Raw genomic sequence first — 115,343 nt, 5'->3', positions numbered from 1 at the left:
AAGCCCCGCACCCGGCCGGAGACCAGGCTGTTGAGCAGGATGGCCAGCAGGATCGGCAGCGGGAAGAAGAAGACGAGCTGGAACGCGGTGATGGTGAGGGTGTTGCGCACCGCGTCCCAGAACAGCGGGTCGCCGAAGAGCGCCTCGAAGTTGCCGAAGCCGATCCACTCGCTGTAGAGGAACGCCTCGAGGGGGTCGTCGCCGACGAACGGGTTGTAGTCCTGGAAGGCGATGACGTTGCCCAGCGTCGGCACGTAGTGGAAGACCAGCAACAGGCACGCGGCCGGCGCCGTCATGGCCAGCAGCGGCCAGTCGCGGCGCAGCCGGTCCCGCAGGGTACGCCGGGGCCGGACGGGCGGCGTACGACCGGCGCCCCGGCCCCGCCGTCGGGGCCGGGGCGGGCGGGTGTCCGCCGGCGCGTCGACCGCGCCGGCGGTGCCCGGGCCGCTCATCGGCCGTTGTCGGCGAGCGCCTTCTCGTGGAACGCGCGCCCCTCCTCACCGCCGGAGGCGAGGAACTCCTTCGTCACCTGGTCGAGGTCGCTGATCGGGCGACGGCCGCGCAGGATGTCGCGGATCTTGTCCTCCGTCGGCTGGAGGATCTTCGACCAGTTGGCCGGCAGTTCCAGCTTGATCCCGGCGAACAGGTCCTTCTCCAGCAGGCCGATGTTCTTCTTGTAGTAGTCCAGGTACTGCTGGACGTAGTTCGGCGTGTCGCTGCTCTTCACCTTCACCGGGACCCGGCAGAAGTTGTACTGGCCGCCCAGCTCCTTGCGGCCGAGGTCGCTGGGAAGCGGACTGCCGTCGGAGCCCCGGGTGAAGTGCTTGCCCTCCACGCCGTACTCGCGCAGCTCGAACTCGCGGCTGCCGAACGGCGCGGCGCACCAGTTGAGCACCCGCAGCAGCTCGTCGACCCGCTCCGCGCCGGCGCCCTTCTTCACGAAGGTGAAGAAGATCGGCTTCTCGCTGCCCCAGATGACCGGCTGGGCGCCGGCCGCGCCGAACACCGGCAGCGGCTGCATGTCGAAGCTCGGCAGGACCTTGGACTGCTCGCCCTGCAGGCCCTGCCACGCGCCGAGCCCGTCCTGGAACATCACGATCTTGCCGGCCTTGAAGAGCTGCTTCTCGTCGGCGCCCTTGCTGGCCACCGTGTCGGGGTGCACCAGCCCTTCGGCGAAGAGCTTCGCGGTGAACTCCAGGGCCGCGCGGAAGGCCGGGTTCTCGAACTTGTGCTCCAGGCCGCCGTCGGCCTTCTTACGCCAGTACTGCTGGCAGCCGAAAAGCTGCTGCACCGAGTCGAAGATGCTGCCGAACGCCCACACCCCCTTGCCCGGGTCGGTGAGCTTCCTGCCCAGCTCGTGCAGCTCCTCCGGCGAGGTGGGCGCGGTCAGGCCGGCCTTGTCGAACAGGTCCTTGCGGTGGAACAGCGCCCACGCGAACACGCCGTCGGTGGGGTACGGCACGGCGTAGAGCCGGCCGGCCCAGACCGAGTACTCCCACGCGCCGGTGGGCAGCGCGGCGAGGTGCGGGTACTTCGCGGCGCTGTCGCCCTTGAGGTGGTCGGTGAGGTCCTCGAACAGCGCCTTGACGGCGTCGGAGAACCGGGCGACCTTGTCGACCTCCCAGTTGGGAACCATGAGCAGGTCGGGCACGTCCCGGGCGCCGAGCATCGCGTTGAGCTTGTCGGCGTAGGTCGTGCCGTCCTGCAGGCTCGGGTCCAGGTCCACGCCCAGCTTGGCGTTGATCGCCGCCAGGTAGGAGTTGCGGCCCAGGGTCGGCGGGGTGGGCCCCCACCACGGGCTCATGGTGCGGATCGCCGGGCCGCCCCGGCCGGGCTGCTCGGTGACGGCGTCGACCAGGCTGCGGGGGTAGCTGAGGTAGCCGTCGGGGATCGGCCCCTCCCCGACGATGTCGGGCTTGAGCAGCTCGGCCTGCTTGTGGGTGGGCAGCACCGACCGGATCGCGTCGGCCTGTGTGGCGCTGCCCTTGCTTCCGGCCTCCTTGCTGCAACCGGCCAGGGTGGCGCCGCCCATCGTCGTGGCGGCGCCGAGGCCGAGCAGGCGCAGCAGGGACCGTCGGTCGGTGGATACGCCCGGCAGGGACGGCTTCACGGCGCACTCCCTTCGTCATCGGGTAACGGTTTCGCGGACCGTTCGTGTCCGGCTAGAATTAGTTGGGGTCCTAGCCGAACAAACTAATCGACGGTGATCCGTCCCACAAGACAGTGGTCCCTCCCGCCGCGGCGGTACGCGATGATGGGTCGCGCGGCACCACCGGATCGCGCACCGTCGGCCCAGGAAACGGACAGATCGTGATCAGCATCCACAACGAACCGCAGCCGACGGACCTCGGCGACGTCCGGGTGGCCAACCGGGCCGTGGTGCTGCGGCACGTGCGCCGGCACGCGCCCTGCTCCCGGGCCGACATCGCGGCGCACACCGGCCTGAACAAGGCCACCGTGTCCAGCCTGGTCGGCGAGCTGATCGAACGGCGGCTGCTGCGCGAGACCGGCCTGACCGAGAACCGGGTCGGGCGCCCCGCGACCATGCTCGTCCTCGACGGCGCCCCGTACGCGGCACTGGGCATGCAGATCGCCGCCGACGAACTGGTGGTGGTCGCCGTCGACCTGGCCGGCGCCCGGCTGCTCACCTGGCGGCGTGCCTTCGCCGCGCCGACGTCCTCCCCCGCCGAGACGGTCCGCGCGCTGGCGGCCCTGGCCCGGCGGGCGATCACCCGGCTGGCCGGGCAGGGCCGCCGCGTGCTCGGCCTGACCGTGGGCGTGCCCGGCCTCGTCGACGCCGACGGCGCCGTTCCCCGGGCCACCGCGCTCGGCTGGCGGGAGGTGACCCTCGCCGCCGACCTGCGCGCCGCACTGCGCGAGCCCGGTCTCACCGTCGATGTCGACACCGACGCCAACCTCGCCGTCCTCGCCGAGCACCGCCACGGCGCGTACGCCGGGGCCGCCCACCTGGTCCACCTCACCGGCGGGGCCTCCGCCGGCGCGGGGATCGTCGCCGGCGGCCGGCTGCTGCGCGGCGGACGGGGATTCGCGGGCGAGATCGGGCACCTGACGCTCGACCCGGCCGGTCCCGCCTGCGGGTGCGGGCGGCGCGGCTGCCTGGCCGCGTACGCCGGACTGCCGGCGGTCGTCGGCCGCCTGCTCCCCGACACCCAGCAGGACGGGCCGGTCACCGACTACCTGCCGGAGATCGAACGGATCCAGGCGCTGGCCCGCCAGGGCGACCCCGGCGTCCTGGCCGGACTGGCCGACGTCGGCTGCCGGCTCGGGCACGCCGCCTCCGTCCTGGCCAACCTGCTCAACCCGCAGGCCGTGGTGGTCGGCGGGCACTTCGCGACCCTGGCGGAGTGGCTGCTGCCGGCGGCCCGCACGGAGTTCGCCGCGCGGACCCACGCCCCGAATTCCGGCGGCTGCCTGCTCGACGCCTCCACCCTGGACTCGGCGGCCACCGCGCTCGGTGGCGCCACCGCCTCGCTCGCCGCCGTCGAGTCGGGTCGGCTCCCTTCGGCGTGACCCCCGGGGCCGGCGGGCCTTGACCGGACCGGCGCGGGGTGCCAACCTCGAACCGCCGCCCTGTGGCTCGGGCACCCGGGGCGGCATGTCTCGCGCAGTCGTCGAAGCGCTTCAACGCTTCCGGGCCGACGGCCGCCACTCCCACCGCGACGCCGCTCGCGCCACCGTTCGTCGAAGCGCTTCGACACGGTCGTGACGCGGACCCACGGAAGGCGACCCGATCATGACCGACCACCCCGCCCCCTCCCCGCAGGCCATCGTCGACGACCTGCTGGACCGGCTCACCCTGCCGGAGAAGCTCGGCCTGCTGCACCAGTGGCAGGCGCCCGTGCCCCGGCTCGGCCTACCCCCCTTCCGCACCGGCACCGAGGCGCTGCACGGGGTGGCCTGGCTCGGCAGGGCCACCGTCTTCCCGCAGGCGGTCGGGCTCGCCAGCAGCTGGAACCCCGAACTGGTCCGGGCCGTCGGCGCCGCCGTCGGCGACGAGGTACGCGCCAAGCACCACGCCGATCCCGAGCGGGTCGGTCTCAACGTCTGGGCGCCGGTGGTCAACCCGCTGCGCGACCCCCGCTGGGGACGCAACGAGGAGGGCTGGTCCGAGGACCCGTGGCTGACCGGGCGGCTCGCCACCGCGTACGCCCAGGGACTGCGCGGCGACCACCCGCAGCGGCTGCGTACGGCGCCGACGGTCAAGCACTTCCTCGGCTACAACAACGAGACCGACCGGGCCACCACCTCCAGCGACATGCCACCCCGAGTGCTGCACGAGTACGAGCTGCCCGCCTTCCGCGCCCCCCTGGCCGCCGGCGCGGCCGTCGCCGTGATGGCCTCCTACAACCTGGTCAACGGGGTGCCCGCGCACCTGAGCCCGCTCATCGAGGACGAACTGCGCCGCTGGACGCCCGAGGAACTGCTGATCGTCGGGGACGCCGGCGCGGTGACCAACATCGCCGGGGTGCAGGGCCACCTGCCCGACCACGTCAGCGGTTTCGCCGCCGCCCTGCGCGCCGGGATCGACAGCTTCACCGAGGACGACGCCGACAGCGCCCCGACCGTCGCGCGACTGACCGAGGCGCTGGACCGGGGGCTGATCACCGGGTCCGACGTGGACCGCGCCGTCCGGCGGATCCTCACCGTCCGCGTCCGCCTCGGCGACCTGGACCCGCCGCGCGACGACCCCTTCGCCGGCGTCGCGCCGGACGCCGTCGACCGCCCCGCGCACCGGGACCTGGCCCGCGAGGCCGCCCGCCAGTCGATAGTCCTGCTGCGCAACGACGGGCTGCTCCCGCTGACCGACGCGGGCCTGCGGGTGGCCGTGCTCGGCCCGCTGGCCGACGCCGTCCACGAGGACTGGTACAGCGGCACCCTGCCGTACGCGGTGACCGCGTACCAGGGCCTGGCCGAGCGGCTGTCCACGGTCACCACCCACCCCGGCACCGACCGGATCGCGCTGCGCGTCGGCGGGCGCTACGTCGGCTGCCCCGACAGCCCCGACGGCGGCCCGCTCACCGTCGGCGCCGACGCCACCGGGTTCGACGTCTTCGACTGGGGACGCGACGTGGTGGCGCTGCGCGCCGCAGGCAACGGCCGGCACGTCGGAGCCGACGAGGCCGGCGCCCTCGCCAACGACCGCCCCGGACCGGGCGGCTGGGTCGTACGCGAGACCTTCCGCTTCCACGACGGCCCCGACGGCACGGTGCTGCTGCACCACCTCGCCACCGACCGGTACGTCGCCGTCGACGCGGACGGGCGGCTGCGCGCCGACGCCCCCACCCCGGGCGACGCGACCCGCTTCACCGTGGAGCTGCTGGCCGACGGGGCCGCCGAGGCCGCCGCCCTGGCCGCCGAAGCCGACGTGGCGGTAGTGGCGCTGGGCAACCACCCGATGGTCAACGGCCGGGAGACCGAGGACCGCGTCGACCTGGCCCTGCCCACCGGCCAGGAGACGCTGCTACGGGCGGTACACGCCGCCAACCCGCGCACCGTGCTGGTGGTGACCAGCAGCTACCCGTACGCCGTGGGCTGGGCCGGGACGCACCTGCCGGCGGTGCTCTGGTCGGCGCACGGCGGTCAGGAGCACGGCACCGCCCTGGGCGACGTGCTGCTGGGCGACGCCGAGCCCGGCGGCCGGCTCACCCAGACCTGGTACGCCGACGCCGCCGAACTGCCCGACCTGCTCGACTACGACGTGATCGGCTCCGACGCCACCTACCTGTACCACCGGGGCGACCCGCTGTACCCGTTCGGCCACGGCCTCAGCTACACCCGCTTCGAGTACGCCAACCTGCGGCTGAGCGTCGACGACGCCACCGCCGGCGAGGAGGTCGAGGTGAGCGTCGAGGTCACCAACGCCGGCGACCGCCCCGGCGAGGAGGTCGTGCAGCTCTACACGCGCCAGCGCCGCTCCCGCGTCAAGCAGCCGCTGCGCCAGCTTCGCGACTTCGCCCGGATCAGCCTCGCGCCCGGGCAGCGGCAGGTGGTCCGGCTGCGGCTGCGTACCGCCGAGCTGAGCTGGTGGGACGAGACCCGGGGCCGGCGGGTGGTGGAGGACGCGACCCACACGGTCATGGTCGGACGCTCCGCGCGCGACGTGCGGCTGGTCGGCACCCTCGCCGTACGCGGCGACGAGGCGGCCCCCGACGGCCGGGCGGCCGTGCCGGCGTCGGGGCGGGCGCGGTGAGCGGGGCGCGCAGGCGCCCGTCGCCCGGGCAGCCCACCATCGCCGACGTCGCCCGGCACGCCGGGGTCGCGGTGAGCACCGTGTCGTACGTGCTCAGCGGCAAGCGCGCCATCTCCGAGGTCACCCGCAACCGGGTGCTGGCCAGCATCCGGTCGCTCGGCTACCACCCGCACGCCGGCGCGCGGGCCCTGGCCAGCCGGCGGGCCAACGTGATCGCGCTGGTGCTGCCGCTGCGCGCGGGGATGCAGGTGCCCGTGGTGATGCAGTTCGCCATGGCCGTGGTCACCACCGCCCGCCGCTTCGACCACGACGTGCTGCTGGTCACCTCCGACGAGGGGCCCGCCGGCCTGCGGCGCGTCGCCGCCACCGCCCTGGTCGACGGCGTCCTGGTCATGGACGTGGAGCTGGACGACCCGCGGGTGCCGTTGCTGCGGGCGCTGGCCCGACCCAGCGTGCTCATCGGCCTGCCCGCCGACGCCACCGGCCTGACCTGCGTGGACCTGGACTTCCACCGGGCCGGGTGGGCCTGCGTCGCGCACCTGGCCGGGCTGGGGCACCGGCGCGTGGCGCTGCTCGGCGCGCCCGCCGCCGTCTACGACCGGGGCACGGGCTTCGCGCACCGCACCCGCGCCGGCGTGGTCGAGGCCGCCGCCGAACACGGCGTCGACGCGGTGGCGCTGCCCTGCGAGGAGGGGACGGCGGCCGTGCGCCGCACCCTCGCCGACCTGCTGGAACGCCACCCCGACGTGTCGGGGCTGATCGTGCAGAACGAGGCCGCCGTCGATCCGGTGCTGGCCACGTTGCCCGCGCTGGGCCGGCGGGTGCCGCAGGACGTGTCGGTGGTCGCCGTCTGCCCCGACCGCTTCGCCGAGCAGGCCAGCCCGATGCTCACCGCCGTGCCCGTCCCCGCCGAGGAGATCGGCACACAGGCCGTGTCGCTGCTGATGCGCAAGCTCGACGGCGAGGCGGTGCCGGAGGTCACCCTGCTGCCGCCCCGGCTGACGGTACGCGGCAGCACCGCCACCCCCGCCCCGGCGGCGAGGGCCGGCCGGTGACCGCCGGGCCGTCCCCCGCCGCGCACCGCATCGTCGACACCGCCCCCGCCGGGCGCTGGGAGGACGCGTTCCTCTCCGGCAACGGCGAGGCCGGGATCATGGTGTACGGCCGGCCGCACGCCGAGCGCATCATCATCAACCACCACCGCTTTGTCCTGCCCAACGGCACCCGCGACGCCCGGCCGCCCGAGCTGGCCGCCCTGCTGCCCCGCATCCGTGAGCTGATCCTCGCCGACCGGCGCGCCGAGGCCAGCCGGCTGCTCGCCGGCGACGGCGTGCTGCGCTGGACCCAGTCGTTCCATCCCGGCTTCGCCCTCACCGTCGACGCCGTGGCGCCCGGCCCCGTCAACGACTACCGGCGCCGCACCGAGTTCACCACCGGGGAGGTCGTCGTCGAGTGGGCGGGCGGGCGGCGGCGCTCGTTCGTCTCCCGGGCCGACGCGCTGGTGGTCACCCACGTCGACGCGGGCCCCTGCGAGGTGGGCGTCACCGGTGACCTGCCGGGCCGGCCGGACTCGGTGCGCTACACCGTCGCCGCGTACCGCCGGGGGGATCTGGTCTTCCTGCGGGTGCGGGGCCGCTACCCCGACGCGGGCGGCGCGTACGGCTTCGAGGGGCTCACCCTGCTGCGCGGCGACGTGGCGGTCCTCGGCGACGACCGGGTGGCGGTGCGCGGCCCGGCGCTGCTGACCACGGCGCTCGACCGCCCCGACACGCCGCCGTGGCGCACCGGCGAGCTGGAGGAGCGGCTGGCGGCCCACGCCGGCGACGACTACGAGAGCCTGCTGTCCCGGCACGTCGTGCCGCACGGCCGCGCCTACGGGCGGGTGAGCCTGGACCTGCGGGTGCCGGACGCGCAGCGGGAACTGCCCGTGGGCGAGTTGCTCGCGGCGCAGAACGCCGATGCGGGCACGCTGCGGCCGGCGCTGTTGGAGCGGCTGTTCCACGCCGGCCGGTACCTGCTGCTCAGCTCCAGCGGTGTGCTGCCGCCCCGGCTGACCGGGCTGTGGCTCGGCTCGTGGGACGCCGCCTGGGCGGGCGACTTCACCACCGACGCCAACCTGAACCTGCAACTGGCCGGCGCGAACGTCGGCGCCCTGCCGGAGGTGACCGCGGCCCACGCCAACCTTATACGCGGCCAGGTCGACGACTGGCGGCGCAACGCGCGGGCGATCTACGGGGCCCGGGGCCTGCTGGCGCCCAGCCGCACCGACGGCGAGCACGGCCACCTGTTCCACCTGCACGAGGACTGGCCCTTCGCCGCGTGGCTGCCCGGCGCGGACTGGCTGCTGCACCCGCTGCACGAGCAGCACCTGGTCACCGGCGCGCCGCTGGGGGAACTGGCCGGCTGGCTGGCGGAGGTGGCGGACTTCTTCGCCGACTTTCTCACCGTCACCGACGGGGCGGGCACGGTGGTCGTGGTGCCGTCGTACTCGGCGGAGACCGGCCCGCACGACGAGCGGGGGCGGGCGGTGCACGTGGCGGTGAACGCCACGATGGACGTCGCCGCCGCGCGGCACGCCCTGCGGACGGCCGCCGAGGTGACCGGATCGGAGCGGTGGGCGGGGCTGCTGGGGCGGCTGCCGGCGTACCGGGTGGACGGGCGCGGGGCGCTGGCCGAGTGGGCGTGGCCCGGCTACCACGGCGACGACGACCACCGCCACGTCAGCCACCTCTACCCGGTGTGGCCGCTCGACGAGATCAACCCCGACGACACCCCCGGGCTGGCCCGGGCCGCGCACCGGGCGCTGACGCTGCGCGGCGACGAGAACCTCTCCGCGCACGGCAGCCTGCACCGGGCGCTGGCCGCCGCCCGGCTGCACGACGGCGCGCTGACCGCCGCGAACCTGCTGAAGATCGTCGGCAACGACATGTTCTTCCGGTCCCTGATGAGCGCGCACAACCCGCACCTGGTGACGTACAACGCCGACGCCGCGCACACCCTGCCGGCGGTGCTGATCGAGTCGCTGGTGCAGTCCCGCCCGGGGCTGCTGCGGCTGCTGCCGGCCGCGCTGCCGGGCCTCGACGCGGGGGTGCTGCGCGGGGTGGCCTGCCGGGCCCGCGTCGGCGTGGAGGAGCTGTCCTGGTCGCCGGGGCGGGTGCGGGCCCGCCTGTTCTCCCCCGTCGCGCAGCGGATCAGCGTGCGCAGCCCGTACGGCGCACGGGACGTGGACCTGGCCGCGGCGACGCCGGTCGAGGTGGCCTTCGGCGCGCCGGACTGACAGCCGCGCCTGACTGCCGGGTCAGCCGGCGCGGTGCCGGCGCCGCATCCCGGCGGCCAGCGGCGCGGCGTCCAGGTCACCGGCGGCGAGCCGGGCTGAGACGGTACGGCGCACGAGCCGGTCGGCCAGCCTCGGCGCGTGCCGGGCGAGGGCCAGTTCGAGGCGTCCGCGCCCGGTGGTGGCCACGTCCCGGGGCGCCCGCCGGGCGGTGGCGGCGTGCAGGATCGCGGCGACGACCCCCGCCACCGGTTCCGGGCGGGACACCCCGTTCAGGGACAGGCCGGCGTCGGCGGTGCTGTCGTGGATCGGCGAGGCGACCATGCTCGGGTAGACGACGCTCACCCCGACGTGGGTGCCCACCTCGTGGCGCAGCGCGTCGGCGTAGGCGACCAGCGCCCGCTTGCTGACCCCGTACGCGGCGGCCAGCGGCAGCGGCAGCAGGGCCATCCGGCTGGCGACGAAGACCACCCGCCCCCGGGCGGCCTCCAGGGCGGGCAGCGCGGCGGCGGTGGTGCGCCAGGCGGCGAGCAGGTTCACCTCCAACTGCTGACGCACCACCTCGTCGGGCGGCAGCTCGGCCGGGGCGGGTCCGCCGACGCCGGCGTTGTTGACCAGCAGGTCCAGCCCGCCGAGGCGGTCCACGGCGGCGGCGACGGTGGGCGCCACGGCGGCCGGGTCGGTCAGGTCGCAGCCGAGCACCGGCACGCCCCCGCCGTCGGGTGGGTCGTGGTCGACGGCGACGGTGCCCGGTTGGCGGTCGATGCCGACGACCCGTGCCCCGGCGGCGGTGAACGCGGCGCACAGGTGCCGGCCGAAGGTGCCGCTGGCCCCGGTGACCAGCACCCGGCGACCCGCCAGCCCGCTCATGCCGTGGCTCCGCTGCCCCGGGCGCGGCGGGTGCCGGCGGCCAGTTCCCGCCGCAGCTCGGCCAGGTACGCGTCGAAGTCCACCCGCATGGCGGGTCGGCGCTTCCCCCACCGGGCGGTGGCGGCGCGCAGCTCGGCCCGGCAGGCGGCGCGCTGCCGGTGCGCCTCGGGCAGCGCGTAGCGGCCGGACAGCTGCGCCGCGACCAGCTTGGCCTGCGCCTCGACCAGCGGGAACGCCGCACCGGTGGACTGCATCAGCCCGACGAACGCCAGCCCGGGCGCGTCGAGGTGGAAGACGTGCCGGTACAGCGGCAGGGTGTCCGCCCCGGCGCCGAGCAACGCCGGGTCGAGGAACGGGATCTCGACCCGGTAGCCGGTGCACCAGATCACCAGGTCGACCTCGTCGACGCGGCCGTCGGTGAAGGTGACCCGGTCGCCGTCGAAGCCGGCGATGCCGGGGCGGGGCTCGATCTCGCCGTGGGCCAGCCGGGACAGCAGCCCGTCCGACAGCGTGGGGTGGTCCTGGAGGAAGCCGTGCGCGGGGTCGGGCAGGCCGTAGCGGGTGGGCGCGCCGACGGTAGCGGCGAGCAGCCGTTCGGTGATGCGCTGGCGCAGCCGCCACGGCAACCGGCGGGCCAGGGCCCCGTTGAGGGTGTCCGACGGGCGGCCGAGCAGGTGTTTCGGCACCACCCAGACGCCCCGGCGCAGCGACAGCAGGGTGCGCCGGGCCGCGTACGAGGCGTCCACGGCGATGTCCATCGCGGAGTTGCCGCCGCCGACGACCAGCACCCGCCGGCCGGCGAGCTGGTCGGGGCCCCGGTAGGCGTGGCTGTGCAACTGCTCGGCGGTGCAGGTGCCCGGGTGGTCGGGGCCGGGCGGTTTCGGCACCCGGTTGTGGCCGTTGGCGACGACGACGGCGTCGACGGTGACCTCGACACCGCCGTCGGGTCCGTCGGCGTGCACCGTCCACCGGCCGTCGCCGCCCCGCTCGACCCGGTCGACGGTGTGCCGCAGCCGCACCGCGTCGTGCAGCCCGAACCGGTCGGCGTAGTCGGTGAGCCAGCCGGCGACCCGGGCGTGGTCGGGGTAGTCCGGCCAGTGCGCCGGCATGGGGTGGTCGACGAACTCGGTGCGGGCCTTGCTGGTGTTCAGGTGCAGGGTCCGGTACGTGGGCGAGCCGGGCGCCCCGTACACCCAGAGGCCACCGACGCGGTCGGCCGACTCGAAGCAGACGGCGGGCACGCCGACGTCTGCGAGCGCCTTGAGGGTGGCCAGTCCGGCCGCGCCCGCGCCGATGACCGCCACGGACGGCTGCGCACCCATCGCCGGCTCCTCCCGGTTAATCCAACGTGCGTTGGATAATGGCCGGTACGGGCCGGCACGTCAAGGCGTGGCCGGCCCGTACAGTCCGTCGAGGAAGCGGTGCACGAAGGCGCGGAACTCCCGCCGCTCGCGCGCCTGCGACCCCCCGCCGGCGGCCAGGGCCACCACGTGCCCGTGCACCGCCCACACCAGGCTGCGCACCGTCACGTGCGGCGCCGGCTCGACCAGCGCCCCGGCCGCCGCGGCGGCGCTGAGCAGGTCGGCGACGAGCCGGTACAGCGGCGCCGCGTAGCGCTCGTCGAGCTCGGCGTGCCGCTGCGGCTCCAACCAGCGGCGCAGCCACAACGCGGTGGTCTCCGGCCGGTCCTCGAGGAAGTCCACGAACACGTCCACCAGGTCGTGCAGCGCCCGCCGGACCTCTCCCGGCCCGCTGTGCAGGGCCTGCCGGGCGCGCCCGGCCGCCGCTTCAAGGGCCTCCCGCTCGGCGGCGAAGACCCGCGCGAAGCAGGCGTCGTAGAGTTGCGCCTTCGTACCCGTGTGGTGCGAGACCGTGGCGACGTCGACGCCGGCGGCGGCCGCGACCTCCCGCAGCCCGACGGCGTCGAAGCCTCGCCGGGCGAACAGCGCGGTCGCGGCGGTGAGCACCACCTCCCTGGTCGGTCGGGTCTCCTCGCGGCGGGGCCGCCCGGGTCGACGGCGGGGCGTGGTCATGGCCGCCATTCTGCCCCTACAATCCAGCATCCGTTGGATTGCGGGCGGCGTGCCCGCCGAGGAGGCCGCCATGACCGGGCTCGACCAGCAGCCGGCCGGTACGGACACCACCACCGCCCTGCCCCGAGGGCCGTTGCTCGGCTTCGCCGCCGGCTCCCTCGGCATGGGCGTCTGGGTGACGGTGCCCGGCCTGCTGCTGCTCTACTTCCTCACCGACGTGCTGGCCGTCGCCCCCTGGCTGGCCGGCCTGGCGCTGCTGCTGCCGAAGATCGCCGACGTGCTGCTGCACCCCTGGATCGGGCACCGCTGCGACGTCGAACAGGCCCGTCGGGGCGACCGGCGCCGGCTGCTGCTGCTCGGCTGCGCCCTGCCGCTGGCCTTCGCCACGCTGTTCGCCGTGCCCGGCGGGCTCACCGGCGCGCCGGCCGCCGCCTGGGTGGCGCTCGCCTTCGTCGCCGGCAACCTGCTCTTCGCCGCCTACCAGGTCCCCTACCTGGCCACCCCCGCCGACCTGCGGATCGGCTACCACGAGCGCACCCGCCTGATGGCCTTCCGGATGGTGGTGCTGACCCTCGGCATCCTCGTCTCCGGGCTGCTGGCACCTCTGCTGGCCGGCGGCGAGGACGCCACCCGCGCCGGCTACCAGCGGATGGGCGTGCTGCTGGCCGTCGGGATGCTGGCCGCCATGCTTGTCGGCGTGGCGGGCATCGCCCGGCTGCGCCGGGCCGCCGCCGCGACGTCCGCACCGCACGGCGGCGGCTGGCGTGCGCTGGTCGTGGCGCTGCGCGACCGGCAGTTCCGTTGGCTGGTCGCCGCGTACCTGGCCATGTCCACCACCACCCACCTGGTCCTGGCCGCGGTGCCCTACTACGCCGAGTACGAGCTGGGCCGCCCCGCCCTGACCACCGTGCTGGTGGCCGCGTTCGTCGCCCCGGCGCTGCTGGTCACCCCGGCGTGGCTGACGCTGGCCCGCCGCGTCGGCAAGCAGCGGGCGCTGCTGGGCGCCCAGGGCGCCTTCGCGGCCAGCTCGCTGGTCCTCGCCGTCGGCCGTCCCGCCGGGCTGCCCGTGCTGGTGGCCGCCGTCGCGGTGCTCGGAGTCGCCTTCGCCGGCATGCAACTGCTGCCGTTCTCGATGGTGCCCGACGTCATCCGCGCGGGCGGCGGCGCCGCCGGCACCTACACCGGGGTCTGGACGGCCACCGAGGCCACCGGCGCGGCGCTGGGCCCGTGGGCGTACTCGCTGTGCCTGGCCGCAGGCGGGTTCGTCGCCTCCACCGCCGGCGAGGGCGTCACGCAGCCCGACGCCGCGCTCACCGCGATCCGCTGGGGCTTCGGGCTGCTGCCCGCGGCGGCGATGCTCGTCGCGCTGCTGCTGCAACGGCGCTACACCCTGGACCGCACGGCCCGCACGGCCGGCTGAGCAACCGAGCGCCGCACCGCCGGTGGCCACCGGGCCCGGCAGTCTGAGCAGCCCGGGCCACCGTCACCGGCACCGCTTCGGTGCGGCCGGGCCCGGCAGTAGACTGCGCCCTCGATGGACGCCGAGCCCACCCCCGCCGAGACCCGCCCCTGCGCCCACTGCGGACGCCAGGTGCCGCAGCGCGTCGGCGCCGGCCGGCCGTTCCGCTACTGCCGCGACAACGACGGCGCCTGCCAGCGGGCCTCGCGCAACAGCCGGATGCGGCACCGCAACGCCCCCGGCCTACCCGGTCAGGTGGCCCGCACCTGGGAGGCGGTCGACCGGCTGGAGCAGGTCGCGGAGACCCTCGCCGACGCCCTGCACGCCGAGTTGTCCCCGGTCGGGGTCGAACGCCAGCTCGCGCAGGCCCGCGCCGACGCGGCGACCCAGGTCGCGGCGGCCCAGACCGAACGCGACGAGGCCCGCCGCGACGCCGAGGACGCCGCCGCGGCCGCCGTCCGGGCCCGCGAGGAGGCCCGGTCCGCCGCCGCCGAACGCGACGCCGCCCACGACGAGGCCCGGCGCGCCGCCGAGCGGGCCACGGCCGCCGTCGAACGCGCCGACCGGGCAGAGGCCGCCCGCGACGACGCCCGCCAGCAGGCCAGCGCCGCGGAGGCCCTGCGCACCCAGGCCGAACGCGACCGCGACACGGCCCGCCACGAGCTGCGCGCGCTACGCGTCGAGATCGACGCCGAACGCCGCCGCGGCACCGAACTCACCGCCGAACGCGACGCGGCCCGCGCCGACGCCGACCGGGCGACCCGCGCCGCCACCGAGGCCCTCGACCGCGCGCAGCGCCTGCACGCCGAGGCCGAGCAGGCCCGCGAGCGCGCCGGGCGGGCCCGCGCCGAGGCCGACGCCGCCCGCACGGCCGCCGCCGAGGCCGACGCGGCCCGGCAACGCGCCGAAGTTGCGCACCGGGACGCCGAGACCGCCCGGCGGCGCGCCGAGGCCACCGCCGAGCAGGCCCGCACGGAACTGACGGCGCTCACCGGCCGGCACGACACGCTGCGCGCCGACCTGGCCGCCGCGCGCGAGGCCGCGAGCGCCGCCGAGGGCCGCGCCGCCGAGTTGACCGTACGGCTGCGCGCCGCCGAGACCGACCGCGACGAGGCGCAGCGGCGGGCGGCCCAGCTCGCCGAGCAGGTCAGCCACCTCGCCGCCGCCCTGGCCCACCTGGGCCCCCGCGCGGCCGGCTGAGCGGTCTGCGGTCACCCGCGGGCGGTGGCGGTGTAGCGGCGGGCCAGCCGCGCGAAGGCGTCCCTGAGCTCGGCCGGGCCGACGACCTCGATGTCGACGTCGAAGCGGCCGATGGAGGCGGCCAGACCCACCCACGACCACGAACCGAGGACGAGCCGGCAGCGGTGCGGGCCGAGTTCCTCGACGAGCGCGTCGTGCAGGTACCCGGACACCACGGCGGCCGGCAGGTCGAGGATCACCTCGCCGCGGCAGGGCCAGCCGCCGGCGCCCCCGGAGCCCTGGAACCGGCTGGTCACGAAGGTCGCCACGTCACCCCCGGGCAGCTCACGCGGGGTGAACCGGGGCCCGGTGGGGGTACGCGGGCTGATCCGGTCGGCGCGGAAGGTGCGCCAGTCCCCGCGCTCGAGGTCCCACGCCACCAGGTACCAGCGTCCGCCCCACGTGACGAGGTGGTGCGGCTGCACCCGGCGCGGCGCGGGCAGCCCGCCGTCGGCCTCCGGCAGGGTCACGGGGGTGTAGTCGAAGCGCAGCACCTCGCGGGCGTGCACGGCGGCGCCGAGCGCCATGAGCACGCCGCTGTCGACCTGCCGGCCCGGCCGCGTCGGGGACCGCTCGACGGCGGTGACCTGGAGGATGTCGATGCGGTGGCGCAGCCGGGCGGGCATGACCTGCCGGACCGTGTGCAGGGCGCGCGCCGCGGCCTCCTCGATGCCGGCGCCGGCGGTGGTGGCGCTCTGCAACGCGATGGCCAGGGCCACGGCCTGCTCGTCGTCGAACAGCAGCGGCGGCAGCTGCGCACCGGCGGCGAGGCGGTAGCCACCGTCGGGTCCCTTGACGGCCGCGATGGGATAGCCGAGCTCGCGCAGCCGCTCGACGTCGCGCCGTACGGTGCGCGCGCTCACGTCCAGCCGCGCGGCCAGCAGCCCTCCCGGCCAGTCCCGGCGGGCCTGCAGCAGCGACAGCAACGCCAGCAGGCGTGCGGAAGTTTTTGGCATTCCCCCATGGTGCCCGCAGAAGCGGACACATCCTGTCCGCTTCGGCTGCGAACGTAGTCACGTGCCCACCGACGACACGAAGGACCCGAACGCCGTGACCGACACCGCCACCGCCACGCCCCCGACGACCCTCGACCCCGAGCGGGCCGACCTGCTCGCCGCGCTCTCGACCGCCCGATCCGCCCTGACCGGCACCGTCCGCGGCCTCACCGACGAGCAGCTCGCCCAGCGCCCGACGGTCAGCGCGCTGTGCCTGGGCGGGCTGGTCAAGCACGTCGCGGCCATGGAGCGGTCGTGGCTGCGTTTCGTGGTCGAGGGCCCCTCGGCCATGTCCTTCGCCCTGCCCGAGGGGGTCACCTGGGCCGACATCACGGCCGGCACGGCCCGCGAGGTGCCGCAGTGGCTCGTCGAGCACGAGGCCGGCTTCCGGATGCTGCCCGGCGAGACCCTGGCCGGGATCCTCGACCACTACGCGCAGGTCGCCGCCCGCACCGAGGAGACCGTCGCCGCCGTCGCCGACCTGTCGGCGACGCACCCGCTGCCGCCGGCGCCGTGGCACGACGTGACGGCGGTGCTCAGCGTACGGGGGGTGCTGATGCACGTCATCGCCGAGACCGCCCAGCACGCCGGGCACGCCGACATCCTGCGCGAGAGCCTCGACGGGCAGCGGGCCACCTGAGCGCCCCGCGGGTCCCGGCCACCTGACCGGGACCCGCCCGCCCCCGCCCCGTACCGCGTGGATCCGCACGGAGGACGTGCCCCGATGACCGTTCTCGACACCCGGGCGCTCAACCGCGCCACGCTGGCCCGGCAGCTGCTGCTCGACCGCACCGACGTGCCGGTCCTCGACGCCGTCGCGCACCTGTGCGGCCTTCAGGCGCAGGAACCACAGGAGCCGTTCGTCGGGCTCTGGTCCCGGGTGCGCGGGTTCGACCCGGCGGCGCTGTCGGACCTGCTGACCGGCCGGCGCGTGGTGCGGATGCACCTCATGCGCCGCACCGTGCACCTCGTCACCGCCGACGACGCACTGGCGTGGCGGACCCGCCACGACGGCATGCTGCGCCAGCGGGTACTCGGGGTCTACCGTCGCGAACTCGCCGGCGTGGACCTCGACGAGCTCGCCACGGCGGGCCGGGAGGTGCTGGCCGACGGCGAGCCCCGCTCGATGACCGGGCTCGCGCGGGAGCTGGCCGACCGGTGGCCGGCACCGGGACCGAGGGCGCTGGGCGAGATGCTGCTCGCCGCCCTCGTCCCGGTGGTGCAGCTGCCGCCGCGCGGGCTGTGGCGCACGACGGCGGGCGTACGCAACGTGCCGCTCTCCTCCTGGCTGGGCCGCGAGGTCGACCCGCCGGCCCCGCCGGGCTGCGACCCGGTCGGCGAGGCGCTCGTGCGGCGCTACCTGGCCGCCTTCGGTCCGGCCTCGACGGCCGACCTGCGCGCCTGGTCCGGCCTCGCCGGCCTGCCCGCGGCGGTGACCGCGATCCGCGACGAGCTGGTCGGCCTGCGCGACGAGCGCGGGCGGCGGCTGTGGGACCTGCCCGACGCGCCGCGCCCCGACGCCGACACGCCCGCGCCGGTGCGGTTCCTGCCGGCGTTCGACAACGCGCTGCTCGGCTACGACGACCGCAGCCGCATCGTCGACGACGCCCACCGTGGCCTGTCCGTCGCCGGCGAGCGCGTCGTCCTGGTCGACGGCCGGGTCACCGCCACCTGGGGCGTCGCGGCCGACACCGTGACCGTCGCCCCGCTGCGCCGTCTCTCCCGGACCGAACGCGCCGCCGTGACCGAGGAGGGTGCGTCGTTGGCGTCGTTGCTCTGCGACAGCGACCGCGTACGCGTCGCCACGCACGCGCCCTGAGCACCCGCGAGCCGACCCCGGGGCAGCGCGGCGGCCCGCCGCCGGGCCATGATGCCGGGGTGGGAAAGACATACGAGCGCATCGAGGGCCGGCTGCGCAGCTTCATCGAGGACCAGCCGCTGTTCTTCACCGCCACGGCACCGCTGTCGGGTGACGGCACCATCAACCTGTCCCCGAAGGGGCTGCGCGGCTCGTGGGCGGTCGTCGACGCGCACACCGTGGCCTACCTGGACTTCGCCGGCAGCAACGCCGAGACGATCGCGCACCTGCGGGAGAACGGGCGGATCACGCTCATGTGGTGCGCGTTCGACGGGCCGCCGAACATCGTGCGGGTGCACGGGCGCGGCGAGCCGGTGTTTCGTGACGACCCCCGCTGGGCGCAGCTGAGAGGCCACTTCCCGGACATCGACACCAGTGTCCACGGCCTGCGGGCGATCATCGTCGTGCGCGCCGAACTGATCCGCGACACCTGCGGCTACGCGGTGCCGTTCATGTCCTACGACGCCGACCGCGACCTGCACGCCCGGCGGTTCGCCCGGGAGGACGACGCGTCGCTGAGCGACTACTTCGCCGGCAAGGACCACGTGGCCCGCAGCATCGACGGGCTGCCGGGCCTGCCGCTGCCGCTGCCGCCGACCCCGGCGACCTGAGCCGGCCGGCGCGTCACCGACCGTCGCGACCTGCGCGGCTTCGGGGCGGCTACCATCGCCGGTGGCACAGCGGAAATCCGCCACCCGCCCGACCCGGCCCGGGGCGACCCCGCCGGGCGGCTGGCGTGGCCGGCTACCCTTGTGCAGGCTCGCCCGGTGTCCGGGCGGGAATGGCCCGGCGGGAACGGACCGTTACACCGAGAAGACCAGCACCACGAACGAGGGGAAGTCGATCATGGGCGAGCGTATGCTGCGTGGCAGCCGTCTGGGCGCGGTCAGCTACGAATCCGACCGCAACACGGAGCTCGCGCCGCGTCAGACCCGCGAGTACCTCTGCGCCAAGGGCCACCAGTTCGAGGTTCCGTTCGCCGTCGACGCCGAGGTCCCCACGACCTGGGAATGCAAGTTCGACGGCAGCGTGGCCCGGCTGGTCGACGGCAACGAGCCGGAGCAGAAGAAGGCCAAGCCGCCGCGCACCCACTGGGACATGCTGCTGGAGCGGCGTTCCATCGCCGAGCTGGAGGACATCCTCGCCGAGCGGCTACAGGAGGTCCGCACCCGCCGCGGCCGCGCCTGAGCCGCACCGTCAACGCCACGGCGCCCCGGGAGCATCCGCTCCCGGGGCGCCGTCGTGTCCGCGTCAGCTCCGGCCGGGCTCGACGATCTCACCCTCGATGGCGCGGCCCCCGTCGACGACGGTGGGCTCGGCAACCGGCTGCGACTGCGGCTGCTGCGGCTGCTGCGGCGCGCCCCGGCGCACCCGCACCCGGCGCGGCCCGAACAGGTCACCGGCGACCATCGACGACACTCGCCGCTCCGCGGCCCGCTGCACCCCGTTGCGGGCCAGCCGACGCACCGGCGGCACCAGCAACGACACCCCCACCAGGCCACTGAGCAGGCCCGGCATCGCCAGCAGCAGCGCCCCGAGCAGCCCCACGAGACCGTCGGTGACCTGCCGGCCCGGCGGCTGACCGGCCTGCGCGGAGGCCTTGAAGCCACGCCAGGCGCGCATCCCCTCCCGACGCAGCAGCACCAGCCCCAGCAGCGACACCGCGAACACCACCAGCAGCGCCGAACCGAACCCGATCGCCCGCCCCACCACGACGAACACCACCAGCTCCAGCAGCGTCGCCGCCAACAGGGCCAACGGCACAAACCTCAATCCTCGGCGCATCTCACCCCATTCGCCATCAGCGGCGCCTGCGGCTGGGTCACCCCGCGCGGGCGCCGGCGCCCCATCCAGCATGACACGCCGCCGCTCAGGGCCAACGAACCTGACCGGTGCGGGTGCCGTGCAGGCCCCGCCGCACCGCCTGCCGCCGGTCCTGCACCCCCCACGTCGTGATCCGCCACAACGCCTCCGCCACGATGAGCGGGCTCATCTTGCTGCTGCCCCGCTCCCGCTCGGCGAACGTGATCGGCACCTCCACGATGCGCGCCCCGCAGCGGTGCGCCAGCCGGGACAACTCCACCTGGAACGAGTACCCCTGCGAACAGACCGACGCCAGGTCGAACTCGTCCAGGGCCGCCAGCCGGTACACCCGGTAGCCGCCGGTGGCGTCGGACAGCGGCATGCCCAGCACCAGCCGCGCGTACAGGTTGCCGCAGCGCGACAACAGCAGCCGCCGCAGCGGCCAGTTCACCACCCGCGCCCCGGCGGTCCACCGGGAACCGATCACCACGTCGGCGTCGCGGGCGGCGGACAGCAACGCGGGCAGGTCCTCCGGGGCGTGTGAGCCGTCGGCGTCCATCTCCACCACCGCGTCGAAGCCACGCTCGCGGGCCCACGCGAACCCCGCCAGGTACGCCGCACCGAGGCCCTGCTTGCCCTCGCGGTGCAGCACGTGCACCCGGCGGTCGGCGCCGGCCAGGGCGTCGGCGAGCGCACCGGTGCCGTCGGGGCTGTCGTCGTCGGCCACCAGGATGTCCACCGCCGGCGCGGCGCGACGCACCCGCGCCACGATCCGCGCCACGTTGTCGGCCTCGTTGTAGGTCGGGATCACCACGAGCACCCGACCCACCCCCGGATGACCGGGATCCGTCCGGGTGCCGGTCGTCTCGCCCACCGTCGCTCCCCCTTCGCCGGCGTACCGGCTGGTGTCACCCGGCGCGCGGCCGGCGGCGCAGCACGCCCGCGCCGACCAGGGCCGCCACGGCCAGGGTGGCCAGCGCCACCTCCGGCCACAACCCGACCCGGGTGGCCAGGGTGCGCCCGTCGTCCAGCCGCAGCTGCCGCACCACGACCGCTCGGGTGTTGAACCCGGTGGCGTCGCTTACCCGCCCGTCCGGGGCAACGAACCCGGACACCCCGACCGTCGAGGCCATCAACGCCGGCCGGCCGTGCTCGACCGCCCGCAACCGCACCATCGCCAACTGCTGACGCGCCTCGGCCACGTCGAACGTGGCGTTGTTGGTCTGCACCACCAGCAGCTGCGCGCCGCCGACGACGGTGTCACGCACCACCTCGTCGTAGGCGACCTCGAAGCAGATCACGTCGCCGAGCACCGCCGCCCCGGTGCGCAGCACCCCCGGCTCGCTGCCCGGCACGAAGTCGGCGCGGACCCGGTCGACCTGCTTGCTGACCATCCGGGCGACATCACGCATCGGCACGTACTCGGCGAACGGCACCGGGTGCCGCTTCGTGTACAGCTGCTCCAGGTCCGGGCCGCTGCCGGGCCGCCACAGGATCCCCGCGTTGCGCACCTCACCCTCACCCGGGCCGCGCAGCACCGCACCGACCAGGATCGGGGCGCCGACCGCGTCGGCGGCCTGCGAGATGCGCGCCCCGGCGGCGGTGTCGCGCAGCGGGTCGATGTCGCTGGAGTTCTCCGGCCACACCACCAGGTCGGGGCGGGGCCGCACGCCCGCGGACACCTGCCCGGCCAGCTCGATCGTGGCGTCGACGTGGTTGTTCAGCACCGCCTGCCGCTGGGCGTTGAAGTCCAGCCCGAGCCGCGGCACGTTGCCCTGCACGATCGCCACCGTGACCGCGGCGCCGCCCCCCACGCCCGACACCGGCACCAGCAGCCCCACCACCGGCACCGCGACCGACGCGGCGGCCAGTCCGGCCACCGGCACCCACCAGCGCCGCCGCCCGCCCCACGGCCGCCACAGCGCCGCGACCAGCAGCCCGCCCGTCAGCGCCACCGCGAACGTCACCAGCGGCGCGCCACCCCACGCGGCCAGCCGCAGCAGCGGCGAGCCGTCCTGGCTGAACGCCAGGCGCCCCCACGGGAACCCGCCGAACGGGGTGCGGTCGCGCAGGGCCTCCTGCCCCACCCACAACACGCCGGTCACCAGCGGCCAACTCCACCGCACCCGCTCGACCAGCGGCGACACGTACGCGCCTGCCGCGCCCAGCAGCGCCAGGTAGCCGGCCTGCAACAGCGACAGCAACACCCACGGCAGGTAGCCGGTGTGCAGGTTCGTCCAGCTCAGCAGCGGCGCGAACAACGCCACCCCGGTCAGGAAACCCAGCCCGGCGCCGGCGCGTACCCGACGCCCGTGCGTCGCCGCGGCCAGCAACGCCACGCCCAGCGGCGCGAGCGGCCACAGCCCGTACGGCGGGAACGCCGCCAGCAACGCCAACCCGGCGACCACCGCCATCGGCACGGCCACCCGCAGCGGCAACGGCGCCGGAGCCGACTGCGCAGCCCCCGCCTGCCCGGTAGGCGGCCCGCTGTCGTCCCCGCTCCGCGGCGGCTGCGTCCCCACGATCACGGGCCGAAGGCTACCCGGCCGCACCGCAGGCACCCCGCCCGGCGGTACGCCACGACCCGCCACGGCCCATCCGGGCGGTTTCCGCCCCCGGCGACCCGAACCAGTAGGGGCGCGGACACAAATCGGGGCGCGGCTCGCGCCGCGCCCCGATGCTCCCAGGCCCTTCCCGGCCGGTGGGGCGAGAATGAGCTGCGCCGACCTTCGGACCGACCCGACGCGGACTGGCTGCCCCCGCCTGGCCGTTGTCTACTGGCCGTGCACCTCACCCTGCCCGTACACCGGTAACCGCGGCCGGTTCGCGCCGCCCCGCCGACCCCCGCCCGCTGGACCTGGCCGCCGCGACGCACTGCTCACATGTCGCTCGGCCAGCGGACGAAGGGACGAAGCGAACAACAGCCGCTTCCCGTAGTAGGACTCAAAGACGGTACGGCGTGGACCCCCGCCGCTGTCAACCCACCCGGGCCTGTCGTGTGATGCACCACGGCGTGTCGCGTCGGCGAGTCTCAATCCGTCGCGAGGTGCCGGCGCAGCAACGCCCCCGCCGCCGCCGCATGCTCGGCGGCCAGCAACCCACCGGCGGCCAGCACGTAGTCGACGTCGACGACCGGCCGCGCCGCACGCGGCAACGGCCACCCACCGGCGTGATCGGCCAGCACCGCACCCAACACACCCGCCGCATCCGCCGGCACGGCATGCCGCAGCACACCACCGGAACCCACCAGCAGCCGCACGTCGCGCAGGTCCCGCCCGGCCCGCTCACCCGTGGCCGCCCCCCGGGCGTGCCGACGCAACGCCACCGTCGCCGCCAGGGCCGCGATCCGGGCGTCCACCGCACGCTCCGCGTCCCCCACCGGCAAAAACCCCGGATCACCCGCGCGCACCGCCGCCCCCGCCGCCAGGTCCTCGCCCTGCGCGCCGGTCAGCAGCCGCTCCTCGACGGCCGCCCGCACCACCCCCGGCGCGCTCCACCGCATGCCCAGGTCCCCCTCGACGGTACGGGCCCGCCACAGCGACCCCGCCACCTCCCGCCCCGGCCCGGTGGCCCGCTCGTCCGGCGTGAGCACCGAATACACGTCCGTGGTGGCGCCACCCACGTCCACCACCACCAGATCACCACCCAGGGTGTCGGCCAGCACCTCCACGCCCGTCAGCACCGCGTCGGGGGTGGCCGCCCGCACCAGCCGCGCGAACCGCGACCCCCGCGACAGCCGCTTGCCCCCGATCACGTGCCGCAGGAACACCTCCCGGATCGCCGAGCGCGCCGACGCCGGCGCCAGCACCCCGATACGCGGCAGCACGTTGTCGGCCACCGTCACCGGCACCCCCGCCGACGCCAGCACGGCATGCAGGTCGTCGCGGACGTCGACGTTGCCCGCCAACACCACCGGCACCCGCCAGCGGGCCCTCGCCAACCGCGTCGCGTTGTGCGTCAACGTCTCGGCGTCACCACCGTCGGTGCCACCCACCAGCAGCACCACGTCCGGGCGGGCCGCCCGCAGCCCCGCCAGGTCCGCCGCACCTAGCCGCCCCGCCGCCACGTGCACCACGTTCGCGCCCGCCGACAGACCCACCCGCCGGCCCGCCTGCGCGGTCACCAGCCGCTCGTAGCCGACGACCGCCAACCGCAACCCACCACCGGCCGACGAACACACGTACCACGGCACCTGACCCGTCGCCAGGCCGGCGGTGGCCGCCGCCACCGCCGCGTCCAGGCCGTGCAGCACGTCCGTGCCCACCGTCGTCGGCGCCGACGCCCCCGCCACCAACGCGCCCGCGTCCAGGTCCACCACCGCCACCTTCGTGTACGTGGACCCGACGTCGGCGCAGACCGCGTACCTCACGCCACCGGCGGCACGACCACCGTGCCGGTCGCGGTGACCGCCACGATCGGCTCGTCGAGCACCTCCGCCGGCGACTCACCCCGATCCGGACGCCCCCGGCACACCACCCGCGCCTCGAAGTCGATGGTGCGGCTACGCGTACCCACCCGGGTCACCGTCGCCGTCACCTCCAACACGTCACCCGCCCGCATCGCCGCCCGGAACTGCACGTCCGAGTACGACGCGAACAACCCCTCGTCACCGTCGGTGCGGATACACACCTCCGTGGCCACGTCCCCGAACAACCCCAGCGCGTACGCCCCGTCGACCAGGTTGCCGGCGTAGTGGGCGTGCGAATACGGCACGTACCGCCGATGCACGACCGTCAGACCCACCCGGGAATCACTCATGCCTTCGCCTTCTTCTCCGTCACCAACGCGTGCACCAGGAAACTCGCCACCTCACCCGGCGTGGTGCCCCGACCGAAGATCCGGTCCACGCCCAACTCGCCGGCCATCGACTCGTCGAAACGCGGCCCACCCACGATCAGCAACGGCCGACGCCCCGCCGGCATCGCCTCCCGGAACGCCGCCGACATCTCCCGCGTGTTGTGCAGATGCGCATCGCGCTGCGTCACCACCTGCGACACCAGCACCGCATCCGCGCGCTCCACCCGCGCCGCCTCCACCAACTCCGGCACGCTCACCTGCGCACCCAGGTTCGTGACCTTCAACTCCCGGTAGTACTCCAGGCCCTTCTCCCCCGCGATGCCCTTGACGTTGAGGATCGCGTCGATGCCGACCGTGTGCGCGTCCGTGCCGATGCACGCCCCCACCACCGACAACTTGCGCCGCAACCGCCGCTTCACCACCGCGTTGACCTCCTTGGCGCTCAGCAGCGGGAAGTCACGCTCCACCACCTGCACCGCCGACAGGTCCACCAGATGGTTCACCCGCCCGTACACCACGAAGAACGTGAACCCGTCACTCATCGGCTTGGCGTGCACCAGCATCGCCGGGTCGATGCCCATCTTGTTCGCCAACTGCACCGCCGCACCCTCGGCCCGCTTGTCGTGCGGCACCGGCAACGTGAACGACACCTGCACCATGCCGTCGCCAGTGGTGTCCCCGTACGGCCGGACGATCTTCTTCCCGGCGTCCCCGCCGGCCTCGACGGCGCTCACGCCCGTGCCACCTCTCCACCCGCCACCGGCGCCTCCAGGATCTCCGTCGCCGGATTGAAGTAGCCCGCCTCGTGCGCGGCCACCCCCGCCAGCCCCTTGCCCCGGTCCGCCGGCCGCTTCATGATCCCGAACGTGCCCTCGGCGATCGCCGTCAACAGCGACTGCTCACCGATGCGCTCCAGCAGGTCGACCGCCTCACCCAGCACCCGGTTCGCCCGCTGCTGGATGAACCCGCCCGCCGCCGGCACGAAGTCCTCGTGCAACCCACCGGCCGCACCCAGCACGTACCGCACGTTCTGCAAAGCGATGTCCCGATCCGACAACCACGGCGTCACCACCGCCTCGGTCATCATCCCCACCAGCAGGATCCCCTGACCGGTCATCGTGCCCACCAGGTTGAAGAACCCGTCCAGCAGATTGCCCCGGAACACGTCACCCGTCATGTGCTTCGTCGGCGGCATCCACTTCAACGGCGCGTCCGGGAACAACTCCCGCGCCAGCAACGCGTGCGCCAACTCCAGCCGCAACGACTCCGGCACGTCCGGGTTGATCTCGAACGCGTGCCCCAGCCCCAACTGCCAGTCCGCCAACCCCGCCTCGTGCGCGAAGAACTCGTTGAGCAGCTGCGACACCGTCACCGTGTGCGCCTCGTCCACCGCGTCCGCCGTGGTCAGGTAGTTGTCCTCACCGGTGTTGATGATGATCCCCGCCCGCGCGTGCACCTGACGCGAGAACCGCTGGTCCACGAACGTGCGGATCGGGTTGATGTCGCGGAACAGGATCCCGTACATCGAGTCGTTCAACATCATGTCGAGCCGTTCCAGGCCCGCGAGCGTCGCCATCTCCGGCATGCACAGACCCGACGCGTAGTTCGTCAACCGCACGTAGCGGCCCAACTCCCTCGACGAGGAGTCCAACGCCGCCCGCATCAACCGGAAGTTCTCCTGCGTCGCGTACGTGCCCGCGAAGCCCTCCCGCGTCGCCCCCTCCGGCACGTAGTCCAGCAGCGACTGCCCCGTCGAGCGGATCACCGCGATCACGTCCGCACCCGCCCGCGCCGCCGCCTGCGCCTGCGGAATGTCCTCGTAGATGTCGCCCGTCGCCACGATCAGATAGATCCACGGCCGCTGCGCCGGATCCCCGAACCGCTTCACCAGCCGGTCGCGCTCCGCGCGCCGCCGGTCGATCGACCGGATGCCCGCACCGACCGCCCTGCGGGCAGCCTTCCGCGCCGCCGTGGCCGCCTTCCCCGTCGGCACCTCGAACCGCACCGACCCCGCCGCCGCCTTCTGCGCCAGCAACGTCACGTCACCGAGCTGCTCCCGGGCGAGCGCGTCGAACACCGGCAGCGCCACCCCGTGCCCCAACCCCACGTCCGCGACCACCGCGTCCACGAGCCGGTTCACCCACGGAATACCGTCCGGATCCGCGCCGGCCACCCCGGCCAGCCGCAGCACCGCACGCTCCACCGACACCGTCGTGTGGCTGCGCGCCAGATCCACCACCGGCTGCCCGGCGCGACGCGCCAACTCCCGCGCCCGCGCCACCAGCCGCGGATCCAGGTCAAGCTTGCCCGTCACACCCTCACCCGACCCTGCCCCGCGACGGCGCCACACGCCGTACCGATGGTTCGCTCGCTCACAAAGACCCTTCCTCGTAGATCACGTCACCGCGCAACACCGTGCGCCGACACACCGGCAGCGGCGTCGGGTCCTGCGGACCACGCGCCTCCGGGTCCGCGGCCAACAACACCGGCAACCCCCGGTCCACCCCCGCCGGCGTCGACCACACCGCGAACGTCGCCGGTGCCCCCAACGCCAGCACACCCTCGTTGTCCAGCCGCACCGCACGCCACCCGCCCCGGGTGTGCGCCGCGAACGCCGACCGCACACTCATCCGCTGCGTCGGACTGTGATGCCACACCGCCGCCCGCACCGAACCCCACGGATCCAGCGGCGTCACCGGCGAATCCGACCCGAACGCCAACGCCACCCCGACACCATGCATCGCACCCATCGGATTCGACTCCAACGACCGCGCCAGGCCCAGCCGCGACTCGTACATCCGACCCGCGCCACCCCACAACCGGTCGAACGCCGGCTGCATGCTCGCCACGATCCCGTACTCCACGAACCCGGCGATCAACCGCTTGTTCATGATCTCCGCGTGCTCGATGCGGTGCCGACCCGCCCGCACCCGGTCCGTGCCCAACTTCTCCGCCGCCCCCGCGAAGCCCTCCAGCACCGTCGAGATCGCCGCGTCACCGATCGCGTGGAACCCACCCTGCACACCGTGCGCCGCACAGTCCAACAGATGCTCACGCACCTGCTCCGCACTCAGGTAACCGTGCCCGCAACCCCCCTCACCGTCCAGGTAGTCACGCGACACGTGCGCCGTACGCGACCCCAACGCCCCGTCGGCGAACAGATCACCCCCCGCCCCCACCGCACCCAACTCCCGGGCCCGCGCCGCACCCAACAGCTCACCCCAGTACCCGTACACCTCCGCCACACCGTCACCCGACAACGCCAACAGACCCGTGAAGTCCTCCTCGCCGGAGATCTCCGGGCCACCGCACTCGTGCACCGCCGCGATACCCAGCGACGCCGCGTGCGCCAACGCCGCCCGCTGCGCCGCCACCCGCTGCGCCCGCGTCACCGACGCGAACGCCGCCGCCCGCACCACGTGGTGCGCATCCCGCCGCAACCACCCCGACGCGTCGTACCCCGACGCCGACACCACCTGCGGACACGCCGCCAGCATCGCCGCCGACACCAACGCCGAATGGATCGACGCCTGCGACAGATACAGCCGCCGCCCCCCGGCCGCCCGGTCCAACATCGCCGCGTCCGGCAACCGCGGCACCGGCCAACCCGACTCGTCCCAGCCGTGCCCCAACACCACCGCGTCCGACGGCAACCCCGCCGCGAACCCCGCCACCGCGTCCAGCAACTCCCCCGCCGAACGCACCGCCGACAGGTCCAGCCCCGACAACGCCAACCCCGTGTCCGTGGCGTGCACGTGCGCGTCCACGAACGCCGGCGTCACCAACGCCCCGTCCAGATCCACCACCCGCTCGGCGACCGGCGCGTCCGCGTCCACCCCCAACCAGGAGATCCGGCCATCGGTGACCAGCAGAGCCGTCGCGCTCGGATCGGCCGGGCAGTGCAGCGTCCCGCCGCGGTACAGAGTCGAGGGGTTCGTCATGACCATCAGTCTGCCGCCAGACGCGCCTCGAACAACGCCCGCACCCCCGACTCCGCGCGCAACAGACCCAACGCGAAATCCGCGTGCCCCGGCACGTACCCGTTGCCGACCAGCATCGTCACGTCCGCCGCCAGGCCCTCCGCCCCCAACGCCGCCGCCGCGAAACTCGTCGCCATCGAGAAGAACACCACCGTGCCGCCGTCCTCCGTCGCCAGCACCGCACCGTGCTCACACCCCGGCACGTCCACGCAGACCACCGTCACGTCCGCCGGCGCCCCCAACGCCGTCGTCACCGCCGACGACAACGCCACCGGATCCCGGGCGTCGGCCAACGCCACCACGTCCGCCAGACCCACCGCCGCCAGCGCGTCACGCTCCGCCACGACCGGCACCACCCCGACCGTACGGGCGGCACCCGCCCGCCGCGCCGCGGCCAGAGACAGCGACCCGCTCTTGCCCGCGCCACCGATCACCGCCACCCGCACCGGCGTCGGATCCTGCGCCCGCTCCCGCTCCGCCACGTACCGCGACACCACCCGCGCCGTCAGCGCCGGCGCCCCGCACACGTCCAGCACCGCCAGGGACAGCTGCGGATCGAGATCCGCCGGCAGCACCGCCGCGATCGACCGGGCGAACAGGATCGCGTACCCGTCACACGGCACCTGCTCGCTGCGCCCGTCCCAGCGGGCCAGCCCGTCGAGGATCGTCAGCGGCGTCAGCGTCAGCGACACCAGGGTCGCCACCCGCTGCCCCGCCCGCAGCCCCAGCGGGGACCGCCGCCCCGCCTCCTCCACGGTGCCGATCAGCATCCCGCCCGACCCGGTCACCGGGTTCTGCATCTTGCCGCGCGTCGACACGATCTGAAGCACCTCGGCACGGACCGCGTCACCGTCCCCGCCGTGCTTCTCCCACAGCTGCCGGAAGCTCGCCGCGTCCAGGTTCAACCGCTCCACCCGGATCCGCACCTCGTTCAGCGCGATCTCCGGACTCGCGTCCAGCCGCCACGCGGCCTGCGGCAGCACCCCCGCCGGTTCGACAACGCGGTGCAGACCCACCGGTGACGTCACGCCGACCTCCCCTGTCACGCCGCTCGAAGCCCCGACCAGGGCTCGCGTAGCGGGAAAACTTACGGCAGACTAATTTCTTCACCGAATATTTTCCAGTAGCCTTCGGGGTCGCTGATCAACCGCACCACATCGAGGAGGGGCCGTGACCCAGACCCAACCGGTAGAGACCCCGCCCGCGCCCCACCCCGCGCCGGTCGCCGTCCCCACCGCCGGACAGCCCTACGAATACCGCCGCGCGCCCCTCGTCGAACCCGACTGGACCCGCTTCCCCGGCTGGCGCCACGTCACCCGCGACCAGTGGGAGAACGCCCAGTGGCAGCGCGTCAACTGCGTCAAGAACGTCAAGCAGCTGCGCACCGTCCTCGGCGACACCGTCGACGAGACCTTCTACGCCGACCTCGAGGCCGACCAGAAGGCCCTGGCCACCATGTCCATGCTGGTGCCGCCGCAGATGGTCAACACCATGGTCCCGTTCGCGCCGATGACCACCGAGGCCTTCCTCGCCGACCCCATCCGGCGCTACATGATCCCCGTCGCCTCCGACCGGCGCACCGACTGGCCCTCCCACCCGTACGCCAGCCGCGACTCCCTGCACGAACACGACATGTGGGTCGCCGAGGGCCTCACCCACCGCTACCCCACCAAGGTCCTCGCCGAGCTGCTCTCCACCTGCCCCCAGTACTGCGGGCACTGCACCCGCATGGACCTCGTCGGCAACTCCACCCCTGCCGTCGACAAGCTCAAGCTCACCCTCAAGCCCGTCGACCGCTACGACGCCCACATCGGCTACCTCAAGGCCCACCCCGGCGTCCGTGACGTCGTCGTCTCCGGCGGCGACGTGGCCAACGTCCCGTGGAAGAACCTCGAGTCCTACCTGATGCGGCTGCTGGAGATCGAGACCATCCGCGACATCCGGCTCGCCACCAAGGCCCTCATGGGCCTGCCCCAGCACTGGCTCCAGCCCGACGTCGTCGAGGGCCTCGAACGGGTCGCCCGCACCGCCGCCCGCCGCGGCGTCAACCTCGCCATCCACACCCACGTCAACCACGCCCAGTCGCTCACCCCGCTGGTCGCCAGGGCCGCCCAGACCGCCCTCGACGTCGGCGTACGCGACGTCCGCAACCAGGGCGTGCTCATGCGCGGCGTCAACGCCACCGCCCCCGACCTGCTCGACCTCTGCTTCGCCCTCCAGGGCGAGGCGGGCATCCTGCCGTACTACTTCTACATGTGCGACATGATCCCCAACGCCGAGCACTGGCGGGTCCCGGTGTGGCACGCCCAGCAGCTCCAGCACGACATCATGGGCTACCTGCCCGGCTACGCCACCCCGCGCATCGTCTGCGACGTCCCCTTCGTCGGCAAGCGCTGGGTGCACATGCTCACCGAGTACGACCGCGACCGCGGCATCTCGTACTGGACGAAGAACTACCGCACCTCCATCGAGTCCGCCGACGCCGAGGCGCTCAACAAGCGCCACGCCTACTACGACCCGATCGACACCCTGCCCGAGACCGGGCAGCAGTGGTGGGCCGAGCACCGCAACGACTGACCAGCTGCGACACCGTCACCCCCGGAGCCGACCACCGGCCCGGGGGTGACGCGTCTGCGGCCCACGACGGCGCCGCCGCTCCTCGGGCGAGCAACCCGCGAGGGCACAGCCCGCGCTTCACCATCGACACGAACGTCAGCCCGGGACCTGCTGCCCGGGTGAGGCCCAACTTGGTACATCGTCGGCTGTACTATCGCCGGCGTGGAGACGTTGACGCACGGGCAGGCGCTGGCCCGCTTCGGCCATGCCCTGTCCGACCCGACCCGGGCGCGGCTGCTGCTGGCCCTGCGCGACGGGCCGGGATACCCGGCGGAGCTGGCCGAACTACTGGGCACGACCCGGCAGAACCTGTCGAACCACCTGTCGTGTCTGCGCGGCTGCGGCCTGGTGGTCGCCGTGTCCCAGGGCCGCCGCACCCGATACGAGCTGGCCGACGCCCGGCTGGCACACGCCCTCGCGGACCTGCTCGGACTCGTGCTGACGGTCGACCCGGCCGCGTGCCCGGACTCCGGCGAAAAGGGCTGCTGCTGATGACCCTCCCCCTCATCAACCTGACACCGGCGGGACCCTCGCCGGCGCGCCGCGCGGTCCTCGCCCGCCGGGTACGGCTGCTGGTGGCCGCGACGATCACCTACAACGTCGTCGAGGCGGTCGTGGCGATCACCGCCGGCACGATCGCGTCGTCGACCGCCCTGATCGGCTTCGGCCTGGACTCGGTGATCGAGGTGTCGTCGGCAGCCGCGGTGGCGTGGCAGTTCGCCGGCCGCGATCCGCAAGCTCGGGAGAAGGCGGCGCTGCGGATCATCGCGGTCTCGTTCTTCGCTCTCGCCGCCTATGTGACGGTGGAGTCGGTACGGGCCCTGGTCGGCGGCGCCGACGCCGAGCACTCCGGTGTCGGTCTCGTGCTGGCGGCGCTGTCGTTGGCGATCATGCCGGGCCTGTCGTACGCGCAGCGCCGCGCCGGCCGGGAACTCGGTTCGCGGTCGGCGGTCGCGGACTCCAAGCAGACCCTGCTGTGCACCTACCTGTCCGCCGTCCTCCTCGTGGGCCTGGGCCTGAACAGCCTGCTCGGCTGGTCCTGGGCCGATCCGATCGCGGCGCTGGTCATCGCCGTGGTGGCGGCCAAGGAAGGTCGCGAAGCGTGGCGCGGTCACGCCTGCTGCCCGCCCGGGCTCACCCCGGCCGGGTCGGCGGCAGGCAGCAGGACGGAGGGTTGCGCGGACGGCTGCTGCGCCGACGAGCGGTAGGCCCTCCAGCCGAGCGGAGCAGCCGGCGGCCCCCGGCCGGTGTGCCGGAGGCCGCCGCACCCGGGTCACCTCGTGAAGGCGTCCTTCACGTCCCGGCCGGCGTCCGTGAGGTGCTCGCCGGCCTGTCGGGCACGCGCGTCGCTCTGCTGCGTGGCACCCTCGCCGCGCATCCGCTCGTTGTGGGTGGCGCCGCCGAGTCGTTTCCTGGCGGCCCCTGCCACCTGGTGGACCTTGTTCTTCGCCCTGCCGGTGAAGCCCATGTCGCCTCCTCCGCACGGGCCGGGCCTCCCCCGGCCCTTGTTTGCTCGGGTGCCCTCATCACGCGGTCGGAAACCCTGCTGTGCCGGCGTGGCAGGGGCTACACCCGCTTAGGCATCCTAGGACACTAGGTGAACGGTGGAAAGAGGTCGTCTGATTGACTGGAGGAATGGGAGAGCTTCTGCTGATCCGGCACGGCGAGACCACCTGGAGCGCGAGCCGCCGGCACACCTCGTACACCGACCTCCAGCTCACCCCCGATGGCGAGCGGCAGGCCCGCGCTCTCGGCCGCTTCCTCGCCGGCCGCCGTTGCGCCGCGGTCCTGACCAGCCCTCGCGCCCGGGCGCTGCACACCGCGCGCCTCGCCGGCCTCACGGTCACCGGCACGCTCGACGACCTGGCCGAGTGGAACTACGGGGAGTACGAGGGGCGCACCACCGCCGACATCCGCGACGACCACCCGAACTGGTCCATCTGGGCCGACGGCTGCCCCGGCGGGGAGTCCCCGAACCAGGTCGGCGAGCGCCTCGACCGGGTGCTCGCCCGGATCCACCCGCTGCTCGACCGGGGCACCGTCGCCCTCGTCGGGCACGCCCACAGCCTGCGCGTGCTCGGCGCCCGTTGGGTCGGCCTGCCTCCGTCGGCCGGCGGGCTGCTGCGCCTGGACACCGCCACGGTCAGCGTGCTCGGCCACGAGCACGGCCGGCGGGTCATCCTGCGCTGGAACCAGCCGGTTCCCCCGGCCCCCGCGAGCGCACCCGAAGCTGGGGCTCGGCACTGATCTTCGGCGACCGGTTCTCGTACGGCGTGGACAGCACCACCGTCGTACGGGTCGTCACGTTCGCCGCCGTCCGGATCTCCTGGAGCAGCCGCTCCAGGTCGGCCGGGCTCGCCACCCGCACCAGCAGGAGGTAGAAGTCCTCCCCCGCCACCGAGTAGCACGAGTCGATCTCCGGCAGGTGGGCCAGCCGCTCCGGCGCGTCGTCGGGCTGCGACGGGTCGAAGGGCCGGATCGCCACGAACGCGGTCAGCGGCAGGTCGAGGGCCTCGAAGGAGACCCGGGCGGCGTACCCCTTGATCACGCCGCGCTGCTCCAGGCGGCGCACCCGCTGGTGCACGGCGGAGACCGACAGGCCCACCCGCTCCGCCAGATCGGTGTACGACAGCCGACCGTCAGCGGTCAGCGCGGCGATGATGGCGCGGTCGATCTCCTCCACGGCGTGCAACCTACCGGGAAAACCGCTTCCCGGCGACGACGCGGCCCACCGGCGCGACGCGGCGCCGGTGGGAGGCGACGCCCGTCAGCCCTTCGCCAGCGCCCGGGAGATGACCAGCCGCTGGATCTGGTTGGTGCCCTCGACGATCTGGAGCACCTTGGCCTCGCGCATGTAGCGCTCCACCGGGTGGTCGGCCACGTAGCCGGCCCCGCCGAGCACCTGCACGGCGTCGGTGGTCACCCGCATCGCCACGTCGGTGGCGAAGAGCTTCGCCTTCGCCGCCTCGATCGAGTACGGCCGGCCAGCGTCGCGCAGCCGGGCCGCGGCCAGCGTCAACGCCCGGGCCGCGGAGATCTGGGTGGCCAGGTCGGCGAGCGTGAAGCCCAGGCCCTGGAAGTCGATGATCGCCCTGCCGAACTGCTGGCGCTCCCGGGCGTAGCCGACCGCGTAGTCCAGCGCCGCCTGGGCCAGCCCGACCGCGCAGGCGGCGATGCCGAGGCGCCCCGAGTCGAGGGCGGACATGGCGATGGTGAAGCCCGCCCCCTCCCCGCCGATCAGCCGCTCGGCCGGCACCCGGGCCGAGTCGAAGGCGATCTGCGCCACCGGGGAGGCGCGCAGCCCCATCGTGCGCTCGGCCGCCTGCGGCGCGATGCCCGGCGTGGCGCGGTCGGCCAGCAGGCAGGAGATGCCCTTCGGGCCGGGCCCGCCGGTGCGGCAGAAGATGTTGTAGAAGTCCGCCACCTGCGCGTGCGTGATCCACGCCTTGGTGCCGTCGACCACGTAGTCGTCGCCGTCGCGCACGGCCTTCGTGGTCAGCGCGGCGGCGTCCGACCCGCCCTGCGGCTCCGACAGGCAGTACGCCCCGAGCAGCTCCCCGCCGACCATGTCGGGCAGCAGCTTGCGCTGCTCGTTCGTCCCGAACTGCGCCAGGGGGTAGCAGGACAGGGTGTGCACGCTGACCGCCTCGGCGACCGCCAGCCACCGGCTGGCCAGGATCTCCAGCACCTGGAGGTAGACCTCGTAGGGCTGGGCGGCGCCGCCGTGCTCCTCGGCGTAGGGCAGGCCGAGCAGGCCGGCCCGCCCGAGGGTGCGCAGCACCTCGCGGGGGAACTCCGCGCGCTCCTCGAACCCGGCGGCCCGCGGCGCGAGCTCCCGGTCGGCGAGTTCGGTGGCGAGGTCGAGCAGGTCGTGGGCCTCGTCGGTGGGGAGGATCCGGTCGACAGTCATAGCGCGATGAGCTCCGTGGGGGTGGTGTTGAGCCGTTGCACGCCGTCCGTGGCGCAGACGACGATGTCCTCGATGCGGGCGCCGTGGCGGCCCGCCAGATAGATGCCCGGTTCGACGGAGAACGCCATCCCCGGCTCCAGGGGGCGGGCGTTGCCGGCCACCACGTAGGGCTCCTCGTGGCCGTCCAGGCCGATGCCGTGGCCGGTGCGGTGCAGGAACTCCGCGCCGAAGCCGGCGGCCGCGATCGGCTCCCGGGCCGCCGCGTCGACATCCTCGGCGGTGATGCCGGGGCGGACCGCGGCCACCGCGGCCCGCTGGGCGGCGTGCAGCACCGCGTAGTAGTCGACGAACTCGGCCGGCGCCGGGGCACCCGCGACGTAGGTGCGGGTGCAGTCGGAGCGGTAGCCCGACGGCATCGTCCCGCCGATGTCCACGACGACCGGCTCGCCGGCGCCGATCGGGCGGTCGGAGGTGCCGTGGTGCGGGCTGGCGGCGTTCGGGCCGGCGGCGACGATCACGAAGTCCACGCTCACGTGGCCGGTGGCCCGGATCGCCGCGGCGATGTCGGCGCCCACCTCCGCCTCGGTGCGCCCCGGCCGCAGCCACTCCCCCATCCTCTCGTGGACCGCGTCGATCGCCGCGCCCGCCTCGGCCAGCGCGGCGACCTCGGCCGGGGACTTGCGCAGGCGCATCTCGCGCAGCACCTCGGAGGCCAGCCGCTGGGTGGCGCCGGGCAGCGCCGCGCGCAGGGCCAGGACCTGCTCGGCCCACATCCGCTCGGCCAGGCCGACCGTCGCCACCGGTCCGCCGAGCGCGGCGACGAGCAGCGGGTACGGGTCGGTGCCGTCGGCGTGGTCGACGATGCGTACGCCGGTGGCCGGCGCGGGGGACGCCTCGGCGGCCGGCCGTTCCAGGGTGGGCACGATCAGCGTCGGCTCGCCCTGCGCGGGCAGCACCAGGCAGGTGAGCCGCTCCCCCTCGTGGGCGTCGTAGCCGGTCAGATAGCGCAGGTCGGAGCCGGGGGTCAGCAGTAGCGCGTCCAGGCCCGCGGCGGCGGTGGCGCGCCGGGCATCGGCCAGCCGCCGTGGCGGATACAGCTCGTCGGATCCCACGCGCTCAGCTTAACGGTCGTTCGGGGCCGGACCCCAGCCCACCCGAGGTCGGGTAGCGCCCGCATCCATCGAACATTGTCGTTGACGCGACAGTTAACAATCCTTAGGATTTGGCTGCCTCGAGGATGTCCACCCCGTCCCCCACCCGTACGCCCGCACCCGGCGCCCCGCCGCCGACGCGGGCGGCACGGCCGCCACGACCCGCCCACGGGAAGGCCCCCGATGCCCTCATCGCTCTCCCGCCTCAGGTCGGCCCTCGCCGCCGGCCTGCTCACCCTGGCCACCGCCGCCACCACCCTCACCCTGGCCCCCGCCCCCGCGCAGGCCGCCGTGCTGCCCAACGGCTTCCGCAGCGTCGGCTACCTGCCGTCCTGGACCGGCGACGTCAACGCGGTGCAGTACGCCAAGCTGACCCACGTCAACTACGCGTTCGTGCTGCCCAACGGCGACGGCAGCCTCCGCCCGGTGGAGAACCCCGCCAAGCTCTCCCAGTTGGTGTCGCGCGGCCACGCCAGCAACGTCAAGGTGTCGATCGCGATCGGCGGCTGGAACAACGGCGACGACTCCGCCTTCGAGGCGCTCGCCGCCAACGCCGGCACCCGCACGACGTTCGTCAACAACGTCGTCAACTTCGTCAACCAGTACAACCTCGACGGCGTCGACATGGACTGGGAGTACCCGGACCCGGGCGCCTCGGCCACCAACTACACGGCGCTGATGCAGCAGCTGGCCGGCGCCCTGCACAGCCGGGGCAAACTGCTCACCGCCGCCGTCGTCTCCGAGGGCTGGTACGCCGAGGGCGTGCAGCCGGCCGTGTTCGGCCACGTGGACTGGCTCAACATCATGGCGTACGACGGCGGCAGCCCGCACGCCAACTACGACTGGTCGATCAACGCCGTCAACTACTGGAAGTCCCGGGGCCTGCCCGCCCGCAAGGCGGTGCTCGGCGTGCCGTTCTACAGCCGACCCGGCTACCACACGTACGCCGCGCTGGTCGCCATGGACCCGGCCAACGCCAACCGCGACTGCACCACGGTCAACGGCACCCAGCAGTGCTACAACGGCATCCCGACGGTCAAGCGCAAGACCCAGTGGGCCATGGCCAACGCCGGCGGCATGATGAACTGGGAACTGAGCCAGGACACCACCGGAGCCACCTCCCTTGTCAGCGCCATCTACGACACCGCCACCGGCGGCACCACCCCGCCGCCCGTCGGGCGCACCGGCCCGATCACCGGCATCGGCGGCAAGTGCGTCGACGTGGCCGCCGCGAACACCGCCAACGGCACCGCCGTGCAGCTCTACGCGTGCAACGGCACCAACGCCCAGAGCTGGACGGTGGGCACCGACGGCACCCTGCGCGCCCTCGGCAAGTGCGCCGACGTGACCAGCGCCTCCACCGCCAACGGCGCCAAGGTGCAGCTGTGGGACTGCAACGGCACCGGCGCGCAGGTCTGGCAGGCCCAGTCCAACGGCACGCTGCGAAACCCGGCGTCCAACAGGTGCCTCGACGCCACCGGCAACAGCTCCGCCGACGGCACCCGGCTGCAGATCTGGGACTGCTTCGGCGGCGCCAACCAGGTCTGGCGGCTGCCCGCCTGAACCCCTCCGGGGCCCGCCGTCGGCGCGGGCCCCGACGGGGTGCGGCTTCCACCTGGTGGGCCGGCCGTCACCCGCACGACCAGAGCGCGACGATCTCAGTCCGGCCCGTCGGCCGTGACCGGCAGCGCGGCGGCGAGCCGGCGGACCCGGTGCGCGTGGGTCAGCACGTCAACGCTGTCGACGTACTGGTCGACCGCGCCGAGGGGCGCTCGCCCGCGCAGCACCGGATCGGTGATGGCGGCCCGCAGCGCGCCGGCGATCCGACCGGCGTCCAGGACCAGGAACGGCCGCCGGTGGAAGGGCCGGGACCGGGCGCGCACCGGGGCCGCCAGGCCGGTGTCGTCGGTCCGGGCGGCGAGGGCCTCCAGCGCCCGGACCAGCCCGGCCTCCCGCATGCGCCAGTCGCCCGGGCCGAGCGCGTCGGCCAGGGCCGCGACCAGGGGCGCCACGTCGGGCAGCCGGGCGAACAACGTGCCCAGCCACTTGTCGTACGGGGGCCAGCGGCGGTGCAGCAGCAGGCCGAGGCGCATCAGGTCCCGGGCCAGCCCGGCAGTGACCACCCGACTGCCGAGGTCGTCGCCGGTCTCGGCGCAGCGGCCGGGCAGGTGTTCGGCCTGGGCGACCCGGGTCCACGCAGCGGCGAGCACGTGCCGCCACACGTCCTCCGGGTACCACGCCAGCGCCGCCCGGGCCCCGGTCAGCGCTCCGTCGAGACCGTCGTGGAACACCTCGCCGCCGGTCACCTCGGCCAGCCGCTGCGTCGGCGTGGCCAGCCAGTCCGCCGTGGTGACGCCGGCAGCGGGGTCGAAGCCCAGCCGCTCGCGCCACCAGCCGCCCGGCTCGTCGATCGTGACGCCGTGGCGGCTGCCCGCCCGGTCGGCGACCCCCAGCCGGCCCTCCCCCGTGAAGCGGGTGGGCCAGCCGAGGAACTCCGCCGGCAGGTCGGCGTCCAGCGCCGCGCGCAGGTGCGGGATCCGCGCCGCGTCGGACGCGCCGACGAAAAGCTGCCCGCGCGGCCCCCAGTCGTGGTCGGTGGAGCGCGGGGTGTCCAGGCCGAGCAGCTCCGAGCCGCCGTCGAGCAGCCCGGCCGCGTACCGCAGGTCGGGGAAGCGTCGACGCAGGATCGGGGCGAGCACCTCGTCGTGGAACCGGCGGCCGAGCGTCAGGCCCGCAACGAACGTCACACCGGCAAGTCTGCGCGCGCAGCGGCGGGCCCGCAGCCCGGTTCCGCCGCCGGCGGCCGTACGCGCCGATAGGCTGGGCGCGGACGGGTCGCCGACGGAGAGGACCGACCGCCGTGGCAGCGACGGACCGGGAGCGCGCCGCGACCCGACGCCGCCGGCTGCTCTGGGCGGGCATCCTCGCCGTCGCGGGCCTGGTGCTGCTGGCCGTCGGGGTGACCGTCGCCGACGGCACGGCGGCCTGGCTCGAGGTGTCGGTCGCGATCGCGCTGCTGCTCGCCAGCTACGGCCTGCAGTACGTGGCCCGCCGCGAGACGCTGTACCGCGACCACGAACGTCCCTGACCCGCCGTGCCGCGCCCCCTGATCGTCGGTGGGGTGTGCCAGGCTGTCGGGCGTGGCACAGCGACCCCCGATCCTGCTCATCGACGCGCCCAGTCTCTACTTCCGGGCCTACTTCGGCATTCCCGAGTCGGCGGCCCGGGCCGCCGACGGCAGCCCCGTCAACGCGGTGCGCGGCTTCCTCGACATGCTGGCGAGCCTGATCCGCACCCGCCGGCCCGACCGGATGGTCTGCGCGATGGACCACGACTGGCGGCCCGACTGGCGGGTGGCGCTGCTGCCGTCCTACAAGGCGCACCGGGTGGCGCCCGAGGGCGGCGAGGTGGTGCCCGACACGCTCAGCCCGCAGGTTCCGCTGATCCTGGAGGTGCTCGACGCCGTCGGCATCGCCCATGTCGGCGCGACCGGCTACGAGGCAGACGACGTGCTCGGCACCCTCTCGGTGACCCAGCCGGCGCCGGTCGAGGTGGTCTCCGGCGACCGGGACCTGTTCCAACTCGTCGACGACGCACGCCCCGTGCGGCTGCTCTACGTCGGGCGGGGCGTGGCCAAGCTGGACGACTGCGACGACGCCGCGGTGCGCGCCCGCTACGGGGTGCCGGCCGACCGCTACGCCGACTTCGCCGCCCTGCGGGGCGACCCCAGCGACGGGCTGCCCGGGGTGGCCGGCGTGGGCGAGAAGACGGCCGCCCGGCTCATCGAGCGCTACGGCGACGTCGCGGGCATCCTGGCCGCCCTGGACGACCCGGGCTCCGGCTTCGCCCCCGGGCTGCGCACCAAGCTCGCCGCCGCGCGGGACTACCTGGCCGTCGCGCCGAAGGTGGTCCGCGTCGCCCTCGACGTGCCGCTGCCCGAGCTGGCCACCGAGCTACCGACCGCGCCGGCCGACCCCGACCGGCTGCTGGAGCTGGCCGACGAGTGGAACCTCGCGGGCTCGGCACGCCGTCTCGTCGACGCCCTCGCGCAGCGGTCCTGACCACCGCGCGCACGCGTCACCGCGTCGATCAGGCGGTGCCGTGCAGACCCGCTGAGCCGCTCGAAATCGTATAAGCGGGGGCACGACCTGATCCACTGCTTCCCGGCGGAGGGGAGGTCCGCTACCAGCGGCAGGGCAGGGTGACCCTCGATAGCCTGTTGGGAGCCCTGCGGCGGCTCGGGTGCGGGCCGTACGGCGGCGCAGACGACGGGCGGAGGAAGCATGACGGGAGGCGGGCCGGCTCCGGACGGCGTCGGCCCGGACGGCGAGCGGCGGAGCCGGCGCTACCTGGCGGCGGTGTTGCTGGGCGCGGCCGGGGGGATCGACTTCCTCACCGGGCTCGCCATCGTCCCGCTCGAGCCGTACGTCGACATCGCCAGCGCGGAGATGTTCCACCTCGATATCACCAGCTGGGGCTGGGTCCGGCTGGTCGTCGGGGCGGCGACCGTCCTGACCGGGCTGGGGGTGCTCGTCGACCGACGCGCCACCACCGTCGCGGCAATCGTCACCGCATCTGTGGGCATCGGGCTCGGCATCCTGCTTCTGCCGTACCACCCGATGGCGGTATGGATGGCGGCGATGCTTGCCGCCGTGGCCACCTGGTTGCTCGCCGGGCAGCTCCGCACAGCGAGCCGGACCCCCGCCTCGCGGGTCTGACCTGACCGTCAGCCTGGTTGCCGCAACGGACGGCAGTAGAGTTTCGTCGAGAAGGCCGGCGTGCCGGACGGCACGGTGGGTTCCCAGACCGGGTTGATGCGCAGTGCCAGGTTGGGTGCGTGCCAGGCCGAACCCAGCCGCTCCAGGAGGCCGTACTCCCGGCGCCGGACGTTGACATCCTCGCCTGCCAGAAAGTCGATCAACTGGTCTCCGATGACCGGGCGACCGATGAGCCCTCCGTGGAAGGACGGTGCCTCGACCGACGGGATGCGGATGTACGGATCCGGTGGCGCCTCGGACGCGGTGACCGTCGGCAGGAAGGCGATCGCCCGGACCCCCGGGACAGGACACAACATGTGCAGGCGATAAAAGGGCCCGTCTTCATCCATCAGTGAGCGGATGAACGGCTCGTCCGGCGTGGCGGCGGCTGTTCTGCCGACCTGCGTGACAGCGAACATCCCCCGCAGCAGCCAGCCGGCGACCAGACCCCAGCCGGTGCTGGCGTCCGGGGGTGGATAGTACGCGCGTCCGGCGCGGACCAGCGGGCTGAACATCGCCAGTGCCTGCACCCGCGGGTCCGGCCGATCGCCGAGGTAGCGCCGGGCCACCATCGCCCCCTCACTTCGGCCGACCAGGGCGATGGGCCTGCCGGTCCGCCGATGCAGCGCGTCCACCTGCGCGGCGAGCAGTTCCGCGCTGGAGTTCAGCGACCGGTGGGTGTCATACCGCCGGTACGGCAGCGGGCGGCCACTCGCATCCAGGCCGGCGTATGAGAACCACTCGACCGCCGGGTCCCCCAACGGGCGGCCGTCGTACGCGGATTCGTGCCCGGCCAGCAGGATCACCGCGTAGCGCACCCTCGCGGGCAGCGGCCGGTCGAAGACGGACGGGACGGCAGTGTTCCGTTCGTGGCGGGGCGAGGTGATCACCTGCGACACCAGCGGAGTGGCCAGCGCGAGCACCACAGCGATCGGCACCACCGGCACCCGCCGCCACCGTACCCGCGGCTGGAGCACGGCCGCCCGCACCGTCCGGTTCCACAGCAGGCCGTTAGCCGCGCCCGCGACCGCGGCGACGAGCGGCGTCACCAGCGCGGGAACCTGCCACACCAGGCCACCGGCCACCGAGATCAGCACGAAGTCGAGCAGGGACCAACCGACAAGCTCAGCCGAAGGCAGTCCCCGCCACAGGCCCCGGCCCACAGCCATCCGCTGCAGGAAGGGGGCGAGAAGGATCATGGGAGTCAGCGAGGCGAACAGGAACCAGGACAGCGACACCACCGACGCGGCGACCGCGTACGCGGCGAACGGTAGGACGAGGACCGCCGTGAACGCCGCGACTTCGAGGTTGCGCCGCGCCAACGCCCGGTACGGCGGCCGCCGTACGCCTGCCGGCCAGGCCAGGCCGACCAGGGCTGCGGAGTAGAGCCCTCGCAGCACGATCGCGCCCAGCAGAAGGAGCCCGAACATCAACCAGGAGTTGTGGTAAACCAGCAGCCAGCGCATGTCGTGGTACGAGTCGTACGGCCATACCGCAGAGCTCTGTGGTATCAGACCCTGCGCATTGCGGAACGGGATCCGGACAAGGATGACGGCCGCGACCAGGGGCATCGCCGCAGCGAGCCCGAGTAGCGCCAGTAGCCGGCGGGTGGGTCGCACGAGTCCTCCTTCGACACGCGGGCCTCTGCGCCGACTCTCCCTGGTACCGGCTGGCCGCTGAGCCGTATGCCCGAAAATCAACCGCTCCCACGACCTCGATCCGGCCGACATCACCTCGTGGTCGGCGGCGGCGGGCTCATCGTGGTGGCAGCACGCGCCATCGACCAGCAAGCGCCCCCCGGCGGGCGCGGACCACCTGTCCGCAGGGGGCGAGTTCGTCCCCCACGGACAGGTGGTCGGTCGAGGCCACCCCCCGGGGCCACGAACTCTGGCGGGGCGGCCGTGCCCTCAGCCGGTTGCCGGTGCGTAACCTCGCGCCGCGGCCAGGTCAGAGGCGCACTCACCGGCTCGGCACGCCGCCTCGTCGACGCCCTTGCCCAGCGCGCCTGACGCCGCCCGCCGTGCCGCGGCACGGCGGGCGGCGTCAGGCGCGCTGTACGGGTCAGCGCGGCGGGTCGTCCCGGCGGGACGGGAACGGGGTGCCCGGCCGGCCGAGCGTGGACCGGGCCCGCAGCCCCACCGGGTCGGGCGGCGGCGACGCCTCGGCTGCCGGCTCCGGGCCCCGCAGGGTGTCGAAGTACGCGGCGGCGGCCCGGTCCTCGGCGGTGGGGGCGGCGAGCAGCGCGTAGACCAGCCCGACCACGCCGAACACCACGGCGAGGATGATCGGCACGAGCAGGGTGCTGACGCCGGCGCCCACCACCTCGCCCTGCCCGGAGTGCGCATGCACCGACATGGCGCTCATCCCGGTGAAGTGCATGCCGTTGACGGCCACACCCATCAGCAGCGCCGAGCCGACGATCGCCAGCCCCCGGCGGACGGTCATCGCGAGCCAGAGCGCCACCGTGGCCGCGACCACCGCGATCACGACCGACAGCACGACCCGGGTGGTGTCGTAGTCGATCCGACCGTTGAGCCGCATGGCCGCCATGCCGGTGTAGTGCATCGCGGCGACCCCCGCGCCCGTGAACAGGCCCCCGGCGAGCAGCCGCACGGCGGAGAACCGCCCGGTGCCCACGATGGCCAGGCCGATGCCGACCGCGGTCACCGCGATCATCGCGCTGGCCACGGTGATCGGCACGTCGTACCGGATCCGGGTGCCCTCGACGGCGAAGCCGAGCATCGCCATGAAGTGCATGGTCCAGATGGCGGTGCCACCGATGGCCCAGGCCGCCAGGGTTCCCCACCAGGCGCGCTGGCCCGCGCTGCCCGCCGTGCGGATCCGGCCCGCGCAGATCAGCCCCAGGGCCGAGCCCAGCACCGACAGCGCGTAGCTGAGCGCGGGGGTGATCCACCCGTACTCGAAGTGATTGATTTCCGCCACGGCGGCCTTCTCCCAGATCGTTCCACCGACGCGCGATCCTGCGCCGGAGCAATGATCAGGGATGCCGTGACCAGGCACAACGGCACCCCCCGGACAATTCGGGGGGTGCCGTCGCGGTCACTAAGCGATGCGTCGATTTCGATGTCCGGTGACGGACAGTGACGGTCAGGCCGGGGCGTGGTAGGCCAGCACACCCCGGTTCACGGCGCCGATCGCCTGCCGGGCGGTGGACCTGAGCTCCGCCGAGGCGCCGCCGGAGTCGGCGAGCTGGCCGAGCAGGTCGACCACCTGCCGCGCCCAGCGGACGAAGTCGCCGGCCGGCATCTCGCCGTCGATCTCGTGGCCGCTGCCGAGGACCTTCGCGAGCGCCTCGCCCCGCGCCCAGCGGTAGACCGGCCAGGCGAAGCCGAGGTCGGGCTCGCGGGTGACGGTGAGGCCCCGGGCCGCCTCGTCGGCCTCGATCTCGCTCCACAGCTTGAGCGTCTCGTCGACCGCCTCGGCCACGGGGCCGCGCGGCAGCGACGCCCGCTCGTCGACGTCGCGGCGCGCCTCGAAGACCACCACGGAGACCGCCGCCGCCAGTTCGGCCGGGGAGAGCCCGTCCCACACCCCGCGCCGCAGGCACTCGGCGACCAGCAGGTCCGCCTCGGTCCAGATCCGGCCGAGCATCCGGCCGGCGTCGGTCACCGCGCCGTCGGGCGCCAGGTAGCCCCGGGCGGTGAGCAGCGCCACGATCCGGTCGAACGTGCGGGCCAGCGAGCCGGTCCGGCCGGCCACCCGCTGCCGCAGCTCCTCGGTGTCGTTCTCCAGGCGGCGGCGCCGCTCCGCCCAGCGGGCGTGCTCCTCGCGGTCGGGGCAGGCGTGGCAGGGATGCCGGCGCAGCTCGGTGCGGAGCTGGCTGAGCCGGTGGTCCTCACCGACGGCCTGCCGGGACCGGCCGCCCCGTCGTCCGGCGTGCCGGTCCAGCCCGGTGCCGCTGACCTCGGCGGCCAGATCCCGCCGGGCCGCCGGGGACCGGTGGTTGAAGTGCTTCGGCACCCGGATCCGCGCCAGCACCTCGGCCGGGGTGGTGAAGTCCCCCGGGCTGACCCGGCCCGCCCAGCGGTCCTGGGTCAGCACCAGCGGCCGGGGCTCGCCGAAGCCGCCGGTGGCCGGGTCGAGCACGACGGCCAGACCGGCCCGACGGCCCGACGGCACGCGGATCACGTCGCCGATCCGCAGCCGCTCCAGCGAGGCCACCGCGGCGGCCTTGCGCTGGCTCTGCCCCTGCCGGGCGATGGCCCGCTCCCGCTCGCCGATCGCCACCCGCAGCGCGAAGTACTCGTCGAAGTCGCCGTGGTGGCAGGCCGCCTCCGCGCCGTACGCCTCGATGGTCTCGGTGTTGCGCTGCACCTGCCGGGCCAGGCCGACCACCGAGCGGTCCGCCTGGAACTGGGCGAACGAGGACTCCAGCAGCGCGCGGGCCGGCTCGGCACCGACCGTGCCGACCAGGTTGACCGCCATGTTGTACGACGGCCGGAAGCTGGACCGCAGCGGGTAGGTGCGGGTGGAGGCCAGACCGGCCACGTGCCGGGGGTCGGTCTCCGGGGACCAGACGACGACGGCGTGCCCCTCGACGTCGATGCCGCGCCGCCCGGCACGGCCCGTGAGCTGGGTGTACTCCCCCGGCGTCAGGTCGACGTGCGCCTCGCCGTTGTATTTCACCAGGCGTTCCAGCACGACGCAGCGGGCCGGCATGTTGATGCCCAGCGCGAGCGTCTCGGTGGCGAAGACCGCCTTGACCAGACCCCGGACGAAGAGCTCCTCGACGACCTCCTTGAACACCGGCAGCATGCCGGCGTGGTGGGCGGCCAAGCCGCGTTCGAGGCCGTCGAGCCACTCCCAGTAGCCGAGGACGGTCAGGTCCTCGCCGGGAATGGCGGTGACCCGCGACTCGACGACGCGGCGGATCTCGGCCCGCTCCTCGGGGGAGGTGAGCCGCAAGCCCGCGGCGAGGCACTGCTGCACGGCGGCGGCGCAGCCGGCGCGGCTGAAGATGAACAGGATCGCCGGCAGCAGTCCCTCCCGGTCGAGCCGGTCGACGATGTCGGGGCGCATCGGGCCGCGCCAGCGGGGCCCGCGCCGGCCGCCGCCGGGACCGGCGCTGCGCCCCTCGCCGAGCTCCAGGCGGCGCATGGTGTCGCGGGTGTAGCGCAGCAGCTCGGGGTGCACGTCGTGCTTGCGGGCGGCGTCGGCGTCGTGGAACAGGTCGAACATCCGCTTGCCGACCAGCATGTGCTGCCACAGCGGCACCGGGCGGTGCTCGCTGACCACCACGGCCGTCTCGCCGCGCACGGTGACCAGCCAGTCGGCGAACTCCTCGGCGTTGGACACGGTGGCCGACAGGGAGACCAGGGTGACCGAGGCGGGCAGGTGGATGATCACCTCTTCCCACACCCCGCCACGGAACCGGTCGGCGAGGTAGTGCACCTCGTCCATCACCACGTACGCCAGGCCGTCGAGCGTGGCCGAGCCGGCGTAGAGCATGTTGCGCAGCACCTCGGTGGTCATCACCACCACCGGGGCGTCGCCGTTGATGGCGTTGTCGCCGGTGAGCAGCCCGACCTGCTCGGCGCCGTAGCGGTCGACCAGGTCGTGGTACTTCTGGTTCGACAGGGCCTTGATCGGGGTGGTGTAGAAGCACTTGCGCCGCCGGGGCGGGGTCCCGTCGCCGCCGGTCGCGGGCGCCGCCGCGCCGCCGGCCGCCGGCGTGCCGCGCAGCGCCAGGTGTACGGCGAACTCGCCGACCACCGTCTTTCCGGCGCCGGTCGGGGCGCAGACCAGGACGCCGCTGCCCCGTTCCAGCGCCTGGCACGCCTCGCGCTGGAAGTCGTCGAGGTCGAACCCCAGATCGAGGGCGAACTCGTCAAGTGCCGGGAACTGTGAGGCCTGCGCGGCCCGGCGGCGCGCCGCGGCGTACCGCTCGGCGGGGCTCGACATGCCTCCAAGATTAATGCGTGCCGCCGACAGCCACCGGACAAGGCCAACCGGCAGGGGGGTCGGAGGCGGTCGGTAGGGTGCACGACGTGCCGGATCATGCCGAACCGCCCCACGCCCCGCGCGGCGCCGACGACGCCGTCCGCCCGGGTCCGTCCCGCCGGCCGGTGGAGGCGGTCCTGCTCGACTTCCATGGCACCCTGGCCCAGGTGGAGGAGCCCCGGGACTGGGTGCTCGCGGCCGCCGCCGCCTGCGGGGTGAGCCTGGAGCGGATGCGGGCCACCGCGCTGGCCGACCGGCTGCTGACCGCCGGCCGGGCGGGCGGGCCGCTGCCCACCCGGGTGCCGCCCCGGCTGGCCGAGCTCTGGGCCGACCGGGACCTCTACCCGCACGCCCACCGGGGCGCCTACACCGGGCTGGCCGAGACCGTGGACGCGGGCATCGAGGGCTTCGCGGAGGCGCTCTACGAGCGGGTGCTGGTGCCCGAGGGCTGGGTGCCCTACCCGGACACCGCGGCGACCCTGGACGCGCTGCGGGCCGGGGGCGTCCGGGTGGCCGTCGTCAGCAACATCGGCTTCGACATCCGGCCGCACTTCGAGGCCTGGGGGCTGGCCGGGCTGGTCGACGCGTTCGCGCTCTCGTACGAGGTGGGGCGCTGCAAGCCGGACCCGGGGATCTTCCTGCGCGCCTGCGGGATGCTCGGCGTCGATCCGGAGCGGACGCTGATGGTGGGCGACACCCCGGCCGACGCGGGGGCCGTCGCGGCCGGATGCGCGGTGCTGGTGCTGCCGGCAGCCGAGGCGGGTCGGGCCAACGGGCTGGGCGCCGTGCTGGACCTGGCCGGCGTCGGTCAGCAGCGCTAACGGCACGCCGACAGCATCGTTAACACCTGGCGCTAACGCGAAGGCGTTATCGTCGCTGCCATGATCACCGAGACGTCGCCCCGGGACCGGATCGTCCGGGCCGCCGCCGCACTGCTCGCCGAGGGCGGCCGGGAGGCCGTCTCCACCCGCGCGGTCAGCCGGGCGGCAGGGGTGCAGGCGCCCACCATCTACCGTCAGTTCGGCGACATGCGCGGCCTGCTGGACGCGGCGGCCAGCTACGGGTTCGCCGCGTACCTGCACGCCCAGGCGGCCGGGGACCTCGCCGACGACCCGGTCGACGACCTACGCCGGGGCTGGGACCTGCACGTCGGCTTCGGCGTGGCCAACCCGGCGTTCCACGCGCTCATGTACGGCGACCCGCGCCCCGGCGAGACCCCGACCGCGGCCCGGGTGGCGGCCGACATCCTGCGCCAGCTCGTGCACCGGGTGGCCGAGGCGGGTCGACTGCGTACGAGCGTCGACCAGGCGACCGAGATGCTGCACGCCACCGCGTGCGGCGTCACCCTCACCCTGATCCGGACGCCGCCGCCGGGGCGCGACCCGGCCCTGTCGACCCGGACCCGGGAGGCGGTGCTCGCCGCCCTGGTCACGGACTCCCCCGCCGCCCGGGCGACCTCCCGGGCCGACCGTCCGGTCCGGCACGCGGTGGCGCTGCGCGCTGCCCTCGACACCCTCGCCACGGATTTCACCCCCGCCGAACGCACCCTGCTGACCGAATGGCTGGACCGCATCACCACCCACACACCCCCCTGACCCCCACACCCCTCCCAGCCCTTCGCCGAGTCGGTCATGCACTTCTGGTGCCGGTTTTGCGGGCATACACGGCCTGTGCGGGGCACCACGACTGCATGATCGACCCGTTGAGGGCGGGGAGGGAGGGAGAAGTCGGGCGGGAGGGCGGGGTCAGCGGAGGAGGTGGAGGGCGGCGGGGGTGGCCGTGACGGTCAGGGGGAGGGGCAGGGCGCGCTCGCCGTCGGCGTACGTGGTGATGCCCTCGGCGCTCAACTCGACCGTACGGGCGCGGTAGCTGCGCACCAGCGGGTGCGTCACGTGGGTACCCCGGTAGATGCGCGGCTTGACCCGCATCAGGGTGCGCCGGTGGAACCGGCCGCCCACCACCACGTCGAGCAGTCCGTCGGCCGGGTCCGCGTCCGGGCAGATCCGCATGCCGCCGCCGTAGCTGGCGCAGTTGCCCACCGCCACCAGCACGGCGTCCACCTCGTGCGGCACCCCGTCGAGGCGCAGGGTGTAGCGGCGCGGGCGCAGCCGGGCCAGTTCCACCAGGATCGCCAGGTCGTAGCGGCGCGGACCGCTCGGCCAACGCATCCGGTTGGCGCGCTCGTTGACGATCGCGTCGAAGCCGGCCGCGAGCACGGCCCCGTACCACCGGCCCGTTCCGTCGGCCCCCGTCATCCGGGCCAGGTCCACCGGGCGGGTGCGGCCGTCGCGCAGCGCCGCCGCGATCACGTCGACGGCGGCGAGCGGGTCGGCCGGGAAGCCGGTGTCGGCGGCGAAGTCGTTGCCGGTCCCGGCGGGCACCGGGCCGAACGGGACAGCCGTGCCGGCGACCGCCTGCAGCGCGCGGTGCACGGTTCCGTCGCCGCCGACCGCGACCAGGGCCGACGCCCCGTCGCGCACCGCCGCCCGGCAGGCCGCCTCGGCCTCGTCGGCGGTACGCGCGTGCAGCGGGCGTACCGGGCGGCCGGCAGCCGCGAGCCGGTGCAGGACCTGCGGTAGCAGCCCTCGGTGCCGACCCCGGCCAGCGGTCGGGTTGGCCAGCACGGCAACGGGCCCGACGCCGGCGACGGAGGGGTGATCGTCTGCGGTCACGGCGAGCACCGTACCGCCCCGGGACGGACGGGGGCACCGCCCACCGTGCGGCCGGCGACCCGCCGGCGGAGCACCGCGCACCCCGGGCGCAACTGACATTTGTCACGGCCGACCCGTGCGGCACGCATTCGTCGTCATGACTGAACGCACTGGAACCACCATAGCCCGAACGGACAGACTCAGATCCGTCAGCAGGACGAAGGCATCGGCCGAACGACGCAGGCACCGGCCGAACAGCGGAGGGAGTGGCCACGGTGGACGAGCGCTACGACAGCTACTGCGCCGCCGACCGGCTCTTCTACGACTCCCTCGGCAGCGCGGTCGAGCAGCCCACCTTCGCGGCGGCGCAGCGGCCCGTCCCCGACGGCTGGCGCTCCGAGCCGCTCGACGACTGGCTGATCTACGCCCCTGAGGGCGGCACGCTGCCCCAGCAGGGCTGGAAGATCCATGTGTCGGCGACGCTGGACAACGCCGAGCGGGTGCTGGACGCCGTCTGGGACTACTGCGTCCCGCGCGGACTGTCCTTCAAGTTCCTCCGCGGCCCGCGCACCCTGCTGCTGCGCAACTCCAAGTACGCCTCCCGGGCGGCCAGCGGCAAGTTCGTCACCGTGTACCCCCGCGACGACGCGGAGCTGGAGCTGGTCTGCAAGGAGCTCGACGAGCTGCTCGCCGGCGAGCCCGGCCCGTACATCCTCAGCGACCTGCGTCACGGCGCCGGCCCGGTGCACGTACGCTACGGCGGCTTCGCCGCGCGCTACTGCCACTCCCCCGACGGCCAGGTGGTCCCGGCGATCGAGGACGACACGGGCACGCTGGTGCCCGACCGCCGCGACCCGGTGTTCCACGTGCCGTCCTGGGTGACGCTGCCCGACTTCCTCGGCCCGCACCTGGCCGCCCGCAACGCCACCAGCACGAACGAGGTGCCGTACCGGATCGAGAAGGTCATCCACTTCTCCAACGGAGGCGGCCTCTACGTCGGCCGGGACGTGCGGACCGACGGCCAACTGGTGCTGAAGGAGGCCCGGCCGCACGCCGGTCTCGACGCCGACGGCGCCGACGCGGTCGCCCGCCTGGCCCGGGAGGCCGACGCGCTGCGCCGGCTGGCCGACCTGCCCCAGGTGCCCCGGGTGCACGACGAGTTCGCCCTCGGCGAGCACCGGTTCCTCGCGCTGGAGTTCATCGAGGGCCGCCCGCTCAACAAGGTCCTGGTCGACCGGTATCCGCTGATCGACGCCGACGCCACGGACGCCGACCGCGCCGACTACACCCGCTGGGCGCTGGACGTGCACCGACAGGTCGAGGAGGTCGTCACGGCGATCCACGACCGCGGCCTGGTCTACGGCGACCTGCACCTGTTCAACGTCATGGTCCGCCCGGACGACCGGATCGCGCTCGTCGACTTCGAGGTCGCCGCGCCGATCGACGGCCACCGCCGGCCGGGACTGCGCAACCAGGGCTTCGCCGCGCCCCGGGACCGCACCGGTCCCGCCGTCGACCGGTACGCCCTGGCCTGCCTGCGGCTGGCGCTGTTCCTGCCGCTGACCCAGCTCGTCCGGCTCGGGCCGGAGAAGGCCGCGCACCTCGCCGATGTGATCGCCGCGCACTTCCCGGTGCCGAGGGAACTCCTCGACGACGCCGTACGGGAGATCACCGGCCCCGCCCCGGCGGACGCCGGCGGGGCACCCGACCTCACCGTCGACGTCGGGCCGGCCCACCGGGACCGGCTCGCCCGGGCGATCCTCGCCAGCGCGACACCCGACCGGGACGACCGGCTCTTCCCCGGCGACATCGAGCAGTTCCGCAGCGGCGGGCTCAACCTCGCCCACGGCGCCGCTGGCGTCCTGTACGCCCTGCACGTCAGCGGCGCCGGACGGTGGCCGGAACACGAGCAGTGGCTGGTCCGTCATGCCACGGCACCCGCCTCCGGCACCCGGTGCGGCTTCTACGACGGCCTGCACGGTGTCGCGTACGCCCTGGAGTCGCTCGGCCGCCGGCAGGACGCCCTCGACGTGCTCGACATCTGTCTGCGCCAGCCGCTGGACGGCCTGGACCACAGCCTCTCGGGCGGCCTCGCCGGCATCGCGCTCAACCTGGCCGAGCTGGCCGGACGCACCGGCGAGACGGCCCTGCGCGACGCGGCCTGGCGGGTTGCCGAGCGGGTGGTCGACCAGCTCGCCGACGACCCGGGGCCGGACATCAGCGGCGGGCGCAACCCGTACGCCGGGCTGCTGCGCGGCCGCACCGGGCCGGCGCTGCTGCTGGTGCGGCTGCACGAGCTGACCGGCGACGAGGCCCTGCTGGACCACGCCGCCACGGCCCTGCGCCAGGACCTGCGCCGCTGCGTGGTACGCCCCGACGGCGCGCTGGAGGTCAACGAGGGCTGGCGCACCATGCCCTACCTCGGGCAGGGCAGCGTCGGCATCGGGCTGGTGCTCGACGAGTACCTGCGGCACCGCGCCGACGAGCGGTTCGCCGAGGCCAGCGCCGGCGTACGCCGCGCCGCCCGGTCACCGTTCTACGCGCAGTCCGGCCTCTTCGCCGGACGGGCCGGCATCATCGCCTACCTGGCGGCGTACCCCGACGATCCGGGGCTCTGCCGCGAACGCGACGCCCAGGTGGCCCGGCTGGCCTGGCACGCCCTGCCCTACCGCGACGGCACCGCCTTCCCGGGCGAGCAGCTGCTGCGGCTGTCCATGGACCTCGGCACCGGCACCGCCGGCGTGCTGCTGGCGCTGGCCGCCGCGCGGCCCGACGACCCGGTGCGCCTGCCGTTCCTCGCGCCCCTGACGGGCGCCACCGACTCCCTCGCCTCGGCGAGGGCGACCGATCCGACCGACCAGCACGGAAGGAGGTGACACGACATGGCGCTTCTGGACCTCCAGGGCCTCGAGATGGCCCCCGCCGACCGCACGGGCGGTGGCAGCCGGGCGAGCCTGCTGCTCTGCGGCGACAGCTCGCTGTCCGTCACGACCTGCAACTGAGCCGGACGCCCCCAGTGGCGACGTCCAGCACAGGACCATCCGACCGAACAGCACAGAAGGAGATGATCGACATGGCGCTTCTCGACCTTCAGGGCATGGAGATGGCCCCCGCCGACCGCACCGGCGGTGGCAGCCGCGCGAGCCTGCTGCTCTGTGGCGACAGCTCGCTGTCCGTCACGACCTGCAACTGACCAGGTCAACACGCGAGGCCCTGGGCGGACGCCGTGTCCGTCCAGGGCCGCACGTCTTTCGCGGGAGAAGCCATGGGGACGCCGACCGGCACCGACCGGCTGCTGCGGCGGGTGGTCCGCGACGGCGGCGGGTGGACGGTCCTGCTCGGCGCGGTCGCGCTCACCGGCGCCGCCGCCGAACTCGCCCTGCCCGCCGCGCTCGGGCTCGCGGTCGACGCCGCCGTCGACGGCGACCCCGGCGTCTGGTGGCCGGCCGCCGCCTGCGGCCTGATCGCCGTCCTCATGGTCACCGACATCCTCGCCGACGTGGCCAGCGGGTACGGCGCGGCCCGGGCCACCGCACGGCTGCGCCGGCGCCTGCTGCGGCACCTGTTCGCCTGCGACGTCCGCACCGTCCGCCGCCACCCGGTGGGCGACCTGGTCGGTCGGCTCGTCGGGCAGGCCGCCGAGGCCGGGCAGGCCGGCACCGCCGTGGTGCTCGGCGTCGTCGCGCTGCTCCCCCCGGTCGGCAGCGTCGTGGCGCTCACCCTGCTCGAACCGCTGCTCGGCGTCACCCTCCTCGGCGGGCTGGCCCTGCTCACGCTGCTCATGCGCGCCTTCGTCACCGACGCCTCCGCCGCCGTCGCCGGCTACCAGCGGGTGCTGGGGGACATCGCCGGGCGCCTGCTGGAGGCCCTCGGCGGCGCCCGCACCATCGCCGCCGCCGCGACCGTCGACCGGGAACGCGACCGGGTGCTCGCGGCCCTGCCGGAACTGCGCGGGTACGGGCTGCTCAGCTGGCGGCTGCTGGCCAGGGCGAGCGCCCGCACCGCCGCCGTGGGGCCGCTGCTCCAGGTGGCCGTCGTGGCCGTCGGCGGGTACGCGCTGACCGTCGGCTGGCTCTCCCCCGGCCAACTCGTCGCCGCCGTGCAGTACGCGGCCCTCGGCGCCGGACTGGGCGCGGTGCTGGCCACCCTGAACCGCCTCGTCCGCGCCCGCGCGGCGGCCGGCCGGATCGCCGAGCCGCTGGCCCACCCGGTACGCCCCGACGGCGCCGAGCCGCTGCCGCCCGGCCGGGGGGAACTGCGGCTGCGCGGGGTGGGCGTACGCGCCGAGGACGGGCGGGCGGTCCTCGACGGGATCGACCTGACCGTCCCGGCGGGCGCCACGGTGGCCGTCGTCGGCCGCTCCGGCGCCGGCAAGTCGACCCTCGCCGCCGTGGCCGGCCGCCTGCACGACCCGGAGACCGGCGAGGTGCTGCTGGACGGGGTGCCGCTGCGCCGGCTCGACCCGTCCGCGCTGCGCCGGGCCGTCGGCCACGCCTTCGACCGACCCGTGCTGGTCGGCGAGACGGTGCACGACGCGATCGGGCTCGGGCTGCCCGCCGGCTCGGCGCGACCGCCCGCCGGCACCGCACCGGCCACCCCGGCGGTGCTGGCCGCGGCGCGGGCGGCGCAGGTCGCCGACGTCGTCGCCCGGCTGCCCGAGGGCTTCCGCACCCGGCTGGCGGACGCGCCGCTCTCCGGCGGCGAGGCGCAGCGCCTCGGGCTGGCCCGCGCGTTCCCCGCCGAGCGGCTGCTCGTCCTCGACGACGCCACGTCCAGCCTGGACACCGCCACCGAACACCGGATCGCCCGGGCGGTGGCGGCCGGCGCCGGCGGGCGTACCCGACTCGTGGTGACCCACCGCGCGACGACGGCGGCGGCGGCCGACCTGGTGGCGTGGCTCGACGGCGGGCGGCTGCGGGCCGTGGCGCCGCACCGGCAGCTCTGGGCCGACCCGGCCTACCGGGCGGTCTTCACGCCCGGCGGAGACGCCCGATGAGCGGCCCCGGTGTACGCCGCAGCACCTGGGCGGCACTGCGGGCCCGCCGCCGGGCCCTGGGCCGGCTGGCCGCCTGGTCCGCGGTGGAGGCCCTGCCGGCGTTACTCGGCGGGGTGCTCGTGGCCCGCGCCGTCGACAGTGGTTTCCTGGCCGGTGAGTTCGGCACCGGCCTGGTCTGGCTGGCCGGGCTCGCCGCGGCCGTGCTGGTGGGCGCGGCGGCCAGCGGGCAGGTGTACCGCAGCCTCGGGGCCGTGGTGGAACCGTTCCGCGACGAGTTGGCCGCCCGGGTGGTGCGGGGGGCCCTGCACGACGCCACCCGGGCCGGCGGCCGGGCGGACAGCGCCACCGTGGCCCGGCTGACCCACCAGGTCGAGGTGGTCCGGGACACCTTCGGCGGGCTGCTGCTGGTGGTCCGCGGGTTCCTGTTCACCGCCGGCGCGGCGCTGCTCGGCCTGCTCGCCCTGGCCCCGCCGCTGGCCGGTGCGGTGGCCGCCCCGCTGGTGGTGGGGCTCGCCGTGTTCGGGGCGTCGCTGCCGGCCATGGTGGCGCACCAGCGGGCCCAGGTGACCGCCGGCGAGCGGCTCGGCCGCTCGGCGGCGTCGGCGCTGGCCGGGCACCGCGACGTCGTCGCCTGCGGCGCGCAGGAGCGCGTGGTGTCCGACGTGGACCAACGGGTCACGGCGCAGGCCGACGCGGAGCGGACCCTCGCCCGGATGGCGGCGCTGCGCAGCCTCAGCCTCGGCGTCGGCGGCTGGCTGCCCGTGGTGGTGCTGGTGCTGGCCGCGCCGTGGCTGGTCCGGCAAGGGCTGAGCGCCGGCGCCGTGCTGGGCGCGCTGGTCTACGTCACCACCGGGCTGCAACCCGCCCTGCACGCGGTCGTGCAGGGCGTCGGTGGCGGCGGCCTGCGCTACGCCGTCACCCTGGGCCGCATCCTGCGCACCAGCCCGACCCCGGGGCCGGCCCTTCAGCCGCCCACCGCGCCGCCATCCCGCCCCGCCGCCGTCCCGGCGCCCCCGGCCGCCGGCCAGGTGGGTCCCCCACCGGTCGCCGCCGGCCCGGCGCCGTGGGCCGCCGCCGGCGGCGACAACCCGCCGGCGGTCGCGCTGCGGGGGCTGACCTTCCGGTACGGCCCGCACGCCCGCCCCGTCCTGGCGGACCTCACCCTGACGGTGGCGGCCGGCGACCACCTGGCCGTGGTGGGGCCGAGCGGCGCCGGCAAGTCCACCCTGGCCGCGCTGGTCGCCGGGCTGGCGTCACCGGAGTCGGGCACGGTCCACCTGGCCGGCGTACCGGTCGACGGCACGCCGCCGGAGGCGCTGGCCCGGCTGCGGGTGCTGGTGCCGCAGGAGGCGTACGTGCGCACCGGTTCCGTCGGCGACAACCTCCGCTACCTGCACGCCGACGCCGACGACGCGACGGTCCTGGCCGCCGTGCGTGCCCTCGGCGCCGGTCCCCTGGTGGCCCGCCTCGGCGGCCTGGACGCGGAACTCGACCCCGCCGCCCTCTCCGCCGGGGAGCGCCAGCTCATCGCCGCGGTCCGGGCCTACCTCGCCCCGGCGCCGCTGGTGATCCTCGACGAGGCGACGTGTCACCTGGACCCGACCCTGGAGGCGACCGTCGAGCACGCCTTCGCCCGCCGGGGCGGCACCCTGGTGGTGATCGCGCACCGGATCAGCTCGGCGACCCGGGCGCGGCGGGTGCTGGTGTTCGACGGCGACCGGCCGCTCGTCGGCAGCCACGACGACCTGCTGACCCGCTCGACCACCTACCGCGAGCTGGTCGGGCACTGGGAGGACGTGACGCCGCCGGACCGCGTGCCCCTCGGCCGGCCCTGACGGTCCCGGGGTCGGCGCCCGTCGTCAGATCCAGCCGGCCTCGCGGGCGACCCGCACCGCCTCCACCCTCGTGCGCGCGCCCGCCTTGCGGGCGATCCGGCCGAGGTGGTTGCGCACGGTCCCCGGGGCGAGCCCGAGCGCCCGGGCAACCTCCACGACCGGCGCCCCGGCCGCGGTCAGGTCGAGGATCTCCGTCTCCCGCGAGGTGAGCGGGCTGTCCCGGCTCAGTGCCGCCATCACCAGGTCGGCGTCGACCACCGACTCGCGGCGGGCGAGCCGCCGGATGCCGTCCAGCACCCGGTGCGGGGAGACGTCGGCGCCGAGGATCCCGACGCTGCGCCCCGGCACGAAGACCCGGTGCAGGCTACGCGCCCGGCGACGGTCGGCGAGCACCAGCAACGGGCAGTGCCCCGCCACACCCGTGTCGCCGATGAGGTCGAGGTCCACGACCGCCACGTCGGGACGCTGCGTCCGGACCGCCGGTGGCAGGGCGTCGCCCCGGTCCAGTTCCGCCACCACGCTGATGTCCGCCTCGGCGGCGAGCACGAGCGACAGGGCGCCACGGACCAGGGCGCCGTCGAGAGCGAGCAGGGTACGGATCACCGTTGACCCTCCGGAGCGTCGTCAGACAGATCACGGACCGTCAAAATTCAAACACGTCCCGCCAGATTCCGCTCGGCGGGCGACCCGCCACCGTCCAGGCCGTATCCGGCGGGCGACCCGCCACCGTCCAGGCCGGACGAGGGGCGGGACAGCCGCCGGCACGCCCCGGTCCGGGTGGGCGGGGCCGGCCCGCTACATCCAGCCGTCGCGGCGGGCGCGCCACACCGCCTCCATCCGGTTGCGGGCACCGGTCTTGCGCATGATCGCCGACAGGTGGTTCCGTACCGTTCCGTGCGCCAGGTAGAGCCGGCGGGCGATCTCCTTGAGCGGCAGGCCCTCCGCGGCCACCCGCAGCACCTCCACCTCCCGGCGCGTCAGCGGGCTCGACCCGGGGCGCAGCGCCGTCACGGCGGCGGCGGCGTCCATGACCTTCCCCCCGGCGGCGAGTTCCCGGACGGCGTCGACCAGCGCCTCCAGGGACGCGTCCTTGCCCACCAGGCCCCGTACGCCGGCGGCGAGCAGGTCCCCGACGATCCGCTGGCTCCACCGGCGGCCCATGGCCAGCACGGCGGTGTCGGGCATCGCCCCGGTGATCTCGGCGACGACCTCGACCGGGTGCGGGGCGTCCGGCGCCAGGTCCACCAGCACCACGTCCGGCCGGTGCCGGCGCACCAGGGCGGGCAGCTCCGCCACCCCGGTCACCTCGGCGACGACCTCGATGTCCTCCTCGCTCGACAGTGCCGCGCACAACGCGGTGCGCAGCAGGCCCATCTCCTCGACAACGACGACGCGGATCAACGGGTGGCTCCGATCTGGGGGTGCGGGGGCGGCGGGCGGTCCCGTTGACGGGACTACGCAGGCCGGTCGGACGGAACGACTGGATCATGAAGCGCGACAACGACGACCGCCGGCGGCGGCATCCGGGTGGTCCGGCGCGGGAGGGGCCGGACGAGCGCGCGGGCGGGCCCGCCGGGACTCAGCCCGGGCGGGCACTCACCCCGGGAGACCGGTCACCCGGGGCGGCCGGCGCGGGTGGAAGCCCCCCGTCGGCCCCCGTCGAAAGGCCGCGCCGGCGCGGTGCCCGGGCGGCGCCGGGGCGCGGCCGTGCGTGGCGGCCGGGACGGCGGCTCCCCGCCGCACGACGGGCCGGGCGACGGGCACCCTGGGCCGCCGCGGCGGGGAGGCGACCTCCGGCCCGGGGACGGGTGGACGACCAAACGTCGGGCGACGCACTGGACAGCGACCTCCCTCGTCGGACACGTCGACACATCGTAAAGATCTGCTTACCCGATTGCAGCTCGTGGATGCCTCGTGACGGATTGCCGACTGGGTGCTGACGGCTGACGCGCCGTGCGTTAGGGAGCCCGCCCGCAGTGCCGTACGCACCGGCGCCGCAACGGAACAAGCCCCCCGGCGAGGGAGGGCTTGTGTCCGTTCGTGATCGGGGAACGACCGGCCGGTCAGGTCATGTCGTCGTAGCGGCGCTCGATCGGCGCCGGCGCGGCGACCGGCTCGGGGGCCGCGATCGGCGCGCTGGCGTCCACCCGCTGCCCGGCCTCCACCGGCTCGGGGTCGAGCTCCAGCGGCGACACCTCGTCGTCGCCGACGCCCGCGTAGACCTCCTTGCCACGTCCCCTGCGCTTGTCGTTGAGGAACGCCACCCCGACGGCGACGAAGTAGAGCAGCGACAGGCAGAGCGCCAGCAGGGTCATGCCGAACGGCCCGGGGTCGGGGGTGGCGATGGCCGCGAACGCGAAGCAGATGAAGACCACGGCCCGCCACCAGCTGAGCAGCCGGCGGGCGCTCACCACCCCGGTGAAGTTGAGCATCAGCAGGGTGAGCGGGAACTCGAACGCGACCCCGAAGAGCAGGATCATGTTGGTGACGAACGAGATATACCGGGTCACCTCGAGCTGCGAGTCGGTGCCGGTGACGCCGGCCTCCAGCAGGAAGGCCAGGCCCTTGTCCACCACGAAGAAGGCCAGCACCGCGCCGGCGGCGAACAGGGGCGCCGCGATCGCCACGAAGACGTACGCCCACTTGCGCTCGTGCCGGTGCAGGCCCGGCGCGATGAACGCCCAGAGCTGGTAGAGCCAGACCGGCGCTCCGATGATCAACCCGATCCAGAGCGCCAGCTTCAGCTTGAGGACAAAACCGTCGGTCGGTGCGAGCTGCAGGAAGTTCTGGCACTCACCGTCGACGATCATGCCGGGAAGCCGGCAGTACGGCTGCTTGAGCAGGTCGAACGCCGGCTGGGCGAGCAGGAAGCCGATGATCAGCCCGAACGCGATAGCCAGGGAGGCGCGGAACAACCGGGTGCGCAGCTCGCGGATGTGCTCGATGAGCGTCATCGAGCCGTCGGCGGCCCGCTCGAAGTTGCTCGGGCCGCGCTTCTTGAGGGCGAAGGCCACGGGTCTCGGGCCCTTCGGTCAGTTGTCGCGGACGCGCTGCACCGGGTCGTTGACCGGGGGTGCGTACGGCTGCTGCTGCGGGGCGACGTGCGGCTGCTGCCCGGCGGGCGGCGGCGCGTACGGCTGACCCTGGACGGTCTGCGGCGGGAGCGGCTGGTAGGCGGACTGCGCGTCGGCCTTCTCGGCGAGGTCCCGGTCGTCGTCGTGCAGGCTCTTGGTCTCGGCCTTGATGATCCGCAGCGAACGGCCCAGCGAACGGGCCGCGTCCGGGAGCCGCTTCGCGCCGAAGAGCAGGATCAGCACGACCACGAGTACGGCGATGTGCCACGGCTTGAGGGCACCCATGGGAAGCTCCAGTCGCTCTGTGTCGTCGTGAGGGGTGTACCGCAGCCCATCGTACGTCCGTCGACGGCCGCTGCCACCCGCCGGGTGGTGGTGGTTCGTCCCGGCCGGTGAAGTCTTGACCAACGCGGGACGTCCCGTCAACCATCTGCGGCAGGATCGTTCCTGCGTGAACCGGAGCGGTTCGCGCAGGAACCGGGCACCGATCGATCAGTCGCCGCGTTTCGCCTTGATCACGGCCAGCCGCCGCTGGGTGGTGTCGAGCTGCCCCTGGAGCGCCTCCGCCCGCGCCTGGAGGGTCTCGGCGGTCTCCCGCAGCGCCTCCGCCTCGGTCGCCCGGCGTTGCAGGGCAACGGCCGCGCGACGCAGCCGGGGCAGCCGCGCCAGCACCGGCCGCAGGGCCAGGGCGAACACGACGAGCGCGAACAGCACCACCGCGAGCACGATCCACTTCACCACGGCGGCCAGCCTACTGCGTGCCGGCGGTGACCGCCGGGTCGGCCGGGGAGACGACCCGTGCCGGGTCCGACCCGCCGACGGGCACGGGTGGCGCGGCCGGCACCGGCGACGCGTACGCGTCGAGGGCGGCGACCGCCGCGGCCCGCACCTGCTCGGCCAGCTCGACCGGGGCGACCACCGCCACGTCCGGGCCCAGGCCCAGCACGAACCGGCGGGCCCAGCCCAGGTCGGTGACCCGCAACGACACCAGCCACTGGTCGCCGCCGCCGGCCTCGACCCGCTCGCACGGGTAGTACTCGGTCAGCCACCGCTCGCCCCGGCCGATCCGCAGGGTGATCAGCGGCAGGTCCGGCGACGGGCGGAACACGCCCTCCGTGAGGTCGTGCGGGCGGGCCTGCGGCGGCACCACCGCCCGCTCCTCCAACTCGGCGACGGCGTCGATGCGGTCGGCCCGGAACAGGCGCACCGCCTCCGCCCGGCGGCACCACGCCTCCACGTAGGCCCGCCCGCCGACCATCAGCATCCGCAGCGGGTCGACGACGCGGTCGGTGGTCTCGTCCCGCGCGGCCGTGTAGTAGGTGATGCGCAGCGCCCGGCCGCTCTCCACGGCCGTCCGCAGCTCCGCCACCCGCCGGGTGTCGGCGGGCAGCCGGACCTCGACCGGCGCCGCCACCAGGTCACCGGCAGCGTGCTCGATCTTCGCGAGAGCCCGCTCGACGGCCTCCCGGTTGGTCACCCCGGGCGTCTCGGCGAGCATCCGCAGCGCCACCACCAACGCGAGGGCCTCGTCCGGAGTGAGCCGCAGCGGCCGGTCGATGCCGGCGTCGTAGGTGATCGTCACCCGGTCGCCGTCGAAGGCCATGTCGATCAGGTCACCGGGGCCGTAACCGGGCAACCCGCACACCCACAGCAGCTCCAGGTCCTCGCGCAGCTGCCGCTCGGTGACGCCCAGGTCCCCGGCCGCCTCGGCGAGCTCGATGCCGGGCCGGGCCAGCAGGTAGGGCACCAGGTTCAGCAGCCGGGCCAGCCGGTCGGCCGACGCGCGGGAGCCGCCCCGGGCGGCCGGCCGGGTCACCGGACACCCCCGGCGACTGCGAGGTCGTCGTGCCGGGCGGCGATCTCCTTGAGCCGCTGGATCACCGCGTCGCGCACCTCCGGCGGATCGAGCACCCGCACGTCCGGGCCGTAGCCGACGAGCTGGCCCGCGAGGACGTCCGCGTCGGCGTAGGGCAGGACGAGCCGGTCGCCCTCGGGGCAGGCGGTGACGTCGACGGCCCAGCGACGCAGCCCGGCGGCCCGTCCGGCGGCGACCAGCACGGTGGCCCGCCCGGTGCGCTCCGTCGGCCCCGACCAACGGGCCACGTGGCTGATCAGGTCGACCCCCGCCGGCGGCTCGTAGCCCCCGGGGGCGCCGGTCGCCCGGACCGTGCCGACCACCCGGGACAGCCGGAAGCAGCGGGTCGCCTCGCGGTCGAGGTCGTGCCCGACCACGTACCAGCGGCCCCGCCAGCAGACCACGCCCCACGGCTGGAGGCGGCGGCGGGTCGAGTCGTCGCGGTCGGGCACCCGGTAGTCGAAGCTGACCTCGCGCCGGTCCCGGGCCGCGGCGGTGAGCGGCGCGAACGCCGGGTCCACCGTGACCATCGGTTCCAGGCCCAGCGTGGCCTGCGGGTCCACGTCGACGCCGGCGGCGCGCAGCTTCGCCAGCCCGGAGGAGGCGGCGGCGGCCAGGCCGGCGTGCTGCCACAGCCGGGCGGCGATGCCGACCGCGGCGGCCTCGTCCGGTTCGAGGGGGATGTCGGGCAGCGCGTACTCCCGGTGGGCGATCCGGTAGCCGGGCTCCGCGTCGAAGACGCTCGCCGTCCCGGTCTCCAGCGGCACGCCCAGCTCGCGCAGCTCGGCCTTGTCCCGCTCGAACTTGCGCTGGAAGGCCTCGTGGTCACGCGCGTCGTCGGGATCGTGCTCGTAGCCGGGCACGGTCGCGGCGATCTGCGCGGCGGTCAGGAACCGCCGCGTGGACAGCAGGCAGATAACCAGGTTGACCAGGCGTTCGGTGCGGGTCCGCGACACGCGGTAGACGCTAGCAGCCCACCCGCCGCGCCCGTGCACCCACGCGGGCAGGACGTGCCCCGCGTCGCGCCCGGCCGGTTCACCCGGTCGCCGGGCGGTCGGCCACCGACGACCCTACAGTGACGTGGTGGCCCAGCCGGAGGTCAGGACCGAGAGCGTCGCCACCGTCGTGGTGGCGGGGGCCGCCAACCTCGCCATCGCGGTGGCCAAACTCATCGCCGGGGTGATCTCCGGGTCGGCGGCGATGCTCTCCGAGGCCGTGCACTCCGTCGCCGACACCACCACCGAGGTGCTGCTGTACCTCGCGTTGCGCCGCGGGGCGCGGCCCGCCGACGCCCGGCACCCGTTCGGGTACGGCAAGGAGAGCTACGTCTGGGCGTTCCTCGCGGCGCTGTTCACGTTCGTCGCTGGCGCCGGATTCGCGATCACCCACGGCGTCACCACCATCCTGGTGCACGAGCACAGCGGCGAGTACCTGGTCACCTACATCGTGTTGGCGGTGTCGTTCGCCATCGAGTCGGTCTCCCTGGCCCGCGCCGTGCACCAGGTCCGCGCCGAGTCCCGACGCTGGCGCACCTCGCCGCGCCGGTTCCTGCACCTCACCTCCGACACCCCCCTGAAGGCGGTGTTCCTGGAGGACAGCGCCGCCCTGATCGGGCTGTTGCTGGCCGCCGCCGGGGTGGCCCTGTCGCAGCTCACCGGGGACGAGTTCTGGGACGGCGCCGCCTCCGTCCTGATCGGCGTGCTGCTGCTCGTGGTGGCCGCCGTCCTGGCGCACAGCAACATCTCGCTGCTGGTCGGCCGGTCCGTGCCGGAACGACTGCGCGGCGAGATCACCGAGGAACTGGCCGGCCTGCCCGCCGTGCGGCGCATCGACACGCTGCTGACGATGCAGCTCGGCCCGAGCGACGTCCTGGTCGCGGCGAAGGTGGACTTCGACGACGACGCGAGCGGCGCGACCATCGAGGACGCCGCCGACCAGGCCGAGCGGCGCCTGACCGCCCGTCACCCACAGATCCGGTACGTCTTCCTCGACCCCACCCGCAGCGGCGACGCCCCGGAACCCGGGGGCACCGGCGGCTGACCGCCGACCCGCCGTACCGCCCCGGGCGCGCCCGCCGCGGACGGCGACGCTAGCGTGCCGGGCATGGTGCGATGGCGGTCGGGAACGGTGACGGCGCTGCGGCGACAGTGGACCGGGGCGGTGGAACTGGACGTCGAGCTGCCCGACGGCGGCACCATACGTGCCCTGGCCTACCCCGCGCTCGTCGGGCGGCCCGAGCCCGGCGACCGGGTGCTGCTCAACGCCGGCGCGCTGCTGATGGGCCTCGGCACCGGCGGATACGCCCTGGTCGTGGCGCTGCCCGACCGGCTGCCCCCGGACCCGCCGCAGGCCCTCGACAGCCGCGACGCCGGCCACCTCGTCAAGGCCCGCTACACCCCGCTGCAGCCGATCCTGCTCGGTGTCGACGAGGAGGCGTCCCCGCACCGGGCGGTCATGGAGGCCGCCGACGACCTGGCCGGCCTGCCCGTCGTCACCGCCGACCTGCACTCCGCGCTGCCGGCCGTCCTGGCCGGCATCCACGCCGACGCCCCCGCCGCCCGGGTCGCGTACCTGCTGACCGACGGCGGGGCGCTGCCGGCCTGGTTCTCCCGCACCCTCGCCGCGCTGGGCGACCACCTCGTCGGCACGGTCACCGTCGGCCAGGCGTTCGGCGGGGACCTGGAGGCGAGCACCGTGCACAGCGGGTTGCTGGCCGCCCGGCACGTGCTGCGCGCCGACGTGGCGATCGTCGCCCAGGGACCGGGCAACCTGGGCACCGGCACCCGGTGGGGCTTCTCCGGGGTGGCCGTCGGGGAGGCCGTCAACGCCGTCGCCACGCTGGGCGGGCGCCCGATCGGGTCGCTACGGATCTCCGACGCCGACCCCCGGCCCCGCCACCGGGGCGTGTCGCACCACAGCCTCACCGCGTACGGCCGGGTGGCCCTCGCCCCCGCCGAGCTGGTCGTGCCCGACGGACTGGCCCCGGCGCTGGCCGGCGAGGTGGACGCGGCGCTGGCGCCCCTCACGGCGCGGCACACCGTCGTCCGGGTGCCGACCGACGGGCTGGACGCCGCGCTGCGGGACACCCCGGTGACGCTGTCCACCATGGGTCGGGGCCTCGACGCCGACCACGCCTACTTCCTGGCCGCCGCCGCGGCCGGCCGGCACGCCGCGCGCCTGCTGTCCTGACCCGCGGCCACCACCGGGCCCCGGCGCCTGCGGATGCGGCGGTCGCCCGCACCCGAGCCGGAGGCGCCGGGCCCGGTGGTGGTCGGTCAGCTCGCCCCGTAGCCGTACCGCACGATGCGCTCGGCGGCCATCTCGTACACGGCCGGGTCCTCCGGGGCCAGCGTGCCCAGCCCGTCCACGTACCGGTTGAACATGCAGAACGCCGCCGCGATCAGGACCGTGTCGTGGATCTCCAGATCCGTCGCGCCGGCGCCCCGGGCGACCTTGACCAGGTCCGCCGTCACCTCCCGACCACTGCGCTGCACGGCACCGGCGATGTCCAGCAACGCCCGCAGCTTCTCGCTGACCTCGGCGGCCGCCGGATCGGCACGGACCTGCTCCACCAGCCGCATGCCCGAGGGCAGCTGCGCCGCCGCGAAGGCCGAGTGCGAGGCACAGCAGAAATTGCACTCGTTGAGCCCCGACACGTACGCCGCGATCAGCTCCCGCTCCCCCGCCGTCAGCGTCGGATGCGGGGCGCGTAGCAGCGCCTCCGCCAGCTCGCCGAGCGGCTTGGCCGTCTCGGGACGGAACCGCAGCGGGCCGTTGATGCCCGGATGCTCCCGCTCGTCGAGGCCGAGGTCGATGTGTGCCATACGGTCACCCTCCCTGCCGCGACCACGCAGCGCGCGTGGCCCGTCACCGACAATGCCGAACGGGCACGACGGTTCCAGCTCAGCCGGGACGGCACAACTTCCAGAGTGCGGCGTCGCCCCGGCCGGGGTGCCGTGTCGGACCGGCGGCCGGGCGCCCCACTTCGCAGCCGCCCGGGGAGACCCGGTTCGGCGTCCAGCGTGAAGGCCGCCCCGGCCCGTGGCGCCGGCCGGGGTCAGACCAGGAAGATGAGGGCGAGCCAGGCGCCCACGATCAGCACCAGCGCGAGCGCCAGCACCCAGGTGGGCACCGTGTACTCGCCGCGCCGGTTGCGCTCGATCTCGGCGCGGATCTTCTCGCGGCGGCGCTCGGCCCAGTTCTGTCGCTGGCCGCCGCGCTCGGGGGGTTCGGAAGTCGTCATGGCGCGGTCAGCCTACCGGCCCGGCCGGCCCGGACGGTGATCGCCACCGCACCGGGCCGGCCCGCCGCCGTCACATGCTGGCGATCAGCCGTTCCACCCGCTCGTCGTACGCCCGGAACGGGTCCTTGCAGAGCACCGTGCGCTGCGCCTGGTCGTTGAGCTTGAGGTGCACCCAGTCGACGGTGAAGTCGCGCCGCTTCTCCTGGGCGTGCCGGATGAACTCCCCGCGCAGCCGGGCCCGGGTCGTCTGCGGCGGGGTCTCCTTGGCCTCGAAGATCTCCGGATCGGTCGCCACCCGGTCCACCTCGCCGCGCCGCTCCAGCAGCCCGTAGAGACCCCGGCCCCGGCGCAGGTCGTGGTAGGCCAGATCCATCTGGGCCACCCGCGGGTGCGACAGCGGCAGGTCGTGCTTGCGCTGGTAGCGCTCGATGAGCCGCAGCTTGGTCACCCAGTCGATCTCCCGCGACACCGGTTCCAGGTCGCCGGTCTCCACCGCGCGCAGCACCCGGCCCCACAGCTCCACCACCCGCTTGGCGGTCTGGTCGCCGCCGCGCCGCTCCACGAACTCGGTCGCCTTGGCCAGGTATTCCTGCTGGATCTCCAGCGCGCTGACCTCCTTGCCGGAGGAGAGCCGCACCTTGCGACGGCCGGTGATGTCGTGCGACACCTCCCGGATCGCCCGGATCGGGTTCTCCAGCGTCAGGTCACGCATCACCACCCCGGCCTCGATCATCCGCAGCACGATGTCGGCGGTGCCGACCTTCAGCAGCGTGGTGACCTCGTTCATGTTGGAGTCGCCGACGATGACGTGCAGCCGGCGGTAGCGCTCCGCGTCCGCGTGCGGCTCGTCGCGGGTGTTGATGATCGGCCGGCTGCGGGTCGTCGCCGACGAGACGCCCTCCCAGATGTGCTCGGCCCGCTGCGAGAGGCAGTAGACCGCCCCGCGCGGCGTCTGCAGCACCTTGCCCGCCCCGCAGATCAACTGCCGGGTGACCAGGAACGGGATCAGCACGTCGGCCAGCCGGCCGAACTCCCCGTGCCGCGACACCAGGTAGTTCTCGTGGCAGCCGTACGAGTTGCCGGCCGAGTCGGTGTTGTTCTTGAACAGGTAGATCTCGCCCGCGATGCCCTCGTCGTGCAGCCGCTTCTCCGCGTCGACGAGCAGACCCTCCAGGATCCGCTCGCCGGCCCGGTCGTGCGCGACCAGGTCCGTCACCGAGTCGCACTCCGGGGTGGCGTACTCCGGGTGTGAGCCGACGTCCAGGTAGAGCCGGGCGCCGTTGCGCAGGAAAACGTTGCTCGACCGGCCCCACGACACCACACGGCGGAAGAGGTACCGGGCGACCTCGTCAGGGGACAGCCGCCGCTGCCCGCGGTAGGTGCAGGTGACGCCGTACTCGGTCTCGAGGCCGAAGATTCGCCGCTCCATGATGAGACATTAGCCGCCCGAGGCCCCAGATGGGCAGCGCACACCGTGCCGGTCTCACACGGGATCGGTGACGGTCGACCCAGGGCACCGCAGCGCCGGACCCGGCGGGCGCACGGCGGCCACGGCCACTCGTCCGTACACCGGCCGGCCGCGTGTGGCGCGTCGCCGACGCCGCACTTGCGCGCGAGGCGTCCCGGTTGGACGCTCCGGGCGCAGATCCGCGACGGGCGGGAGGTCCTGTACGGCGCGTCGGACGGCCCCTGAGACGCCCGGGAGCGGCCGGGCGACCCTTGAGACGGCCGGGAACGGCGGGCAGCGGGCGCGGTGGGGTTGCGCTACGGCGCGCGGGCCGCACTCGACCCGCGCGCCGTCGTCGGAGCCCGGCGTGGGCGGCCGGGGCGTGTCCACGCCCGACGGCCCACCGGGATGTGTCCTGCTACGCCTCGGGGGTGTCCCGGCCCTCCAGGTCCGCCGAGCCGGCCGACGTGGTGGGCTTCTTCGCCTCCTCGGTCGGCGAGGTCGGCGTCTCCGGGCGGGCCGACACCGGCTCCTCGGCCTTGTCGCCGTCGAGCAGCGCGGTCAACGCGGCCCCGGTGATCCGGCGGAACGTGCGCCCCACCCGGCGGCGGTCCAGGACCGCCACCTCCAGCTGGTTGGCGGCGATGGTCCGGGCGGCGCCGCCCTCTCCCCCGACGCTGCTCAGGGCCTGCACCGCGACCTTGACCGCCTCGCCCAGCGACATGTCCGGACGGTGGTGGGACTTCAGCACGCCGGTGATGGCCTCGGCCTGCCCACCCATCGCCATCCGGCCCGGCTCGTCGTTGACGGATCCGTCGTAGGTGAGCCGGTAGAGCTCGTCGTCCTCGGCGGTGGTGCCGACCTCGGCCACGCAGATCTCCACCTCGAACGGCTTCGACTGCTCGGTGAAGATGGCACCCAGGGTCTGCGCGAAGGCGTTCGCCAGGGCCCGGCCGGTGACGTCACGCCGGTCGTAGCTGAGGCCGTTCAGATCGGCCATCCGCACGCCGGCGCGGCGCAGGTTCTCGAACTCGTTGTAGCGGCCGACGGCGGCGAAGCCGATCCGGTCGTAGATCTCGCTGACCTTGTGCAGGGCGCTGGAGAGGTTCTCGGCGACGAAGAGCACCCCGCCCTCGTAGCTCAGGACCACCGCGCTGCGGCCCCGGGCGATGCCCTTGCGGGCCAGCTCGGAGCGGTCGCGCATGATCTGCTCGGGCGAGGCGTAGAACTGCATGGCCACGGCGGCGGTTCTCCTTAGGGCGCTGTGCTGACGGCTGCTGACTGGTACGGGCGGGAGCGGATCAACCGCCCGGGTTCTCCATCCGGCCGGAGACCACGCTCTCGGCGATCGCCGACATCTCCTCGTCGGTGAGCCGGTGGGTGCCCTCCGCCGTCGCCGTCATCACCACCGGGTAGATCCGCCGGATCAGGTCCGGGCCGCCGGTCGCGGTGTCGTCGTCGGCCGCGTCGTAGAGCGCCTCGACCGCGAGCCGGACCGCCTCGGCGATGGAGAGCCCCGGCTGGAAGCGCTTCTTCAGCGCCGACCGGGCGAAGAGCGAGCCGGAGCCGATCGCGTCGTAGCCGGTCTCCTCGTAGGGGCCGCCGGTGACGTCGAAGCTGAAGATGCGGCCGGCCCGCGCCGGGTCCTTCGCGGCCAGGTCGTAGCCGGCGAAGAGCGGGATCACCGCGAGGCCCTGCATCGCGGCGCCCAGGTTGCCACGGATCATGGAGGCGAGCCGGTTGGCCTTGCCGTCGAGCGAGAGCATCGCGCCCTCGATCTTCTCGTAGTGCTCCAGCTCCACCTGGAACAGTCGCATCAGCTCGATGCCGATCCCCGCCGTGCCGGCGATGCCGACCAGGGAGTACGCGTCGGCCGGGTGGACCTTCTCGATGTCGCGCTGGGCGATCAGGTTGCCCATGGTGGCCCGCCGGTCGCCGGCCATCACGACACCGCCGGCGGCCGAGATGGCCACGATGGTGGTCGCGTGCGGCGCCATGTCGGCGGCCATACCCGGCGGCAGCGGCCGGCGGCCGGGCAACATCTCGGGGGCCACCTTGCTCAGGAACGAGGTGAAGGAGGACGTCCCCGCGTTGGTGAACACATCTGGTAGACGCCCGGATGGATCAAAACCCGCTGCCACGTGGTTCCTCTCAGATATGTGATCGCCCCGGCCAGCCGCGACCGATCGTCACGGAACTGGCCAAGGCCACCGTTGCAGTTGAAGCACAATATCCCGCGCACCCACCCGGTGCGATGATCGTGGTCGAGATGTTGGGGATCCGGTGTGCCCACGGATCGCGCACACCCCGCCCTGCTCGGCCAGGAGCTCCTGGAACTCCTTCTCGCCGATGCCGTGGAGCCGCTGGGCCGTCTCCTCGCCCCGGGCGTGGTGACAGGGCTTGCAGTAGCTTGCCGCCTAGGCAAGCCCGTCAGCCCGTCGCCGACTGCGATGGGACTCGGCGACGGGCGGCAAGCGGCTGCACTGGGGCGCACACCTTGTCCGACGCCGGAGGCAAATCGGACATAAGTGCTATTCACCGCCCTTCTGGACGTACCCCCTGACGAACTCCTCGGCGTTCTCTTCGAGAACGGAGTCGATCTCGTCGAGCAGGTCGTCGACGTCCTCGGTGATCTCGGCGTGCCGCTCGGCGACCTCCGGGTTCGCCTCCGTGGTGACGTCCTCGATCTCCTCGCCCTGACGCGACTTGCCCGACTGCGACTGCCCGCCGCTGTCACGAGTGGCCATTGCTGCCTCCTCCACGATCGCCCTGCGATCAACTTACCTCGCGGAGGCGACGAAAAGCCCGCCGCGCGCCGCGTTCGGCACCCGACGGGCGATCGTCGACCCGGTCAGCCGCCGGTGAGGGTCTCCAACAGGTCCTTGGCGCTCGCGCAGCGGTCGAAGAGCGCCCCCACGTGCTTGCGGGTGCCGCGCTCCGGCTCCATCATCGGCACCCGCACCAGCGACTCCCGGCCGACGTCGAAGATGACCGAGTCCCAGCTGGCCGCGACGACCTCGGAGGCGTACTGGGCCAGGCAGCGGCCGCGGAAGTAGGCCCGGGTGTCCTCCGGCGGTTCGGTCATCGCCTTACGCGTCTGCTCGTCGTCGAGCAGCGTCTTCATCGCGCCCCGGGAGACCAGCCGGTGGTAGAGGCCCTTCTCCGGGCGGACGTCGGAGTACTGGAGGTCGACCAGTTGCAGCTTGTGCGAGCCCCAGCCGAGCTGCTCGCGCTCCCGGTAGCCCTCCAGCAGCCGCAGCTTGGCCACCCAGTCCAGCTCGTCGGCGCAGAGCATGACGTCACGGCCCAGCCTGTCCAGCACGCGCTCCCAGCGGGCGAGCACGTCGAGGGTCTGCTCGTCGGCGTCTGTGCCGTAGCGGTCGTCCACGAAGGACCGGACCCGCTCGTAGTAGGCCCACTGGAGGTCCAGGGCCGTCAGCCGCCGCCCGTCGCGCAGCCGCATCCGGTGCGTCAGGGACGGGTCGTGGCTGACGGCGCGCAGCTCGCTGACCGGGTCGGCGATGCCGAGGTCGGGGCCGAGCGCCTTCTCCTCGATCATCGTGAGGATCAGCGCCGTGGTGCCGACCTTGAGGTACGTGGAGATCTCCGACAGGTTCGCGTCGCCGATGATGACGTGCAGCCGGCGGTACTTGTCGGCGTCGGCGTGCGGCTCGTCGCGGGTGTTGATGATCGGCCGCTTGAGGGTGGTCTCCAGGCCGACCTCGACCTCGAAGAAGTCCGCACGTTGGGAGATCTGGAAGCCGCTCTGCCCGCCGTCCTGGCCGATGCCGACCCGGCCGGCGCCGCAGACGATCTGCCGGGTCACGAAGAACGGCGTCAGGTACGCGACGATGTCGGCGAACGGCGTCTGCCGGCGCATCAGGTAGTTCTCGTGCGAGCCGTAGCTGGCGCCCTTGTTGTCGGTGTTGTTCTTGTAGAGGTGGATCGGCTGGGTGCCGGGGATCGTGGCGGCGCGCCGGGCCGCCTCGGCCATCACCCGCTCCCCCGCCTTGTCCCAGCGCACCACGTCCAGCGGGTTGGTCACCTCTGGTGTGGAGTACTCCGGGTGGGCGTGGTCGACGTAGAGCCGTGCGCCGTTGGTGAGTATCACGTTGGCCAGCCCGAGGTCCTCGTCGGCGAGCGCCTCGGCCGGGTCGTACGCGGCGCCGGAGTAGGTGAAGCCGCGCGCGTCCCGCAGCGGCGATTCCTCCTCGTAGTCCCAGCGGGCGCGGCCGCCTCGGTTGAGTTCCGGGCGCGCCCCGTAGGCGTTGACCACCTGGGAGGAGGTGACCATGGGGTTGGCCCCGGCCTGGCCGGGAACGGAGATGCCGTACTCGACCTCGGTGCCCATGATCCGTCTTACGCTCATCGACCTACCCGCTTCGCTCGCCCGACCCGGTCCCCCGTCACGTCGAGCGTAGTCGGCCGCGCGGCGGATGGGGGCGCGGCGGACCGGGGCGGCAGGGGCGGAGAGGCGGGTACGGACGGGACGGGGCCCGTGGCGCGTCGCGCCACGGGCCCCGTGCGGGTGTCCGTCAGAGGTACTGGCCGGTGTTGCTGGCGGTCTCGATGGACCGGCCGGCCTCCGCGCCCTTGCCGCCGGAGACGAGCGTGCGGATGTAGACGATCCGCTCGCCCTTCTTGCCGGAGATCCGGGCCCAGTCGTCGGGGTTGGTGGTGTTGGGCAGGTCCTCGTTCTCCCGGAACTCGTCGACGCAGGCGTCGAGGAGGTGCTGCAGGCGCAGGCCCTTGCGTCCGGAGGTGAGGAACTCCTTGATGGCCATCTTCTTGCCCCGGTCGACGATGTTCTGGATCATCGCGCCGGAGTTGAAGTCCTTGAAGTAGAGGACTTCCTTGTCGCCGTTGGCGTAGGTGACCTCGAGGAAGCGGTTCTCCTCGGTCTCCGAGTACATCCGCAGCACGACCGCGTCGATCATCGCCGCGACGGTGGCCTGGGGGTCGCCGCCGTGCTCGGCCAGGTCGTCCGGGTGCAGCGGCAGCCCGGAGAGGATGTACTTGGAGAAGATGTCCTTGGCCGCCTCGGCGTCCGGCCGCTCAATCTTGATCTTGACGTCGAGTCGGCCCGGCCGGAGGATCGCCGGGTCGATCATGTCCTCCCGGTTGGAGGCGCCGATGACGATGACGTTCTCCAGCCCCTCCACGCCGTCGATCTCGCTGAGCAGCTGCGGAACGATGGTGTTCTCCACGTCGGAGGAGACGCCGGAGCCGCGGGTCCGGAAGATCGAGTCCATCTCGTCGAAGAACACGATCACCGGGGTGCCCTCGCCGGCCTTCTCGCGGGCCCGCTGGAAGATCAGCCGGATGTGCCGCTCGGTCTCGCCGACGTACTTGTTGAGCAGCTCCGGGCCCTTGATGTTGAGGAAGAAGCTGGTGTGCTTCTCCTTGCCCTCCCGCTCGGCGATCTTCTTCGCCAGCGAGTTGGCCACCGCCTTGGCGATCAGCGTCTTGCCGCAGCCGGGCGGGCCGTAGAGCAGGATGCCCTTCGGCGGGCGGAGCTGGTGCTCGCGGAACAGGTCGGCGTGCAGGAAGGGCAGTTCCACCGCGTCGCGGATCTGCTCGATCTGCGAGTGGAGGCCACCGATGTCGGTGTAGTCGACGTCGGGCACCTCCTCCAGGACCAGTTCCTCGACCTCGCTCTTCGGGATCCGCTCGTACGCGTACGCCGAGCGGGGCTCGATCATGAGCGAGTCGCCGGCCCGGATCGGCGAACCGATCAGGGTGTCGGCGAGGTGCACGATGCGCTCCTCGTCGGAGTGCGAGACCACCAGGGCCCGGTCGCCCGGGCTGCCGTCGGGACCCGCGAGGATCTCCTTGAGCATCGCCACCTCGCCGACCCGCTCGAAACCGAACGCGTCGACGATGTTGAGCGCGTCGTTGAGCAGGACCTCCTGGCCGCGCCGCAGCTCGGCGACGTCCAGCGAGGGCGAGACGGCGACCCGGAGCTTGCGTCCGCCGGTGAAGACGTCCACCGTGCCGTCGTCGTGCCGCGCAAGGAAGACGCCGTAACCACTCGGCGGTTGCGCGAGGCGGTCGATCTCCTCCTTGAGCGTCACGATCTGCGCGCGAGCCTCCTTGAGGGTGCTCACGAGCCGGTCGTTGTTCTCGGTCAGCCGCGCCAACTGTGCCTGGGTGGCCGCCAGCCGCTCTTCGAGCTGCCGGACGTGTCGGGGGCTTTCGGTCAACTTGCGCCGCACCAGAGCGAGTTCCTCTTGAAGGAACGCGACCTGCGTGGAGAGATCGTGGGCCTCCTTCTCCCACCGTGCGGCGCGCGAGTCCGCGTCGTCGCTGCGTGCCACGTCCCACCTCCCCGGGGGGCTTGAACGTTCTGCCCTAACACTAGCCGCTATGAGGCCGATTCGGTCCCACGCAACGCGCTCGTCACCGAACCTTGATCGCGAAGGGTGGCCCGGGGGGGCCGGTACGGGCGTTCGGGTACCGTCGGGGCGTGGGACGGGAGAACATGGGGGGTGCGCCGTGGCGCAGGTCGTGACGGACGAGTTGCAGGTCTGGGTTGACCAGGATCTCTGCACGGGCGACGGGCTCTGCGTGCAGTACGCGCCCGAGGTCTTCGAGTTCGACGTCGACGGGCTGGCGTACGTCAAGGGCCCCGACGGCGAGCTGCGGATGGCGCCGGGCAGCCGGGTCGACGTGCCGGAGCACCTGCGCCTCGAGGTGATCGACTCGGCGAAGGAGTGCCCGGGCGAGTGCATCCACGTGGTGCGCGGCAGCGACGGCGTCGAGGTGGCCGGCCCGGAGGCCGAGGAGGACTGACGGCCCGGCCCTCCCGCGCGCTCGCGCGGGAGGAATCGAGACGTCCGGGCCCCCGCCTGCGCGGCCCACCCGGGCGTACGGCTCAGAGCATCGGGCGGCCGACCACCGAGGCGACCAGGCGGGCGAACTCCTCCAGCCGGGCGATCTGTCCGGCGCCGCCGTCGTCGAGGGTCTTGCCGAAGCGCAGCGCGTCGTGCCGGGGCGCGCCCACCGCCTCGTCGCTGGGCGGCGCCTCGTCCAGCGAGGTGAGCAGCAGGTAGACGTCGATGCTGTCGACCCGGATCCCGCCGTCCTCGGCGCGGGTGAGCCGGCGCCGGCAGCCGACCTCGGTCACCGTGGAGACCGGCACCACCCGCAACGACGAGGTCATCGAGCCCGGCGGCCCGTCCTCCGGCGGCACGTCCTCGCCGTGCCAGAGGACGAGGCGGCTGCCGTCGCAGACCACGACCTCCTGCCACACCCCGTTGACCTCGTTGACGAAGCGTTCCAGGGTGAAGCCGAGCACCGAAGCGCCGCGCAGCACCCCACCGAGCGCCTCGAGCGCGACGTCCGGGTCGCGCAGGTACGCCCGGGCAGCCGACTCGAGGTCCTGGTAGGGCGACCAGTCCGGGAACACCGCCGGCAGGTCACCCCCGCCGAAGCCGGGCCGGCTCATGACACCTCCCCGTGCCCGGCCCGCCGGCACGCGCCGACGGGCGGGATCCGTCCGTTCACTCCTCGTCGCCCCGCTGCGCCGTCACGGCCGTTCCGTGTCCTCGGCCGCCTGCTGCGCCGAGGCAGCCGCCGCCTGCCTGGCGGCCTCGGCCTCGCGCAGCGCCTGGCGGCGTTCGGCGTACGCCTCGGCGCCCTTGCTGGGCTTGCGGCGCCGCGGCGGTGCGGTGACGCCGGGGGCGAGCTTACGCGCGGAGACGAGGAACGCGGTGTGCGCGATCATGCGGTGGTCCGGGCGCACGGCCAGCCCCTCGGCGTGCCAGTCGCGCACCAGCGACTCCCAGGCCCGCGGCTCGGTCCAGCCGCCGCGCTCACGCAGCGCCTCGACCAGCTCGGACAGCTGCGGGGTGGTGGCGACGTAGCCGATGAACACGCCACCGGGCACCAGCGCCCGCTCGACCATGTCGAGGGTCTCCCACGGGGTGAGCATGTCGAGGATGATCCGGTCGAAGCCAGTCTCGGCGCACCCGGCGACGTCGCCGACGTGCAGGTGCCACGCCGGGTGCGGCCCGTTGAAGAACGCCTCCACGTTGCGCCGGGCGATCTGGGCGAAGTCGTCGCGCACCTCGAACGAGTGCAGCTCGCCCCCGGTGCCGACCGCGCGCAGCAGGGAGCAGGACAGCGCGCCGGAGCCGGCGCCGGCCTCCAGGACCTTGGCGCCGGGGAAGATGTCGCCCATGGCGACGATCTGGGCGGAGTCCTTCGGGTAGATCACCTGGGCGCCGCGCGGCATGGAGAGCACGTAGTCCGACAGCAGCGGTCGCAGGGCCAGGAACGCGGTGCCGCCGCCGGTGGTGGTGACCACGCTGCCGTCGGGCAGGCCGATCAGCGTGTCGTGCTCCAGGATGCCGCGGTGGGTGTGGAACGCCTTGCCCGGCTCCAGGGTGACCGTGTGCATCCGCCCCTTGGGGTCGGTCAGCTGCACCCGGTCGCCGATCCGGAACGGGCCGCGGTGCACGGGGGGCAGCGCCGGGGTGTCGGCGGGCACCGGGGTGCCCGGGTCTGCCGGGGCGGCGGGGGGAGTTGCGGTCACGTGTTCATCTTCCGTTGAGGTTCGAGGAGCTGAGCCAGATCCGCGATGTGCAGAATGCCCACGACATCTTCGCCTGAGGTCACCACGTACTGCGCGCCCGGGTGGGTCTGCACGGTCTCCATCACGCGTTCCCCGTCGAGTCCCACCGGCATCGTGGGCAGGTCGGGCAGGGATCGGGCGACCGCGTCGACGGCCAGCCAGGGACGGCGCTCCACAGGCACGGCGTCCGCCGCCGCCGGGTCGACCAGGGCGACCGGCCGGCCGGCGGTGTCGGTGACCACGAGGGCGGCGCCCGGGGTGTGCCCGTCGGCGCGCCGGCGCTGCGCCTCGGCCAGCGGCGTGCCGGTGGGCACGGCGAGCACGGGCCGGGCCAGCCGGGACAGGTCGATCAGCGGGAAGCGGCGGCTGATCCGGGCCATCCGGATCGACTGCCCGGCGCCGCGCCACAGGGTGAACGCGACGAGCAGCATCAGCGGCAACGCCAGCGGCGCCAGGTCGCGGGTGAGGGTGAGCAGGGCGACCAGTGCGGCGGTGCCGACGGCGACGACGCGTCCCACCCAGCCGGCGACCTCGGTGCCGCGGTGCCGGTCGCGGGTCACCGCCCAGACCGCCGCCCGCAGCGCCCGGCCGCCGTCGAGCGGCAGGCCGGGCAACATGTTGAACAGCGCGACGATGACGTTGCTCACGGCCAGTTGGAAGGCGAGCTGGTTGGCCAGGGTGCGGTCGGGCAGGGCGAGGGTGGCGGCGACCGCGAGCACGCCGAGCACGGCGGAGACGGCCGGGCCGGCGAGCGACACCAGCAGGTCGATCCGGGGTGTCGGGGCGTCGCGGTCCATCTCGGTGTAGCCGCCGAGCAGCTCCAGGGTGATCCCGCGCACACCGATGCCGTAGCGGCGGGCGGTGAGGGCGTGGCCGAGCTCGTGCAGGAGCACCGAGCCGAGCAGGGAGACCACGAAGCCGAAGCCGATCAGGTAGCCGGCGAGCTGGGACAGCTCGAGCTGGCGGCGGGCGAACTCGGCGTACAGCACGGTCACCAGCAGGGTGAGCAGCACCATCGAGCCGTTGAGGTGCAGCGGCACCCCGAACACCCGGCCCACGGTCAGGCCGCCCCGCGCGTCGGGCCGGCGGCGCGGTCGCCTCGTCTGCTCCATCGGAGCGATGCTACGCGGCGGAGATCATGCGCCGGCGTGGCGACGGGACCGGACGTTGGCGCGCCGCGGCGGTCGTGCACCCGTCCGGCGACTGCGATCATGCACGGTGCGGCGACGGCGGTGGTGTCACACCAGTGCCCTAACCTTCCGGGCATGACGGCGGAACCGGTGACCACCCAGCATTCCCCGACCCCGGCCGATGTCCCGGCGACGGTACGGGCCTCGCTGTCGCCGTCGCGGGCGGCGGATTTCAAGACCTGCCCGCTGCTCTACCGGTTCCGCAGCATCGACCGGCTGCCCGAGCGGCCGACCGTCGAGCAGGCCCGGGGCACGCTCGTGCACGCGGTGCTGGAGCGGCTGTTCGACCTGCCGGCCACCGGGCGCACCCCGACGGCCGCCGGCGACCTGGTGGCCCCGCAGTGGGACCGGCTCGTCACCGAGCAGCCCGAGCTGGCGGCGCTGTTCTCCGACGGCGACCCGGCGGCGACCGAGTTCCTCCGCTCCGCCGCCGGGCTGCTGGAGGGCTACTTCGCGGTGGAGGACCCGCGCCGGCTGGAGCCGGCCGAGCGGGAGAGCCTGATCTCGGCGGTGGTCGACGAGGAGCTGCTGATCCGGGGCTACGTCGACCGGCTCGACGTGGCGCCCGACGGGGCGCTGCGGGTGGTCGACTACAAGACCGGCGGCGCGCCGCGCGAGGCGTTCGAGGCCCGGGCGTTGTTCCAGCTCAAGTTCTACGCGCTGGTGCTCTGGCGCACCCGGGGCGTGGTCCCCCGGGTGCTGCGGCTGCTCTACCTCAAGGACGCGGAGGTCTGCGACTACGCCCCGGACGCCGACGAGCTGCTGCGCTTCGAGCGCACCGTGGTGGCGTTGTGGCGGGCGATCGAGCAGGCGACCGCCCAGCAGGACTTCCGTCCCCGCCCGAGCCGGCTCTGCGACTGGTGCAGCCACCAGGCGCTCTGCCCGACCTTCGGCGGCACCCCGCCGCCGTTCCCGACGCAGGCGGCGCCGGATCCGCTGCGCGACGCCCGGTCCCGCCCGACGCCTCCCGGCGCCGACGAGTGACCGGCTGACCGGCGCACCGCCATCCGGTGAGGTCCACGCGGCGGGTGACACCGCGTCGGCCGCCCCGGCGGGGACGAGCTGCTCTCCTCCTGAGGGATGAGGCCGGGCTCACCGCCGGCGACGATCAATCGGCCGCCACGGCGGATAGCGTCGCGGTATGACTTCGGGCCCCCGGGAGTGGCTGCGCCGGCACCCCCTCGCCGCGGACGTGCTCCTCGCCGGCGGGCTCGTCGTGGCGGAGGTGGTGCTCACCGCGTTGACCCCGCGCGAATACTGGCCGGGGCGCCTGCTGGCGGCGCTGGGCTGGAGCGTGGTCTGCGCCGCCCCGGTGGCGTGGCGGCGGGCGGCGCCGTGGGCGGCGGTCGCGCTGGCGGTGGCGACGCTGGCGGTGCCCCTGCTGCTCGGCCCCGCGCCGACCACGCAGGGCATGACCTTCATGGTGCTCACCTACACGGCGGCCGCCGCCGGGCCACCCCGTACGGCGGTCGCGGCGGCGCTGGTGCTGTGGATACCGGTCGCCGCCACCAGCGCCCTCGCGCCGCCGCCCGACGAGCTGCTGGCGAACGTCAGTCCCGCCTACCTGGTGCTGAACAACCTGCTGGTGGGGGCGGTGGCGTACTCGGTGGGACGCGCGGTGCACGCCCGCCGGGCCTCCACCGAGGCGCTGCGGGAGCGGGCCCGGGCGGCCGAGGAGAACCAGCGTTCGCTGGCCGAGCGGGCGGTCGCCGACGAACGCCGCCGCATCGCCCGCGAGCTGCACGACGTGGTCGCGCACCACGTCAGCGTGATGGGGGTGCTGGCCACGGGGGCCCGTCGCGTACTGCCGAAGGATCCGGGCGCGGCCGACGGGGCGATCGCCACCATCGAGGAGACCAGCCGGGCGACGCTGCGGGAGATGCGCCGGCTGCTCGACGTGCTGCGTACCGATGCCGAGCCGGCCGCCGAGCTGGCTCCGCAGCCGGGGCTCGCCGGCATCGAGGCGCTCGTGGAGCAGGTGCGCGACGCCGGCCTGCCGGTGACCCTGCGGGTCGAGGGCACCCCGGCGACGCTGGAGGAGGGGGTGGCGTTGACCCTCTACCGGATCACCCAGGAGGCGCTGACCAACGCGCTCAAGCACGCCGGCGCGGCCACCGCCCAGGTGCTGCTGAGCTTCGACGGGGACACGGTCGACGTGGAGATCGCCGACACCGGGCGCGGTCCCGGGCCCGACGGCGACCGGATCGGGCACGGCCTCGTCGGGATGCGGGAGCGGGTCGCCCTCTACGGTGGTGTCCTGCGTACCGGGGCGCGGCCGGGCGGGGGCTTCCGGGTGTCGGCGAGGATCCCGGTGGAACCCCGGGACGCGGCGGCGTGACCGGGGATCGGGACGGGGGAATCAGGTGACCGACGCGACGGTGCCGGCACGGCCGGTACGCATCCTGCTCGCCGATGACCAGCCACTGCTGCGTACCGGCTTCCGGATGGTGCTGGGCACGGAGGACGACCTGGACATCGTCGCCGAGGCCGCCGACGGCCTGGAGGCGGTGGAGCTGTCCCGCCGGCTGCTGCCCGACGTGGTGCTGATGGACATCCGGATGCCGCGGATGGACGGGGTCGCCGCGACCCGGGCGATCGTCGACGCCCGGCTGCCGGTGCGGGTGCTGATCCTGACCACCTTCGACCTGGACGAGTACGTGGTGGGGGCGCTGCGGGCCGGGGCGAGCGGCTTCCTGGCCAAGGACGTGCCGGCCGACGACCTGGTGGCGGCGATCCGCACGGTGGCCGCGGGGGACGCGGTGGTCGCGCCGCGGATCCTGCGGCGCCTGCTGGACCGCTTCGCCGACGCGCTGCCCGACCCCGCGGCCGCGCCGCCCCGCACGCTGAGCGCGCTGACCGAGCGGGAGCGGGAGGTGCTCGTGCACGTGGCCCGAGGGCTGTCCAACGCCGAGATCGCCCGGGCGTTGTCGGTCAGCGAGACCACCATCAAGACCCACGTCGGGCACGTGCTGACGAAGCTGGGGCTGCGCGACCGGGTGCAGGCCGTGGTGCTGGCGTACGAGTCGGGTCTGGTGCGCCCGCGGGCGTAGCGCCTCGTCGCCGGCCGGCGCGGGCCGCGTACCCGGGGATCCGCCACGGCAGGCGGCGCGGTTGCCGCCGTCACCTACCGTGACCGGAGACGACGCCGCGCGGTTGACCCTGACGCGGCGTCACTGTGCAGGATCGGTCCCGGCCGGCGGAACGCTCGCGACCGGCCGCCCACTCAGGGGCAACCCTGAGTCGGCACTGGGGGGCACCCGCAGCGCGAAATCCGCCACGGCTCCGACCGGAGTCGGAGGGACCGGGGCCGACGAGCACAGATGATGGGACTGCCGTGCCGGACCAGCGGGGGCGGCGCGGACCGAAGACAGACGGAAGAGGTAGATGACGTGACCGCGACGGTAGGCCAGCAGGCGCAGGCCGCGGCCCGGGCGAGCGACGTGTGGAAGGTGTACGGCAGCGGCGAGGCGCAGGTCGTCGCGCTGCGGGGGGTCAGCGCGGAGTTCGAGCGGGGCCGGTTCACGGCGATCATGGGGCCGTCGGGCTCGGGCAAGTCGACGTTGATGCACTGCCTCGCGGGCCTGGACTCGGTTACCCGGGGCACGGTGTCGATCGGCGACACGAAGGTCACCGGCCTGGGCGACGCGGGCCTGACGAAGCTGCGCCGCGACAAGGTCGGCTTCATCTTCCAGCAGTTCAACCTGCTGCCGACGTTGACGGCGAAGGAGAACATCCTGCTGCCCCTGTCGATCGCCGGACGCAAGCCGGATCCGGCCTGGTACGACACGGTGATCGCCACGGTCGGGCTGCAGGACCGGCTGGACCACCGGCCGGCGCAGCTCTCCGGCGGCCAGCAGCAGCGGGTGGCGTGCGCCCGGGCGCTGGTCGCCCGGCCCGAGGTGATCTTCGCCGACGAGCCGACCGGCAACCTGGACTCGCGGGCCGGCGCGGAGGTGCTCAACTTCCTGCGCAACTCGGTGCGCGAGCACGGGCAGACCATCGTGATGGTCACCCACGACCCGACCGCCGCCGCGTACGCCGACCGGGTGGTCTTCCTCGCCGACGGGCAGATCGTCTCCGAGCTGATCGAGCCGACCGCCGACACGGTGCTGGACACCATGAAGAAGCTGGACACCCCCGCCGAGGTGGCGCGCTGATGTTTCGCGCGACCCTGAAGAGCCTGCTGGCCCGCAAGGTCCGGCTGATCCTCTCCGGCCTGGCCGTGGTGCTGGGCGTCATGTTCGTCTCCGGCGCGTTCGTGCTCACCGACACCCTCGGCCGCTCGTTCGACGCGATCTTCGCCGACGCCTACGAGGGCGTGGACGTCAACGTCGCCGCCAAGCCGAAGATCGACATCGGCGAGACGGAGGGCATGCCGGTGGCGGCGCCGGTGCCGGCGGCCACCCTCGACAAGGTCCGGGCGGTGCCCGGCGTCGCCGAGGCCACCGGCGTGGTCGGCGTCGACGGGGCGCGGCTGATCGGCGGCAACGGCAAGGTGGTCGCCTCGTTCGGCCCGCCGCAGCTCGGCGAGAACTGGACCGGCGAGAGCGACCTGGTGCAGTTGCGCGAGGGGCGGGCCCCGCAGGCCGACGACGAGATCGTCATCAACAAGGCGCTGGCCACGGCCGGCAAGGTGAAGGTCGGCGACCGGGTCGGCGTGCTGACCCTCCAGCCGAAGCAGGAGTTCACCATCGTCGGCGTGTTCGGCTACAGCGGCGGCCGGGACTCCATCGGTGGCGCCAACGAGATCATGTTCACCACGCCGGTCGCGCAGAAGCTGATGCTCGGCGCGCCGGACACCTTCAGCAACCTCTCGGTCACCGCCGCCGACGGGGTGTCCGACGAGGCGCTGCGCGACGCCGTGGCCGCCGCAGTGGGCGCCGACTTCGAGGTCAAGACCGGTGCGCAGCTGTCCGAGGACGCGGCGGCCGGCATGAAGGAGGCGCTGTCCTTCTTCAACCGGATCCTGCTCGGCTTCGCCGCGGTGGCGCTGCTGGTGGGCACCTTCCTGATCCTCAACACCTTCTCGATCATCGTGGCGCAGCGCACCCGCGAACTGGCGCTGATGCGCGCCGTGGGGGCCAGCGGCCGGCAGATCATCGGCTCGGTCGTGCTGGAGGCCGTCGCGGTGGGGCTGGTCGCCTCGGTGCTCGGCCTCGGCGCGGGCATCGGCATCGGCGCGCTGCTGGCGTACCTGTTCAGCACGTTCGCCGGCGGGCTGACCCTGGCCGGGATCGGCGTGCCGCTCTCCGCCGTGGTCGGCGCGTTCTCCGTCGGTCTCGTGATCACCGTGGTGGCGGCGCTGCTGCCGGCGCTGCGGGCGTCGCGGATCCCGCCGATCGCGGCGATGCAGGACGTGGCCACCCCCGACCGCCCGCTGACCAAGGTCACCGTGGCCGGTGCGATCGTCACCGCCGTGGGCGGGGCGCTGCTGGCGCTGGGGCTCACCGGCAACGCCGGGGGCAACACCCTCGCCACCATCCTCGGCGGGGTGCTGTTCGCCTTCATCGGCGTGGCCCTGCTGACGCCGCTGATCAGCCGGCCGGTGGTGAGCCTGCTCGGCGCGCTCTTCGCCTGGTCGGTGCCGGGCAAGCTGGGCCGGCTCAACTCGGGGCGCAACCCGCGCCGCACCGCCATCACCGCCGCCGCGCTGATGGTCGGCATCGCGCTGGTCACCGGCGTGACGGTGATCCTGGACTCCGCGAAGAGCAGCATCGGCGGGCTCGCCCAGGACAGCCTGAAGGCGGAGCTGGTGATCGCCGGGGCGCAGAGCGGCCCCCGGCCGCCGAGCTTCGACCCGGCGGTGCTGGAGAAGGCCGCCGCGATCCCGGGGGTGCGCCTGGCCGACGGCGAGTACGGCGACCTGGCCATGGTCGGCGGCGAGCGCACCTGGGTGGCGGCGAGCAGTGACGTCGCCGCGCTGCGGCAGATCTTCGGGGCCGAGCCGACCGCCGGCGACATCGATCGGTTGGCGCCGGACGGGATGCTGATCAGCTCCGACACCGCGACGGCGCGCGGCCTCTCCGTGGGGTCGAAGGTGCCGGTGCAGACGTCCCGGGGCGAGGCGCGGACGTACACCGTGACCGGCATCTACGCCAGTTCCCAGCTGACCAACCCGGTGGTGCTGCCGGCGGAGGCGGCGAGCGGCTTCGCCATCCCGCAGCCCATCCAGGGCTTCATCCAGCTGGCGCCGGGCACCCGGGTGGCCGACGTGCAGCCGCAGATCGAGGCGCTGCTGGCCGACTCCCCCGAGGTGTCGGTGGCCGACCGGGAGGCGTTCATCGAGCAGCAGACCGGTCAGCTCGACGGGCTGCTCACGATGATCCAGATCCTGCTGGCGCTGGCCATCGTGATCGCCGTGCTCGGCATCATCAACACCCTGGCGCTGTCGGTGCTGGAGCGCACCCGGGAGCTGGGACTGCTGCGGGCCATCGGCCTGCGCCGGGCGCAGACCATGCGGATGATCACCGTGGAGGCGGTGGTGATCTCGGTGTTCGGCGCGCTGCTCGGCGTCGTCGTCGGCGCCGGCCTCGGCGCGGCCGTGGTCGAGGCGCTGCGCGACGAGGGCATCACCGACCTGGTGCTGCCCTGGACCCAGATGGGGATCTTCCTCGGCCTCGCCGCGATCGTCGGGGTGGTCGCCGCCGCGCTCCCGGCGGTGCGGGCCGCCCGGATCAACGTGCTCGGCGCCATCGCTCACGACTGATCCCGCCGCACGACGAGGGCCCCGCCGACCGGCGGGGCCCTCGTCGCCTCAGGCGCCGGGCGGCGGCGCGCCGAGCAGGGCGGCCAGCAGCTCCAGGTCCGCGCCGGTCAGGCTCTCCAGCTGGTGTACGCCGTCCAGCGGCCCGATCGGCACCTCCGCCGGTACGGCCAGCACCGCCGCGCCGGCGGCGAGCGCACTGGCCACCCCCGTGGGCGAGTCCTCGATCGCCACACAGCGGGCGATCGGCACGCCGAGCAGCCGGGCGGCGGTCAGGTACGGCTCCGGGTGCGGCTTGGCCGCCTCGACCTCGTCGCCGCAGACGACCGCGTCGAAGCTGTCGCGCCCGAGGGTGTCCAGCGCCACCTCCACCAGGGGTCGGCCGCTGGAGGTCACCAGCGCCGTCGGGATGCCCGCCGCCCGGACGGCCCGCAGCAGGTTCAACGCGCCGGGGCGCCAGCGCAGCCCGGTGCGGAACAGCTCCAGGATCCGGGCGTTGATCCACGCCGCACTGGCCTGCGGGTCGCGCCCCGGCTGGCCCAGGTCGTCGTGCAGGAGGCGCATCGACGCGGCCATGCTGGAGCCGATCATCGCCTTGCGGGCCGGATCGGAGAGGGTGCCGCCGTACTGCGCCGCCAGCTCGTGCAGCGCGACGTCCCACAGCTTCTCACTGTCGACCAGGGTGCCGTCCATGTCGAAGAGCACGGCGGCGGGGTGGTGGCTGTTCAGCGGGTCCTCCCTCGGGGTGCGTACCCGGGGATCCTCTCAGCCGGCAGGCCGCCGGCGTGCGCCCCGGTGCCGCGGGGTGACCTGGCCGACGGGTTGCGCGCGGGCGCGAGACTCGGGGACAACCGGCCGCCGGCACGGCGGCCCCTCGCCCGGAGGTCGCCATGCGCGTCCGATCCCTGGTCTCCCGGTGCACCGTGATCCTGCTGGCCGCCGCCGCCGCGATCTGGCCGGCGGGGCCGGCCGCCGCGGCGAGCCTGCCGCTCGATCGGTGCTACGACCTGGAGACCCCGCAGCACGAGGACGAGCGGGACTGGTTCGCGCCGGGCAACGTGCACACCGCGTGGCCGACGCCGGTGGGCATGGTCGACCGGGACGTGTTCCGGGTGTCCGCCCTGGGCCGGGTCCGCATCGACCACTGGGGCACCCAGAAGTCCATCGCCGGCGAACTGCCGCTGGCCGGCAGCGGCTGGCCCGCGCCGGACGCGCCCCGGTACGCGCTGATCGCGAAGGTGACCTCGGGTTCCATGCTGGTGCTGAGCACCGGGCTGTTCTACGGCTCGGGCCGGTGGTTCCCGGTCGGCGCCGACAGCGGCTGCATGCTCTACTACAACGCCGGCACGCCGCCGCGGCTGGTCTTCTCCTTCAACGACCCGAACCTCGGCGACAACGGCGGCGGCGCGGCGGTGTGGGTGCGGCAGTGGTGGAACTAGCGCTGCCCGGCGGGCTCAGGTGAGGCCGCAGGCGGCCAGGGACCGTTCGTAGCCACGGAAGAACGACTCGGTGCGCTGCTCGGCGGTGCCGTGCGAGCCCTCGGCGAACCACGGCTGGTCCGGGTCGTCCCCGACGGCCAGCAGCCCCTCGCGGAACTCCTCCAGGTCGCCGTCGTCGAGCCGTAGCGCCTTCGAGCGCACCGAGTCGCCGAGGTACGCCCCGGCCATGCAGTCGGCCTGCAACTCCTGCTCGATGGTGTAGGAGTGGCGGATGCCGAGCCGGGCCTGGATGCCGTGCGCGTACTCGTGGCCGAGCAGGTAGAACACGAACGCGTCGCCGACCTGGCGGAAGGCGCCCACCGACCACCTCACGTCGTAGGCGATGAAGTCGCCGGCCGAGCAGTAGACGGCGTTGTTGCGCGGCAGCGGCTGCCCGCCGCAGGACACCTCGCCGGCCCGCTGGTAGGGGATGACGCGGCGGATCGGGCGGAACCGCTCCCCCGAGGCCTGGAACTGGGCGGCCCAGTACCGCTCGGCGATGGTCTTCGCGTCGGTGACGTCCTGCTGGAACTCGGCGACGCTGGTGGTGCCGTCGGCCCGGTCCTGCCCGGCACCCGGCGGGGCCGGGGTGTCGGGCCGAGGCGGGGCGGGCTCCTGCCCCTCGGGGTCGGACACCCCGCCGACCACGCAGCCGGCCGCCGCGACGAGGGCCACCACGAGGCCGGCCAGCGAGCTTCGCGGTCGGCGTCCCACGCGCGTCGTCACAGTGCCCTCCCCGGCGTCGGCGTTGCGGCGTCCAGTACCCCGGCGGTGGGCCCGTCATGCGACGGGCGGGCGGTCAGGGGCTGGCGGCGAGGAAGACGAAGGCGGCGAGCAGCACCAGGTGCACGCCGCCCTGGAGCACGGTGGCCCGCCCCGGCACCACGGTCAGCACGCTGGTGACGACGGTGAGGGCGAGCAGGGTCACCTGGGTGCCGCCGAGGCCGAGCAGCAGCGGGCCCTCCAACCAGATCGAGGCGAGCGCTATCGCCGGGATGGTCAGCCCGATGCTGGCCATGGCCGAGCCCAAGGCCAGGTTCAGGCTGATCTGCACACGGTCGCGGCGGGCGGCCCGCGCGGCGGCGATCGTCTCGGGCAACAGCACCAGCAGCGCGATGATCACGCCGACGAACGACGGGGGCAGGTTCGCCCCGGCGACGGCGGACTCGATCGCCGGGGACACCGACTTGGCGTCGCCCACCACGGCGACCAGTGCCACCAGCAGCAGGCCGAGGCTGAGCAGGGCGGCCCGGTCCGACGGCGGCTCGGCGTGTCCCTCCGCGTCGAGCACCCGGCCCTGGCTGTTGACGGGCAGGAAGTAGTCGCGGTGGCGGCCGGTCTGCACCATGACGAAGAGGCCGTAGAGGGCGAGCGAGACCACGGCGGCGAAGGCGAGCTGCGCCGGGGTGAACTGCGGGCCCGGCCGGCTGGTGGTGAAGGTCGGCACGACGAGGCTCAGGGCGGCGAGGGTGGTCACGGTCGCCAGCGCCCCGCCGGTGCCCTCGGAGTTGAAGACCGCCACCCGGCGGCGCAGCGCCCCGAGCAGCAGCGACAACCCGAGGATCCCGTTGCAGGTGATCATGACGGCGGCGAAGACGGTGTCGCGGGCGAGGGACTGCGTCTTCTCGCCGCCGCTGATCATGAGCGTGACGATCAGGGCGACCTCGATGACCGTGACGGCCACGGCGAGCACGAGCGAGCCGTACGGCTCCCCCACCTTGTGGGCCACCACCTCGGCGTGGTGCACGGCGGCCAGCACCGCGCCGGCCAGCAACACGGCCACCACGACCACGACGGGGCCGGACAGGTCGCGCTCCCAGGTCAGGATCAACACCAGGACCGCCAGCAGCGGCGTGACGACGGTCCAGTCGGTCAGACGGGTGCGGAACAGCGCGGCCATGCCCCCACCTTCGCAGAGGCGACGATCATCCGGCCCCGGACCGTCAGTCCGGGGCCGGCAACCACGGCCCGAGCACGGCGGGATCGGCGACCGCCTGGCGTACCCGCGCACGCTCCCGTGCGGTCAGCGGGAGGGTCGCGAGCCGGCCGCCCCAGTCGGGCACCAGCTCCGGCTTCCCCAGCGCGAGCGACAGCTCGCTCAACCCGGCCAGCGCCAACGCCTGTTCGACGGCCGGCGCCGCCTCGCCGGGCCGGCGCAGCCCCGAGTTGAGCGTCCGGAAGGCGGCCAGGTCGTCGGTCTTGAACTCGCGCAGTATCCGCGCGTTGTCGAGGACCCGGGCCAGCCCCTGCAACCGCTTCGCACCGCCGTACTCCGGTTCCGCCGGCTCGTCGCGTCGGATGAAGATGACGGTGTTCCCCGACGGATCGACGACGCTGAACCGCGACGCACCGGCACGGTAGCGGGTCATCCGGGGGCGTCCCTTGGCGAGCACCTTGCCGTAGGTGCGACGCATCGCCTCGCTGAACGCCGCGTGGTAGGGCGCGACCTCGTCGACCATCACCACAAACCGAGGGTCCCGCTCACTTCCAGGCCGATGGCTCCGGCGAGGTACAGCCACTGCTTCACGGGTCGTCGCCTTCCACGGTCAGGTCTTCGGGGGCGACAGCATGACCCGACCGTGTCGATTGCGGCGAATCGCCCCTCGCCGCCGCCGCGGTGTCTCCACGATGTGAACAAGGTCGGACTCAGAACTGAGAGGGGTAGTGCGCATGAGGCGTCGACGCAGCAGGAGGGTGCCGCTGCTACAGGCGGCAGCGATGTCCCTGGCGGCGATGGTGGCGGCGGCAGCCGTCGTACGGGCCCGCCGTCGCCGGGCCGCGAACAACGCGGCGGTCGCTGGTGTTCCGGGCCTCGGGGACAGCGCGTTCGCCGATGCGGGCACCGGCGGGGTACCGGTCCCCGGCGGCGCGGCTGCCCGGGACAAGCGGACGGCGGCGCCGGCGGCCGCGACGCGGTGAGGACGGGGAGCGCCGCCCCACGCCCGGGCCGGCACGTCGCCGGCCCGGCGTGACCGGGCGGCGCCCGCCCGCCGGCATCGAGGACGAGCGCCCGTCCCGGGCGCGGGATGCGCCGGGCGCCGCACGGTGACGTACAGTTCCGGGTCGGACTTGGCGTGGGCCGGGAAGACACGGCGCGGAAACGGGACGAGACAGCAGCGGCATGACGGCGGACAACATCACCGAGACCGGCCACGACGGCATCGACCGGAGCCAACTGGAGACCTGTCTCAGCGTCTTCGAGGCGTTGGAGGGCCTGCCTCCCGACCACCCCGACGTGGTACGCGTGCAGCGGGCCACCGCGCGGCTCTACAAGGTGATCAAGCAGCGCCGGCGCGAGGAGCGGCGGGACGCGATCGCGGCGGCCGACCGCGCGGTGACGGCGGCCACCGCCACCGGCGCGCCGGGCCGGATCGACGACGAGACCCAGGGAATCCCGCTCGCCTCCCCCACCGAGGGCACGACGGCGGGATTCCTGCACAACCCACGCGGCTGCTACGTCTGCAAGCAGCGCTACCGCGAGGTGGACGCCTTCTACCACCAGCTCTGCCCGTCCTGCGCCGCGCTCAACCGGGAGCGCCGCGACGCCCGTGCCGACCTGACCGGCCGGCGCGCGCTGCTCACCGGCGGCCGGGCGAAGATCGGCATGTACATCGCGTTGCGGCTGCTGCGCGACGGCGCGCACACCACGATCACCACGCGGTTCCCGCACGACGCGGTGCGCCGGTTCGCCGCGATGCCCGACAGCGGGGAGTGGCTGCACCGCCTGCGGATCGTCGGGATCGACCTGCGCGACCCCGCCCAGGTGATCGCGCTCGCCGACTCGGTCAGCGACCAGGGTCCCCTCGACATTCTGATCAACAACGCGGCGCAGACCGTACGGCGCAGCCCCGGGGCGTACGCGCAACTCGTCGCCGCGGAGGCGGCGGCCCTGCCGGAGGGCCCCCTGCCGGAGATCGTCACGTTCGCCAAGCCGGCCGGGCGGGGCGAGACGGCGGGCGGCCTTACCGCCTCGCCGCAGTCGACCCCGCTCACCCCGCACGCGCTCACCGCCCTCGCGCTGACCAGCGGCTCCGCCTCGCCGGAGCGGATCGCGGCGGCCACCGCCATCGACGCCGGTGGCCTGGTGCCGGACCTCGACCCGGTCAACAGCTGGGTGCAGCGGGTGCAGGAGGTCGACCCGGTCGAGCTGCTGGAAGTGCAACTGTGCAACGTGACGGCGCCGTTCGTACTGGTCAGCCGGCTGCGGCCGGCGATGGCCGCGGCGAAGGCCCGCCGCAAGTACGTGGTGAACGTGTCGGCGATGGAGGGCCAGTTCGGCCGCGGCTACAAGGGGCCGGGGCACCCGCACACCAACATGGCCAAGGCCGCGCTGAACATGCTGACGCGCACCAGCGCCCAGGAGATGCTGACCGACGGCATCCTGATGACCAGCGTGGACACCGGCTGGATCACCGATGAGCGGCCCCATCCGACGAAGATGCGGCTGGCGGATGCCGGCTTCCACGCCCCGCTGGACCTGGTCGACGGCGCGGCCCGGGTGTACGACCCGATCGTCCGCGGCGAGCAGGGCGAGGACCTGTACGGCTGCTTCCTGAAGGACTACGCGCCCTGCGCCTGGTAACCGACGCGTCACCAATCTGACGCTATTGCCAACCTTCGATGGGTGTGTAAAAGTTCTTCACTGACTTCAACCTCGTGCAAGAAAACCTTCGAGGGAGACCGGATGAGAAGGACCACCACCTGGCTGCTGGGCCTCGCCACCACGGCGGGGCTCACCGTCACCCTCGGCTCGGCGGCCGTGGCCGAGTCGACGCCGGCCCCGCAGCCGCAGCCGCAGTCCGTGGCGGTGTCCGCCGTCGGTCCGCAGCCCGGCACCTTCGTCGGTAAGGGCTTCGACACCTGCACCGCCCCGTCGCAGTCGGCGATGAACGCCTGGCGGGCCAGCTCGCCGTACCGCGCGGTGGGCATCTACATCAGCGGGGCCAGCCGCACCTGTGCGCAGCCCAACCTGACGGCGACCTGGGTCACCAACCAGGTCGCCAACGGCTGGCGGCTCATCCCCATCGAACTCGGCTACCAGGCGCCCTGCGGCACCCGCGCACCGAAGATGTCCGCCGACCCCGCCACCGCGCGCTCGCAGGGTCGCACCGCCGCCGACAGCGCCGCCAGCGCCGCGCAGGCGCTGGGCATCGGCGCCGGCAGCACCATCTACAACGACATCGAGCACTACCCGACGACCGCGTCGTGCCGCGCCGCGGTGCTGTCGTTCCTGTCCGGGTGGGTCGAGCGGTTGCACACCAAGGGCTACCTCGCCGGCATGTACTCCAGCGGATCCTCCGGCATCAGGGACGTCTGCCTGGAGTACAACAACGCGAGCTACACCAGGCTGGACCAGATCTGGATCGCCTGGTGGAACGGCGTGGCCGACACCGACGCCGGGAGCTACTGCTCCGACGCCTACTACGCGAACCACCAGCGGTTGCACCAGTACGCCGGGGACGTGACGGAGACCTGGGGCGGCGTGACGATGAAGATCGACCGCAACTACCTGGACGTGAGCACGTCGCAGCAGCCGCCCCCGCAGCAGTGGACCACCACGATCGACAACACCACGTCCGGCCGGTTCACGGCGGGCGCCAACTGGAGCACGTCGGCGTACTCCGGGCAGCGCTTCGGCACCGACTACCGGTTCGCGAACCCGACCTCGGCCAGCGACGTCGCCTGGTACCGGGCGAACATCCCCGAGACGGGGACCTACGAGATCTCGGTCTGGTACCCCGCCGACCCCGGATACAACGCCCAGACGCCGTACGTCGTCGCCACCGCCTCGGGCAACCGGTCGGTGTCGGTCGACCAGCGCGTCAACGGTGGACGGTGGGTGTCGATCGGCGCCTTCACGCTCGCGGCTGGCGACGGCAACAAGGTCGGGGTGAGCCGTTGGACCAGCGGCAGCGGCTACGTGGTCGCCGACGCGGTACGCATCACCCGCGCCTGACCGGTACGCCAAGCGGGTCGACGTGGGCGTCGGCGGGAAGCCGTAGACTCCCGCGATGGACGTCGGTCGATGGACGCTGCTGATCTCGATGGTGCTGGTCGCTCCGCTGCTGTGGTGGAGCGGAGTGGCCAGCGCCGCCTACGTCGCGAACGGGGCCCTCGGGCCCGGCGACTCGACCCTGCCGTACGCCGTCGCCAACTACCGCAGCGGCGGGCTGAGCATGACCGCCGTCTTCGCTGTCCTCAACCTGCTGCTGATCACGGTCGTGCTGCCGACGGACCGACGGCTGCGCGAGGGCCGCACCGGCACGCACGTCCGCGCGGTCGTCGCGGCGCTGCTCGTCACCGGCGTCGCCTGGTGCGAATACCGGTTCAATCCGATGACCTACAACTGGAGCGGCGACCCGGACGCCTGGGACGCGGTGGAGGGTCACGTGCGGCCCTGGCACCCGGTGGCCGGGGCACTCTGGATCGTCCTGAACGCGGCGGCCGCCGCCTCGCTCGCCGTGCGGGCCAGGGCGAGGACCCCCTCGGCCGGCTGATCGCCCGTCTGCCGCGCGGCGCCGGCGCCCGGCACGCGGCCCTCCGCCGGCGCGCCGCGGTGCTCAGGCGCGCCCGGTCGCCAGGCGCGGGGAGGCGAGGGTCTCGCCCTCCACGAGCTGGCAGGGCAGCAGGCGTTGGCGCTCGCTGCTCCGCCCGTGCAGGATGTCGTCGAGCACCTCGATGGCCTGCCAGCCCATCTCCCTGCGGGCGATGTGGAAGCCCGTGAAGTCGAGGTCGGTCTCGGCCTGTCGGGTGGGATCGCCGAGGGCCACCAGGGACAGGTCACCGGGCACGGACATGTTCCGGGCCCGCGCCTCCCCCGCCACCGCCGCCGCCTCGACGAGCTCCTCGCAGAAGACGGCGGTGACCCCGGCCGCGCGCAGCGCGTCGAGCAGTTCCGCCGAGGTCCTGCCGCCGACCGGCTCATGTCGACCGTCCACCCCGGCCTCCTCCACCGCGGCGGTGAAGCCGGCGAGCCGGTCGGTGGCGGACTCGGCCCCGGTGCCGGCGCCGACGTACGCCACCGACCGGTGTCCGAGGTCGACGGCGCGGCGGACGAGGGTGGCGGTGGCCCGGGCGTAGTCCGCGCCGACGTAGGGCACCGGACCGCCCGCACCGGAGGGTAGGTAGGCATCGTCGCGCCGGCCGACGGAGACGAAGGGCATGTCGTCGGCGACCATCCGGGCCAGCTCGTCGCGGGGGATCTCCCGACCGAGCAGCACGCAACCGTCGGCGAGCCGGATGCGGTTGTTGTCGTGGAAGATCCGGCGGCTGCCGCCGCTCACGGGGGCACTGGTGAACAGCAGCAGGTCGCACCCGATGCTCTCCGCGCACGCCTCGATGCCGGACATGAACGGGTGGTAGAAGTTCGCGCTGGTGCTCGGGAACACCGACTCGTAGGTGAACACACCGAGGATCTGGTTGTGCTGTTGCAGCAGCCGCCGGGCGAGCGGGTCGGCGACGTAGCCCGTCTCGCGGATGACGCGCAGCACCCGTTCCCGGGTCTCCGGGGCGATCCGCCAGGCCGCCTCAGTCCGGTCGTTGAGCACGAGCGACACCGTCGTCTGACTCACTCCGGCCATCCGCGCGATCTCGTGCTGCGTCAGCCTGCCCCGCCCTGCGGACACGGATATCGGCCACCTTCTGAGCATCACGTACGCCGATGGTTGTCGCGGAGGATGCTGCCCGGCCCGCAGAGCCGGTGTCAAGGGCCGCCGGACGCAGTAATACGTATTACGGCGTCCGGCGGTATTGACCCGGGCCTCTCGCTGATCCAAGACTCAGCGCATCCCCCGGCAACGCGAGGAGCCGACATGCCTGATCACACCCTGTCCCGCCGTGGCCTTCTCCGGGCCGCCGGCCTCACCGGCCTCGCCGGCGCCGGCCTCACCGCCCTCGGCCCGCCGGCGCACGCCCGACCGAAGACCCCGCGGCTCGGCACGATCGCCCTGGTCCCGCTCGACGACCGGCCCTACACCTGGTACGCCCCGCAACAGATCGCCACCGGCGCCGGCTACGACACCCTCCTGCCGCCTCGGGAGACCCTGGGCCGGCACTTCACCCCCGGCGACGGCCGCGCCGTCGGTCAGTGGCTCATCTCGTCCACCACGCAGGCGGACGCGCTGGTCGTCGCCCTACCGATGCTCGCCTACGGTGGACTGCTCAACTCCCGCAACAGCTCCGTGCCGGAGGCCGAGGCGTTCGCCCGACTGGCGGCGGTACGGACCGTCCGACAGCGCCGCCCACACCGGCGGCTCTACGCCTTCGACACCATCATGCGGCTCACCCCCGAGGGGCCGTGGCGCAACGAGCTGCGGGCCTGGGCAACGGTGAAGGACGAGGTCGACAACCTCGGGATGGTGGAGAAGCGCCCGCAGCTCGACACGCTGGAGTCCCAGATCCCGGCCCACGTGCGCGACGACTACCTGGCCACCCGGGCGCGCAACCACCGGATCAACCTGACGATGATCGAATGGGCGGCCGACGGGATCTTCGACTTCCTCGTGGTGGGCCAGGACGACGCCACCGGCCACGGCCTGCACCGACCCGAGTCCCAGGCGCTCGCCGCCCGCATCGCCGAACTCGGCGTCGGCGACCGGGTGGTGATCTACCCGGGCGCCGACGTGGTGGCCGCCCTGCTCATTGCCAAGATCGCCGTCCGGGACGCCGACGTGCGCCCCCGGGTCAGCGTCGAGTACTCCCGGGTGTCGGGCGAGGAGTGGACCGCGCCCTACCAGAACATCCCGTACGCCCGGCTCGTCAAGGGCTACGTCGACATCCTCGGTGGGACGGTCGTGGACCGGCCGGAGCAGGCCGACCTGGTCCTGATGGCCAACACCGGCGGCAGCTCCGCGTCGGTGGCGCCGTTCGCCGACCGCCTGGTGGCCCACGTCCGGGCCGGACGCCGCGTGGCGCTCGGCGACGACGCCATCGCCGGGCACTCCGACCGGCGTCTGCTGTCCCTGCTCAACGGCCGGATCCGGTACGTCGAGCTGGCCGGCTACTCCGGCTGGAACGTCGGCATCAGCCTCGCCCAGGCGACGTCCCGCTGGGGGCTGCGGCAGCGCTCGCTCCGCGGTGACCTGCCGCCCGGCGCACCCGGCACGGCCGGTGAGCCGGTCCTGGCCGCCCGACGGGCACTCCTGCACGACGCGGCCCGAGCCACCATCGAGTTGTCCGTCTCGGAACTGGTGCAGACCGACTCGTACCGCGCCTCGAACGTCCGCACCGCCACCACCGCCTACGCGTCCTCGCTGGGTGAGCCGGACCCGCAGAACATCGCCACCCACTTCACCGAGATCAACGCCTATGCGGTCGACAACACCGTCCCGCACGCGGAGAAGCTGTTCGCCGACGAGTTCGCCGGGGCCACGCTCGCCCTCGGCAGCGACGGACGAGCGCCGGTCACCGCCCGCGTGGACCGGCTCGACGACTGGCACCTCCACCTGCCCTGGAACCGCACCGGTGAGATCGCCGCCGAGCCCCGGATCGTGCTGACCCCGGATCGGGGGACGCGGTGAGGGCGGGGGCGGCCGCGCTGCTGGCCGCGCTGGTCGTCGCCGCCGCGACGCCGGTCCCGACCGCCCCGGCCGTCGCCGCCACGCCGGTCCCGCTCGTCGACAGCTACTTCGACTGGCTGGTGGCCTCGCACGACGGGGTCCGCAACGGGTTGCGCCGGGACATCGAGCACGTCCACGGCGACCAGCTCGTGATCGCCGGCAGGACCTGCACCACGGCGAGCCCGTGCACGATCGGCGGGCCGCGGCAGAGCACCGCCGCCTGCACCTCGCTCCAGTTCATCTCGGTCTACCTCGACCAGCGGGCGGCGTACGAGCAGCGGTCCCTGTCGAGCGTGGAGACCGGGCTCATCGACGAGTTCGCCGGCGCGGTGCTCGCCCACCGGCTCGCCAAGGACCCGAACGCGCCGAAGATCTTCGACGACGCGGTGGCGAGCACCCCGGACGGCCAGATCCGCTACTTCACCTCGTTCGGCAACGCGGCGTGCGGCGAGGCGCTGCTGGCCGCCCACCAGGCGACCGGCACCGCCGGGTACCTCGACGCGGCCGTCGGCATCGGCGAGTTCCTGCTCCGGATGCAGGACCCGCGCGCCCACTACCTGACCTACGGCGTGCATCCGTTCGTCGACGCACTCGGCCAGCCCACCACCCCGCCCGGTGGCTACGTCGACCAGATCTCCAGCTGGAGCAACCTCTACTCGACGATCTCCACCTGGAACCTCACCGCGATCGCGTTCATGCAGCGGTTGCAGACGGCCGTCGCGCCCCCGGACAACCGGTACGGCCAGTCGGCCGCCACCGCCCGGCAGTTCCTCACCACGGGCCTGCAACTCGGCGCGGACTGGTACACCTTCGACTTCGACTCCCCCGCCACCAGCCAGAACCGCGTGGTGGCGCAGAGCGCGTACCGCGCCGACTGCCGCGACAACCGGTGGCACCGCAAGGGCTCCTGCACCTACACCGACGGCCAGATCGCCGGCGGGACCCTGGGCACCGACATGATCGAGTACGGGCTGGCCGGACTCTACGACCACGAACGCCAGCTCAACGGCGCCAGTTCCGCGGCTGCCGCCGTGACGACCCTCTACACCACGTACACCAGCCTCCCGGGCTGGCACACCGCCTCGGCCACCGACCCGCTCGACTGCGTCGACGACACCGCAGCCGGGGCCGTGGACCCGTACTACCCACCGGACAACCAGGGTGCGACGCCGACGGGTGACGCGCGCGACTACGACCCGCACCTGTCCTTCGGCGGCTTCTTCCGTCTCACCCCGCCCAACGAGAACGCCGAGGCGAAGTACTACGACATCGTCGGCTTCGGCATCCTCGCCGAGCTGCGCGAGGAGCTGGTGCCGGCCAAGTTCGCCGCGGGCTACCAACGGTTGCGGCAGGCCGACCGGCAGGACGCGCTCTACGCCCTGCTCGACCGTTCGCTGGCCGCGATGTTCCTGCCCACCCGCGACGCCGACGACCTCGACGGTGACGGCGACACCACCGAACACCTGTGCAAGGGCACCCGGGGCACCCTCCCGGTCGCCCACAACGGCCTCGGCATCCTCAAGGCCGTCGGGTACGCCGCCACCCGGTGACCGCGCCACCGGTCCCCGATGACCTCGTCCACCACCTTGACGAAAGTGAACCGATGCGTCGCACCAGACGACTGACACCTCGCACCCTCAGCGTGGTCGCCGCTGCCGCGGTGGCCCTCACCTTCGCGGTCGCCCCGGCGGGGACCCCGGCCGCAGCCGCCGCGCCACCGGCCAACCTGGGCCGGCTCGCCGTCGTACCGCTGGACGACCGGCCGTTCACCGCGCACACGCCCGTCGCGGTCGCCGAGGCCGGCGGACACGAGGCGCTCACACCCCCGAAGGACCTGCTCGGCGAGTACTTCACCTATGGCCAGGCCGACGCGGTCGGCGCCTGGTGGCGCAAGGCCGCCGCCGACGCGGACGGCTCGGTCGTCGCGGCCCCGATGCTCGCCTACGGCGGCCTGGTCGCCTCCCGGACCTGCCAGACCAGCCTGGCCGACGCCCGGCGCCGGCTCGCCGTGCTGGACGAGGTGAAGCGGAGCAACCCCGACAAGCCGCTGTACGCGTTCGACGTGATCATGCGCCTCACCATCGAGCCGACCAGCAGCTACCCGGGCATCCACTCCGGTCCTATCCGCCGCTGGGCAGTCCTGATGGACCAGGTGGAGAACCTCGGGCAGGAGGAGCGCCGGGCCGAGTACGAGCAGGTCGCCAGCGAGATCCCCGAGGAGATCAAGGCGGACTTCCGCTGTGCCCGGGCCCGGGACCACCAGATCAACCGGGACATGATCGAACGGGTCGCCAAGGGCACCATCGACTTCCTGATCCTGGGCCAGGACGACGCCACCGAGCACGGCCCGCACCGCCTGGAGAAGGCGAGCCTGGCCGCGCTCACTGCCCAGCTCGGGGTCCAGGACCGGGTCAGGATCTACCCGGGCGCCGACATCCTCGGCGCGCTGCTGGTGGCCAAGCACGTCACCGAACGGCTCGGCGCCGCCCCGACGGTCGACGTCGAGTGGTCCCGCACCCCGGGCGAGCAGTGGGTGGCGCCCTACCAGGACGTCCCCTACGCCACCCTGGTCGACGAGTACGTGCGTACCCTCGGCGCCCGCCCCTCGGACGGTCCCGACGCCGACATCCTGCTGATGGCGAACACCGCCGGGGGCGGAAACCTGGAGCCCTTCGCCGACCGGATCCACGACGCGGTGGCCCGGGGCCGGCTCGTCGCGGTCGGCGACGACGCGCTGGCCGGCAAGGTGGACGCCGAGCTGCGGTCGCTGCTCGCCCCCCGGATCCGGTTCGGGGAACTCGCCGGCTGGTCCGGCTGGAACATCGGTCTGTCGATCTCCCAGTCGGTGGTCCGCGCGGCGCTGTTGCAGGCGAGCCGGACCGGACGGCTGCCCGGCTTCCCGGGCAGGTCGAAGGGGATCCCCTTCCAGCAGGCGCGCCAGGCCATCCTGCTGAACGCCGCCACCGCGCACGTCGAGCTGACGCTTCAGGAGCTGGCCCACACCGACGTCTACCGCAACCAGGTGCTCAGCCAGGTCCAGGCGTACGCCCGGGACAACGGCGACGACCCGCAGTACATGACGAAGGTGTTCGAGGGCGCCAACCAGCTCGCGGTGCAGCGGACCAGGGCGCTGGCCGATCAGCTCTTCGCCGACGAGTTCGCCGGCACCCCCCTCCGCGCCGGCAACGACGGCCGGCACGAGGTGACGGCGGTCGTGCACCGGCTGGAGTCCTGGCAGATGACGCTGGCCTGGTCGCGCTACCAGGAGCTGGAGGCCTTCCCCACGCTCACCCTGAGCACGACCCCCACCGATCGCGGTGCGCTGCTCACCGTCTCGGCCCTGCCCCTGCGCACCACGGTCCGGCCGGACTCGGACGTGGACACCCGGATCACCACGGTGCTCCGCAACGACGTCGGCACGCCGGTGACGGCACAGCTCAGCGCCGTCGTACCCGAGGGGTGGGTGGCCCCGGCGCCGACCGAGGTGCGCCTCGCCCCGTTCGCGGTGGTGGAGGTTCCGTTGACCGTGGGGGTACGCGGGCTCGCGGCCGAGCAGAGCGCCACCGTCAGGGTCGACGCCCCGCACGGCATGCTGCCGGACCAGCCCCGCCAGTTCACCGCGAGCGCCACCACGACCGTCGGCGCGGTGTGGCGCAACGTGGCACTGGCCGCCGAGGGCGCGAAGGCCAGCGCGTCGGGCTGGTGGCGGCAGTACGTGCCGGCGCACGTGATCGACGGCAACCGGGTCAGCTCCGGTAGCCGCTGGATCACCGAGGCGGCCGACAGCCACTGGCTGCGGGTCGACTTCGCCGGTGCGGAACTGGTCGACACCGTGCGGCTGCACCAGTACGGCGGGTACGAGCTGACGTCGTACCGGATCTCCGGCCTGGTCGACGGCACCTGGCGGGTGCTCGACGAGGCCACCGGAAACACGACCCAGGTCACCTCGCACACCTTCACGCCGGTCCGCGCGACCGCGGTCCGCCTCGACGTCCTCGCCAGCCGGGACCGGCAGGCCCGGCTCTACGAGATCGAGGTGACCTGCCGCGCCGCCTCCTGCGGCTGACGCCGACACCGCCAGGCGGCGTCGACACCACCGCCGCGTCCAGGTCCGGTCACCGGGTGGCTTCCCGCCCCCGGCGACCGGACCGGCCGGCGGTGCGCGTGCCGCCGGCGCCGTACGCGGCAGACGGACGACGCCTTCCTACGGCGCGCGGCCACGACGCCCAGAAGAAATCGATTCCCTGCCATATAGGATCTCAGGGCCGACCACTCTCGGGCGGCGGGCCGCAACGGACGGTGGTGCTCGTGCGGTCGCAACCGGGGGTTTGGTGCGGACCGGGCGCGAGAGACACCGACAGGGGACGACCGCATGACGACCATCTACGACGTGGCCCGGGTGGCCGAGGTCTCGGCGTCGACGGTGTCCCGGGTGCTCAACGGGCACTCGTCGGTGGATCCGGACCTGGCCGCGCGGGTGCGCCAGGTGGTGCTCGACCTGGACTACCGGCCCAACGCGGTGGCCCGCAGCCTGCGCCGGCAACGCACCAGTCTCTGGGCGGTGATCATCTCCGACATCGGCAACCCGTTCTTCACCTCGCTGGTGCGCGGCATCGAGGACGTGGCGCAGGAGGCGGGCTTCTCGGTGGTCCTGTGCAACGGCGACGAGGATCCCGAGAAGGAGACCCGCTACGTGACGGCGGCCCTGGCCGAGCGGATGGCCGGCGTGATCATCTCGCCGTCGGGACGACCGGCCCTGATCAACCGGCTCACCGAGGCCGGGATGCCGGTAGTGGCCATCGACCGGCAGCCGCACGGGGTGGCCGTGGACACCGTGCTCGTGGACAACGTCCACGGCGCCGAGACGGCCACCGCCCACCTGATCGACAGCGGCTACCACCGGATCGCCTGCGTCACGGGACCCCGGCGGATCTCCACCGCCGTCCAGCGGCTACGCGGATACCAGCAGGCCCTGCGCGCCGCCGGCCGGAGCGCGCCGGAGGACCTCATCCGGTACGCCGACTTCCGGGAGGACGGCGGCTACCGGGCCATGGCGTCCCTGCTGAACGCGGCCGAGCCGCCGGACGCGGTCTTCGTCGCCAACAACCTGATGACGGTGGGCGCGGTGGAGTGCCTGGTCGACCGGGGCGTCGCCGTGCCCACCCGGTGCGGCGTGGTCGGGTTCGACGACATTCCCTGGGCCCACCTGGTGCGGCCTTCGCTGAGCACCGTCGCGCAGCCCACGTACGACCTGGGGCGGGCCGCGGCGTCGCTGCTCACCGAGCGGATCGCCAACCCCGCGAAGGCGTCCTCGACCGTCACCCTGCGGACGACCCTGCGGATCCGCGAGAGTTCGGTCCGCTCCCTGCCGGACGGACAGCCCGAGGCCGGCGCGGGTGGGCCCGCCCGGGCCCGGTGAGCCGGCGACGGGCCACCCGCCCGGGTCACAGCGCCACGTCGCCGCACAGGTGCACCCGCACCCCCATCGCGTCGAGCATCGCGGCCTTGACCCGCAGGGCCCGGTCGGCGGCGTCGGCGTCGTCGGCGTAGACCACGTTGACGTGGTTGGCCTTGTGCCGCGCCATCAACTGGTCGCGGCCCACGCCGTGCAGGACGGCGTGCATGATCGGCCACTGCGGGGTGGTGGCCCGCAGCCGGCGCCGCGTCTCGGCGGCCGGCAGCTCGACCACGGTGCCCCGGCCCAGGTCGGCGTGCAGCACCCCGTCCATGATGAAGATCCGCGACCAGACGATCTCGCCCGGCCGGGAGACGCCGCTGAGGGTGCCGCCGCCCAGCGGAAAGTACATCGGCGGCTGCCGCATGCTGTACGACCGGTCGTAGCCGCCGTTGTGCGAGGCGGGCACTGAGCCGGAGATCTCGAACACCCAGACGAAGTCCGGCCCGTACGACTCCCCCCAGCGGATGTCGTGCAGGGTCGTGGCCGGGTCCATCCCCATCGCGGTCCAGATCCGGTTGGTGACCAGCGAGTCCACCGCCACGCCCTCGTCGACCTCGTTGAAGTGCGGCAGGGCCCGCCCCGCGTAGAGCTCGCGCGTGCCGTCCCGGCTGGTGACCGGTGGCCGGGACACGTCGTTGAGCAGCCCCTCGGCCAGGTCGCTCGCCGGCACCGTGTCCTTGAGGCCCTGCTGGTACTGGATGCCGACCGCGTCCAGGCCGAAGTCGTCGGCGATGCGCAACGCGGCGACGTACATCTTGAACTGGCTGTGCAGTTGGGCGTCGGTCAGTTCGGTGGCCTCGTCCGTGCCGGTGTGGAAGGTCATGCCGGCGGCGTCGAGCCACGCCCGCACCGCGTGCGCCTCCTCGTCGCTCACCCGCGACATCTCCGCGACCAGCGCGCTCTGCGACAGCCGCTCCTTGTAGATGCCGAGCGGGTTGAGCAGCTCGTCGTCGATGATCGCGTTGTACATGCCCATGCAGCCCTCGTCGAAGACGCCGACGACGGCCGGTCGGCGTCGCAGCTGGCGGGCCAGCGCCACGCCGAGCCCCACCTCGGGGTCGGGCGGCAACGGCGGCAGGTCCCGCACGTGGCTCTCGTCGTGGACCACCTCGCCGGTCTCCAGCCAGGCCTTCAGCCCGTCGCGCGCCCACTCGTCGGTGAAGTCCTCGCTCCACAGCGCCGAGTACCGCACGCCCGCCTTCGTGAGGCTGCCGGCGAGGTTCAGCAGGCCGACCAGGCCGGGGAACTCCCCGCTCCAGTTCGCCACGAGCAGGATCGGGCCGCGGTGGGCGCGCAGCCCGGCCAGCACGTGGTGGCTGTACTGCCACACCGCCTCCACGACGACGAGCGGGGCGTCGACCGGGATCCCCTGGAAGACCTCGATGCCGGCGCGCTGGCTGTCGATGAAGCCGTGGCCCGCGCCGGCATCCACGGGATGGGCCCGCCGGGTCTGCCAGCCCAGGGCCGTCACCGCGTCGGCGAGGTCCGCCTCCAGGCGTTGCTGGGTCGGCCAACCGGTGACGTTGGCGGCCGGCCGCAGGTCGCCGCTGGCGACCGTGTAGACCGTCCGGGGGGCGGCGGCCGGCGGGTCGACCAGCACCGGCATGGTGTAGTTGCTCACGGGTTGACTTCCTCCACTGGCTCGTCGGTACCTGGCTGGGGCGGGGTCGCGAGGCGCGTCTGCCGGGCGGCCAACGCGTGGGCGACGGACTTCGAGCCGGCGTAGAGCTGCCGGTACAGCCCGTACAGCTCCGCGTAGTCGGCGGCGAGCGCCGGGCGCGGCTCGCGGACCTCCCGGATCGGGTTCCACCGGTGGATGTCGACCCGCTGCACCGCGCCGGCGGCGAGGAACGCGGCGCCGTAGCTCGCGCCGATGGTGACCGACGGGATGTGCTGTGCCCGGCCGGTGACGTCCGAGACGATCTGCGTCCAGAGGTCGCCCCGGGTGCCGCCGCCCACCGCCACGACGCGGCGGATGTCGCCGCCGGCCGCCTCGATCGTCTCGATGTTGTGGCGCACGGCCAGCCCGGTCGCCTCCAGCGCCGCGCGGTAGATGTCGCCGCGCCCGTGGGAGAGCGTCAGGCCGGCGATGACGCCCCGGGCGTCGGGATCCAGGATGGGGGTGCGCTCGCCGGCGAAGAACGGCAGCAGGAGCAGGCCCCGCGCGCCCGGCCCGGACCGCTCGGCCAGGCGCAGCAGCTCGGGGTAGTCGGCGGCGTCGAACAGCTCCCGCAGCCATCCGGTGATCGCCCCGGAGGTCGCCATGCCGCCGGCCAGGTTGCGGGTGCCCGGCAGCGCGCCGACCGTGCCCCACAGCGACGGGCTGGTCAGCGGGTGCGGCACCGTGTGCACGAGGAACATCGTGGTGCCGTACATGAGCATCAGGTCGCCGACGCCCTGGGCGCCCACGCTGAGCGCCTCCGACCAGGCGTCGATCGTCCCGGTCACGACCGGGGTGCCCGGCGGCAGCCCGGTGGTCGCGGCGGCCCCGGCGGTGACCGCCCCCGCCACGTCGCCGGGCCACCGCAGCTCGGGCAACTCCAGCCCCGGGGCGATCTCGTCGGCCCAGGGGCGGTACCAGGTCTGCGTCGCGCTGTCGTACAGCGGCGTGCACTGGCTGGCCGAGTGCTGGTCGAGCAGATACCGGCCGGTCAGCTGCCAGACCAGCCAGTTGCTCGGCATGAACAGCCGCCGGGCCCGGGCGAACAACTCCGGCTCGGCGTCGGCGACCCAGGCGACCTTCGCCCCCGCCGCCTGGGTCGACAGCGTCGAGCCGCACCGGCGCAGGATCTCGTCCGCGCCGAAGCGCTCGGTCAGCCGGGCGATCTGCGGCGTGGACCGGGTGTCGACGCCGTAGAGGACGGCCGGGCGCAGAGGCGTGCCGGCGGCGTCGGTGAGCAGCACGCACGGCCCCATCCCGCTGACCCCGACCGACACCACGTGGGCGTCGCCCGGGGCGAGCAGCTCACGGGTGAGGGCGACGAACTCGTCCCACCAGATGCGGCCGTCCATCTCCACCCAGCCGGGTCGCGGCCGGTCCACCCGGTGCTCCCGGACGCGGGAGCGCAGCACGCGCCCGGACAGGTCGACGAGGACGCCCTTGCTGCTGGACGTGCCGATGTCGACCCCGAGCACCGCGGCCACCGTCATGCCAGGTCTCCCTCGCTCTTCCAGGTCCGGGTCGTGGCCCGCCGGGCCGCGCCGGCCCGGCGGTCAGGCGACGCCACCGAGCTTCGCGTACGTCTCTGCGGCGTTCTCCTTCGTGACGCGCATCGTGTCGAGGGTGGTGGTACGCGGGACGTCCTCGGCGCAGTCGACCAGGATCCGGCGGGCCAGGTCGACGGCCTCCCGGCCGCCCGTGGCGTACTGGAAGGTGGCCGCCAGCCGGCCCTGCTCGACGGCCTTGATGCCGCCCGACGGCACCGGCAGGGCGTCGATGCCGGTGAACTTCACCTTCGTGTGCAGCCCGGCCGCCTTCGCGGCCAGGTACGCGCCCTCGGCCATCGGGTCGTTGTGGGCGTAGACGGCGGCGGCGTCGGGGTGGGCCTTGAGCAGCGCGTCGGCCGCCGACTGGCCCTTCTCCCGCAGCCAGTCCCCGGGCTGGGAGGCGACGACGTCGATCTTCGGGTTGGCCGCGATGCCCTCCCGGAAGCCCTGGGCGCGTTCGGCCGCCGGCGTGGAGCCGGGCAGTCCGGCGATCTCGATGACCTTGCCGCCGGCGGGCAGCAGCGTGGTGGCGTAGAACTCGCCGGCCGCCCTGCCGATGGCGACGTTGTCCCCGCCGATGAAGGCCGTGTACGCCTCGCCCTCCACCTTGCGGTCGAGCACGATCACCGGGACCCCCCGGTCGTACGCCTTGCGCACCACCGCGGTCAGCGGCTTGGCCTCGTTCGGCGAGATGACCAGCAGGTCGATCTTCTGGGTGAGGAAGTTCTCCACGTCGGCGACCTGCTTGCTGTTGTCCTGCGCCGCGTCGGCGACCACCACGGTGAACCCGGGGACGGACCTCGCCGCCGTCTGCACGTCGTTGTTCATGACCTGCCGGTAGGGCTCGGCGTTGTTGGCCTGCGACATGCCGATGAGGAAGTCCTTGCCGGCGCCGCACTTCGCGGCCGTGGCGTCGCCGCCGTCGGACGGCTTCTCCACGCTGCACGCGGTGGAGGTGACGAGCGCGCCGGTGCACAGCAGCGCGAGAAGGACGGTACGGGTGCGCATGATGACGCTCCTTGTTCGGTGGCGGTTCAGACGATGCTGCGGCGGAGCTTCTGCAACCCGGCGGCGGCCACGATCACCAGCCCCTTGATCAGCAGCTGCACGTTGGCGTCGATGTTGTTGAGCGCGAGGATGTTGTTGAGGATGCCGAGCAGCAGCGCCCCGGCGAGGGTGCCGCCCATCGAGCCGGTACCCCCGGCGAGGCTGGTGCCGCCGATGACCACGGCGGCGATGGCGTCGAGTTCGTAGCCGGCGCCGTCGTTGGGGCTGCCCTGGTTGAGCTGTCCGGCGTGGATGATGCCGGCCACGGCGGCGAGCAGGCCCGCGATGGCGAAGACCGCGACCTTGACCCGCAGCACGGGCACGCCCGAGAGCCGGGCGGCCTTCTCGTTGCCGCCGATGGCGTAGACGTGGCGGGCGAACGCGGTCTTGCGCAGCACGACGATCGCGGCCACCCCGATGCCGATGAACAGCACCGCCGGGACGGGCAGCACCCCGTTGATCGTGCCGTTGAGGATCTCGAACGCCGGGGGCGCCTCCTGCGGGCCGTCGCCGTAGGCGATGGGGATGCCGAGCCCGCCCGACCAGATGCGGGCGAGGCCGCGCGCGACCTGGAGTCCCGCGAGGGTGACGATGAACGACTGGATGCCGAGCCGGGCCGTCGCGTAGCCCTGCAACGCGCCGAAGAGGGCGCCGATCAGCAGCACGACGGTGACCGCGGGCAGGATGCCGAGCCCGGAGTCGACCATCAGCGTCGCGGTGCCGACGGCGGAGAGGCCGAGGATGGCGCCGACGGAGAGGTCGATGCCGCCGAGCAGGACGACGAACGTCATGCCGATGGCGATGATCCCGATCTCGGACACCGCGCGGACGATGTTGCCGAGGTTCTCCGTGGACAGGAAGAGGATCTCCCCGTCGCGGCGGGGCGAGACGGCGATGGCCAGCACGAACACCAGCAGCAGCGCGAAGAGGCTCTGCACGGCGAAGAGCCGCTCGACGAGGTCGCCCCGGCCGCCGCTCCGGCGCCACCGGCCGGCGCCGGCCGCCGGGTCGCCGCCGGCGGGCGCCAGCGGCGTGCCGGACCCCTGGTCGGGTGCGCGCAGGTGGGTCATCGGTCGTCCCTTCCGGCGGCCGTGCCGCCCATGGCCGCGGTCAGGATGTCCTCGCCGGTGCACCCGTCGGCCGCGAGGTCCGCGACGGCCCGTCCGCGCCGCAGGACCACGATCCGGTCGCAGACGCCGGTCAGCTCGGGCAGCTCCGACGAGGCGAGCAGGATGCCCATCCCGTCGTCGGCGAGCCGCCGTAGCAGCCGGTAGATCTCCGCCTTGGCGCCGACGTCGACGCCCCGGGTCGGCTCGTCGAGCAGCAGCAGGCGGGGGCGGGTGAGCAGGTGCCGGGCGAAGACGACCTTCTGCTGGTTGCCGCCGGAGAGCGAGCCGACGGGCGCGGCGGCCGACGACGTCTTGATCGCCAGGGCGGCGACCTGCTGGCGCACCGCGTCGCGCTCGCGTCCGGCGCGGACGACTCCGGCGGTGCTGACCCGGCGCAGGGCGGCCAGCACGATGCTGCGGCCGACGGGGTGCTCGAGCACCAGGGCGGAGCGGCGGCGGTCCTCCGGCACGAAGCCGACGCCGGCGCGCAGGGCGGCGCGGGGGCCGCGCGGGGCGTACGGGCGGCCGGCCAGCCGGACCTGGCCGCTGCGGCGACCGGGCGGGCCGGCGCCGTACAGGGTCTCCAGCAGTTCGGTGCGGCCCGCCCCCATTAGGCCGGCCAGGCCGACGATCTCCCCGGCGCGGACGGTCAGGCTGACGCCGGCGGGCTCGCAGCGCCCGGGCCGGGTGCCCCGGGGCCGTACGGCGAGGTCGTCGACCTCCAGCACCGGGGGCCCCGCGGGGCGGGCGGGCCCGGCGGATCCCGCGCTGAACAGCGCCTCGGCGGGGCGACCGACCATCAGCGTGATGATCCGCTGCCGGTCGGCGCGGTCCGGGCGCAGCGTGCCGGCCACCTCGCCGTTGCGCAGGACGGTGGCCCGGTCGGCGATGTGCTCGATCTCCTCGAGGCGGTGGGAGATGTAGACGACGGCCACGCCGCGCTCGCGCAGCGCGCGGATGGTGGACATCAGCCGCCGCACCTCGGCGTCGGCGAGCGCGGCGGTCGGCTCGTCCATGACGAGGACGCGGGCGTCGAGGGAGAGCGCCTTGGCGATCTCGACGAGTTGCTGCTCGCCGACGCGCAGCGAACCGACGGGCCGGCGCGGGTCGATCTGGGCGCCGAGCGGGCCCAGCCACTCCCGGGCGGCGCGGGTCATCGCCCGCCGGTCGAGCGTCCGCAGCCGGGTGCGCGGTTCCCGGCCGAGCACCAGGTTCTCGGCCACGGAGAGCGCTGGCACCAGGTCGAGTTCCTGGTGGATCGTGGCGATGCCGGCGGCCTGGGCGGCGGCCGGGCCGGTGAAGCGCGCGGGCCGGCCGCCGATCGAGATCTCCCCGTCGTGGTCGGTGACGACGCCGGAGAGGACGTTGATCAGGGTGGACTTCCCGGCCCCGTTCTCCCCCAGCAGGGCGTGGACCTCGCCGGCGCGCAGGGTGAGGTCCACGCCGCGCAGGGCGTGGACGCCGCCGAAGCGCTTGGTGATGCCGGACATGGCGACGATCACCTGGTCGCTCACGCGGGCCTCCGGGAGAGATCGGAAATCGATTTCTGGCAACATAGGCGGGCATCGAAGTGATGTCAACGCCCCCGGTGCGGGCCGGGCCGTCACCCCACCGCCCGGCCCGCACCGGCGGCCCCTCAGGGCACCGCGTTGACCGCCGCGTGCACGGTCTCGGCGAACGCGGTGTCCCGCCCCACCCCGCTGGCGGCGAACCGCCACGTCCCGCCCGGGTACGCCCCCGGCGGCCACGCGGTGCCCCCGTTGCGCCACAGCGGCTGCCAGGCCGCCATCGCGTGGCCGGCGTCGTACCAGGTGTTGTCGCCGCGCCACGCCGAGGCCCAGCGGTGGGCGGTCACGAGGGACAGACTCGCCCCGGAGGTCATCGACCAGGTCGGCATCCCCGACACGTCCCCCGTCGACCGGGCCGCGACGGCGGGATCCCCGACCGCCGGCAGGGCGCCGTCGACGTTGAACGCCACCTCCCACACCGGCGCCGTCGTCGGGCCGGTCACCGACCAGGTGACGTCGCTCTGCAGCGCCGGCCCGGTCCAGCGGGGCGCCACGGTCAGCAGCCAGTCGGCGGTGACCGGCTCGTCGCCCATCCGCATGCCGACCAGGTTGATCCGGGAACCGTCGGCGGAGACGTCCACCCTCGCCGGCGGGCCCGCCCGGTCCGTGACGTCGAAGCGGCCGACCGCCAGGTACGGTCCGGTGCCCCGGTGCGACGAGTCCAACGCCGGCCGGTACGCCCCCGCGCCGGCCGGGTCGACCGCCAGGGACGCGATCCGGGTGTGCGGCCAGGTGCGCACGTCGGCGCGCAGGAAGCCGGTGCTCACCTGGTAGCCCCGGGCGACGACCCCGGTCGACCAGGTTAGCGGGGCGAGCCACAGCCCGCCCTGGCCCCAGCCGGCGTGGCTCAGGTACCAGTTCTCCCCGTCGACCACGACCTCGGCGGCGTGCGCGTCGAGCACGGTCACCTTCTCCGCCCCCTCGAAACGCAGGGGGTCGCGGCTGCGGTAGACGGCGGTGCGCCGGTACGCCGCGCCGTAGTCGGTGCCGTCGCAGCAGACGAAGAGGTACCACCAGTCCCCCCGGCGCACCACGAACGGCGACTCCGTCTGCCCGGCGGCCCGGCCGGTGTGCGGCGACGCGTACGCCACGCCCCGGCCGCTCCACGTCCGCAGGTCGGTGCTGGTGCGGTACGCGACCACGTGGTTGCCGCCCTGCGGGTTCGAGGTCGCCGTGTAGTACATGACCCAGCGGTCGCCGACCCGGGTCACCATCGGGTCGCGTGCCTCCCAGCCGTCGGTGAACAGCGGGTTTGCCGGGCTGCGGGTCCAGGTGAACAGGTCGGTCGAGGTGGCCAGGTGCATCCGGTAGTTCGCGTAGTCGGGGCTGCCGGCCGCGTAGAACATGTAGTAGGTGCCCTGGTCGTGGACGACGTGAGGCGCCCAGATCCACTGTTCGCCCCTCGACGGGTCGGCCGTCAACGCCGGTCGTTGCTTCGTCCACGGGCCCGTGGGGGTGGGCGCCGTGGCGTGGCCGAAGCTCTTCTCGTCCTGCGGCGCGCCGGGCTCGGCGTGGGCGATGGCGAAGGCGTGCCACAGCCCGGTCCGCTGGTCGCGCACGATCGTGTGGTCGTTGTAGTACCACGCCGTCGGCTCCCCCACGCCCGGGTCGTAGACCCGGGTCAGCGGCCCCCGCGCCGGCGTCTCGGCCACCGTCTCGTACGCCGTCGTGGTGACCGCCGCCAGCGGGCCGACGCGGCGCAGGGTGAGCGTGTCCAGGCCCGCGAAGAACCCCGTCGAGGAGGCGGAGCGGCCGGTCACCGTCACCGTCAGCCGGTGGCTGCCGGCGGCGAGCGAGGCCGATCCCAGCGGTACGGCCTCGACGCGCCGCACGGTCGGGGCGTAGCCGTCGAAGAGCTGGCCGACGGCCACCCCGTCGACGGCGAAGCGCAGCGTGCCGTAGTCGGCGGCGCGGGTGAGCACGGCGCCGATGTCGTACTGCCCGGCCGGCACCGGCGGCAGCGCCACGGTGACCGAGTCCCCCGCCCGGGCGGCACGCAGCCAGAGCTGGCGGCCGGCCGACCAGGCGACCCCGCAGCAGTTGGCCTGCGCCTCGACCGGGGCGGTCGAGGAGGTCACCGTCAGCGACTCCGCCTCCGCTCGGACGACGTCCTCGGCGGCGGCCGGCGCGGCCGGGACGGCCAGCAGGGCGGCGCCGAGCAGGAGCACCGCGAGCATCCTGGGCGCGCGCATCACGACACGCTCGGGCGGGGCAGGTCGGTGCCGGGCGCGAACTGGTCGTGCCACCTGACGCCCGCGCCGAATCCGCCGCCGGTCGACAGCGCCACGTACGCGTCCGCACTGGTTCCCCGCGTGTACGTCACGAGGTCCGCCCTTCCGTCGCCGTTGAAGTCGCCGATGCCGGGCAGCTCGTCGCCCACCGCGAACCAGTCGTGCCACCTGCCGGCCTGCGCGACGAAGCGCGTGCCGTCGGAGAGCGCCACGAACACGTCGCCGGCGGTGCCCCGGGTGAACGTCACCACGTCGTCGCGCCCGTCGCCGTCGACGTCGCCCAGCGCCGGCAGCTGGTCGCCGAGCGCGAGCGAGTCGTGCCACTTCCAGCCGTCCTCGACGAACCGCGTCCCGTCGGAGCGGGAGACGAACACGTCGCCGGTGGCGCCCCGGGTGAACGTCACGATGTCGTCGCGCCCGTCGCCGTCGACGTCGCCCACCGCCGGCAACTCGTCGCCGAGCGCGAAGTGGTCGTGCCACTTGACGCCGGGGCCGAAGCCGCTGCCGGTCGACAGCGCCACGTACACGTCGGCGGCGGCGCCCCGGGTGAAGGTGATGATGTCGGTGCGCCCGTCGCCGTTGACGTCGCCGACGGCGGGAATCTCCGCACCCGTGGCGAAGAAGTCGTGCCACCTGACCCCGGCGGCGTACGTCGTGCCGGTGGAGAGCCCCACGTAGACGTCGGCGCTGTCGCCCCGCGTGAAGGTGATGACGTCGGCCCGCCCGTCGCCGTCGACGTCGCCGGTGAACGGGATCTCCTCGCCGACGGCGAAGAAGTCGTTCCACCTCCGGCCGTCCGGCACGAACCGGGTGCCGTCCGACACCGACGTGGTCACGTCGGCGGTGGCGCCCCGGGTGAACGCGACGGCGTCGTCGCGACGGTCGCCGTTGGCGTCGCTGGTGTTGCGGGTGCGGGTGGTGGCCGACACCTCGGCCGAGGGCGCGGAGGCGTTGCCGGCGCCGTCGACCGCGACGATGCGGTAGTGGCGGGTCTGTCCGGCCGGCAGCGGGCCGTGCCGGAAGGTGGTCGTCCGGGTCGTGCCGACCAGGTTGGCGGGGGTGGTCGCGACGTTGGGGTTGCGCGAGGCGTAGACCCGGTAGCCGGCGACGCCCACGTCGTCCGGCGACGCCGACCAGGACAGGCCGAGGGCGTGCACCCGACCGCCGGCCAGACCGAGCCCGGCGACCGCGCCCGGCGACGTGACGTCGAGGAACGGGGGAACCATGCTGTCGGCCTCGTAGCGGGCCGCCGTCCAGGCCGGTGCGCCGGCCGCCGGGGTGAGGGTGAGGGTGACCGCCGAGCGGCCGGCGGTCAGCGCGGCCGGGAGGACGAACTCGTCGGCCAGCCAGCGCTGCCGGTCGTTGCCCAGCGGCTGCCGCCACACGCCGGCCGGGCGGCCGTCGACCGACACGGCGACCTGCTGGTACGCGCCCGTCTGGTCGCCGTGCCGGCGCAGCCGTACGCCCTGGTTGGCGGGGTCCACGGCGAGCCGGAAGCTGGCGGCGCCGCCGGTGGCGCGTACCTGGCCGGCGACGGGAGCGTTGTCGTCGTCGCCCTCGTACGCGGTGGTCAGCGGATACTGGGTCCCGGAGTCGGTGTAGGCGTGCCCGGCGCGGCTGGCGGCGTCGCCGGTGACCAGCGTGTCGGTGCGGCGCAGGGCGACGGTCGGCTGGGTGTAGAGGAAGGCGGTCGAGGCGTAGTTCGCCGGCATGTCGTTGGCGGGGCCGTGCTCGATGCCGAAACGCAGCGCCGTGGCGTAGGGCACCGCGTCGCCGATCATCAGCCGGTACATGGCGTCGCACTCGTCGACGCAGCCGCCGGAGCGGAACTGGTGGGCGGTGTTGCCGGTGAAGACGCCGCTGTACTCCCCCCGGTTGAAGTACCACCCGGACTCGTAGAAGTCCTCGGTGCCGGTGCCGTAGATCTGCGGCGTGGGCGAGCCGTCGACGTGGACGCGCTCGTCGCCCTCCAGGTAGTTGCGGGTGTTGCCGCCGACGATGTGGCCGCGGGCGGTCTGGGACACTCCGACGAACCGTCCCCGGCCGGACTGCTCGGCGACGATCCAGTCGTCGCCCCCGGCCGTCTCCGCGCGGCGGGACTGGGTGGTGAAGTAGCCGGCGGCGCCGTCGTGGGCGAGGGCGCGGGTCCAGGCGGCGCCCGGCGCGGTGGTCACCTCCGCCTGGACGCCGGCGACGGGGGCGCCGGTGGTGTTGGCGACCGAGATCGTCACGGTGGAGCGGAAGGGCATCGGCCACCAGGCGCTGTACCAGCCGCCGGGTGCGGAGTCCATGGCGAACATCAGCGAGCGTACGGAGCGCTCGCCGAGCCCGGCGCCGAAGAACTCGCCCACGGGGCTGTCGACGGTGGCGCGCCCGTCGAAGGTGATCCGCAGCCGCAGGCCCGACAGCGTCGGCGCGGTGGCGGCGGCGTCGGGCAGCCGCAGCCGCAGCGCCGTGACCGCGGCGGGGCCGGTGAGCGTGGCGAGTGTCGACTGCCCACCCGCCGGGACGTCGACCCGGGCGGCCCTGGTGCTCGCGCCCGGCTGGCTCGGCTTCGGGTCGCGCTGGCCGGCGGCGCGCAGCTTCTCGACCACGTCGGCGGCGGGGTCGGCGGGGTCGAACCTGGACACTCCGACCGCGTCGGCGAACGTGCGGTAGGTGACGTGGTGGAACAGCGGGTTGAACTGGGTGGTGATCCGCATGGACTCGCGGTACGGCATGGGAACCTTGACGGTGACCCCGCCGGAGGTCTGGTCGGCGTTGGTGACCAGCGGCCACACGAACGGGGCGCCGAGACCGCCGTCGACGAGGCGTTGGAGGCTGGTGTCGACCACCGTGACGCCGTCGAGCTCGACGCGGATCCAGCCGGTGGCGCTGACGTTGCCGTCGTCGCGGGTGAACCAGATCGACTGCACCTCGCCGGCTCCGTGGTCCTCGGCGATGACGCAGCCGCCGGCCTGGCGCAGGCACGAGTAGGTGCCGACGAAGCCGTCGTCGTTGGAGCCGTCCCGGGCGAAGCTGGAGAACTGCCGGGTGCGGCTGCCGGCCGCCAGCTCGGGCAGCCGGTCGAGGCGGCGGTAGACGTCCCAGCCGACCGGGCCCTTGTCGTCGGCGACGGCGAGCGCCGCGACACCGCGCGGGGCCGGGGCGGGCTCGGCGGCGTGCGCCGCCGTCGGGGGGATCATGGTCGCCAGCGCCGCGGCCAGAGCCAGCCAGCGGCGGAGGTGGGGCTTCATGGATGTCCCTCCAGGTTGACCGTCGGAGCCGCGAGAAATCGATTGCTCGGGAGTTAACCGGGGGGCATCGCGAGATGTCAATACTTTACCGGCACCGCTCAGTTGCCGAAGGAAGATTCCAGGGCGCATTGACAGCCGTCGGGGTCCTGGCGATACTCCTCGGCAATCGATTTCCCACCGACGGGGAGGTGTCGACGCGGCGACGCACCCGTCAGCCCCGGCGGCCCTCCTGGCGGCGGCGCGCCTTTGTGGCGGAACCGCTCGCCGCGCCGCTGACACCCCTCAGAGGAGCATCGTGAGACGTACTCCCCTCGCCCTGCTGGTCGGCCTCTGCACCGCGCTGGCGTCGGTCGTGGCGACCGCGCCGGCGCAGGCCGACGCCCCGATCGGCACGCTGGCCTGCACCTCCATCCCCGCCAACCACGACCCCGCGATCAGCGTGATCGTCTACCGGGTCGCCCGCGCCCACAACGTCAACGACAAGGTCATGCTGTCCGCGTTCGAGGCCGGCTGGGTCGAGTCGCACATGAACAACCTGCCGTGCGGCGACAAGTCCTCGCTCGGGGTGTTCCAGCAGCGGTGGGACTACGGCTGGGGCACGCCGGAGCAGATCATGGACCCGGTCTACGCCACCACCCAGTACGTCACCCGCGCGATCGTCTGCGACCGCAACAACCCCCGCTACAGCGCCGGCCAGGTCGCCCAGTGCGTGCAGCGCTCCGGCTTCCCCGACCGCTACGACCAGGTGGCGGCGAAGGCGCGGACCCTGCTCGACGAGGCGGCACGGACCCACGCCATCGCCGGCGGGTCCGCCACCGACGTCAGCGGCGACGGGCGCGACGACATCGTCAGCTTCACCCAGAACGCCCTCGCCGACGTCTACGTGAGCACCTCCACGGGCGCCGGCTTCGCCGGGACCTCGGTGAAGTGGAACGACTTCTTCTCCATCGGCGGCGAGACCGCCTCGACCGGCGACGTCAACGGCGACGGCCGCGACGACGTCGTCACCTTCGCGCACGGCAACACCGGCGACGTGTACGTGGCGCTGTCGAACGGCACCAGCTTCGGCGGCGGCCAGAAGTGGCACGACTGGTTCGCCCCCGGCGCGGAGATCGGCGCGGTCGGCGACGTCAACGGCGACGGACGCGCCGACATCGTCGCCTTCACCCACAACGCGGCCGGCGACGTCTACGTGGCGCTGTCCACCGGGTCATCGTTCGCCGGCACCGCCGTGAAGTGGCACGAGTACTTCTCCATCGCCGGCGAGTACCCGGCCCTGGGCGACGTCAACGGCGACGGACGCGACGACATCATCACCTTCACCCAGGGCCCCGCCACCGCCTCCGACGTCATCGTCGCCCTCTCCACCGGCAGCGCCTTCGGCGCGCCCCAGAAGTGGCACGACCTGTTCGCCGTCGGCACCGAACTCCCCCGCGTCGGCGACATCAACGGCGACGGACGCGACGACATCGTCACCTTCACCTGCAACACCAACGCCGACGTCTACGCCGCCACCTCCACCGGCACATCATTCGCCGGCACCACCGTCAAATGGCACGACTTCTTCTGCCTCGCCGGCGAATTCCCCTACCTCGCCGACGCCAACGGCGACGGCAAGGACGACATCGTCGTCTTCACCAAGGGCACCACCAACGACGTCCACGTCGCGCTCTCCACCGGCACCACCTTCAACCCCAGCGCCAAGTGGCACGACTTCTTCGGCCTCAACGGCGAGACCACCCTGTGACCCGCGGACGGGAGACCACCATGAGACCCGACAGACTCTCCTGGCGCGGGGGTGCCGCCGTCGTCCTCGCGGCGGCGCTGCTGAGCCCCGTCGCGCCGGCCGCCGCTTCGCCGGCCGGGTCGGCCGGTCCGCTGGAGGCGGCCTTCACCCGGGCGGCCGGCGAGTTCGACGTACCCAGGGACCTGCTGGTCGCCGTCGGCTACGGCGAGACCCGGCTCGACGGACACGAGGGGCAGCCCAGCCAGGCCAACGGCTACGGCGTCATGCACCTGGTCAGCAACCCCCGCCAGCGCACGCTGGAACGGGCGGCCGAACTGACCGGGCAACCGGTGGCCGCCCTGAAGTCGGTGACCTCGGCCAACATCAGGGGCGGCGCGGCCCTCCTGCGGGACATCGCCGACGCCGAGCGGCTCACGGCCGCCGACCGGGACCGGATCTCCGCCTGGTACCCGGTGGTCGCGCGGTACGCGCACGCCGCCGACGACGCGACGGCCCGCCTGTACGCCGACCACGTCTACGACCTCCTCCGGGCCGGCATCGGCGCGCCCTCCGTGCGGGTCACGCCCCAGCGGGTGCAGCCGGAACTCGGCCGGTACGCCCGCGTCGTCCCCGCCGGGGCGGCGGCACCGGGCACCCTCGCCGCGGCGGTGCCCGAGTACGCGCCGGCCCGGTGGATCTCGGCGTACGGCGGCAACTACGCGGTGGGTCGCTCCTCGCGGATCACCACTGTCGTGGTGCACGTGACCCAGGGCTCGTACGCCGGCACGGTGAGCTGGTTCCAGAACCCGTCGGCGGGAGTGAGCGCCCACTACGTGGTGAAGTCGAGCAACGGCGAGATCACCCAGATGGTGCGCGAGGGCGACACCGCCTACCACGCGCGGTCGGCCAACCCGTACTCGGTGGGCATCGAGCACGAGGGCTTCGTCGACAACCCGAGCTGGTTCACCGAGTCCATGTACCGCTCGTCGGCCGCACTGACCCGCTACCTCTGCGACAAGTACGGCCTGCCGAAGAACCGTACCGCGATCAAGGGGCACCACGAGCTGCCGGGCAACGACCACACCGACCCGGGCCCGCACTGGAACTGGAACCACTACATCTCCCTGGTCAACGCGGGTGGCGGGTCCGGTGGCCGGTATCTGGCGGGTTCGCCCACGGACTTCACCGGCGACGGACGCGACGACATCGTCACCTTCACCCACGGCACCCTCAACGACGTCTA

The 115,343-nt window shown here is 74.0% G+C and carries 97 protein-coding genes and 2 pseudogenes (1 of these 99 running past the window's edge); 44 read left to right on the top strand and 55 right to left on the bottom strand.

The features are described 5' to 3' along the window. Together EV374_RS19990 and EV374_RS19985 are read right to left on the bottom strand one after the other, a co-directional pair. Positions 1 to 452, bottom strand: partial view of an ABC transporter permease subunit gene (locus tag EV374_RS19990; RefSeq protein WP_132237580.1) — the beginning only. 586 nt of this gene lie to the left of the window's left edge; 452 of the gene's 1,038 nt are visible here — the first part of the coding sequence; its start codon is at positions 450 to 452; its stop codon lies beyond the left edge, outside the window. Then, a complete protein-coding gene (locus EV374_RS19985; RefSeq protein WP_132237578.1) occupies positions 449 to 2,110 on the bottom strand; it encodes an extracellular solute-binding protein in 1,662 nt (553 codons plus the stop codon). The genes EV374_RS19990 and EV374_RS19985 overlap by 4 nt, the downstream gene beginning before the upstream one ends. 200 nt (positions 2,111 to 2,310) lie before the next feature. Between EV374_RS19985 and EV374_RS19980 the strand changes: the two genes are divergently transcribed. From EV374_RS19980 to EV374_RS19965, 4 genes are all read left to right on the top strand, one after another. After that, complete coding sequence (locus EV374_RS19980; protein WP_132237576.1) at positions 2,311 to 3,531, top strand: ROK family transcriptional regulator; 1,221 nt, start codon at positions 2,311 to 2,313, stop codon at positions 3,529 to 3,531. A 223-nt stretch (positions 3,532 to 3,754) separates the two neighbouring features. Continuing rightward, positions 3,755 to 6,211, top strand: a complete 2,457-nt coding sequence (locus EV374_RS19975) for a glycoside hydrolase family 3 C-terminal domain-containing protein (protein WP_132237574.1) — start codon at positions 3,755 to 3,757, stop codon at positions 6,209 to 6,211. Further along, positions 6,208 to 7,266 carry a LacI family DNA-binding transcriptional regulator gene (locus EV374_RS19970; protein WP_132237572.1) on the top strand — a complete coding sequence of 353 codons (1,059 nt, stop codon included), beginning with the start codon at positions 6,208 to 6,210 and terminating at the stop codon, positions 7,264 to 7,266. The genes EV374_RS19975 and EV374_RS19970 overlap by 4 nt, the downstream gene beginning before the upstream one ends. Next, the gene (locus EV374_RS19965; RefSeq protein ID WP_132237570.1) at positions 7,263 to 9,488 is read left to right on the top strand and encodes a glycosyl hydrolase family 95 catalytic domain-containing protein; all 2,226 of its coding nucleotides are present in this window, start codon (positions 7,263 to 7,265) and stop codon (positions 9,486 to 9,488) included. The genes EV374_RS19970 and EV374_RS19965 overlap by 4 nt, the downstream gene beginning before the upstream one ends. Before the next feature lie 21 nt (positions 9,489 to 9,509). On the opposite strand, the gene EV374_RS19960 is transcribed toward EV374_RS19965, so the two are convergent. From EV374_RS19960 to EV374_RS19950, 3 genes are read right to left on the bottom strand one after another with little or no spacing between them, the layout of a single operon-like run. Continuing rightward, on the bottom strand, positions 9,510 to 10,355 hold the full coding sequence (locus tag EV374_RS19960; protein WP_132237568.1) for an SDR family NAD(P)-dependent oxidoreductase: 846 nt from the start codon (positions 10,353 to 10,355) through the stop codon (positions 9,510 to 9,512). Continuing rightward, positions 10,352 to 11,677, bottom strand: a complete 1,326-nt coding sequence (locus tag EV374_RS19955) for an FAD-dependent oxidoreductase (RefSeq protein ID WP_132237566.1) — start codon at positions 11,675 to 11,677, stop codon at positions 10,352 to 10,354. Before EV374_RS19955 ends, EV374_RS19960 begins: the two co-directional genes overlap by 4 nt. A gap of 60 nt (positions 11,678 to 11,737) precedes the next feature. Beyond that, positions 11,738 to 12,388, bottom strand: coding sequence for a TetR/AcrR family transcriptional regulator (locus EV374_RS19950; RefSeq protein ID WP_132237564.1), 651 nt, complete (start codon positions 12,386 to 12,388; stop codon positions 11,738 to 11,740). A 70-nt stretch (positions 12,389 to 12,458) separates the two neighbouring features. On the opposite strand from EV374_RS19950, the gene EV374_RS19945 reads away from it, so the two are divergent. Together EV374_RS19945 and EV374_RS19940 are read left to right on the top strand one after the other, a co-directional pair. Next, entirely contained in the window at positions 12,459 to 13,808 is a 1,350-nt protein-coding gene (locus tag EV374_RS19945) for an MFS transporter (protein WP_132237562.1), read from the top strand. Positions 13,809 to 13,922: 114 nt separating this feature from the next. Further along, a complete protein-coding gene (locus tag EV374_RS19940; RefSeq protein ID WP_132237560.1) occupies positions 13,923 to 15,047 on the top strand; it encodes a hypothetical protein in 1,125 nt (374 codons plus the stop codon). Between the two features lie 11 nt (positions 15,048 to 15,058). On the opposite strand, the gene EV374_RS19935 is transcribed toward EV374_RS19940, so the two are convergent. Beyond that, entirely contained in the window at positions 15,059 to 16,042 is a 984-nt protein-coding gene (locus EV374_RS19935) for a WYL domain-containing transcriptional regulator (RefSeq protein ID WP_132237558.1), read from the bottom strand. A 61-nt stretch (positions 16,043 to 16,103) separates the two neighbouring features. On the opposite strand from EV374_RS19935, the gene EV374_RS19930 reads away from it, so the two are divergent. From EV374_RS19930 to EV374_RS19915, 4 genes are all read left to right on the top strand, one after another. Next, the gene (locus EV374_RS19930; RefSeq protein ID WP_132237556.1) at positions 16,104 to 16,721 is read left to right on the top strand and encodes a DinB family protein; all 618 of its coding nucleotides are present in this window, start codon (positions 16,104 to 16,106) and stop codon (positions 16,719 to 16,721) included. Positions 16,722 to 16,805: 84 nt separating this feature from the next. Next, on the top strand, positions 16,806 to 17,900 hold the full coding sequence (locus EV374_RS19925) for a winged helix DNA-binding domain-containing protein (protein ID WP_132237554.1): 1,095 nt from the start codon (positions 16,806 to 16,808) through the stop codon (positions 17,898 to 17,900). A 59-nt stretch (positions 17,901 to 17,959) separates the two neighbouring features. Continuing rightward, positions 17,960 to 18,550 (top strand): pyridoxamine 5'-phosphate oxidase family protein, encoded by a 591-nt coding sequence (locus tag EV374_RS19920; protein ID WP_132237552.1) that lies wholly within the window; start codon positions 17,960 to 17,962, stop codon positions 18,548 to 18,550. A 235-nt stretch (positions 18,551 to 18,785) separates the two neighbouring features. Then, entirely contained in the window at positions 18,786 to 19,127 is a 342-nt protein-coding gene (locus EV374_RS19915; RefSeq protein WP_007460094.1) for an RNA polymerase-binding protein RbpA, read from the top strand. Between the two features lie 63 nt (positions 19,128 to 19,190). Here the strand turns inward: EV374_RS19915 and EV374_RS19910 are convergent, their stop codons facing one another. From EV374_RS19910 to kdd, 9 genes and pseudogenes are all read right to left on the bottom strand, one after another. Continuing rightward, positions 19,191 to 19,724, bottom strand: coding sequence for an FxsA family protein (locus EV374_RS19910; protein WP_132237550.1), 534 nt, complete (start codon positions 19,722 to 19,724; stop codon positions 19,191 to 19,193). 85 nt (positions 19,725 to 19,809) lie between these two features. Continuing rightward, the gene (locus tag EV374_RS19905; protein ID WP_132237548.1) at positions 19,810 to 20,616 is read right to left on the bottom strand and encodes a polyprenol monophosphomannose synthase; all 807 of its coding nucleotides are present in this window, start codon (positions 20,614 to 20,616) and stop codon (positions 19,810 to 19,812) included. An 8-nt stretch (positions 20,617 to 20,624) separates the two neighbouring features. Beyond that, positions 20,625 to 22,156, bottom strand: a pseudogene (lnt, locus tag EV374_RS19900) (apolipoprotein N-acyltransferase); the annotation flags it as partial. Between the two features lie 617 nt (positions 22,157 to 22,773). Then, positions 22,774 to 24,111, bottom strand: a complete 1,338-nt coding sequence (locus EV374_RS19895) for a glutamate mutase L (RefSeq protein ID WP_132237546.1) — start codon at positions 24,109 to 24,111, stop codon at positions 22,774 to 22,776. Then, positions 24,108 to 24,500, bottom strand: coding sequence for a 3-aminobutyryl-CoA ammonia lyase (gene kal / locus EV374_RS19890; protein ID WP_132237544.1), 393 nt, complete (start codon positions 24,498 to 24,500; stop codon positions 24,108 to 24,110). Before kal ends, EV374_RS19895 begins: the two co-directional genes overlap by 4 nt. Then, positions 24,497 to 25,273, bottom strand: coding sequence for a lysine 5,6-aminomutase subunit beta (gene kamE, locus EV374_RS19885; protein WP_132237542.1), 777 nt, complete (start codon positions 25,271 to 25,273; stop codon positions 24,497 to 24,499). Before kamE ends, kal begins: the two co-directional genes overlap by 4 nt. After that, the gene (kamD, locus tag EV374_RS19880) at positions 25,270 to 26,853 is read right to left on the bottom strand and encodes a lysine 5,6-aminomutase subunit alpha (RefSeq protein WP_132237535.1); all 1,584 of its coding nucleotides are present in this window, start codon (positions 26,851 to 26,853) and stop codon (positions 25,270 to 25,272) included. Before kamD ends, kamE begins: the two co-directional genes overlap by 4 nt. Positions 26,854 to 26,911: 58 nt before the next feature. Then, positions 26,912 to 28,480 carry an amidohydrolase family protein gene (locus tag EV374_RS19875; RefSeq protein WP_132237533.1) on the bottom strand — a complete coding sequence of 523 codons (1,569 nt, stop codon included), beginning with the start codon at positions 28,478 to 28,480 and terminating at the stop codon, positions 26,912 to 26,914. A 5-nt stretch (positions 28,481 to 28,485) separates the two neighbouring features. After that, on the bottom strand, positions 28,486 to 29,547 hold the full coding sequence (gene kdd, locus EV374_RS19870) for an L-erythro-3,5-diaminohexanoate dehydrogenase (protein ID WP_132237531.1): 1,062 nt from the start codon (positions 29,545 to 29,547) through the stop codon (positions 28,486 to 28,488). A 142-nt stretch (positions 29,548 to 29,689) separates the two neighbouring features. On the opposite strand from kdd, the gene EV374_RS19865 reads away from it, so the two are divergent. From EV374_RS19865 to EV374_RS19855, 3 genes are all read left to right on the top strand, one after another. Then, entirely contained in the window at positions 29,690 to 31,096 is a 1,407-nt protein-coding gene (locus tag EV374_RS19865; RefSeq protein ID WP_132237529.1) for a lysine 2,3-aminomutase, read from the top strand. 201 nt (positions 31,097 to 31,297) lie between these two features. Next, complete coding sequence (locus EV374_RS19860) at positions 31,298 to 31,627, top strand: metalloregulator ArsR/SmtB family transcription factor (protein WP_207914385.1); 330 nt, start codon at positions 31,298 to 31,300, stop codon at positions 31,625 to 31,627. Continuing rightward, positions 31,627 to 32,343, top strand: coding sequence for a cation efflux transmembrane domain-containing protein (locus EV374_RS19855; RefSeq protein ID WP_132237525.1), 717 nt, complete (start codon positions 31,627 to 31,629; stop codon positions 32,341 to 32,343). The genes EV374_RS19860 and EV374_RS19855 overlap by 1 nt, the downstream gene beginning before the upstream one ends. A gap of 65 nt (positions 32,344 to 32,408) precedes the next feature. Here EV374_RS19855 and EV374_RS19850 read toward each other — a convergent pair whose 3' ends face one another. Then, positions 32,409 to 32,603: a CsbD family protein gene (locus tag EV374_RS19850; RefSeq protein WP_132237523.1), complete on the bottom strand. Its 195-nt coding sequence runs from the start codon at positions 32,601 to 32,603 to the stop codon at positions 32,409 to 32,411. 167 nt (positions 32,604 to 32,770) lie between these two features. Between EV374_RS19850 and EV374_RS19845 the strand changes: the two genes are divergently transcribed. Then, positions 32,771 to 33,382 carry a histidine phosphatase family protein gene (locus EV374_RS19845; protein ID WP_132237521.1) on the top strand — a complete coding sequence of 204 codons (612 nt, stop codon included), beginning with the start codon at positions 32,771 to 32,773 and terminating at the stop codon, positions 33,380 to 33,382. On the opposite strand, the gene EV374_RS19840 is transcribed toward EV374_RS19845, so the two are convergent. From EV374_RS19840 to EV374_RS19830, 3 genes are all read right to left on the bottom strand, one after another. Then, positions 33,312 to 33,818, bottom strand: a complete 507-nt coding sequence (locus EV374_RS19840; protein WP_132237519.1) for an Lrp/AsnC family transcriptional regulator — start codon at positions 33,816 to 33,818, stop codon at positions 33,312 to 33,314. The two genes, EV374_RS19845 and EV374_RS19840, sit on opposite strands and share 71 nt — an antisense overlap. Positions 33,819 to 33,902: 84 nt before the next feature. Further along, positions 33,903 to 35,045, bottom strand: coding sequence for an acyl-CoA dehydrogenase family protein (locus EV374_RS19835; protein WP_132237517.1), 1,143 nt, complete (start codon positions 35,043 to 35,045; stop codon positions 33,903 to 33,905). After that, on the bottom strand, positions 35,042 to 36,157 hold the full coding sequence (locus EV374_RS19830) for a M24 family metallopeptidase (protein ID WP_132237515.1): 1,116 nt from the start codon (positions 36,155 to 36,157) through the stop codon (positions 35,042 to 35,044). Before EV374_RS19830 ends, EV374_RS19835 begins: the two co-directional genes overlap by 4 nt. 222 nt (positions 36,158 to 36,379) lie before the next feature. Between EV374_RS19830 and EV374_RS19825 the strand changes: the two genes are divergently transcribed. Further along, positions 36,380 to 37,759, top strand: a complete 1,380-nt coding sequence (locus EV374_RS19825) for a glycosyl hydrolase family 18 protein (RefSeq protein WP_132237513.1) — start codon at positions 36,380 to 36,382, stop codon at positions 37,757 to 37,759. 95 nt (positions 37,760 to 37,854) lie between these two features. Here EV374_RS19825 and EV374_RS19820 read toward each other — a convergent pair whose 3' ends face one another. Beyond that, a complete protein-coding gene (locus EV374_RS19820; RefSeq protein ID WP_132237511.1) occupies positions 37,855 to 38,943 on the bottom strand; it encodes a DUF4037 domain-containing protein in 1,089 nt (362 codons plus the stop codon). A gap of 113 nt (positions 38,944 to 39,056) precedes the next feature. Here EV374_RS19820 and EV374_RS19815 point away from each other — a divergent pair, with 113 nt between their 5' ends. The 3 genes from EV374_RS19815 (at position 39,057) to EV374_RS19805 (ending at position 40,914) form a co-directional block, all read left to right on the top strand. After that, positions 39,057 to 39,284, top strand: a complete 228-nt coding sequence (locus tag EV374_RS19815) for a hypothetical protein (RefSeq protein WP_132237509.1) — start codon at positions 39,057 to 39,059, stop codon at positions 39,282 to 39,284. A 52-nt stretch (positions 39,285 to 39,336) separates the two neighbouring features. Then, positions 39,337 to 40,257: a 5'-3' exonuclease gene (locus EV374_RS19810; protein WP_132237507.1), complete on the top strand. Its 921-nt coding sequence runs from the start codon at positions 39,337 to 39,339 to the stop codon at positions 40,255 to 40,257. 222 nt (positions 40,258 to 40,479) lie between these two features. Continuing rightward, positions 40,480 to 40,914: a DUF7144 family membrane protein gene (locus EV374_RS19805; protein WP_132237505.1), complete on the top strand. Its 435-nt coding sequence runs from the start codon at positions 40,480 to 40,482 to the stop codon at positions 40,912 to 40,914. An 8-nt stretch (positions 40,915 to 40,922) separates the two neighbouring features. On the opposite strand, the gene EV374_RS32665 is transcribed toward EV374_RS19805, so the two are convergent. The 3 genes from EV374_RS32665 to EV374_RS19790 form a co-directional block, all read right to left on the bottom strand. After that, on the bottom strand, positions 40,923 to 42,743 hold the full coding sequence (locus EV374_RS32665) for an esterase/lipase family protein (protein WP_486485856.1): 1,821 nt from the start codon (positions 42,741 to 42,743) through the stop codon (positions 40,923 to 40,925). A gap of 271 nt (positions 42,744 to 43,014) precedes the next feature. Beyond that, positions 43,015 to 43,896: an MHYT domain-containing protein gene (locus EV374_RS19795; protein WP_132237503.1), complete on the bottom strand. Its 882-nt coding sequence runs from the start codon at positions 43,894 to 43,896 to the stop codon at positions 43,015 to 43,017. 165 nt (positions 43,897 to 44,061) lie between these two features. Further along, positions 44,062 to 46,875 (bottom strand): DEAD/DEAH box helicase, encoded by a 2,814-nt coding sequence (locus EV374_RS19790; RefSeq protein ID WP_132237501.1) that lies wholly within the window; start codon positions 46,873 to 46,875, stop codon positions 44,062 to 44,064. 86 nt (positions 46,876 to 46,961) lie between these two features. On the opposite strand from EV374_RS19790, the gene EV374_RS19785 reads away from it, so the two are divergent. Beyond that, positions 46,962 to 47,735, top strand: coding sequence for an HAD-IA family hydrolase (locus EV374_RS19785; protein ID WP_132237499.1), 774 nt, complete (start codon positions 46,962 to 46,964; stop codon positions 47,733 to 47,735). Between the two features lie 60 nt (positions 47,736 to 47,795). Next, positions 47,796 to 48,509, top strand: coding sequence for a TetR/AcrR family transcriptional regulator (locus EV374_RS19780; RefSeq protein WP_132237497.1), 714 nt, complete (start codon positions 47,796 to 47,798; stop codon positions 48,507 to 48,509). 150 nt (positions 48,510 to 48,659) lie between these two features. Here the strand turns inward: EV374_RS19780 and EV374_RS19775 are convergent, their stop codons facing one another. Further along, positions 48,660 to 49,595, bottom strand: a complete 936-nt coding sequence (locus tag EV374_RS19775) for a diacylglycerol kinase (RefSeq protein WP_486485855.1) — start codon at positions 49,593 to 49,595, stop codon at positions 48,660 to 48,662. A gap of 245 nt (positions 49,596 to 49,840) precedes the next feature. On the opposite strand from EV374_RS19775, the gene lanKC reads away from it, so the two are divergent. The 5 genes from lanKC to EV374_RS19750 all read left to right on the top strand — a co-directional run bounded on the left by lanKC (position 49,841) and on the right by EV374_RS19750 (position 56,396). After that, positions 49,841 to 52,441, top strand: coding sequence for a class III lanthionine synthetase LanKC (lanKC, locus tag EV374_RS19770; protein WP_165947844.1), 2,601 nt, complete (start codon positions 49,841 to 49,843; stop codon positions 52,439 to 52,441). Between the two features lie 6 nt (positions 52,442 to 52,447). Next, the gene (locus EV374_RS19765) at positions 52,448 to 52,567 is read left to right on the top strand and encodes a SapB/AmfS family lanthipeptide (protein WP_013734295.1); all 120 of its coding nucleotides are present in this window, start codon (positions 52,448 to 52,450) and stop codon (positions 52,565 to 52,567) included. A gap of 71 nt (positions 52,568 to 52,638) precedes the next feature. Next, positions 52,639 to 52,758, top strand: a complete 120-nt coding sequence (locus EV374_RS19760) for a SapB/AmfS family lanthipeptide (protein ID WP_089003486.1) — start codon at positions 52,639 to 52,641, stop codon at positions 52,756 to 52,758. Between the two features lie 72 nt (positions 52,759 to 52,830). Beyond that, a complete protein-coding gene (locus EV374_RS19755) occupies positions 52,831 to 54,561 on the top strand; it encodes an ABC transporter ATP-binding protein (RefSeq protein ID WP_132237489.1) in 1,731 nt (576 codons plus the stop codon). Next, the gene (locus EV374_RS19750; protein ID WP_132237487.1) at positions 54,558 to 56,396 is read left to right on the top strand and encodes an ABC transporter ATP-binding protein; all 1,839 of its coding nucleotides are present in this window, start codon (positions 54,558 to 54,560) and stop codon (positions 56,394 to 56,396) included. The genes EV374_RS19755 and EV374_RS19750 overlap by 4 nt, the downstream gene beginning before the upstream one ends. 24 nt (positions 56,397 to 56,420) lie before the next feature. Here the strand turns inward: EV374_RS19750 and EV374_RS19745 are convergent, their stop codons facing one another. The 7 genes from EV374_RS19745 to EV374_RS19715 form a co-directional block, all read right to left on the bottom strand. Further along, positions 56,421 to 56,999 carry a response regulator transcription factor gene (locus tag EV374_RS19745; protein ID WP_132237485.1) on the bottom strand — a complete coding sequence of 193 codons (579 nt, stop codon included), beginning with the start codon at positions 56,997 to 56,999 and terminating at the stop codon, positions 56,421 to 56,423. A 192-nt stretch (positions 57,000 to 57,191) separates the two neighbouring features. Further along, positions 57,192 to 57,797, bottom strand: coding sequence for a response regulator transcription factor (locus EV374_RS19740; RefSeq protein ID WP_486485854.1), 606 nt, complete (start codon positions 57,795 to 57,797; stop codon positions 57,192 to 57,194). Positions 57,798 to 58,459: 662 nt separating this feature from the next. Continuing rightward, positions 58,460 to 59,410 (bottom strand): twin-arginine translocase subunit TatC, encoded by a 951-nt coding sequence (gene tatC / locus EV374_RS19735; RefSeq protein WP_132237483.1) that lies wholly within the window; start codon positions 59,408 to 59,410, stop codon positions 58,460 to 58,462. 18 nt (positions 59,411 to 59,428) lie between these two features. Further along, the gene (gene tatA / locus EV374_RS19730) at positions 59,429 to 59,755 is read right to left on the bottom strand and encodes a Sec-independent protein translocase subunit TatA (RefSeq protein WP_132237481.1); all 327 of its coding nucleotides are present in this window, start codon (positions 59,753 to 59,755) and stop codon (positions 59,429 to 59,431) included. 207 nt (positions 59,756 to 59,962) lie between these two features. Next, positions 59,963 to 60,211 (bottom strand): hypothetical protein, encoded by a 249-nt coding sequence (locus tag EV374_RS19725; RefSeq protein ID WP_132237479.1) that lies wholly within the window; start codon positions 60,209 to 60,211, stop codon positions 59,963 to 59,965. 10 nt (positions 60,212 to 60,221) lie between these two features. Then, positions 60,222 to 61,286 carry a helix-turn-helix transcriptional regulator gene (locus EV374_RS19720; RefSeq protein WP_132237477.1) on the bottom strand — a complete coding sequence of 355 codons (1,065 nt, stop codon included), beginning with the start codon at positions 61,284 to 61,286 and terminating at the stop codon, positions 60,222 to 60,224. Next, positions 61,283 to 62,281, bottom strand: coding sequence for a WYL domain-containing protein (locus EV374_RS19715; RefSeq protein ID WP_132237475.1), 999 nt, complete (start codon positions 62,279 to 62,281; stop codon positions 61,283 to 61,285). The genes EV374_RS19720 and EV374_RS19715 overlap by 4 nt, the downstream gene beginning before the upstream one ends. Positions 62,282 to 62,408: 127 nt before the next feature. Here EV374_RS19715 and EV374_RS19710 point away from each other — a divergent pair, with 127 nt between their 5' ends. Together EV374_RS19710 and EV374_RS19705 are read left to right on the top strand one after the other, a co-directional pair. After that, positions 62,409 to 63,365 carry a cation diffusion facilitator family transporter gene (locus EV374_RS19710; RefSeq protein WP_132237473.1) on the top strand — a complete coding sequence of 319 codons (957 nt, stop codon included), beginning with the start codon at positions 62,409 to 62,411 and terminating at the stop codon, positions 63,363 to 63,365. 63 nt (positions 63,366 to 63,428) lie between these two features. Further along, a complete protein-coding gene (locus tag EV374_RS19705; RefSeq protein WP_132237471.1) occupies positions 63,429 to 64,514 on the top strand; it encodes a DUF3866 family protein in 1,086 nt (361 codons plus the stop codon). An 86-nt stretch (positions 64,515 to 64,600) separates the two neighbouring features. Here the strand turns inward: EV374_RS19705 and EV374_RS19700 are convergent, their stop codons facing one another. From EV374_RS19700 to arc, 9 genes are all read right to left on the bottom strand, one after another. Then, the gene (locus EV374_RS19700; protein WP_132237469.1) at positions 64,601 to 65,149 is read right to left on the bottom strand and encodes a carboxymuconolactone decarboxylase family protein; all 549 of its coding nucleotides are present in this window, start codon (positions 65,147 to 65,149) and stop codon (positions 64,601 to 64,603) included. Positions 65,150 to 65,382: 233 nt separating this feature from the next. Continuing rightward, complete coding sequence (locus EV374_RS19695; protein WP_132237467.1) at positions 65,383 to 65,568, bottom strand: hypothetical protein; 186 nt, start codon at positions 65,566 to 65,568, stop codon at positions 65,383 to 65,385. A 70-nt stretch (positions 65,569 to 65,638) separates the two neighbouring features. Further along, complete coding sequence (pafA, locus tag EV374_RS19690) at positions 65,639 to 66,997, bottom strand: Pup--protein ligase (protein ID WP_132237465.1); 1,359 nt, start codon at positions 66,995 to 66,997, stop codon at positions 65,639 to 65,641. A gap of 436 nt (positions 66,998 to 67,433) precedes the next feature. Continuing rightward, entirely contained in the window at positions 67,434 to 68,255 is an 822-nt protein-coding gene (prcA, locus tag EV374_RS19685; RefSeq protein ID WP_132237463.1) for a proteasome subunit alpha, read from the bottom strand. Positions 68,256 to 68,316: 61 nt separating this feature from the next. Next, complete coding sequence (prcB, locus tag EV374_RS19680) at positions 68,317 to 69,156, bottom strand: proteasome subunit beta (RefSeq protein WP_207914382.1); 840 nt, start codon at positions 69,154 to 69,156, stop codon at positions 68,317 to 68,319. Continuing rightward, positions 69,075 to 69,308 (bottom strand): endonuclease VII domain-containing protein, encoded by a 234-nt coding sequence (locus EV374_RS33535; protein WP_486485853.1) that lies wholly within the window; start codon positions 69,306 to 69,308, stop codon positions 69,075 to 69,077. The genes prcB and EV374_RS33535 overlap by 82 nt, the downstream gene beginning before the upstream one ends. A 238-nt stretch (positions 69,309 to 69,546) precedes the next feature. After that, positions 69,547 to 69,762 (bottom strand): ubiquitin-like protein Pup, encoded by a 216-nt coding sequence (locus EV374_RS19670; protein ID WP_088993750.1) that lies wholly within the window; start codon positions 69,760 to 69,762, stop codon positions 69,547 to 69,549. A gap of 104 nt (positions 69,763 to 69,866) precedes the next feature. Next, positions 69,867 to 71,384 carry a depupylase/deamidase Dop gene (dop, locus tag EV374_RS19665; protein ID WP_132237459.1) on the bottom strand — a complete coding sequence of 506 codons (1,518 nt, stop codon included), beginning with the start codon at positions 71,382 to 71,384 and terminating at the stop codon, positions 69,867 to 69,869. Between the two features lie 166 nt (positions 71,385 to 71,550). After that, positions 71,551 to 73,332 carry a proteasome ATPase gene (gene arc, locus EV374_RS19660; protein ID WP_121398236.1) on the bottom strand — a complete coding sequence of 594 codons (1,782 nt, stop codon included), beginning with the start codon at positions 73,330 to 73,332 and terminating at the stop codon, positions 71,551 to 71,553. A 178-nt stretch (positions 73,333 to 73,510) separates the two neighbouring features. Between arc and EV374_RS19655 the strand changes: the two genes are divergently transcribed. Continuing rightward, a complete protein-coding gene (locus EV374_RS19655; protein WP_132237457.1) occupies positions 73,511 to 73,807 on the top strand; it encodes a ferredoxin in 297 nt (98 codons plus the stop codon). Positions 73,808 to 73,889: 82 nt separating this feature from the next. Here the strand turns inward: EV374_RS19655 and EV374_RS19650 are convergent, their stop codons facing one another. The 3 genes from EV374_RS19650 to EV374_RS19640 form a co-directional block, all read right to left on the bottom strand. Beyond that, positions 73,890 to 74,462 carry a hypothetical protein gene (locus EV374_RS19650; protein WP_132237455.1) on the bottom strand — a complete coding sequence of 191 codons (573 nt, stop codon included), beginning with the start codon at positions 74,460 to 74,462 and terminating at the stop codon, positions 73,890 to 73,892. An 81-nt stretch (positions 74,463 to 74,543) separates the two neighbouring features. Continuing rightward, the gene (locus EV374_RS19645; RefSeq protein WP_486485852.1) at positions 74,544 to 75,551 is read right to left on the bottom strand and encodes a tRNA (adenine-N1)-methyltransferase; all 1,008 of its coding nucleotides are present in this window, start codon (positions 75,549 to 75,551) and stop codon (positions 74,544 to 74,546) included. Further along, positions 75,548 to 76,639, bottom strand: coding sequence for a site-2 protease family protein (locus tag EV374_RS19640; protein WP_486485868.1), 1,092 nt, complete (start codon positions 76,637 to 76,639; stop codon positions 75,548 to 75,550). Before EV374_RS19640 ends, EV374_RS19645 begins: the two co-directional genes overlap by 4 nt. A 216-nt stretch (positions 76,640 to 76,855) precedes the next feature. On the opposite strand from EV374_RS19640, the gene EV374_RS19635 reads away from it, so the two are divergent. From EV374_RS19635 to EV374_RS19615, 5 genes are all read left to right on the top strand, one after another. Continuing rightward, complete coding sequence (locus EV374_RS19635; protein ID WP_132237451.1) at positions 76,856 to 77,764, top strand: RecB family exonuclease; 909 nt, start codon at positions 76,856 to 76,858, stop codon at positions 77,762 to 77,764. Positions 77,765 to 77,921: 157 nt separating this feature from the next. Next, positions 77,922 to 79,118: a sensor histidine kinase gene (locus EV374_RS19630; protein WP_132237449.1), complete on the top strand. Its 1,197-nt coding sequence runs from the start codon at positions 77,922 to 77,924 to the stop codon at positions 79,116 to 79,118. A gap of 25 nt (positions 79,119 to 79,143) precedes the next feature. Further along, on the top strand, positions 79,144 to 79,830 hold the full coding sequence (locus EV374_RS19625; RefSeq protein WP_132237447.1) for a response regulator: 687 nt from the start codon (positions 79,144 to 79,146) through the stop codon (positions 79,828 to 79,830). 339 nt (positions 79,831 to 80,169) lie between these two features. Next, positions 80,170 to 80,937 (top strand): ABC transporter ATP-binding protein, encoded by a 768-nt coding sequence (locus EV374_RS19620; RefSeq protein ID WP_132237445.1) that lies wholly within the window; start codon positions 80,170 to 80,172, stop codon positions 80,935 to 80,937. Further along, a complete protein-coding gene (locus tag EV374_RS19615) occupies positions 80,937 to 83,486 on the top strand; it encodes an ABC transporter permease (RefSeq protein ID WP_132237443.1) in 2,550 nt (849 codons plus the stop codon). Before EV374_RS19620 ends, EV374_RS19615 begins: the two co-directional genes overlap by 1 nt. Before the next feature lie 48 nt (positions 83,487 to 83,534). Here EV374_RS19615 and EV374_RS19610 read toward each other — a convergent pair whose 3' ends face one another. Then, a complete protein-coding gene (locus EV374_RS19610; protein ID WP_132237441.1) occupies positions 83,535 to 84,188 on the bottom strand; it encodes an HAD family hydrolase in 654 nt (217 codons plus the stop codon). Between the two features lie 185 nt (positions 84,189 to 84,373). Between EV374_RS19610 and EV374_RS19605 the strand changes: the two genes are divergently transcribed. After that, positions 84,374 to 84,922, top strand: a complete 549-nt coding sequence (locus EV374_RS19605) for a hypothetical protein (RefSeq protein ID WP_132237439.1) — start codon at positions 84,374 to 84,376, stop codon at positions 84,920 to 84,922. A gap of 15 nt (positions 84,923 to 84,937) precedes the next feature. On the opposite strand, the pseudogene EV374_RS19600 reads toward EV374_RS19605, so the two are convergent. The 3 genes and pseudogenes from EV374_RS19600 to EV374_RS19590 all read right to left on the bottom strand — a co-directional run. Next, positions 84,938 to 85,705 (bottom strand): annotated as a pseudogene (locus EV374_RS19600) (neutral zinc metallopeptidase); the annotation flags it as partial. A 55-nt stretch (positions 85,706 to 85,760) separates the two neighbouring features. Further along, complete coding sequence (locus EV374_RS19595) at positions 85,761 to 86,861, bottom strand: calcium:cation antiporter (RefSeq protein WP_207914380.1); 1,101 nt, start codon at positions 86,859 to 86,861, stop codon at positions 85,761 to 85,763. A gap of 43 nt (positions 86,862 to 86,904) precedes the next feature. Next, positions 86,905 to 87,426 carry a hypothetical protein gene (locus tag EV374_RS19590; protein WP_207914378.1) on the bottom strand — a complete coding sequence of 174 codons (522 nt, stop codon included), beginning with the start codon at positions 87,424 to 87,426 and terminating at the stop codon, positions 86,905 to 86,907. A gap of 205 nt (positions 87,427 to 87,631) precedes the next feature. Between EV374_RS19590 and EV374_RS19585 the strand changes: the two genes are divergently transcribed. From EV374_RS19585 to EV374_RS19570, 4 genes are all read left to right on the top strand, one after another. Continuing rightward, positions 87,632 to 87,880 (top strand): hypothetical protein, encoded by a 249-nt coding sequence (locus EV374_RS19585; RefSeq protein ID WP_132237435.1) that lies wholly within the window; start codon positions 87,632 to 87,634, stop codon positions 87,878 to 87,880. Between the two features lie 202 nt (positions 87,881 to 88,082). Beyond that, on the top strand, positions 88,083 to 89,543 hold the full coding sequence (locus EV374_RS19580) for an SDR family NAD(P)-dependent oxidoreductase (RefSeq protein WP_132237433.1): 1,461 nt from the start codon (positions 88,083 to 88,085) through the stop codon (positions 89,541 to 89,543). Between the two features lie 102 nt (positions 89,544 to 89,645). After that, positions 89,646 to 90,917 carry a glycoside hydrolase domain-containing protein gene (locus EV374_RS19575; RefSeq protein WP_132237431.1) on the top strand — a complete coding sequence of 424 codons (1,272 nt, stop codon included), beginning with the start codon at positions 89,646 to 89,648 and terminating at the stop codon, positions 90,915 to 90,917. A 55-nt stretch (positions 90,918 to 90,972) separates the two neighbouring features. Next, entirely contained in the window at positions 90,973 to 91,458 is a 486-nt protein-coding gene (locus tag EV374_RS19570) for a glycosyltransferase family protein (RefSeq protein ID WP_132237429.1), read from the top strand. A 63-nt stretch (positions 91,459 to 91,521) separates the two neighbouring features. Here EV374_RS19570 and EV374_RS19565 read toward each other — a convergent pair whose 3' ends face one another. Next, complete coding sequence (locus tag EV374_RS19565) at positions 91,522 to 92,610, bottom strand: LacI family DNA-binding transcriptional regulator (protein WP_486485867.1); 1,089 nt, start codon at positions 92,608 to 92,610, stop codon at positions 91,522 to 91,524. A gap of 162 nt (positions 92,611 to 92,772) precedes the next feature. On the opposite strand from EV374_RS19565, the gene EV374_RS19560 reads away from it, so the two are divergent. The 4 genes from EV374_RS19560 to EV374_RS19545 all read left to right on the top strand — a co-directional run bounded on the left by EV374_RS19560 (position 92,773) and on the right by EV374_RS19545 (position 99,937). Then, positions 92,773 to 94,479, top strand: coding sequence for a DUF4127 family protein (locus EV374_RS19560; protein WP_165947843.1), 1,707 nt, complete (start codon positions 92,773 to 92,775; stop codon positions 94,477 to 94,479). Then, positions 94,476 to 96,068, top strand: coding sequence for a hypothetical protein (locus EV374_RS19555; RefSeq protein ID WP_132237425.1), 1,593 nt, complete (start codon positions 94,476 to 94,478; stop codon positions 96,066 to 96,068). The genes EV374_RS19560 and EV374_RS19555 overlap by 4 nt, the downstream gene beginning before the upstream one ends. Positions 96,069 to 96,121: 53 nt before the next feature. Continuing rightward, on the top strand, positions 96,122 to 98,584 hold the full coding sequence (locus EV374_RS19550; RefSeq protein ID WP_132237423.1) for a DUF4127 family protein: 2,463 nt from the start codon (positions 96,122 to 96,124) through the stop codon (positions 98,582 to 98,584). Positions 98,585 to 98,890: 306 nt separating this feature from the next. After that, positions 98,891 to 99,937, top strand: a complete 1,047-nt coding sequence (locus EV374_RS19545) for a LacI family DNA-binding transcriptional regulator (RefSeq protein ID WP_132237421.1) — start codon at positions 98,891 to 98,893, stop codon at positions 99,935 to 99,937. A gap of 25 nt (positions 99,938 to 99,962) precedes the next feature. Here the strand turns inward: EV374_RS19545 and EV374_RS19540 are convergent, their stop codons facing one another. The 7 genes from EV374_RS19540 to EV374_RS19510 all read right to left on the bottom strand — a co-directional run bounded on the left by EV374_RS19540 (position 99,963) and on the right by EV374_RS19510 (position 112,374). Continuing rightward, on the bottom strand, positions 99,963 to 101,597 hold the full coding sequence (locus EV374_RS19540; protein ID WP_132237419.1) for a fucose isomerase: 1,635 nt from the start codon (positions 101,595 to 101,597) through the stop codon (positions 99,963 to 99,965). Next, entirely contained in the window at positions 101,594 to 103,126 is a 1,533-nt protein-coding gene (locus tag EV374_RS19535; protein ID WP_132237417.1) for an FGGY family carbohydrate kinase, read from the bottom strand. Before EV374_RS19535 ends, EV374_RS19540 begins: the two co-directional genes overlap by 4 nt. A gap of 63 nt (positions 103,127 to 103,189) precedes the next feature. Beyond that, positions 103,190 to 104,191 (bottom strand): substrate-binding domain-containing protein, encoded by a 1,002-nt coding sequence (locus EV374_RS19530; protein WP_132237415.1) that lies wholly within the window; start codon positions 104,189 to 104,191, stop codon positions 103,190 to 103,192. 26 nt (positions 104,192 to 104,217) lie between these two features. Next, the gene (locus EV374_RS19525) at positions 104,218 to 105,300 is read right to left on the bottom strand and encodes an ABC transporter permease (RefSeq protein WP_486485851.1); all 1,083 of its coding nucleotides are present in this window, start codon (positions 105,298 to 105,300) and stop codon (positions 104,218 to 104,220) included. Beyond that, positions 105,297 to 106,853, bottom strand: coding sequence for a sugar ABC transporter ATP-binding protein (locus tag EV374_RS19520; protein ID WP_486485850.1), 1,557 nt, complete (start codon positions 106,851 to 106,853; stop codon positions 105,297 to 105,299). The genes EV374_RS19525 and EV374_RS19520 overlap by 4 nt, the downstream gene beginning before the upstream one ends. Positions 106,854 to 106,975: 122 nt before the next feature. Beyond that, the gene (locus EV374_RS19515; protein WP_132237411.1) at positions 106,976 to 109,099 is read right to left on the bottom strand and encodes a family 43 glycosylhydrolase; all 2,124 of its coding nucleotides are present in this window, start codon (positions 109,097 to 109,099) and stop codon (positions 106,976 to 106,978) included. Continuing rightward, positions 109,099 to 112,374: a DUF2961 domain-containing protein gene (locus tag EV374_RS19510; RefSeq protein ID WP_132237409.1), complete on the bottom strand. Its 3,276-nt coding sequence runs from the start codon at positions 112,372 to 112,374 to the stop codon at positions 109,099 to 109,101. Before EV374_RS19510 ends, EV374_RS19515 begins: the two co-directional genes overlap by 1 nt. A 295-nt stretch (positions 112,375 to 112,669) precedes the next feature. Here EV374_RS19510 and EV374_RS19505 point away from each other — a divergent pair, with 295 nt between their 5' ends. Both EV374_RS19505 and EV374_RS19500 read left to right on the top strand, forming a co-directional pair. Continuing rightward, complete coding sequence (locus EV374_RS19505; RefSeq protein WP_132237407.1) at positions 112,670 to 114,121, top strand: FG-GAP repeat domain-containing protein; 1,452 nt, start codon at positions 112,670 to 112,672, stop codon at positions 114,119 to 114,121. Positions 114,122 to 114,141: 20 nt separating this feature from the next. Then, positions 114,142 to 115,343, top strand: a 1,202-nt coding sequence (locus tag EV374_RS19500; RefSeq protein ID WP_132237405.1) for an N-acetylmuramoyl-L-alanine amidase, incomplete at its 3' end; no start/stop codon positions are given.

The organism is Micromonospora sp. CNZ303 (genome assembly GCF_004345505.1).
Note: the sequence above shows the minus strand (reverse complement) of the source record. Positions and strands in the feature narration are given on the sequence as shown.

Excerpts from the sequence above, each read along its gene's own strand:
- EV374_RS19975 (WP_132237574.1), top strand. The coding sequence starts at position 3,755 with ATGACCGACCACCCCGCCCCCTCCCCGCAGGCCATCGTCGACGACCTG.
- EV374_RS19960 (WP_132237568.1), bottom strand. The coding sequence starts at position 10,355 with ATGAGCGGGCTGGCGGGTCGCCGGGTGCTGGTCACCGGGGCCAGCGGC.
- EV374_RS19955 (WP_132237566.1), bottom strand. The coding sequence starts at position 11,677 with ATGGGTGCGCAGCCGTCCGTGGCGGTCATCGGCGCGGGCGCGGCCGGA.
- EV374_RS19950 (WP_132237564.1), bottom strand. The coding sequence starts at position 12,388 with ATGACCACGCCCCGCCGTCGACCCGGGCGGCCCCGCCGCGAGGAGACC.
- EV374_RS19945 (WP_132237562.1), top strand. The coding sequence starts at position 12,459 with ATGACCGGGCTCGACCAGCAGCCGGCCGGTACGGACACCACCACCGCC.
- EV374_RS19940 (WP_132237560.1), top strand. The coding sequence starts at position 13,923 with ATGGACGCCGAGCCCACCCCCGCCGAGACCCGCCCCTGCGCCCACTGC.
- EV374_RS19935 (WP_132237558.1), bottom strand. The coding sequence starts at position 16,042 with ATGCCAAAAACTTCCGCACGCCTGCTGGCGTTGCTGTCGCTGCTGCAG.
- EV374_RS19925 (WP_132237554.1), top strand. The coding sequence starts at position 16,806 with ATGACCGTTCTCGACACCCGGGCGCTCAACCGCGCCACGCTGGCCCGG.
- EV374_RS19915 (WP_007460094.1), top strand. The coding sequence starts at position 18,786 with ATGGGCGAGCGTATGCTGCGTGGCAGCCGTCTGGGCGCGGTCAGCTAC.
- EV374_RS19910 (WP_132237550.1), bottom strand. The coding sequence starts at position 19,724 with ATGCGCCGAGGATTGAGGTTTGTGCCGTTGGCCCTGTTGGCGGCGACG.
- kal (WP_132237544.1), bottom strand. The coding sequence starts at position 24,500 with ATGAGTGATTCCCGGGTGGGTCTGACGGTCGTGCATCGGCGGTACGTG.
- EV374_RS19875 (WP_132237533.1), bottom strand. The coding sequence starts at position 28,480 with ATGACGAACCCCTCGACTCTGTACCGCGGCGGGACGCTGCACTGCCCG.
- EV374_RS19855 (WP_132237525.1), top strand. The coding sequence starts at position 31,627 with ATGACCCTCCCCCTCATCAACCTGACACCGGCGGGACCCTCGCCGGCG.
- EV374_RS19850 (WP_132237523.1), bottom strand. The coding sequence starts at position 32,603 with ATGGGCTTCACCGGCAGGGCGAAGAACAAGGTCCACCAGGTGGCAGGG.
- EV374_RS19845 (WP_132237521.1), top strand. The coding sequence starts at position 32,771 with ATGGGAGAGCTTCTGCTGATCCGGCACGGCGAGACCACCTGGAGCGCG.
- EV374_RS19835 (WP_132237517.1), bottom strand. The coding sequence starts at position 35,045 with ATGACTGTCGACCGGATCCTCCCCACCGACGAGGCCCACGACCTGCTC.
- EV374_RS19825 (WP_132237513.1), top strand. The coding sequence starts at position 36,380 with ATGCCCTCATCGCTCTCCCGCCTCAGGTCGGCCCTCGCCGCCGGCCTG.
- EV374_RS19805 (WP_132237505.1), top strand. The coding sequence starts at position 40,480 with ATGACGGGAGGCGGGCCGGCTCCGGACGGCGTCGGCCCGGACGGCGAG.
- EV374_RS19790 (WP_132237501.1), bottom strand. The coding sequence starts at position 46,875 with ATGTCGAGCCCCGCCGAGCGGTACGCCGCGGCGCGCCGCCGGGCCGCG.
- EV374_RS19780 (WP_132237497.1), top strand. The coding sequence starts at position 47,796 with ATGATCACCGAGACGTCGCCCCGGGACCGGATCGTCCGGGCCGCCGCC.
- EV374_RS19765 (WP_013734295.1), top strand. The coding sequence starts at position 52,448 with ATGGCGCTTCTGGACCTCCAGGGCCTCGAGATGGCCCCCGCCGACCGC.
- EV374_RS19760 (WP_089003486.1), top strand. The coding sequence starts at position 52,639 with ATGGCGCTTCTCGACCTTCAGGGCATGGAGATGGCCCCCGCCGACCGC.
- EV374_RS19755 (WP_132237489.1), top strand. The coding sequence starts at position 52,831 with ATGGGGACGCCGACCGGCACCGACCGGCTGCTGCGGCGGGTGGTCCGC.
- EV374_RS19750 (WP_132237487.1), top strand. The coding sequence starts at position 54,558 with ATGAGCGGCCCCGGTGTACGCCGCAGCACCTGGGCGGCACTGCGGGCC.
- tatA (WP_132237481.1), bottom strand. The coding sequence starts at position 59,755 with ATGGGTGCCCTCAAGCCGTGGCACATCGCCGTACTCGTGGTCGTGCTG.
- EV374_RS19705 (WP_132237471.1), top strand. The coding sequence starts at position 63,429 with ATGGTGCGATGGCGGTCGGGAACGGTGACGGCGCTGCGGCGACAGTGG.
- EV374_RS19700 (WP_132237469.1), bottom strand. The coding sequence starts at position 65,149 with ATGGCACACATCGACCTCGGCCTCGACGAGCGGGAGCATCCGGGCATC.
- EV374_RS19695 (WP_132237467.1), bottom strand. The coding sequence starts at position 65,568 with ATGACGACTTCCGAACCCCCCGAGCGCGGCGGCCAGCGACAGAACTGG.
- pafA (WP_132237465.1), bottom strand. The coding sequence starts at position 66,997 with ATGGAGCGGCGAATCTTCGGCCTCGAGACCGAGTACGGCGTCACCTGC.
- EV374_RS19670 (WP_088993750.1), bottom strand. The coding sequence starts at position 69,762 with ATGGCCACTCGTGACAGCGGCGGGCAGTCGCAGTCGGGCAAGTCGCGT.
- dop (WP_132237459.1), bottom strand. The coding sequence starts at position 71,384 with ATGAGCGTAAGACGGATCATGGGCACCGAGGTCGAGTACGGCATCTCC.
- EV374_RS19650 (WP_132237455.1), bottom strand. The coding sequence starts at position 74,462 with ATGAGCCGGCCCGGCTTCGGCGGGGGTGACCTGCCGGCGGTGTTCCCG.
- EV374_RS19635 (WP_132237451.1), top strand. The coding sequence starts at position 76,856 with ATGACGGCGGAACCGGTGACCACCCAGCATTCCCCGACCCCGGCCGAT.
- EV374_RS19630 (WP_132237449.1), top strand. The coding sequence starts at position 77,922 with ATGACTTCGGGCCCCCGGGAGTGGCTGCGCCGGCACCCCCTCGCCGCG.
- EV374_RS19615 (WP_132237443.1), top strand. The coding sequence starts at position 80,937 with ATGTTTCGCGCGACCCTGAAGAGCCTGCTGGCCCGCAAGGTCCGGCTG.
- EV374_RS19605 (WP_132237439.1), top strand. The coding sequence starts at position 84,374 with ATGCGCGTCCGATCCCTGGTCTCCCGGTGCACCGTGATCCTGCTGGCC.
- EV374_RS19595 (WP_207914380.1), bottom strand. The coding sequence starts at position 86,861 with ATGGCCGCGCTGTTCCGCACCCGTCTGACCGACTGGACCGTCGTCACG.
- EV374_RS19585 (WP_132237435.1), top strand. The coding sequence starts at position 87,632 with ATGAGGCGTCGACGCAGCAGGAGGGTGCCGCTGCTACAGGCGGCAGCG.
- EV374_RS19580 (WP_132237433.1), top strand. The coding sequence starts at position 88,083 with ATGACGGCGGACAACATCACCGAGACCGGCCACGACGGCATCGACCGG.
- EV374_RS19575 (WP_132237431.1), top strand. The coding sequence starts at position 89,646 with ATGAGAAGGACCACCACCTGGCTGCTGGGCCTCGCCACCACGGCGGGG.
- EV374_RS19570 (WP_132237429.1), top strand. The coding sequence starts at position 90,973 with ATGGACGTCGGTCGATGGACGCTGCTGATCTCGATGGTGCTGGTCGCT.
- EV374_RS19565 (WP_486485867.1), bottom strand. The coding sequence starts at position 92,610 with ATGCTCAGAAGGTGGCCGATATCCGTGTCCGCAGGGCGGGGCAGGCTG.
- EV374_RS19560 (WP_165947843.1), top strand. The coding sequence starts at position 92,773 with ATGCCTGATCACACCCTGTCCCGCCGTGGCCTTCTCCGGGCCGCCGGC.
- EV374_RS19550 (WP_132237423.1), top strand. The coding sequence starts at position 96,122 with ATGCGTCGCACCAGACGACTGACACCTCGCACCCTCAGCGTGGTCGCC.
- EV374_RS19545 (WP_132237421.1), top strand. The coding sequence starts at position 98,891 with ATGACGACCATCTACGACGTGGCCCGGGTGGCCGAGGTCTCGGCGTCG.
- EV374_RS19535 (WP_132237417.1), bottom strand. The coding sequence starts at position 103,126 with ATGACGGTGGCCGCGGTGCTCGGGGTCGACATCGGCACGTCCAGCAGC.
- EV374_RS19530 (WP_132237415.1), bottom strand. The coding sequence starts at position 104,191 with ATGCGCACCCGTACCGTCCTTCTCGCGCTGCTGTGCACCGGCGCGCTC.
- EV374_RS19525 (WP_486485851.1), bottom strand. The coding sequence starts at position 105,300 with ATGACCCACCTGCGCGCACCCGACCAGGGGTCCGGCACGCCGCTGGCG.
- EV374_RS19515 (WP_132237411.1), bottom strand. The coding sequence starts at position 109,099 with ATGCGCGCGCCCAGGATGCTCGCGGTGCTCCTGCTCGGCGCCGCCCTG.
- EV374_RS19510 (WP_132237409.1), bottom strand. The coding sequence starts at position 112,374 with ATGAAGCCCCACCTCCGCCGCTGGCTGGCTCTGGCCGCGGCGCTGGCG.